Below are 114,784 nucleotides of genomic sequence, written 5' to 3'. Positions count from 1 at the left end.
GTTCCCGTCGCTCAGGTTCCGCGGCAACGACAAGCAGGCCGTGCTCAACCTGAACGGCCGCGGCGTGGACCAGGGCACCGGCTCGCAGGCCTACCGCTCGCTCGTGAGCGTGCTGGAGCTGCAGGCCTCGTCGCCGAAGCTGCGCGACTGCCGCCGCAACGTCACCGAGAACTGCGCGCTCAACGAGACCGCCAAGGGCGGCGACCTGCGCTACGTCGGCGCGGCCACCACGGCCCCGCTCGCCAAGGCCCAGGGCAAGCCGGAGGAGGCGCTGCTCGCGTTCGGTGTCGCGACGTGGGGCAACTGGTACAGCCTCGGCACCAACACCGTCCCGTTCATCGACATCGACACCACCGGTGACGGCGTCGCGGACTTCGAGACGCACGCGGCGCGCCTGACCGACACCGACCTGCTCGTGGCGACCACGGTCGACCTCAAGACGGGTCAGGAGGTCGACATCCAGCCGATCAACGGCCAGTGGGGTGACGTCGACACGAACACCGCCGACACCAACGTCGCGGTCCTGCCGGTGCTGCTCACCGCACTCGGCATCGACCCGGCGAAGGACACCGCCCGGATCTCGTACACGGCCGGCACCACCGGCTACTACGTGGCGCCGGGCAACGCGAACGGCCTGATCGACGTGATCGACCGCCCGCTGTCGTTCGACCCGCTCAAGCCGGGGCTGTGGGTGCAGGGCGGCGGCGACGCGGCACTGTCCTACGTCGCCAAGCCGGGCACCGCACTCGTGGTGAACCGGGACGCGGCGGCGCTGCGGCTCGACAAGTCCGACGGCCTGCTGGTGCTCAACCACCACAACGCCAGCGGCGACCGCGCGTCGGTCGTCACCGTCCGAGGCGGCGGCCGCTCCTAGCCCGCTCCTCCGACGTTTGCCGAACGCCACGCGGGGACCTTCCGCACGACAGGATCGTGCGAAAGGTCCCCGCGTGGCGTTGCGGTGAACGTGGTGTCACAGCGTGGAACTGCCGGGCGTCACCCCTTGACGCGACCCTCTTCCTGCGATCGAGTGACACTCGAAAGTGCGAAATGGGCCGTGTGGGTGTCCCGCAGTACGGGAGAGAACACCCCGAAGGGGTGTCCGGCATGCGGCGGGTGGCCGTGATGCCGGTAGCCTTTCGCGAAGGAAAGTAGTCCCACCAATTGGGGACTGACACCTGGGAGGTGTGTGGATGCGGCTCGCAGTGATCCCAGGAGACGGGATCGGGCCCGAGGTCATCGCTGAGGCCCTGAAGGTCCTCAACGAGGTCGTTCCGGCGGCCGAGATCACTCGCTACGACCTCGGCGCGGCGCGCTGGCACGCCACGGGAGAGTTGTTGCCCGAGTCGGTGCTGGGCGAGCTCCGCCAGCACGACGCGATCCTGCTCGGCGCGGTGGGCGACCCGTCGGTGCCGAGCGGAATTCTGGAGCGCGGGCTGCTGCTGCGGCTGCGCTTCGAGCTCGACCACCACGTGAACCTCCGCCCGGCTCGTCTCTACCCCGGTGTCCGCAGCCCGCTCGCGGACCCGCCGGAGATCGACATGGTGGTGGTGCGCGAGGGCACCGAGGGCCCGTACGCGGGCAACGGTGGCCTGCTGCGCAAGGACACCCCGCACGAGATCGCCACCGAGGTCTCGCTCAACACGTCGTTCGGCGTGGAGCGCGTGGTCCGGGACGCGTTCGCGCGTGCGTCGGCCCGTCCGCGCCGGCACCTGACCCTGGTGCACAAGACGAACGTCCTCACCCACGCCGGCTCGCTGTGGTCGCGCGTCGTGGAGGAGGTCTCGCTGCAGCACCCGGACGTCACCGTGGCCTACCAGCACGTGGACGCGGCCACGATCCACCTGGTCACCGACCCGGCCCGCTACGACGTGATCGTGACGGACAACCTGTTCGGCGACATCCTGACCGACCTCGCCGCCGCCGTCACGGGTGGCATCGGCCTGGCCGCGTCGGGCAACCTGGACGTGACCCGCCGCAACCCGTCGATGTTCGAGCCGGTGCACGGTTCGGCGCCGGACATCGCGGGCCAGGGCATCGCCGACCCGACCGCCGCCGTGCTGTCGGTCGCGCTGCTGCTCGACCACCTCGGCGAGCACGAGGCGTCCCGGCGGATCGAGGCGTCCGTGGCGTTCGACCTCGCGACCCGCGACCACCAGTCGCCGGGCGCGACCTACGCGATCGGCGACCGCCTGGCCGCCCTCGTGTCGTCGAACGTCCGCACGGGCTGACGCTTTTCCGGTTGCCACGCGGGGCGCTTTCGCACGGTCGGATCGTGCGAAGGCGCCCCGCGTGGCGTTTCACAGCTGGCCGGTCGACTCGCGCCAGGCGCGCTCCCGCTGGACCCACTCGTTGTCCTGCGGGAACTCGTCGATGGTGGGCACGCGGCGGATCTCGGTCTTGAAGCCGGGCCCGGTCATCGGGGCGCGCCTGGCCCACTCGACCGCCTCCTCCTTCGAGGCGACGTTGATGATGTAGAAGCCGTTGAACAGCTCCTTGGTCTCGCCGTACGGCCCGTCCGTGACGACCGGCGGTTCGGACGAGAAGTCGACGACCACGCCCTCCGCCGGGTCGGCGAGCCCCTCGGCGGCCAGCAGCACACCGGCGCGGATCATCTCCTCGTTGTACCGGCCGACCGTCTCCAGCATCTTGTCGAAGTCGAACTCGCCCATGCTCGCGAAGGCCTCGTCGGTGGCGCGCCAGATCATCATGAACTTCACGGTGTGGCTCCCTGCTCGTGTTCCGCTTGCTGACATCCCGAGGTCGAACGGGCGGGGCACCGGATCGACACGGCCGCCGAACTTTTTTGAAGATTTTCTGTTCGCGCAGGTGACGGCCTCCGGCCGGCCCGTCCGGCGCGCGGGTTAGGCTGCGTGACGTCGTGCGTGGGGGAAGACCGGTCGAAGTCCGGCGCTGACCCGCAACGGTAGGTCCCCGGCCAGGGGACGAGCCCGAATGCCCGCACACGGCAGACAGAGGACACCAACTCCTGCCGTGGACTGCGGGAAGGGCACATGTGACCGGGAAGATCTGCGCGCTCGTCGGCGTGCTCGTCGTCAGCATCGTCGCGGGCGTGGCCCTGGGGCCCGTCTCCGTCCCGTTCGGCGTCACCGCCGACCTGCTGTGGCAGGCGCTCACCGGCGGCACCGTGCCCGTCGGCCGCGCCGGGCAGTACCACATCGTCTGGGACATCCGGTTGCCCCGCGTGCTGCTCGCTGCGGTCGTGGGCGCGGGTCTGAGCGCGGTCGGCGTCGCCATCCAGGCGATGGTCCGCAACGCGCTCGCCGACCCGTACGTGCTCGGCATCTCCTCCGGCGCGAGCGTGGGGGCGACGGCGGTCGCGACGATGGGGGTGCTGTCCGGGCTGGGCGTCTACGCGCTGTCGACGGGCGCGTTCCTCACCGGGCTCGGTGCCACGGCGCTGGTCTACCTCACCGCGCGGTCGAGCGGCGGGCTCACGCCGTTGCGGCTGGTGCTCACCGGGACCGCGCTCGCGTACGGGTTCTCCGCCGTCGCGATGCTGCTCGTGTTCCAGGCACCGCACGGCGAGGCGGCACGCGCGGCGATGTTCTGGTTGCTGGGCAGCCTCGGCGGGGCGGACTGGCGGTCGCTGCCGGTCGCCACGGTCGTGACCGCCGCCGGGATCGTGTACCTGATGGCCAAGGCGCGGCCGTTGAACGCGCTGGCGATGGGGGACGAGACCGCGACGACGCTCGGCGTGGAGGTCAACCGGTTCCGCACACACCTGTTCGTCGTCACCGCCGCGATCACGGGCGTGCTGGTGGCCGTCAGCGGCGCGGTCGGGTTCGTCGGGCTGATGCTGCCGCACTTCACCCGCATGGCCGTGGGTGCAGATCACCGCAAGGTGCTGCCCTTGGCGCCGCTGGCCGGTGCGAGCTTCCTGGTGTGGGTGGACGTGGCCGCACGCATGCTCGCCGCGCCCGAGGAGCTGCCGCTGGGCGTCATCACGGCCGCGATCGGCGTGCCGTGCTTCATCTTCCTGATGCGCCGCAAGTCCTACGTCTTCGGAGGCCGCTGATGCGCGTCGAGGCCGACGGCCTGACCGTCCGCGGCATCATCGACGACATCTCGCTGCACGCCGAGAACGAGGTCGTCGGCATCGTCGGCCCTAACGGCAGCGGCAAGTCCACCACGCTGCGCTGCGTCTACCGGGCCCTGAAACCCGACGCCGGCACGGTGCTGCTGGACGGCGCGAGCGTCCACAAGCGACAGCACCTCGCCCGCGACCTCGCCGCGCTGACCCAGGAGTCGCAGGTCGAGTTCGACTTCACCGTCGCCGAGATCGTGGAGATGGGCCGCCTGCCGCACGAGCGCGACCCGGCCCGCGACCGCGCCGTGGTGGCCGAGGCACTGGCCACTGTGGACGTGACGCACCTCGCGGACCGCAGCTTCCTCAGCCTGTCCGGCGGTGAACGCCAGCGCGTCCTGATCGCCCGTGCCGTGGCGCAGCAGCCACGCGTGCTCGTGCTGGACGAGCCGACCAACCACCTGGACATCCGCCACCAGCTGGACGTCCTCTCGCTCGCCCGCGGTCTCGGCGTCACCGTGCTGACCGTCCTGCACGACCTCAACCTCGCCGCGTCCTACTGCGACCGCCTCCTCGTGCTCGACCAGGGACGGCTGGTGGCGTCCGGCACGCCCGCGGAGGTGCTCGTGCCCGAGCTGATCGCCAAGGTCTTCCACGTCACCGCACACGTGGTCGCCCACCCCACGACGGGAGTCCCACAGCTCCTGTTCGACCAGGAGGAAACCCGTTGAGAACCGCACTCGTCACCGCCGCGCTGCTGCTCGTCTCCGGCTGCGGCGCCACGGTCGCGCAGGACACCACGTCGGGCGACGGCCCGGTCACCGTCACGAACTGCGGTCAGCAGGTCACGTTCGACCGGGTGCCGTCCACAGTGGTCACCAACGACACCGGCATCACCGAGCTGATGTTCGCGCTGGGGCTCTCCGGCCGGATGGCCGGGTACGTCGTGGACGGCGCCAACACCGCGGACCTGCGGACCTCGCCGTGGAAGGCGGACTTCGACCGGACCCGCAAGGTCGCCGACAAGATCTCCAAGGAGGTCGTGCAGGGCGTCAACGCCGACCTCGTGTTCGCAGGCTGGAGCTACGGCTTCAGCGAGAGCACCGGCTTCACGCCGGAGTCGTTGAAGCAGCTCGGGATCGGCAGCTACGTGCTCACCGAGTCGTGCCGCAACGGTGCCGGCAAGCAGCGCGGCATCATGCCCGCGCTCGACGCGCTCTACACCGACCTGCGCAACCTCGGGAAGATCTTCCGCGTCGAAGCCAAGGCCGAGGAGCTGATCCGCGGCTACCAGAAGCAGATCGAGGACGCGGGCAAGCTCATGGCGGGCAAGCCGCGCCCGAAGGTGTTCCTCTACGACAGCGGCCAGGACCAGCCGTTCACCTCCGGCCGCAACGCCGCGCCGCAGGACGTCATCGCGAAGGCCGGTGGCGACAACGTCTTCGGCGACCTCGACGACAGCTGGACCACGGTCAACTGGGAGGCCGTCGTGCAGCGCGACCCCGACGTCGTGCTGATCGTGGACTACGCCGACGGCGAGGCGAACACCCCGCAGGACAAGCAGCGGTTCCTGGAGGGCTTCGCGCCGCTGCGGAACTCGCCGGCGGTCAGGAACAAGCGGTTCTTCTCGTTGCCGTACGCGGCACTGGTCGAGGGCCCGCGCAACCCGGCCTCGGTCGAGGCCTTCGCGCGGTACCTGTCACAGGCGTGAACGCGTGACCAGATAGTGGGAGATTTCCTCCCGGCGCTTGGTACGCCGTGCTGAGCTGTGGCAGCATCCGCGTCATGGCTCAGCACCTCGCCATCATTATCGACGAGCGCGTCGGGTAGTGCCGCCCCTGGCACCCGACGCGCAGACCTCTCGCATCCGCGGGGGGTCTTTTTGTTTGTCCGGATGAGGAGATGACCCCGATGGCCGGCCCTGCCGACGAGTTCCACGTCTACGACACGACGTTGCGCGACGGCGCACAACGTGAGGGCATCTCGTACTCCGTCACGGACAAGCTCGCGGTGGCGCGGCTGCTGGACGGGCTCGGCGTCGGGTTCATCGAGGGCGGCTGGCCCGGCGCACTGCCCAAGGACACCGAGTTCTTCGCCCGCGCGGCAGCAGGTGACCTGGAGCTCAAGCACGCCACGCTGGTCGCGTTCGGCGCGACCCGCAGGGCCGGTGTGCGCGTGGAAGAAGACCCGCAGGTCAAGGCGTTGCTCGACGCCCAGGCCCCGGTGGTGACGCTGGTCGCCAAGTCGGACCTGCGCCACATCGAACGCGCGCTGCGCACCGACGCCGAGGAGAACCTGCGGATGGTGCGCGACACCGTCCGGTTCCTCAAAGACCACGGCCGGCGCGTCTTCCTCGACGCCGAGCACTTCTTCGACGGCTACGCCTTCTCACCGGACACCGCGCTGCGCGTGCTGGAGTCCGCTGTGGAGGGTGGCGCCGACGTGGTCGTGCTGTGCGACACGAACGGCGGCCAGCTCCCGCTGGGCCTCGCCGAGACGGTCGCCGAGGTCATCGGGAAGACCGGTTTCCGGGTGGGCATCCACTGCCAGGACGACACGTCCTGCGCGGTGGCGAACACCCTCGCGGCCGTGCAGGCGGGCGCGACGCACGTCCAGTGCACCGCCAATGGTTATGGCGAGCGAGCAGGCAACGCCGACCTGTTCGCCGTCGTGGGAAACCTCGTGACCAAGCTCGGCCTGGAGGTGCTCCCGACCGGGGCACTGGCCGAGCTCACCCGCGTCTCCCATGCGTTGGCCGAGATCGCGAACATCGCACCCGACACCCACCAGGCCTACGTCGGGTCGTCAGCGTTCGCCCACAAGGCGGGCCTGCACGCGAGCGCGATCAAGGTGGATCCGGAGCTGTACAACCACATCGATCCGGACACCGTCGGCAACGACATGCGGGTGCTGGTCACCGAGATGGCCGGTCGGGCGAGTCTTGAGCTCAAGGGACGTGAGTTCGGACTCGACCTGGCCGGCCGGGGGACCGAGGTCGGCAACGCGCTCAGGCGCGTGAAGGAGCTGGAGGCCAGGGGCTGGTCGTTCGAGGCGGCCGACGCGTCGCTGGAGCTGCTGCTGCGCACCGAGCTGTCCGAACTGGACGGTCCGCCGCCGTTCACGCTGGAGTCCTACCGGGTCGTGCTCGACCACCGCTCGGACGGCGAGGTCGGCTCGGAGGCCACGGTCAAGGTGCACGTGGCCGGGCAGCGGGTCATCGCGACCGCCGAGGGCAACGGACCCGTGCACGCGCTGGACGCGGCCCTGCGCAAGGCGTTGCTGCCGCACCTGTCCTGGTTGGACGCTGTGGAGCTGGCCGACTACAAGGTGCGCATCCTCACCGAACACCCCGGCACGGACGCCGTGACGCGCGTGCTGGTGGAGTCCACGGACGGCGAGCGCGAGTGGACGACGGTGGGGGTGCACGGCAACATCGTGGAGGCCTCGTGGCTGGCGTTGTGCGACGCGCTGGTGCACAAGTCGCTGAGGAGCGCGGGCTACGCCGCCGACGCGCGGCCGGTGCCTCCTGCTGGGCCGAACCCCTGAACGGGCGGTTGCTCGTAAACTAGCGGTGTGCGCATTGCCAGGATCGCTCATCCCGCAGGCGTGGCCTTCGTCGCCGTTCACGGCGACGAAGCCGCGGAAATCGCCGAACACCCCTTCGGCACGCCCACGTTCACCGGCCGCAAGTGGCCGTTGGCCGACGTCAGACTGCTCGCGCCGATCCTCCCCACCAAGATCATCGGGGTGGGGCGGAACTACGCCGACCACGCGGCCGAGCTCGGCAACGAGGTGCCCGCGGAGCCGTTGATCTTCTTCAAGCCCAACACCTCGGTGGTCGGGCCGAACGTGGAGATCAAGATCCCGGCCGTCTCCGAGCGCGTCGACTTCGAGGGCGAGCTCGCGGTCATCATCGGCCAGCCGTGCCGGGACGTGCCGAAGGCCAAGGCGGCGAGCGTCGTGATGGGCTACACCATCGCCAACGACGTCACGGCACGCGACCTGCAGAAGAAGGACGTGCAGTTCACGCGCGCCAAGGGTTTTGACACGTTTTGCCCGATGGGTCCCTTCATCGAGACCGAGTTCGACCCCTCGGACGTCCGCGTCGTCACCGAGGTCGACGGCGAGGTCAAGCAAGACGGACGTACTTCCTTGATGGTGCACGACATCCCGTCGCTCATCGAGTACGTCTCCGCGGTCATGACGCTGCTGCCCGGCGACGTGATCCTCACCGGCACGCCCGCCGGTGTCGGCCCGCTGACGGCCGGACAGACGGTCTCCGTGACTGTGGACGGCCTTGGCACGCTCACCAATCCGGTGGCAAATAGGTAGCCGTACGGAGCAATCCGGCGGCCGGTAGGTTACGCACCGGGGTACTCGCTAGTAACTTCCCGGTGTCATGACGGACCCGGCGTCCACCCGTGTGCTGCTGGTCGACGGTTCGCAGCTCATCACCGAGGGGCTGCGGATCTCGCTGCACCGCACGCATTGCTTCCGCGTCGTGGGTATCGCCCACACCGTGGCTGATGCCGCGCGCTGTCTGCGCAGCGTGCAGGTGGACCTGGTCGTCACGGACTTCGACGTGCCGGGCGCCGGTCCGCTGCGCACCGTGCGGGACACGGCGCAGTACCGGCCGAACGCCCGCGTCGTCGTCCTGTCCAATGCGGACAGTCCGAGCTGGGCCCGCGCCGCGCTCGACGCCGGTGCCGTCGCCTACCTGCTGAAGACCTCACCCGTGGCCGAGTTGCTGCCGCTGATCACGGCGGCCGTGCGCGGTGCTCCCGCCACGATCGACGCACGGGTGGGGTCACTGGCCCGCTTACCGGCGCGGATGCCCCCGCCCGCCGCGCTCGGCCGGCTGTCGGCGCGGGAGTTCGACGTGCTGGCCGAGATGGCCAAGGGCATGGACAACGCCCGGATCGCCCAGCGGCTCTTCATCAGCAACGACACCGTGAAGACCCACGTGAAGGCGATCCTGCGCAAGCTGGGCGCCCGTGACCGCGCCCACGCCGTGGCGATGGTGCTCGGGGAGTCGTCCGAGACCGTCGTCACGACCTAGGGCCCGCTACGACCTGGTGATGGCCTGCGGTGCGCGGCGCGCGAACCCGGGAGCGTGCTCGGGGCGTGGCCCGATGGCGATCACGTAGGCCGGTACCGCCTGCAGGAACGGGAACCGCTGCGCGACCTTCAGCAGGAACGGCGTGCCGGTGCTCGACACCGTCTCGGTGCTGTTGAGCTTGCGGCCGAGGAACAGCCGGTGGATGGCGCGCTGCACCGTCTGGATCACCACCGTCGGGAACAGCCTGCGGTTGCGCACCTTCGCCAGCGTGGCGCCCGTGACCGTGCCCTGCCGCAACGGCTTCGCGAGCAGCCTCGCCGCCGCGACCGCGTCCTGGACGGCGAGGTTGATGCCCACGCCGCCGACCGGTGACATCGCGTGCGCGGCGTCACCGATGCACAGCAGACCGTCGACGTGCCAGCGCCGCAACCGGTCCAGCTTCACGTCGAGCAGCTTCACGTCGTCGAGCGTGGTGAGCTGCCCCACCCGGTCGGCGAGCCACGGGACGAGCGTGACGACGCGGTCGCGGAACTTCTCCACGCCCTCCGCGCGCACCTTCCGGTCGGTGCCCTTGCGGATCAGGAAGGCGCACTGGAAGTACTCACCGCGTGGAATCAGCACGAGCCCGCTGCCCGTGCTGAACCGGCCCGCGCCGCCCTGGACCGGGTCGCTCGCCTTGCGCGGCAGCCGGAACCACCACACGTCCATCGGCGCGCCGAACCGGTAGACCGGCAGCTCCACCGCGGCGCGCAGGATCGAGGCCCGCCCGTCGGCGGCGACGACCAGGTCCGCGGCGATCTCGCCCTCGTGCCCGTCGACCCGGTCGCGGTAGGTCACGCCGGTGACCCTGCCGCCGTTCCTGGTGATGCCGGTGACCTCGGTGTTCATCCGCAGGTGGAACGAGGGCTCCAGCTTGCCCGCGTCCGCCAGCAGGTCCAGGAAGTCCCACTGCGGCACCATCGCGATGTGCTTGTGGGCACCGGGCAGCCGGCCGAGGTCGGCGACCGTGGCCATGCGGCCGCCGTCCAGCAGCGCCTCGATCTTGTCGACCAGCTGGTGCGGCACCTGCTCGAACGCGGGCCCCAGTCCCAGCTCGTCCAGCAGCGTCAGCGTCGAGGCGTGCACGGTGTCACCGCGGAAGTCCCGCAGGAAGTCCGAGTGCTTCTCCAGCACCGTCACCTCGACACCGCCGCGCGCCAGCAGCAACCCCAGCACCATGCCCGCGGGTCCGCCTCCGACGACGAGGCAGGTGGTCCTCTCCATTGCGATCCCTCTTTTCAACCGGTGTTGAATAAACTCAGCATGCTCTCGATCGCGGAGTGCGTCAAGCGGCTGCCGTGTGGCGCAACTCGCTCGGGTGGTGACGCGGTGCTTTGGTCCACTGTGGACGGTCTGGAACCCCAGGCCCCGAAACGGTTGCGGCTGGTGCGAAGCCTCGGTGGGCGGGCTATGGTGTCGCGCCGCCGGAACGGGGGCTCCCAAGTGGACCGAGGGGTAGCGGAACAACACTCGACCGGGGGATTGCCTTTCGCGCCTGGACGAGTCTCACTGGTTCGTTCGGGGCCTCAAGGTCCGCTTGATCGTGCAAGGACCCACAGGAATCACCTCGTTAGCCGAATCGGACGAGGGGTCCACGCACCTAACCTTCCGGGGTGACGACTGCGGCCCCGACATTCACGCGTAAGAGAACCGGCGAGATCCGCGCTGTGTGCCTGGACGTCGACGACACACTCGTCGACTACAGCACCTCTTCGCGCGCCGCGTTGGCCTCGATGGTCGGTAACGCCGACGCCTGGTCGTTGTGGCAGCGCATCACCGACGACCACGTCTCCCGCCAGCTCGCGGGCGAGCTCGACTACGAGCAGATGCGCAACATCCGCACGCAGGCCTTCTTCTCCGCACTCGGCGAGGAGCTGTCCATCGGGGAGGCCACCCGCCGCGAGGTCGCCCGCCAGGAGGTCCTCTCCGCCGGCTGGTGCCTGTTCCCGGACGTCATCCCCATGCTCGACTGGCTGCGCGCCACCGGCCTGCCGATCGCCGCGATCAGCAACGCCTCTGGACGCCACCAGCGCGTGAAGATCGCCCAGCTCGGCCTCTCCCAGTACTTCGACGCGGTGCTGATCGCCGGCGAGGTCGGCTGCGCCAAGCCCGACCGCGTGATCTTCCACACGGCCTGCCTGTCCCTGGGCGTCCCGCCCGGCGACACGGTGCACGTCGGCGACCGCCTGCACGCCGACGCCATCGGCGCCCGCGACGCTGGAATGCACGGCGTCTGGATCAACCGCACCGGCCCCACCGGCGGCACCCTGCCCGCGGGCCTGTCCTCCATCACGACGCTCGCGGAACTGCCGGAGCTCCTCGTCTGCGAGCTGTCCGCCGCCACCGCCTGATCCACCCCCGAGACCGGCTCCCACCTGCGCGTTTGCTCGTAGGCGGGGGCCGATTTCACTTCTGGTGGGGACGTGGTCTAGTATTTCTCCCGGCAGCAACGAGGGCCTTCGGAACTCCCCGCGAGAACCGAAGATGATCGTGAAAGCCAATGGGGTATGGTGTAATTGGCAGCACGACTGATTCTGGTTCAGTTAGTCTAGGTTCGAGTCCTGGTACCCCAGCTGCAGAGAAGCAAAAGCGAGAGTGATAAGCTCCCGACAGAGATTCTCGGCACAGTGAGAAACGAACTGAATAGCCCGGATTTGGAACCGGCAGAGCGATCTGATAAGGTTCCTCCAGGCAAGAAGTTCTAGGGCCCCGTCGTCTAGCGGCCTAGGACGCCGCCCTCTCAAGGCGGTAGCGAGGGTTCGAATCCCTTCGGGGCTACAGAGGTGGAAGAGGTCTGTCAGCGGAAAGCGCTGACAGGCCTCTTTCGCATTGTCCTCTGGGGGCCGAGCCCCCAGACCCCCAGCCGGAGGGCTTCGCCCCCGGACCCCCGGTAGGTGACCCGGGAAGAAATGCTGGGGGCTTCGCTGCGCTCGCCGAATGGGAGCGGAATCGCTAACGCTCATCGCCTCGCCGGTGGAGGGCGGATTCGCTGCGCTCATCGCCCCATGGCGAGTTATTCATGACGGGCGGAAGAATGTGGTGTGGGTCTCGGTTGCGGGGCTTGGGTGTGCGACAGCCCCGCGGCCTGAGAGGCGGCGGGGCTGTTGTCGGGAGAAGGGTTAGAGGCGGCTTTGTAGGGCCTCGGCGGCGGCCAGGAGGTCTGCTGCCCAGCGGGCGCCGGGGCGGCGGCCCATGCGGTCGATGGGGCCTGAGACGGAGACTGCTGCCACCACGGCGCCGGAGGAGTCCCTTACCGGGGCTGAGACTGAGGCGACGCCGGGTTCTCTCTCCGCGACGCTTTGCGCCCAGCCTCGGCGGCGGACCTCCAGGAGGGTGCGTTCGCCGTAGACGGCGTCGGCCAAGACCGCCCGTTGCGTGCCGGGGTCGGACCAGGCCGCCAAGACCTTCGCGCCGGAGCCTGCCGTCATCGGGAGGCGGGCGCCGATCGGCACCGTGTCGCGCAGGCCCGATGGAGGCTCCGCGGAGGAGACGCAGACGCGTTGCATGCCGTCGCGGCGGTACAGCTGCACGCTTTCGCCGGTGATGTCGCGCAACCGCGGAAGAACCGACGAGGCCGCGTCGAGCAACGGGTCCGTCGCCCCACCCGCCAGCTCCGCCAGCGCGGCGCCGGGGCGCCAGCGGCCGTCGGAACCCCTGCGCAGCAGGCGGTGCACCTCCAGGCCCACGGCCAGGCGGTGCGCGGTTGCTCGCGGAAGGCCGGTGCGATTGCACAACTCGGCCAGCCCGCACGGATCTTTTGCCACGGCGTTCAACACGGCCACTGCCTTGTCCAGCACGCCGATCCCGCTATGCTGTCCCACAAGCCGATACTAACTTCCCAGACAGTGAGAAGTCCAGATCTGTCGGCGCGTCCATACTGTGGGAGATGTCGCGATGAGCCGCACGCTCGCGGAGAAGGTGTGGGAGGCACACGTTGTGCGCCACGGCAGTGGTGCGGAGCCGGACCTGCTCTACATCGACCTCCACCTGCTGCACGAAGTAACCAGCCCCCAGGCGTTCGACGGGCTGCGCCTGGCCGAGCGCAGGCTGCGCAGGCCCGACCTCACGATCGCCACCGAGGACCACAACGTCCCGACCGTCGACATCGACAAGCCGATCGCGGACCCCGTGTCGCGCACGCAGGTCGAGACGCTTCGCCGCAACTGCGCGGAGTTCGGCGTGCGGCTGCACCCGATGGGCGACCTGGAGCAGGGCATCGTGCACGTGGTCGGGCCGCAGCTCGGCCTCACGCAGCCCGGCATGACCGTGGTGTGCGGTGACAGCCACACGTCCACCCATGGTGCGTTCGGCGCGCTGGCGTTCGGCATCGGCACGTCCGAGGTCGAGCACGTGATGGCGACGCAGACGTTGCCCCTGCGCCCGTTCAAGACGATGGCGATCAACGTCGACGGCGCGCCCAAGCCGGGCGTCACGGCGAAGGACATCATCCTCGCCGTCATCGCGAAGATCGGGACCGGCGGCGGCCAAGGCTACGTCCTGGAGTACCGCGGTGCCGCCATCGAGGCGCTGTCGATGGAAGCGCGCATGACCGTCTGCAACATGTCGATCGAGGCGGGTGCCCGCGCCGGCATGATCGCGCCGGACGACACGACGTTCGACTACCTCAAGGGCCGGCCGCACGCACCGTCCGGCGCGGACTGGGACGCGGCCGTCGAGTACTGGCGGACGCTGCGCACGGACGACGACGCGCAGTTCGACGCCGAGGTCACCATCGACGCGGACGAGCTCACCCCGTTCGTCACGTGGGGCACGAACCCCGGCCAGGGCCTGCCGCTCGGCGCGACGGTGCCCGACCCGGAGGCCATCGCGGACGAGAACGAGCGCGTGGCCGCCGAGAAGGCGCTGACGTACATGGGGCTGGAGCCCGGCATGCCGTTGCGCGACATCCGCGTGGACACGGTGTTCCTCGGCTCGTGCACGAACGGCCGCATCGAGGACCTGCGGGCCGCCGCGGACGTGTTGAAGGGCAAGCAGGTCGCCTCCGGGGTGCGGATGCTGGTCGTTCCCGGCTCGATGCGGGTGCGCCAGCAGGCCGAGCAGGAGGGCCTGCACAAGGTGTTCCTGGACGCGGGCGCGGAGTGGCGGCAGGCCGGCTGCTCGATGTGCCTTGGCATGAACCCGGATCAGCTCGCGCCCGGTGAGCGCAGCGCGTCGACCTCGAACCGCAACTTCGAGGGCAGGCAGGGCAAGGGCGGCAGGACCCACCTCGTGTCGCCGCTCGTCGCCGCCGCGACGGCCGTGCGCGGCACCCTGTCCGCCCCCGCAGACCTGGAGAACTGACCATGGACGCCTTCACGACCCACACCGGTGTCGGTGTGCCGCTGCGCAGGTCCAACGTGGACACCGACCAGATCATCCCGGCCGTCTACCTCAAGCGCGTGACCCGCAGCGGGTTCGAGGACGGGCTGTTCGCCGCCTGGCGCGGTGACGAGCACTTCATCCTCAACCAGGAGCCGTTCAAGGCCGGCAGCGTGCTCGTGGCCGGACCCGACTTCGGCACCGGCTCCTCCCGCGAGCACGCCGTCTGGGCGTTGATGGACTACGGCTTCCGCGTGGTCATCTCGTCCCGGTTCGCCGACATCTTCCGGGGCAACGCGGGCAAGCAGGGCCTCGTCGCCGCCCAGTGCGCCCAGTCCGATGTCGAGCTGCTGTGGAAGCTGCTGGAGTCCGAACCCGGCACGCCGGTCACCGTGGACCTCACCGACAAGACCGTCCGCGCCAAGGACTTGGTGGCGCCGTTCGAGATCGACGACTACACCCGCTGGCGCCTGCTGGAAGGCCTCGACGACATCGCTTTGACGCTGCGCCACGAGGCCGAGATCAGCGGATTCGAGGGCAATCGCCAGACTTGGTTGCCCACAACGGATCCGGTGGAAGCCGTCTGAGAGGGGGCCGGATTCTCCCCTTGAGAGGGGCGAATCCGGCGCCTCCTGTCCCTCGAAGGGGCGCAATTAGCCACGCCACAACGAAAATTTTGGCGTGGCGATTGGTATTTCTTGCGATTTGGGCTTACCGTTGCGTTCTAGTCGGCCCGACGCTAGGGCCGTGAGCGTCCTGGGAGGGACTGGAAGTGAACAAGGCCCAGCTCATCGAGGCGCTCGCCGAGCGCCTCGGAGACAAGAAGACCGCGGGTGCTGCTGTTGACGGCATCGTCGATGTGATCGTTCGTAGCGTCAACAAGGGCGAGAAGGTCAACATCACGGGCTTCGGCGTCTTCGAGAAGCGTGCCCGTGCGGCTCGCACTGCGCGCAACCCGCGCACCGGCGAGACCGTGAAGGTCAAGAAGACCAACGTGCCCGCGTTCCGCCCCGGCTCGACGTTCAAGGACGTCATCAGCGGTGCGAAGAAGCTGCCGAAGGCCGTTGCGGCCAAGCCGGCCGCGAAGCCCGCTGCTGCTGCCGCCGCCGCGAAGCCCGCGGCTGCCAAGGCTCCGGCCACTCGGGCGACGACGACCCGCGCGACGACCTCGACGCGCACCCGCACGGCCGCGGCCGCCACCAAGGCGCCCGCGACCCGTCGCACCACCACCGCGGCCGCTGCAGCGAAGCCCGCTGCCGCAGCCAAGGCGCCAGCGAAGGCGACCGCCACCAAGGCCGCCGCCACGAAGACGACGGCTGCGAAGGCCACGACGGCCAAGAAGGCCCCCGCCGCGAAGGCGACGACGGCTGCGGCGAAGCCCGCCGCCAAGTCGACGACGGCTGCGGCCAAGCCGGCTGCTCGCAAGACGGCTGCCAAGAAGAAGTGAGACGGGCCTCCTCTCGAAGGAGGCTGCGTCACTTCGGTCAACACGCGGAAGGCCCCGGTGTGCGCACACCGGGGCCTTCGTGTTTCTCCGTTCACGACTCCGCGGGCGGGCGGCGAGCTCGCTTCTGGCCAGTCGTGCGGCGGCCGTGAACTCACGGCGTGAGGTGCGCCGCCAATCTCCGCCGCGCCAATACAAATAACGCTCGGCCCTCCCGAACGGGTCACCGCACAAGCGAAACCGCCGCCCCCTCGGCCCACTCAGTTGCCACAGGCGAACTTTCGTCGGGCGAGGAGACGACGGCGGGAAACCGGCGTCCGGCACTTCTCAGGGACGGGGCAGCGCCGAGGCCAGGTAATGCGCCGACACCAGCGTTGGCCAGCCAGAAGGCGCGTCCGAAGTAGACCAGGAGCCGAACGGGCGGGTGAAGGCGAGCACCCACACGCTGCCCTTCTTGCAGGGCACCTCCCGCAGCCGCAGGCCGCCCAGCTCGGCCAGCGTCTGCACCAGCGCCGGGATCACCCCGCCCTGCGACGAGACCACGGCCCTGCCCTCGTCGGCCGCGATCTCCAGCAGCCGCACGAGACCCGCCTCGGGGTCGGGCCAGTAGCCCTCCTCGGACAGCCGCGGCTCCTCTTCCACCTCCACGGCCAGGTCCTCGGCCACACCCCGCACGGTGTCCGCGCACCGCACCCGAGGGGCCGTGTACACGCGCGTGGGCGCCCACAGCGGCAGCAACGTCCGCAGGGCCGTGGCCTGCCGCCAGCCGGCGTCTGAGAGCGGCCTGAGGTCGTCGTCGCCCTCCCACTCGGACCGCTTGCCCGCCTTCGCGTGCCGCACCAGCAGCACCAGCGACAGGTCCGCGGGCAGCCGCGCGAACTCGGCCAGCACGGCCCGGTCCGGGGGATAGGTCAGCAACGCGGACGCCTCGTCGACCCGCAGCCACCGCAGCTCGTCGACCTCGTCGTTCACGGCGAAAGAACCCGACACCGCCTCGGCCGCGTAGTAGTCGACGGTTTTCGGCACACCCCGCACGTCGTAGGAAACCTGCCGCAAATGCCGGCCGAGCACGCACGCGTACCCGGTCTCCTCGGCGATCTCCCGCACGGCGCATTGCGGAATCGTTTCCCCGCGGTCGAGCTTTCCCTTGGGCAACGACCAGTCGTCATAACGGCGGCGGTGCACCAGCGCGACCTCGACGTCACCGTCGGCGGCCCGCCAGAGCACCGCTCCAGCTGCTTTGATCACCCAAGAGCTCCGTGCCTGTGCAGCAGTTCCATCTGGTGGTCGCGCACGGACGTGCCGTCCGAGGGCGACGGTTCCCATTCACCGTCGCTGCGCAGGACCCAGCAGCGCGTGTGCGGGTCGAGCGCGGAGACGAACATGTCCAGCAGCTGCGCGGTCAGCCGCGGGTCCGTGACGCGCACGGCGACCTCGACGCGGCGGTCCAGGTTGCGGTGCATCATGTCCGCGCTGCCGATCCAGAACTCGTCGCAGCCGACGAACTGGAAGACCCGCGAGTGCTCCAGGAACCGGCCGAGGATCGAGCGCACGTTGATGTTGTCGGACAGTCCCTTGATGCCGGGCTTCAGCCCGCAGATGCCGCGCACCACCACGTCGACCGGCACACCGGCCTGCGACGCGCGGTACAGCGCGTCGATGACCTGCTCGTCCACGAGCGAGTTCACCTTGATGCGCACACCGGAGGGCCGCCCTGCCTGCGCGTGCTCGATCTCCCGGTTGATCCGCTCCACGATGCCCTTGCGCACGCCGTAGGGGGCGACCAGCAGCGAGCGGTACTCGTCCTGGCGCGCGTAGCCCGTCAGGACGTTGAACAGGTCGGTGAGGTCCGCGCCGATCGTCGGCTCGGCGGTGAGGATGCCGACGTCCTCGTACAACCGCGCGGTCTTCGGGTTGTAGTTGCCGGTGCCGATGTGGCAGTAGCGGCGGATCGTCGACCCCTCCTGGCGCACCACCAGCGAGGTCTTGCAGTGCGTCTTCAGGCCCACCAGGCCGTAGACCACGTGCACGCCCGCCTTCTCCAGCGTGCGCGCCCACTTGATGTTCGCCTGCTCGTCGAAGCGCGCCTTGATCTCCACGAGCGCCACGACCTGCTTGCCCGCCTCCGCCGCGTCGATCAGCGCGTCCACGATGGGCGAGTCGCCGGAGGTGCGGTACAGCGTCTGCTTGATGGCGAGCACGTGCGGGTCGGCCGCGGCCTGCTCGATGAAGCGCTGCACGGACGTGGAGAACGAGTCGTACGGGTGGTGCACGAGCACGTCACCCTCGCGCAGCGTCGCGAACACGCTCTTGGGCGTCTCGCGCTCCCCGAACGCCGGGTGCGTCGCCGGCACGAACGCCGGGTCCTTCAACGTCTTGCGGTCGATGCCGTAGAGCTGCCACAGGCACGACAAATCGAGCAATCCAGGCACGGTCACGACGTCGTGCGGGTCGACCTCCATCTCCCGCAGCAACAGTTCGAGCATGTGCTCGGTCATGTCGTCGGCCACCTCGAGGCGCACCGGCGGACCGAAGCGGCGGCGGGCGAGCTCGCGTTCGAGCGCCTGCAACAGGTCCTCGTCGCGGTCCTCCTCGACCTCCAGGTCGGCGTTGCGGGTCACCCGGAACGCGTGGCACTCGATGACCTGCATGCCGGCGAACAGCTCGCCCAGGTGCGCCGCGATCAGCTCCTCCAGCGGCAGGAACGTCGCCGACGACGAGGACCGGTCCGCCTCGACCCTGACCAGCCGCGGCACGTTGTCCGGCACCTTCACGCGGGCGAACCGCTCGCCGCCGCCCTCGGGGTCGCGCACGGTCACCGCGAGGTTCAGCGACAGCCCGGAGATGTACGGGAACGGGTGCGCGGGGTCGACGGCCAGCGGCGTGAGCACCGGGAAGACCTGTTCGCTGAAGTAGTTGGAGAGCCGCAGCCGGTCGTAGTCGGTGAGGTCGCCCCACGTCACGATGCTGATCCGGTGCTCTTCCAGACCGGGCCGGATGTGTTCGAGGAACGTGCGGGCGTGCTGCTCCACGAGTTCCTGCGAGCGCTTGGAGATCGCCACGAGCTGTTCGAGCGGCGTGAGCCCGTCCGCGCTGCGCACCGTGAGACCGGTCTCCGCACGGCGCTTCAGCCCGGCGACCCTGACCATGTAGAACTCGTCGAGGTTCGAGGCGAAGATCGCGAGGAACTTCGCGCGCTCCAGCAGCGGCTGCGAGGAGTCCTCGGCCAGCGCGAGCACCCGCGAGTTGAAGTCCAACCAGGACAGTTCCCGGTTGAAGTAGCGGTCGTCCGGCAGATCGGTCGGCAGCGCGCTCGACGTCACCGCGGGTGGGGCGGAGGGCACACCGCGCACCGGCGTGGCCACCGGCTGCGTCGGCTGGGTCTTGCGCCGCGGCGGGTTGGACGCCCGCCTGGTCGCCGCACGCGGCTGCCTGCGCGGGGTCTCGGCGGGCGGGGTCTCCGCCTTGGCCCGCGGAGACCGGCGTCGGGGAGGTGTCGGCTTGCCGTCAGTGTTCTCCGTGCTCACGCCCCGCATTGTTCCGCACTATCGCCGCGTGCGCCCCTGGCGAGAACGTCCGGCCGGTGAACTCCTCGTCACAGAACAGCCGGTAGCACGGCGGTCACAACGCCGTCGGCACTACGTTCGAGGGTCACCCGCTGGCCAGGACGCAGCATCCGCCAGCCACCCGCGGTCACCGCCGCGGCACTCACGTCGAGCAGGACGCCGTCATCGCGCAGCACGACAGCGGAACCGTCACTGTTAAACGTGGACACAGTCGCCTGCACGGAGCAGAACGATAGACGTTCGGACCTGACCGGCTGAACCGGCGCGCTGCCAGGGTCGGACGCATGAAGGTTTTAGCCACGATCACGGCGGCGACCCTGCTGGCCTTCACCACGGCGGGCCTGGCATCGGCGGCGGAAGCCGAGCCGCACACCCCGAAGGTGGACAAACCCCGGTTGCAGGCGGCGGCGAAGAACGTCCGCCTGAAGGCATCCCTGCCCGGCACCGAACGTGCCATCTCGATCGCGTTCGCCCGGTACGGACCGCGCGACGTCGCGTTCGTCAGCATGGAGACCGGGCTGAAGACGTTCGACGTCACCGACCTCGACCAGCCGAAGCTGCTGGACCACCTGACCAGGGAGGAGCTGGCGCTGCCGGGCGACGACCCGGCGAAGCGCTTCTGGGAGAACGAGGACATCAACGTCGACCCGGTGCGCAAGCTCGCGTTCCTGGCGCGGGAGGTGAACTCGTTCGGGCGCGCCCTGCCGGGTGACCGGCCGACCGGCAACTACATCGTGTCCGCTGTGGACCCGGCCGACCTCAAGGTCCTCAGCTTCCACCGGCAGAACACCGGTCACACGTCCACCTGCGTCAACGACTGCGAGTTCCTGTGGACGGCGGGGCTCGACCGGTCGGACGCGAAGACCGGCCGGATCTTCGTCACCGACATCCGCGACCCGCGCAACCCCAAGGAGCTGCCGGTCTCGGTCGACGTCCGCGGCAAAGCGGGCGAGGGGAAGATCACCCACGACGTCCAGGTCGACGCGCAGGGCATCGCGTGGGTGGCCGGCGACGACGGCACCCGCGGCTACTGGACGAGGGGCCGGCACCGCGACCCGGTGAGCGGCGGGTACCGCGAGGCGACGGCGTGGGACCCGGTCCCGTACGCGGGCGGTGCCGTGCCGAAGGCCGACATGCCGACCTCGTTCACGCACAACTCGTTCCGCCCGGTCGGCCGCACGCTCGGCGACGGGCCGCGGCCCACGCGCGAGCACCCGCCCGGCTCGCTGCTGCTGCACACCGAGGAGGCGTTCGGTTCGCCCACCTGCAAGACCGAGGGCCGGTTCGTCATCTCCTCGTTGCAGGGAACGTACGGCGGTGAGGGCTGGGGCGAGCAGCCCAAGGAGATGAAGACCGTCGGCATCTGGAGCCCGGACGACCAGGAGGGCACGATCCCCGGTGACGTCACGTGCTCCGCGCACTACTTCGACGTGCGGCAGCGGATCGTGGCGTACTCCTGGTACAACCAGGGCACCAGGTTCCTGGACATCTCCAACCCGGCCAAGCCCATCCAGGTCGGCTACTGGCGGCCGGACACCGCGACGTCGTGGGCGCCGTACTGGCACCGCGGCAGCGTGTTCGTCGCGGACCTCTCGCGCGGCGTCGAGATCCTTCAGCTGGAGCAGGGCGCCTACGACGCGCAGGCGAGCGGGACGAACGTGACGCTCACCGAGCACCACGCGAGGGAGCTGGCCAGGGAGAGCGACCGGGAACCCGTGCCGCTCGCCCCGAACCCGTTCTACGGCTGGGCCTGCCCGATGGCCGCGAGCCGCGAAGACTCCGCCGACTGCGGTGCGGGGGCCTGCGGCGCGCCCTGCTGAGGTCCCTGCTGGGCGGGCACGGTGGCGTCGCCGACGCGCTGGCGGGCGATCACCCGGCGGCCGAGACCGATCATCGGGATCTCGACCGCCCGGTACAGGACGCTCGCCAGCGCGAGGCCCAGCGCCGTGACCGCCGCGGACTGCCCGAGACCGGTCAGCGCGGGCCAGAAGAACCAGATGACCGTCGCCGCGACCGTCTGCACGAGGTAGAGCGAGTACGACCGCTTGCCCACGAACTGCATCGGCTTCGTGGACAGGAAGCTCGTGACCGGTCCCGGCGCGACCAGCGCGGTGAGCAGGACCGCGGTCGCCACCGCGTAGACCGGGATCACCAGCACGTGACCGGGAATGCCGTTGAACCCGTCGAGGAACGCGGCGATCGGCTTCACGCTCAGGTGGACACCGGCGAACCCGGCCGCGACGACCAGCTGCGCCACGCGGTTGGTCAGCGGTCGCAGCACGGCGAACCCGATCGGGCTGTGCAGTGCGACGGCGAGCAGCACACCGGTCAGGATCGAGAAGTAGTGCAGCGGCCAGCCGGGGTTGCTGTGCCCCACCGTGAAGTTGACGGCCACGAGCGCGAGCAGCATGCCCAGCAGCGCGGCACCGGCCCTGCGCCGGAGCACGACCGTGCCCAGCGCGATCGCCACCAACGGCCAGACCAGGTAGAACTTCTGCTCGATGCCCAGCGACCACGACTGGCCGTACGGGCTGGTGCCGGCGAACTCGTTGGTGAAGGTGAGGAAGTACTTGAGCGACGGGCCGATCCCGTTGCTCGTGAACGTGCCGTAGAACGCCGAGCTGACGGCGGCCACGAGCAGCACCACCAGGTACACAGGCATGATCCGGAACGCCCGGCGCAGGTAGAACTCCTTGAGCGAGATCCGGCCTGTTCTGCGTTCCTCGCGCAGCATCAGCGTGGTGATGAGGAAACCGCTGAGCACGAAGAACATCTGGACGCCGGCCCAGCCCTGCAACCAGTCGGGGCCGCCGTAGTGGAAGAACACGACCAGCACGGCGGCCAGGGCGCGCAGGCCGTCCAGCGCGGGAAAGCGGCGCAACGCCAGGTAGTCGGCGTGCGTCAACGACTTCAAGTCAGAACACCTCGGATAACACGTCGGGGAACACGACGCCGGGGGTGCGTCGTCATCAGGGGCACGTCAGGGGATACGGATGTAAAGGTGCCGGGGTTTGCCGTTACGTTGCTCGGAGTAACTTATTCGTGGCGTTCGTCACGGTTTCAACAGGCCCGCAAGGCCGAAAGAGAGGACAGGGGAGCGGAGGCGGTCACGTTCCGGCCGCGCTGGGTCAGCGCACCGCCGTGGACCTCCAGCCAGTAGTCGTCCTCGGTCGTGTGCATGGTCGCGCCGCTGCGGATGTCCGTGACGTACGACGACTCGGAGCGCCACGACACGAAGTCCCCGCTGACCCGTGGGAACACGATGCCCTCGGTCTTCGGCACGCTTTCGATCTCGGCGAGCCTGCGCGGCTGCGGCCAGCCGGCGCGCCACGCGAACAACGTGTCGTCCTGCGTCCACGCCAGCGTGCGCCCGTCCGACGCCACGTGCTCACCCGGAGTCGCCCGTGTCAGCGGTTCGGGCACCGCGGCCGCACCGCGGTCCGTCCCGGCCGCGCGGAACTTCCCCTCGTGCGTCCACACGAGCAGGTCGCCGAAGAACGCGGGCGCCTTGCCCTCGCCGACGACGGTGTCCCTCTTCTTCGCCAGGTCGAACAGGTGGACCTCACCGCTGTCGGACCAGGCGGCTTTGCCGTTGTGGAGCACGGGGACGCCGCTGCCGCTGACGCGCACCGGGGCGCCGTCCTCCCGCGCGTCCCAGGCGTGGACGGTCACGTCGTGGCTGCCGGGGTCCGGTGTGGTCGCGAACGTGACCCAGCGGCCGTCGAACTCGACGCCGAAGAGCTGTGCGCCGTCCTGCACCGCCATGACCTGCTGGCGTCTGCCGTGGTCGCGCAATACGAGCTCGGTCGTGCGGTTGCGCGTCGTCTGCACGAGTGTCGTGTCGGCGGCACCGTTCGCGGCGACGACGCTGACCTGTTCGTGCGAGCCCGCCTCGGTCCTGGTGCGGGACAGCTGTTCCTTCCAGTCACCCGGCAGGTCGGCGCGGCACGACACCAGCTTGTTCGGTGCGGTGTAGCCGGGTGGCCGCTCCACGTGCAGGGCGGTGGCGCAGCCGGCGACGGCCGTGAGCACCGCCAGTCCGATGAGAGTTCGCATGGGTCCCCAAGGTCGACGATCACCTCCGAGGACGCGTGTGACCTGATCAGGTTGTCCAGGCGGGCAACGCGGTCGCGGTGTGCCGGCCGAGGCCGATGGCCTGCGCGAGCCGCAGGTCCTCCTCCGTGTCCACGTCGCAGCGCAGCGACGGCCACGGGCCGATCAGCGCGTGCGCGCCCGACCGCGCGTGCAGCCCGGCCGACCCCACGCCGAAGTGCGGGTCGAGCTCACCGCCGGGGGCCGCGAGCAGCAACGTGGTGCCGGTGCCCTGGCGGTCCGGCACGAACGCGCGGCGCCCGCGGGCGGCGACCAGGGCGGCCTGGAGCTCGTCCGGTCTCAACGCGGGCAGGTCGGCCTGCAGCGCGCCGATCCGCTCCGACCGCAGCGTCGCCGCACCGTGCAGCAGCGCCTCGTTGAGACCGGGCTCCGCCGGTTCCGCCAGCGACTCGACGCCCAGCGCCGCCATCTCCGCGGCCACCGCCGGGTCGGATGTGATCGTCACCACCCGCCGCACGCCGGGGGTGCTCAGCGCGGCGCTCACCGTGTCCAGCGCGAGCGCGAGCGCCAGCGCCGCGTGCGACACCGGATCGCCGCCGGTCGCACTGCTCAGCCTGGTCTTGGCCCTGTCCAGCGTCTTGACCGGAACCACCAGGTCGACTTCATCCCGCACCTCGTCATAGTCCACGATTCGGCGACTAATGTGCTCATGGGCGCAGATCTACGCAGGTGAGGAGAGGCCACGTGGCCAAACGCGAGAAGGGCGGCTTCTGGGTCGGCGTCGCCGCGGCGATCGTCTACCCGATGTCGTTCGTGCTGGGCAGGCACCGGATCCTGCACGGGGAGCGCATCCCGCGCGAAGGTGCGGCTCTGCTCGTGATGAACCACATCTCGCACCTCGACCCGTGCTACGACGCCGTGTTCGTGCACCGTTGCCGGCGGGTGCCGCACTTCCTCGCCAAGCACAGCCTGTGGAACGTCCCGGTCATGGGCTCGATCCTGAAGGGCGCGAAGCAGATCCCGGTCTACCGGGGCTCCTCCGACGCCCAGCAGAGCCTGCGCGCGGCGCACGAGGCGCTGGAGTCCGGTCAGCTGGTGGTGATCTACCCGGAGGGCACGATCACCAAGGACCCCGACGGCTGGCCCGCGAACTCCCGCACCGGCGTGGCGCGGCTCGCGCTGCAGCACGACGGCCCGGTCATCCCGGTCGCCCGCTGGGGCACGCTCGACCTCTACAACCACTACCTCAAGAAGTTCCGGCCGTTCCCGCGCAAGACGATCACCCACCTCGTCGGCGAGCCGGTGGACCTGTCCGCCTACCGCGGCAAGGAGGAGACGCTCCCGTTGCTGCGGGAGGTCACCGACCTGCTGATGACCGGCGTCAAGGACCACCTCGCGCAGATCCGCGAGCAGCAGGCGCCGGACGGGTTCTACGGACCGAGGAAGGCCTGAGCACATGGCGATCGAACGCGTTGCGGTGCTCGGCGCCGGTTCGTGGGGCACGACGTTCGCGAAGGTCGTCGCGGACTCCGGCCCCGAGGTCGTGCTGTGGGCACGGCGGCAGCAGGTGGCCGACGCGATCACCGAGACCCGCGTGAACGCCGACTACCTGCCCGGCATCTCGCTGCCCGCGAACCTCGCGGCCACCGCCGACCCGGCCAAGGCGCTCGACGGCGCCGACGCGGTGGTGCTGGCCGTGCCGTCGCAGACGCTGCGGGTGAACCTGTCGGCGTGGAGGGAGCTGCTGCCCCCGGACGCGACGCTGGTGTCGCTGTCGAAGGGCGTGGAGCTCGGCACGCTGAAGCGGATGAGCGAGGTGATCAGCGAGGTCGCCGTCGTCGACCCGGCGCAGGTCGCCGTCGTGTCCGGGCCGAACCTGGCCAAGGAGATCGCCGTCGGGCAGCCGACCGCGACCGTCATCGCGTGCTCCGACCACGACCGCGCGGTCGACCTGCAGCACGCGTGCTCGAACAGCTACTTCCGCCCGTACACCAACACCGACGTGATCGGCTGCGAGCTGGGCGGGGCGTGCAAGAACGTCATCGCGCTGGCGTGCGGCATGGCGGCCGGGCTCGGGTACGGCGACAACACGATGGCGTCGATCATCACCCGCGGCCTGGCCGAGACCGCGCGGCTCGGCGCGGCGCTGGGCGCGGACCCGCTCACGTTCGCCGGGCTGGCCGGGCTGGGCGACCTGGTGGCGACCTGCGCGTCGCCGTTGTCGCGCAACCGGACCTTCGGCGAGCGGCTCGGCCGGGGCGAGACGCTGGAACAGGCGCAGGAGGCCGCGCACGGACAGGTCGCCGAGGGCGTGAAGTCGTGCTCGTCGATCCGGGAGCTGGCGCGCGCGAACGGCGTCGACATGCCGATCACCGAGGGCGTGCACATGGTGTGCCACGACGGGCTCAGCGCGCGTGACCTCGGTGCCGCACTGCTGGGACGAGACAGGAAGCACGAGCGCCAGTGAACGAGACCTTCGGTGACGGCACGCGCGTCGTGCACGCGGTGCAGGGTTCCCCCGGCGAACCGTTCGGCGCGCAGCCGGTGTTCGCGTCGGCGTACCACCTCGGCGGCGACGACTTCTACGGCCGCGTCAGCAACCCGACCTGGCGGGCGCTGGAGAACGCGCTCGGGTCGCTGGAGGGCGGGGAGTGCGTCATCTTCCCGTCCGGCATGGCCGCGATCATGACGTTGCTGCGCACCGTGCTGTCCACAGGGGACACCCTGGCGGTGCCGTCGGACGGCTACTTCCTCACCCGGCGCGTGGTGTCCGAAATGGACATGAACGTCGTCGAGGTGCCCACGGCCGGGCCGTACCCCTCGTTCGAGGGCGTCAGGCTCGTCCTGCTGGAGACGCCGTCGAACCCCGGTCTCGACGTGTGCGACATCGCGGAGCTGGCCACCGCGGCGCACGCGGCGGGCGCGCTGCTGGCCGTGGACAACACGACGGCGACCCCGCTGGGCCAGCGGCCGCTGGAGCTGGGCGCGGACGTCGTGGTGGCGTCGGACTCCAAGGCGGTGTCCGGGCACAGCGACATCCTCTTCGGACACGTGACGGTCGCCTCCGCCGAGCTGGCCGAGAAGGTGCGGACGGCGCGGACGTCGAACGGCGCCATCCCCGGACCGTTCGAGACGTGGCTCGCGTTGCGCGGCCTGGCGACGCTCGACCTGCGGCTCGCGCGGCAGGCGGAGAACGCGGCCGCGCTCTACGAGCTGCTGAAGGGCCGCGTCGAGGGGCTGCGGTGGCCGGGTGCGCCGGAGGACCCCGCGTACCTCGTGGCGGCCCAGCAGATGCGGCGGTTCAACGGCGTGCTCACGTTCGAGCTGGAGTCGGCCGAGGCGGTGGACGAGTTCCTGTCACGCCTTCGGGTGGTCTCGGCGGCGACGTCGTTCGGCGGCCTGCACTCCACGGCGGACCGGCGCGCCCAGTTCGGCGACCCCGTTTCCCCAGGTCTGGTGCGTTTCTCGGCGGGCTGCGAGGACACCCGGGACCTGGTCGCGGACGTGTCTCACGCGTTGGGACTGGATTGACGGGGGGTCCCGGCTCCGGGACCCTTTCCCACATGTCCTTCAGCGCTCTGTGTTGTACCTGGCGATAGTCCCGCGTCCTCTTTTCGCGCATTCGCCACGGTTAGGACTGTTCTTCCCGATGTTCGCCGTTCCCGAGAACACCGTCGTTCTGCCTGAGAACTCCGCGCTGCTGCACCCCGTCCGGGTGGCGCTGTCGGTCGCGGCCGACCGGTCGCGGTGGGCCCACCTGCTGCGCTACGACCCGGAAGAGCGCTTCTCGACGCTGGTGGAGAAGACCGCCGACCAGGAGATCTGGCTGATGAGCTGGCTCCCCGGCCAGACGGCCTCCCTGCACGACCACTCGACCACCTCCGGTGCGTTCACCGTGGTCAGCGGCGTGCTCACCGAGGTCGTGACGACCCGCATCCAGGTCGTGCACTCGCTGCACACCGGACAGTCGCGGGTGTGGGGTCCCGGCTACGTGCACCACGTGCGCAACGACGGCGCCGACCCGGCCGTGTCGATCCACGTGTACCGCCACGGTTCACGCGCCATGACCCCGTACCGCTACGACCCGGTCAACGGCCCCGTGCGCTGACGTGCGGCGGGACGGGCTTGTCCGTCTCGTGCGGCACCGGCGCGCCCCACGTCGTGACGAGCGGCATGTGCCCGGCCCACACCAGGTTCGCCTCCAGGTCCTCCGGCTCCTCGCCGGGCCCGCCGTCGCGCACCTTCACGCTGGCCTCGGTCAGGTCGACCTCCAGCGCGACCGTGGCGGCGAGCTCCTTCTTCGTGGGCCGGCGCGCGTAGTCCCAGCTGCCCGGCGTGACGTGCTCGACGATCACCTTGAGCGCGTGCTCGGGGTCCTCGGCGACGCGCGCGGTGCCGTGGACGATCGCCGACCGGTAGTTCATCGAGTGGTGGAACACCGAGCGCGAGTACACGACGCCGTCGACGAGCGTGACCGACACGCAAACCGGCTTGCCTTCGAGCATGCTCCTGATGGACCGTGAACCCGTCGAGCCGTGCAGGAAGATCCTGTTGCCGTCCCGCCCGTACGCGGTGGGGATGAGGAACGGGGCACCGTCGACCTCCACGGCGAGGTGGCACACCAGGCCCGCGTCGAGGATGTCGTAGAGCACCTGGCGGTCCTGGACGGCTCTCTGCTTGCCGCGGACGACGGTGCTGCGCGGGGTGGGGGAGAGCTGCACGTCAGTGGTCATGGCTCCCACTGTGACCGCCCAAGTGGCATCATTGAAGCGCCAGTTTCGATCGATCTGAGAAGGCCACTTTGGCGGAGACCGCACTGCCCGTCGCCCTGGACCGCGAGTCGCCGGAGCCGCTCGCCGTGCAGCTGGCCGACGCCCTGCGTTCCGCGGCCTCCGAGGGGCGGCTGCGCGCGGGCGACCGGCTGCCCTCCACGCGCGCTCTCGCCGAACGTCTCGGAGTGTCCCGCACGGTGACCGCCGCCGCGTACGACCAGCTGCACGCCGAGGGCTGGATCGCCGGCCGCCACGGCTCCGGCACGTACGTCACGACAACGCCGCCCGGCCCGATGCGCAAACGTTCGCGCAAGGCCGTCGTCCCCGCCATCACCGACTTCGTCGACCTCGGCACCGGCGCGCCGTGGGCCGGTGGCCTCGACCGCGCGGCCTGGCGCCGTGCCTGGCGTGCCGCCGCCGACACGCCGCCGCTGTCCCGTCCCGAACGCGCCGGCCTGCCCGAGTACCGCGAGACCATCGCCGAGCACCTGCTGCGCCACCGCGGCCTGGCCGTCAACGCCGAACCCGTGCTCGCCACCGGCGGCACCACGGCGGTGCTGACCGAGATCGCGGTCGCGGTGCTGCGCCGCGGCGACGCCGTGGCCGTGGAGGAACCCGGCTACCAGCGCGCGGTCGGCGTCTTCCGCGCGGCCGGCCTGAAGGTCGTCCAGGCCGCCGTCGACGCCGAGGGCCTCCTGCCCGACGCCGTCCCGTCCGGCGTCAGCGCCGTCTACTGCTCGCCCGCGCACCAGTACCCGCTCGGCGGCCGCATGTCCGCGGGCCGTCGCGTGGCGCTGGTCGAGCGCGCGCGCCGCGACGGCTGGCTGGTCATCGAGGACGACTACGACGGCGAGCTGCGCTACGACGTGGCCCCGCTGCCCTCACTGGCCGCCCTCGCGCCGGACGTCGTCGTCCACCTCGGGACCACGAGCAAGATCCTCACCCCGACCCTCGGCGCCGGCTGGATGGTCGCCCCCGAACACATCGCCACCGCCGTGCTGGAACACCGCGACCTCACCGGCACCAGCCCGGCCGCCGCGGGCCAGCGCGTCGTCGTCGAACTGGCCCGCACCGGCGACCTGGGCCGCCACCTGCGCAAACTGCGCCGTGAGCTCGCCGAGCGCCGCGCGCTGATCGTCGGCACGTTCGCCGCCGCGGGCATCGAGGTCCTCGGCGACGACGCCGGCGCACACGTCGTGGTGCTGCTGCCTCATGCGGAGGCCGAGCGCGCGGTGATGAAGCAGGCACTGGAACGCGGCCTGCGCGTGGACGGCCTGGGCCGGCACTTCGTCAACCGCGCGCGGTGGCACGGCCTGGCCATCGGGTACAGCGCGTGCTCCCGCGACCAGCTGGTGAGTGCGCTGCCCGTGCTGGTGGAGCTGCTCAGCAGGGCCGGCTGACCGTCCGCACGTCGTGGGCCGCGAGCGGCCACCGCGGCAGGTGCGCCTCGCCGAACCGGCCGAGGCCGTGGTGATCGGGCACGACCACCGCGTCCTCCTGCCTGGCGGAGGTCCGGCCGGCCGCGCCGGAGCGATCGCGGAGCGGTGGACCACCTCGCCCTGTGCCGCCGCGCGTGCCGGACCCACTCGATGAGCCGCTCCCGGCACCTCCGCACCGGGACCGTCCGCGGCCGTGATCGCGATCCGCAGCTCGACGGGGCCGTCCAGCCAGGGACTGTTCCGCGGGTCGGCCTGCGGCACACCCACCAGGTTGAAGCCCGCGAACTCACGGGTAGGCACAATCGCCCAAACGGGTAGGGTCGCCCGCATGACGCAGCGCAAGACGAGGGTGGCCGTGGTGTTCGGCGGCCGCAGCTCCGAGCACGAGGTCTCCTGCCAGTCCGCCAAGAGCGTCCTGCCCCACCTCGACGCCGACCGCTTCGAGGTGGTGCCGATCGGCATCACGCCGCAGGGGCAGTGGACGCTCGGCACGGACCCGACCGCGCTCGAAGCGGGTGCCGGCCACCTCCCGACGCTGCGCAACCGGGACGTGGCCGCGATCGAGCCCGGCCAGGCCCTGGCGGACGTCGACGTCGTCTTCCCGCTGCTGCACGGCGCATGGGGTGAGGACGGCACCATCCAGGGGCTGCTGGAGCTCGGTGGCCTGCCCTACGTCGGGCCGGGCGTGTTCGCGAGCGCGGCCGCCATGGACAAGATCTTCGCCAAGAAGCTGCTGCAGGCCGAGGGGCTGGCGGTCGGCACGTTCGTCGCGCTCGACCGCGCCGCCACCACGCTCACCCTCGACGAGCGCGAGCAGCTGGGGCTGCCGGTGTTCGTGAAGCCGTCGCGGGCCGGTTCGTCGGTCGGCATCACGAAGATCGACGACTGGGCCGACCTGGACGCCGCGGTCTTCGAGGCGCGCCGGCACGACCCCAAGGTCATCATCGAGTCGGCGGTGCCGAACGCGCGGGAGATCGAGTGCGCGGTGCTGGAGTTCCCCGACGGCCGGGTCGAGGCGTCGCTGCCGGCCGAGCTGCGGCCGGTCGGCGAGGGCGTCGGCTGGTACGACTTCAACGCCAAGTACGTCGACGACTCCTACGAGGCCGACATCCCGGCGAAGCTCGACGACGACGTCACCGAGCGGCTGCGCGCGATGGCCGTCACGGCGTTCAAGGCGCTCGACTGCCAGGGGCTGTCCAGGGTGGACTTCTTCCTCACCGAGGACGGCGAGCTCATCATCAACGAGCTCAACACCATGCCCGGTTTCACGCCGATCTCCATGTACCCCAAGGCGTGGGAGGCGACCGGCATCGACTTCCCGGCGCTGCTGACCACGTTGATCGAGACGGCGGTCGCGCGCGGCTCCGGCCTGCGCTAGGAGGTCGTCCGCACCGGCTGCTTCGGCAGCAGGTCGCGCACCGTGGTGGAGATGTCCTGCAACGGTCCGGTGCCCGCGTCGTCGGGCACCGTCAGCGCCACGTACACCCCGCGGTCCACGACCACCCACGTCGAGCTGCCGGAACCGGGCAGCTGCAACCACTGCACGTCGGAGATCACCCGCAGCTGGGCCGACGGCGTCAGCTCGGCCGGCCTGGGCAGGCCGCAGCGCAGCACCACCGGGTCGTGCTGGGCGTCACCCCACGCGACCGCGGCCGGCGGTGCGGGCGTGGCGACCTCCCGGCGCGGCAGCATGTCCTTACCGGACGGCAGGCCCAGCGGCAGCTTCTCGACCAGCGAGGTGCACGGCGGTGAACCGGCGTCCGGCGCGTCGATCGAGACCAGCGCGAGCGGTCCCGAGCGGCCGGGCACGACCTCGGTCTGGTTCCCCGTGCCCAGCACGAGACCGAGCGCGGCGACACCGATGGCGAGCAGCACGGCGAGCCCGACCGCCAAGAGCAGCGGCCGGGACAGCGCCGACGTGGATTCCTGCTGAGTCACCCGGCTATGACAACACGGGCTGGCTAGAGGTGGACCACCGGGCAGGTGAGCGTCCGCGTGATCCCCTCGACGTTCTGGATGCGCGCCACCACGAGCTGGCCGAGCTGGTCGACGGTGTCCGCTTCCGCGCGGACGATGACGTCGTACGGACCGGTGACGTCCTCGGCGGTGGCGACGCCGGTGATGCCGGAGATCTCGGAGGCGACTGCAGCGGCCTTGCCGACCTCGGTCTGGATGAGGATGTATGCATGCACCACGGCGTGCCCCTTCGTCGCGACAGGTTGGGTCGAGGTAGGAACGTGTCACGCAACGTACCCCAGTTGGGGTTCCGAATGCTCAGATTGGGAGGCAACTTTGCGTCCGGAGCCGCCGCACGACGCGGAGACGGTCGCCAACGTGGGTGAGTTCCATCTCATCCACCGGGTGACGGCCGGTCGGGCGCAGCCAGAGACGACCGTCCTCGGTCCCGGCGACGACGCGGCCGTCGTGGCCGTGCCGGACGGCCGGGTGGTCGCGTCGATGGACGTGCTGGTCGAGGGTGTCCACTTCAGACTCGACTGGTCCAGTCCCGAGCAGGTGGGCCGAAAAGCGGCCGCGGTGAACCTCGCGGACGTCGTCGCGATGGGCGCGCTGCCGTCCGGTCTGCTCGTCGGCGTGGCGTGTCCGCCCGACACCCCCGCGGCGACGATCGAGGGGATCATGGCGGGCCTGTGGGAGGAAGCGGCCAAGGCGGGTGCGGGGATCGTGGGCGGCGACATGGTCAGCTCCGCCACGCTGGTGATCTCCATCACGGCCATGGGTGACATGAACGGGCTGGAGCCCGTCACGCGGTCCGGCGCGCTCGTCGGCGACGTCGTGGCGGTGACCGGGCGGCTCGGCTGGGCGGCGGCCGGACTGGCCGTGCTGGGCCGCGGGTTCCGTTCCCCGGTCGGCATCGTCAACGCCCAGCGCACCCCGGAGCCCCCGTACGAGGAGGGCCCGAGGGCCGCAGAGGCCGGCGCGACCGCGATGATCGACGTCTCGGACGGGCTGCTGCAGGACCTCGGCCACATCGCCGACGCCTCCGGTGTGGCGATCGACATCCGCACCGAGCTGCTGCCGTTGCACCCGCGCCTGCTGGACGTGGCGTCCGCGCTCGGGGGTGACGCACGGCACTGGGCGCTGACCGGTGGGGAGGATCACGCCCTCGCGGCGACGTTCCCCGGCCCGAAGGCGGTGCCCGAGGGCTGGACCACGATCGGCACGGTCCGCGCGGGTGAGGGCGTCACGGTCGACGGCCGGACCTACGAGAAACCCCCTGGCTGGGAGCACTGGCGCGCGTAGACTGGGTCCCTGTGGAACTATGCGCGCGCACGTATGATCATCCGGATGCCGTGAAGCTGATCGAGGACCTCCAGCAGGTCTTCGTCGAACGCTACGGCGAGAAGGACGTGACGCCGGTCGAGCCCGCGCAGTTCGCCGCCCCGCTCGGCTACTTCGTGGTCGGCTACCTCGACGGCGCGCCCATCGCGTGCGGCGGCTGGCGGGTGCACTCCGAGCTGGAGGGCGCGGCCGAGATCAAGCGCATGTACGTCGCCGAGGCGTTGCGCGGCCGGGGTCTCTCCCGGCTCGTGCTCACGAACCTGGAGGACACCGCACGCGCGGCCGGCCACCGGCAGATGGTGCTCGAAACCGGTCTGCGCCAGCCCGAAGCCATCGGCCTGTACCTGGCCACCGGCTACGAGCGGATCGCGAACTTCGGCATCTACCGCGACCACCCGGAGAGCCGTTGCTACGGCAAGCCGTTGTAGGTTCGCCTCCATGCCCATCTATGCGCTGGGGGACTACACACCGCAGATCCACCCGGACGCGTACGTGCACCCGGACGCGACGGTGATCGGTGACGTCCGCATCGGCGCGCAGTCGTCGGTGTGGCCGCAGGCCGTCCTCCGCGGTGACTACGGCCGCATCGTCGTCGACGAGCGCACGTCGGTCCAGGACGGCACGGTGATCCACTGCACCGAGGTGCACCCCGTCCACATCGGCTCGGGCTGCGTCATCGGGCACAACGTCCACATCGAGGGCGCGACCGTCGCGGACGACTGCCTGATCGCCTCGGGCTCGGTGGTGCTCAACGGTTCCATCGTGGAGAAGGGTGCGATCGTCGGCGCCGGCGCGGTGGTCTCGTTCGACGGCCACGTCCGCGAACGCACGATGGTGCTCGGCGTCCCCGCCCGCGAGCGCACCGGTTATGTCGTGCCGGAACGGGCGTGGGCCTTCATCGTCGACAAATACGTGCAGAACATCGCGGTGTACCGGGAGAAGCTCCGTCGTTTGGACTGAGTGGGATAGGGTTCACAGCCGTGGCTCGTCCCCTCAACGAAGTTGTCGAAGCCGGCTGGGCTGAAGCTCTCGCCCCCGTTGCCGACCAGATCGCCGCCATGGGTGAGTTCCTGCGCGCGGAGGTCGCCGCCGGCCGCACCTACCTGCCCGCGGGCGAGAACGTGCTGCGTGCGTTCCAGCAGCCGTTCCACCAGGTGAAGGTGCTGATCGTCGGCCAAGACCCGTACCCGACACCCGGCCACGCGGTCGGCCTGTCGTTCTCCGTGGCACCCGATGTGCGGCCGATCCCCAAGTCGCTGGTGAACATCTACAAGGAGTACGCCGAGGACCTCGGGTACCCGATCCCGTCCAACGGCGACCTGACGCCGTGGGCCGAGCGGGGTGTGCTGCTGCTCAACAGGGCGCTCACCGTGCAGCCCGGCAAGGCGAACTCCCACCAGGGCAAGGGCTGGGAGGCGGTGACGGAGCAGGCCATCAAGGCGCTGGCCGCCCGTGACGCACCGCTCGTGTCGATCCTGTGGGGCCGCAACGCGCGCAACCTGCGCCCGTTGCTGGAGCCGTTGCCCGCCATCGAGTCCGCGCACCCGTCACCGTTGTCCGCGCACGCCGGGTTCTTCGGCTCGAAGCCGTTCAGCCGCGCCAACGAGCTGCTGGAGAAGCAGGGCGCCGAGCCGGTCGACTGGAAGCTGCCGTAGGAATTCGATTGCCCCCGCGTGGCGTGTGACTAGCGTCGCCGGCATGCGGGGGAGCCGGGATCTGTCGTTGGTCGCCGCCGGTGCGGCCGTGTCGGAGTTCGGCAACGCGTTGTCGTTGCTGGTCCTGCTGTTCTGGGCCACACCGGTCAGCCCGCTGCTGGTGGCCGCGATCCTCATCGCCCAGCTGCTGCCGGTCGTGCTCGGTGCGCCGCTCGCGGGCGCGCTCGTCGACCGGCTGCCCAACCGCCGCCTGCTGATCGCCGCGCTGCCGTTCCAGGGCGTGGCGATCGCGGCCATCGCGCCGGTGATGGGTCAGCCGGTCCTCGTGGTGGCCCTGGTGCTGCTCTCCGGCTGCGGGCGTGCGGTCGCCCAGCCCTGCGTCTCCGCTCTCGTGCCGCACATCGCCGGCGAAGAGCAAGCGACCCGCGGGTACGCGTGGCTCAGCACCGGGCGCAGTCTCGGCAGCATGGCGGGCGTCACCGCCGGTGCGGTGCTCGCCGGGACCTTCGGTCACCCCGCCGCACTGCTCGTCGACGGCGGCACGTTCCTCGCCTACGCGGCGCTGCTGGGGTTCGTGCGCGCGGAACGGCGGCCCTCCGGGGAGCACGAGGCACGTCCCAGCGCGCTCGCGGGAATCCGGCACGTGCGGCGCGATCCCGTGCTGGCCACGGTGATCCTCGGGCTGGCCCTCTGCGTCGGCGCGGTCGTGGTGATCAACGTGGCCGATCCCGCGTTCGTGCGGTACGTGCTGCACGGCGACGAGTTCGTGCTCGGGGCGATGCAGGCGTGCTGGCTGACCGGGATCCTGGTCGGCAACCGGCTCGGCGCGCGGCTGCGGACCGTGCCCGGTGTGGCGTACGCGATCGCTGCCGCCGCCGTCACCACGGGCATCGGGGTGCTGATCCCGGCGGCGTTCCCGTTCGCCGTGGCGGCGGGAACCGGCTGGGTCGTCGGCGGTGCGTCGAACGGCGTCCACAACGTGGCCCTGAACGCCATCGTGCGGTTGCGCACACCGGAGGCGGTGCGTGGCCGTGCGTTCGCCGCGGCCGGCTCGACGGTGACCGGCGCGAACCTGCTGGGGACGGCCACGGCCGCTGTGTTGCTGTTGTTCATCGGACCGCGCGCGGTGTTCGCCCTCGGCGGCACAGGGGCGTTGCTGGCCGGGCTGGGGTGCCTGGCGTTCGTCCACCGGGCCCTGGAACGCGAGAAGAGCCCGGCCGAAGCCGGGCTCTTCCCCCACTAACTAACGAACTGTGGCGGTGATCAGCCGCGCACAACCTTCCCGGCCTTCAGGCAGGAGGTGCACACGTTGATCCGCTGGCGCTGCGAGGCCGAGACCTTCGCGCGCACAGACTGGATGTTCGGGTTCCAGCGGCGGTTCGTCTTCCGCTGGGAGTGCGAAACCGAATGGCCGAAGCCCGGCCCCTTGCCACAGACGTCGCACACGGCAGCCACGTCAGCCACTCCTTCAGGTTCCTCAAGCGGTGAGTCTCGCGTCCCGGTGGGCGCGCAAGCGTGCACAAGCCTCAACCGGGCACGGCAACCCAATCAGGGTAGCCGGTGGCCTCACCAGCGACCAAACCGGGTGGATACCCTCGCCGCCATGCAGGTCATGGATGCGGTCGCGGTGCGCAGGTGGGCGGACGCGTGCGTGCGGTCGCTGGACGCCAACCGGGCGTCGATCGACCAGATCAACGTCTTCCCCGTGCCCGACGGTGACACGGGGACGAACCTGCTGCACACGATGCAGTCCGCCCTCGACGCGCTGCTGCGCTCGCCCATGACGACCGTCGGCGACGCGCTGTCCGCGCTGGCCCGCGGCGCCCTCGCCGGTGCCCGCGGCAACTCGGGCGTGATCCTGTCGCAGGTGCTCAGGGGCCTGGCGGAGACTGTTCAAGGGGTCTCGGTGGTCTCCGGCGCCGCGCTGCGCAGGGCGCTGCAGCGCTCCGACGAGCTGGCCACCGCCGCGGTCTCCAAGCCTGTGCCCGGCACGGTCCTGTCGGTGCTGCACGCCGCCGCCGAAGCCGCCCGTGACTGCCCGTCCGACGAGCTCGACGAGGTGGTCGTGGCGGCCTCACGCGCGAGCGCCGTGGCGTTGGCCGACACGCCCCGCCAGCTCGCCGTGCTGGCCAAGGCGGGGGTGGTCGACGCCGGTGGCCGCGGGCTGGTTGTGTTGTTGGACACACTCGCCGCGGTGATCACCGGCCAGGCCGTCGAGACGCCCGTGGACGCGCCGCTGGTGCCGCGCACGCCCGAGTCGCTGACGACCGAGCGCGAGAGCGGGTCGGCGGAGTTCGAGTACGAGGTCATGTACCTGCTCGAAGACACCTCCGAGGAGGCTGTGGCGGAGCTGCGGGCCACGCTGACCGTGCTCGGCGACTGCGTGTCCGTCGTGAGCGACGGCGCCTCGCTGTGGACCGTGCACGTGCACTGCAACGACATCGGCGCGGCCATCGAGGCCGGTGTGCGCGCCGGCCGGCCCCACCGCATCACGGTGGCGCGCTTCGCCGACCAGATCGCGGCGCAGGCGTCCCGCTTCGTGCGCGACCGGGCGATCGTGGTGGTCGTGAGCGGTGCGGTGGACCTGTTCCGCGCGGAGGGCGCCACGGTGTTCGACCTGGCTTCTTCTTCGGCGACGTCCACGGACCTGTTGTCCGCCATCGTGTCGACGCGCGCGCGTCACGTCGCCGTGCTGCCGGGCGATCCGGACCTGCGCGAGGCGTTGGACGAGGCCGTGGCGTACGCACAGGCCGCAGGGCAGGACGTGGTGGTGGTGCCCACGTTCTCACCGGTGCAGGCCCTCGCCGCGCTGGCCGTGCACGACGCCTCCCGCCGTGCCGGTGACGACGTCGTCGCGATGGCCGAGGCCGCCGCTGCCACCCGCCGCGGTGAGCTGGCGATCGCCGCCGACGAGGCCATCACGTGGGTGGGCCGCTGCCAGCCCGGCGACCTGCTCGGCATGCTGGACGGCGAGGTCGTGCTGATCGAGCCGGGCCCGGCCGGGCCGGAGTCGGTGCTGGACCTGTCCTGCCGCCTCGTCGATCGCATGCTGAGCGGCGGCGGCGAGCTGGTGACGGTGCTGCTGGGCGCCGACGCACCCGACGGCCTGGTGGACGTCCTGGAGGACCACCTCCGCGTCACCCATCCGGAGGTCGAGGTGACGGCGTATCCCGGTGGTCAGCCGGACGCGCTCATTTTTGTCGGTGTCGAGTAGTTGAATGGGACGCGATGATCTCCTTCGACGACAAGCTGCAGCCGTTGCTCGGCAAGAAGTCCGCCGACGCACTGGAGACCGGCCTCGGCCTCACGACGGTCGGTGACCTGCTGCGCCACTACCCGCGCCGCTACGACGAGCGCGGGAAGCTGACCGACATCAAATCGCTGGAGATCGACGAGCACGTCACCGTGCAGGCCGAGGTCCGCAAGTGCCAGAAGCGGCAGATGAAGGCGCGCCGCGGCCAGATGACCGAGGCCGTCATCACCGACGGCACCTCCGAGCTGCACCTGGTGTTCTTCGGCAAGCCGGCGTTCGTCGCGGAGAAGGAGCTGCTGCCGGGCACGAAGGCGTTGTTCGCGGGCAAGGTCGGCCGCTACCGGCAGAACCTGCAGCTGGTGCACCCGGCGTTCGAGATCCTCACCCCGGAGTCCGACAGCTCCGCGTTCCTGCAGGCGTTCCTCCCCGTCTACCCGGCCTCGCAGCACATCAACACGTGGAACATCGCCAACTGCGTGAAGCAGCTGCTGGAGGTCTGGGACGGTGTGCCGGAGGACCCGCTGCCCGCCGACTTCCGCGCCGAGCACGGCCTGATCGGCCTGGAGGAGGCGCTGCGCGCGATCCACCGCCCCGAGAGCTGGGCGCAGATCTCCGTGGCGCAGCAGCGGTTGAAGTGGGACGAGGCACTGGCCGTGCAGCTGGCACTGGCCCAGCGCCGCAAGTCCGCCAGCGCCCGCCCCGCCCCCTCGTGCGCCCGCCGTTCCGGCGGCCTCCTCGACGCCTTCGACGCGCGGCTGCCGTTCACCCTGACCGCGGGCCAGGTCTCGGTCGGCGAGCAGATCTCCACCGACCTCGCCTCGGTCGTGCCGATGAACCGCCTGCTGCAGGGCGAGGTCGGCTCGGGGAAGACCATGGTCGCGTTGCGAGCGATGCTCCAGGCCGTCGACGCAGGCCGCCAGGCCGCCATGCTCGCCCCGACCGAGGTCCTCGCCGCCCAGCACGCCCGCTCCCTGGCCGAGATGCTCGGCGACCTCGCCCAGGCCGGCCAGCTCGGCGCCGCGGAGACCGCGACCCGCGTGACGCTGCTGACCGGTTCGATGAACACCGCCCAGCGCCGCCAGGCCCTGCTGGACATCGTGACCGGCGAGGCCGGCATCGTCGTGGGAACGCACGCGATCATCCAGGACAAGGTCGAGTTCCACTCCCTCGGCCTCGTCGTGGTCGACGAACAACACCGCTTCGGCGTGGAACAACGCGCCGCCCTGAGCGCCCGAGGCGAACGCGAGAACCCGCACGTGCTGGTCATGACCGCGACCCCGATCCCGCGCACCGTCGCCATGACCGTCTACGGCGACCTGGAGGTCTCCGCCCTGCGCGAACTTCCCGGCGGCCGCTCCCCGATCAAGACCTCGGTAGTCCCGGTCCGCGAAAAACCCACATGGCTCGACCGCGCCTTCGCCCGAGTCCGCGAGGAGGTGGCCGCCGGCCACCAGGCCTACTTCGTCTGCCCCCGCATCGGCGACGGCGACGACGACCCCAAGCCCGACGACTCCGAGAAGCGCCCCGCACTGTCCGTTGTGGACGTGGCAACCATGCTCGCCGCAGGCCCGCTGAAGGGCCTGCGCGTGGAAATCCTGCATGGCCGCATGCCCCCGGACGAAAAAGACGCCGTGATGCGCGCCTTCTCCGCGAACCAGATCCACGTCCTGGTGGCCACCACCGTCATCGAGGTGGGCGTGAACGTCCCGAACGCCACCGTGATGGCCATCATGGACGCCGACCGCTTCGGCGTCTCCCAACTCCACCAACTCCGCGGCCGCGTGGGCCGAGGCTCCGCCCCCGGCCTGTGCCTCCTGGTGACGGAAATGCCCGAGATGACCGCCACCATGGAACGCCTGCGGGCCGTCGAGTCCACCCTGGACGGCTTCGAACTGGCCCAACTCGACCTCGAACTCCGCCGCGAGGGCGACATCCTGGGCGCCGCCCAGTCCGGCACCCGCTCAGGCCTGAAAATGCTCTCCCTGCTGCGCGACGAGGACATCATCGCCGAAGCCCGCACCGCCGCCCAGTCCGTGGTGGACGCCGACCCCGACCTCACCACCCACCCCGGCCTGGCCGCGATGGTCGCAACCCTTCTGACCGAGGAACGCGCCGAGTTCCTGGAAAAGGCCTGATCACACCGCTCGACAGCCGTACCGCTCGGGGGCCGTGCCGCTTGGTGGGGCACCGCTCGGGGCTGTGCCGCTCGGGGCTGTGCCGCTCGGGACTGGACCGCTCGGGACTGGACCGCTCGGGGCTGGACCGCTCGGGGCGGTGCTGCTCGGGACTGGACCGCTCGGGGCGGTGCTGTTTGGTGGGTGCACTGCTCAGGGCTGTGCCGCTCGGCGCTGTGCCGCTCGGCGCTGTGCCGCTCGGCGCTGTGCCGCTCGGCGCTGTGCCGCTCGGCGCCGTGCCGATCGAGGGCGTGCCGGTCGGCGGCTGTGCCGCTCGGCGGCTGCACTGCTCGGGTGCTGTGGCGCTTGGGGCCGTACTGCTTGGGGCCGTGCTGCTCGGCCCCGCTGTTCGATGGCTGCGTTGTTCAATGGCTGCACTGCTCTGGGCCGTACTGCTTGGGGACGCGCTGCTCGGGGCCGTACTGATCGGTGACTGCGCCGCTTTGAGCCGTGCCGGTCGGCGGCTGTGCCGCTCGGGAGCCGTAGCGCTCGACGGCCGTACCGTTCGGGGCTGTGTGGCTCGATAGCTGCGCTGCTGGACGGCTGCGGCGTTCGGGTGGTCCGCGGGGCGTTCCGGAGCTGCGTTCGGGGGTCCGCGGCGTTCGGGGCCGCGTTTGAGGGCGCGATGATCGAGGACTGCGCTGCCCGCCGCTCCAATCCGCGCGTGCACCCGCCATCGCGCCGTTTGCAGGCTCGCGCAGGGGTCCCCTTCGGTTCAGGATCCCCCGCGACCGACGCTACTCAGGGGGTCTGACAGTTCTGAGCACCGCAGTGGCTCGCAGGGCGGGACTGGATGGGACTTGGCCAAGGAGACCGGGCCAGCTTGGGTTGGGCAGGGTCGGGCTGGGCTAGGCGGACCGGGCGGACCGCTGGGCGGGCTGGGTCGGGCTAGGCGGACCGGGCTACGCGGACCAGGCGGACCGGACCGGGCCGGACCGGGTTGACCGGGCTGGGTGGACGGAACCGAACCGAACCGGGCTGGGTGTGCCGGACCGGACCGAGCTGGGCTGGGCTGGGCGGACTGGGCTGGGCGGACTGGGGCCGCGGTGACGCGGTCATAGTCGGCCGATCTGGTGAGGCGGACAGGGTGAGCCGAACGCCGCAAGGCGGACCCAGCCCATGGCCAGACGCCCCAGCCCCCGATCGAGCGAAGCGAGACGAACCTTCCCTCGCCTCAGGCTTCCCACACCCGTCGAGCGAAGCGAGGCGTGTCCACCTTCCCTTGACGGGTAGCGGTGACAAGCCCTTTCTGCGATTGGGGCTTGACTTTGAGGGCGGGGCGATACCCTGGTAGGGATCGGCCGGGCTCGCTTATGCCCGGCCTTTTAAGGCCGACTCATCGCCCCGCTAGAGGCTCGAAGTCAAGCCCCAATCGCGATCGTCGCGAAGCGGCGATGAACCCCGAACGTCGTCCCTGCCTGACCAACCACGGTGCCAAGGTGATCGACATCGTGCCCGATCAACCCCGGCCCCAAGGCGACAAACCAGGAATCACCGCGTCGGCCGCTGCTTAGGCAACTGCTCAGTCTTGGCCTCCGAACCGCCGGCACCCTTCGCGCCGGCACCCTTCGCATCAGCCGCCTTCGCATCAGCCGCCTTCGCGTCGCCCTCAGCAGCCTTCACCCCAGCGGCACCGGCCCCACCCGCACCAGCCCCACCCGCACCAGCCCCACCCGCAGCCTTCGCCACAGACCCAGCCTCAGCTTCGGCAACCGCATCCGAGTCGACCTCCGAAGACGGCAACGGCTTCAAAGCCGTCATCGCAGCCTCAACCGCCGCCTGAGCGGCGTGGAACTGCGTCGTCAGGTTGTCGTGCGCAGCACGCAACGAAGCCTCCCGCTCAGCAGCGGCCGCGGCCCGCTGATCGGCCTCGGCCGACAGCCGGGTCGTCTCCGCCTCGGCTTCGCGCACCAGGCGGGTGGACTCCTCCTCGGCGACGCGGACGAGGTCCGCCGCCTTCTCGTCGGCCTCGCGCACGGTGCTGGCGGCACGGGTCTCGGCCTCGGTCACCAGGGCGTTGGCCTTGGTCTCGGCCTCGTCGACGAGAGCGGTGGCTGCCGCGGTGGCGTCGGCGGTGGTCTTCTCGACCCTGGCCAGGGCGTCGGCTTCGAGGTCGGCGATGGCCTTCTCGGTTTCGGCGCGCTTGAGCTTCAGGGTGTCGTCGAGCTTCTGCAACGCCTCGGTGCGGGTGGCCTCGGTTTCGGCGGCGATGCGGTCGGCTTCGGCGCGGGCGTCGGCGAGGACCTTCTGGTGTTCGGCGGTGAGCTTCGACTTGAGGCCGTCGTACTCCTTGTCGAGCTCGTCGTGGTACGCCTTGTACTTCTGGTCCAGCTCGACGCGGCGGGCGTCCAGGTCCGCGGACCTGCGGTCGAAGTCGGCGGTCACGCGTTCGCCGGCGGCGCGGGTCTCGGCGACCAGGGCCTCGTGCTCGGTGACGAGCTTGGTGCGCAGCGCCTCGTGTTCGGCTTCGAGCTCGGTGCGGCGTTCCGCGAACTGCTTCTCCAGCTCGGCGGTGCGCTGCTGGTGCGCGACCTCCAGCTGCTTGCGGCGGGCCTCGGTCTCGGCCAGCATCCGCTGGTGGGTCTCGCGCTGTTCGGCGGCCCACCTCTCGGCTTCGGCGCGGGTCGCGTTCGCGGCGTCGAGGGCGCCCTTGCGGATGTCCGCGATCTCTTCCTCGGCGAGCGTCATCATCACGCGCACACGTTCGGTGACGTTGGAGGCGTCGACCGGCCGGTTGGCGAGGTTGTGGAGCTGCATCTTGGTCTTGTCGAGGTCGGCGCGCAGGGTGTTCAGCAGCTTCGTCAGCTCCGCCACCTGCGCCGCCGCCGCGTCGCGCGACCTGTTCGAGTTCTTGAGGTCGAACTCCAAGCGGGTGACCCGCTCATTCACCTGTCGCTGGTTGTAACCACGGAGGACAACGTCGAAATGCGGTGTGCGGGCAGTAGGCTGCCCGGCTCCATCAGCCCCGGCCATATGGCTCACCCTACCGAGATTGTGTGCATGATCGTCACTCGAACTGGTTAAACCCACTACCGGCCGCAGTCTGACCGGGTGGTGGGTGCGCGCCCACGCCTGAGAACGCGAGAATCCAGGCGAGCAAGACCGATCAGGATGACACCCATCACGTGGGACAGTCCTCCCAACAGGCAAGAGTCGCACGGTAACGTGCCCGAAATGACCGCCGAGTAACACCGGGAGGGCCACGGATGTTCCGCAAGGTTCTTGTCGCCAACCGCGGCGAGATCGCGATTCGCGCGTTCCGTGCCGCCTACGAACTGGGCGCGGGAACGGTCGCGGTGTTCCCCTACGAGGACCGCAACTCCCTGCACCGGTTGAAGGCGGACGAGTCTTACGAGATCGGCGAGCCGGGACATCCCGTCCGCGCCTACCTCTCCGTCGAGGAGATCATCAAGGCCGCCCGCAAGGCGGGGGCCGACGCGATCTACCCCGGCTACGGCTTCCTGTCGGAGAACCCCGAGCTCGCGATGGCCTGTCGTGAGGCAGGTCTCACGTTCATCGGGCCCGTCGCCGAGGTGCTGGAGCTCACGGGCAACAAGGCGCGCGCCATCGCCGCCGCCCGCGAGGCCGGGCTGCCGGTGCTGGAGTCGAGCGAGCCGTCGTCCGACGTCGACGAGCTGCTCGAAGCGTCGAGGTCGATGCGCTTCCCCGTGTTCGTGAAGGCCGTCGCCGGCGGTGGTGGCCGCGGCATGCGCAAGGTCGACGACCCGGCCGCGCTGCGCGAGGCGCTCGAGGCGGCCTCCCGCGAGGCGGAGTCGGCGTTCGGCGACCCGACGGTGTTCCTCGAACAGGCCGTGGTCGAGCCGCGCCACATCGAGGTGCAGATCCTCGCCGACGGCCAGGGCAACGTGATCCACCTCTTCGAGCGCGACTGCTCGGTGCAGCGGCGCCACCAGAAGGTCATCGAGATCGCGCCCGCGCCGAACCTCGACCCTGAGCTGCGCGAGCGGATCTGCAACGACGCGGTCAAGTTCGCCCGGCACATCGGCTACCGCAACGCCGGCACCGTGGAGTTCCTGCTCGACCCGCAGGGCCACTACGTCTTCATCGAGATGAACCCGCGCATCCAGGTCGAGCACACGGTCACCGAGGAGGTGACCGACGTCGACCTCGTGCAGTCGCAGATGCGCATCGCGTCCGGTGAGACGCTGGAGGACCTGGGCCTGTCGCAGGACACCGTCCAGCTGCGCGGCGCGGCGCTGCAGTGCCGCATCACCACGGAGGACCCGGCCAACGGCTTCCGCCCGGACACCGGCACGATCAGCGCCTACCGCTCGCCGGGTGGTTCCGGCATCCGCCTCGACGGCGGCACGGCGGGCGCGGGCATGGCGATCAGCCCGCACTTCGACTCGATGCTCGTGAAGCTCACGTGCCGCGGCCGCAACTTCGGCCTCGCCGTCGCCCGTGCGCGCCGTGCGATCGCCGAGTTCCGCATCCGCGGTGTGTCCACGAACATCCCGTTCATCCAGGCCGTGCTGGACGAGCCGGACTTCTACGAGGGCCGCGTCACCACGTCGTTCATCGAGAAGCGCCCGCACCTGCTGACGGCGCGCCACTCGGCCGACCGCGGCACGCGCCTGCTCACCTACCTCGCCGACGTCACGGTCAACCACCCGAACGGCACCCGCCCGACGGCCGTGGACCCGCGCGAGAAGCTGCCGGCCATCGACGTCAACGCCGAACCGCCCGCCGGGTCGAAGCAGAAGCTGGTCGAGCTCGGCCCCGAGGGCTTCGCGCGGTGGATGCGGGAGAGCAAGGCCGTCGGCGTCACGGACACCACGTTCCGCGACGCGCACCAGTCGCTGCTGGCCACCCGCGTGCGCACCAAGGACCTGCTCGCCGTCGCGCCGCACGTCGCGCGCATGACGCCGGAGCTGCTGTCGCTGGAGTGCTGGGGCGGTGCGACCTACGACGTGGCGCTGCGGTTCCTCGCGGAGGACCCGTGGGAGCGCCTGGCCGCGCTGCGCGAGGCCGTGCCGAACATCAACCTGCAGATGCTGCTGCGCGGCCGCAACACGGTCGGCTACACGCCGTACCCGGAGGCCGTGACCAAGGCGTTCGTGCAGGAGGCGACGACCACCGGCATCGACATCTTCCGGATCTTCGACGCGCTCAACGACGTCGAGCAGATGCGCCCGGCGATCGAGGCCGTGCGCGAGACCGGGACCGCGGTCGCCGAGGTCGCGCTCTGCTACACCAGCGACCTGTCCAGCCCGGACGAGCGGCTGTACACGCTGGACTACTACCTCAAGCTCGCCGAGCAGATCGTCGGCGCGGGCGCGCACGTGCTGGCCGTGAAGGACATGGCCGGCCTGCTGCGCGCACCGGCGGCGGCACGGCTGATCTCCGCGCTGCGCAAGGAGTTCGACCTCCCGGTCCACCTCCACACGCACGACACCGCCGGTGGCCAGCTGGCGACCTACCTGGCCGCGATCCAGGCCGGTGTCGACGCGATCGACGGCGCCACCGCGTCGATGGCGGGCACGACCTCGCAGCCGCCGCTGTCCTCGATCGTGGCGCTGACCGACCACACCGAGCACGCCACCGGCCTCGACCTGCAGAACGTCTGCGACCTGGAGCCGTACTGGGAGGCCGTGCGCAAGATCTACGCGCCGTTCGAGTCCGGCATCCCCGGCCCGACCGGCCGCGTCTACCACCACGAGATCCCCGGTGGGCAGCTGTCGAACCTCCGCACGCAGGCCGTCGCGCTGGGCCTGGGCGAGAAGTTCGAGGAGATCGAGTCGATGTACGCGGCCGCCGACCGCATGCTCGGCCACCTCGTGAAGGTGACGCCGTCGTCCAAGGTCGTCGGCGACCTCGCGCTGCACCTCGTGGGCGCGGGCGTGGCACCGGCCGAGTTCGAGGAGAACCCCGGCAAGTTCGACATCCCGGCGTCGGTGATCGGCTTCCTGCACGGTGAGCTGGGTGACCCGCCCGGCGGCTGGCCGGAGCCGTTCCGCTCGAAGGCGCTGGAGGGCCGTCCGGCACCGAAGCCGGTCCAGGAGCTCTCCGCCGAGGACGAGGCGGGCCTGGCCGACGACCGCAGGGCCACGCTGAACCGGCTGCTGTTCCCGGCGCCCACGAAGGAGTTCCGCGCCCACCGCGAGGCCTACGGCGACACGTCGGTGCTGCGCTCCAAGGACTTCTTCTACGGCCTGCGGCCCGGCGAGGAGTACTCCGTCGACCTGGAGCCGGGTGTCCGGTTGCTGATCGGCCTGGAGGCGATCTCCGAGGCCGACGAGCGCGGCATCCGCACGGTCATGGCCACGCTGAACGGCCAGCTCCGCCCGATCCAGGTCCGCGACCGGTCCGTGGCCGCCGACGTCCCGGCCGCCGAGAAGGCCGACCGCGGCAACCCGAACCACGTGGCGGCACCGTTCGCCGGCGTGGTGACGACGGCGGTGGAGGAGGGCGACAGCGTCGAGGCCGGCCAGACCGTCGCCACGATCGAGGCCATGAAGATGGAGGCCGCGATCACCGCGCCCAAGGCGGGCAAGGTGGCGCGCCTGGCGTTGCGCGGCGCCCAGCAGGTGGAGGGCGGCGACCTCCTGATCGTCCTGGAGTGAGTTCCTGACGGTGGTGTCGCGAAGGCCCGGCTGGTTCTCAGCCGGGCCTTCGTGCTGCGCGGGGGACGGAACTCCACGACGATTCCCAGCGTTGCACCGGGCACACGGGGTCAGGGAAGAGGGTTGGCAGATGAAGAAGGCGTTGGCCGGGTTGCTCGGACTGGCGGGCGTGGCGTGGGCGCTGCGGGACGTGCCCGCGCAGCTGGGCGGGAAGCCGGACCCGGTCGAGATGGCGCGCTCGCCGCGGTACCGGGGCGGGAAGTTCCACAACGACAGGGAGGTCCGCACCGTCCCCGACCGCGACAACTTCTCCTTGCGCGACTTCCTGGCCGGTGGCGCCGACCGCAGGCCCGCCGCCCCGGTGCCGCTGGTGCGGCCCGCCGCGCCGGTCTCGTCCGGTGTGCACGTGACCTGGTACGGCCACGCGTCGGCGCTGGTGGAGATCGACGGCGCGGCGGTGCTGCTGGATCCCGTGTGGAGTGACCGCGTGTCACCGTCCGCGCACGTGGGACCACGCCGACTGCACCCCGTTCCGCACGAGTTGTCGGATCTGCCGTCTCTCAGCGCGGTCGTGATCTCGCACGACCACTACGACCACCTCGACATGGATACCGTGCGGGCGCTCACGGCCGGGTCGTCGGCGGTGTTCGTCGTGCCGCTGGGCATCGGGGCGCACCTGCGGCGCTGGGCGGTGCCCGAGGAGCGGATCGTGGAGCTGGACTGGGACGAGTCGTTCGAAGTGGACGGTTTCGTGCTCACCTGCACTGCGGCGCAACACTTCTCCGGCCGTTCGGTGCAGCGCGACGTCACGCTGTGGGCGTCGTGGGTGATCGCCCGCGCCGGCCGGTCGGTGTTCTACAGCGGTGACACGGGCTATTTCCCCGGCTACGCGAAGATCGGGCGCGAGCACGGGCCGTTCGACGCGGTGCTGATGCAGGTCGGTGCCTACGGGGACGCGTGGCCCGACATCCACATGACGCCCGAGGACGGGGTCCGCGCGTTCGAGGACCTCGGCGGCGGCCTGTTGATCCCGGTGCACTGGGCGACGTTCAACCTGGCGCTGCACTCGTGGGGTGAGCCGGTGGACCGGGTGTGGCGCGAGGTGAAGGCCCGCGGGCTGAAGCTCGCGGTGCCGCGGCCGGGCGAGCGGGTGGACGTGGACGCGCCGGACGAGGTCGACGGGTGGTGGCAGGGGCTCGCCTGAGCCGGCGCCTGGGACGATGGGCGGGTGACACGAATTGTTGCCGGGTCCGCGGGCGGGCGGCGGCTGAAGGTGCCGCCGAAGGGCACCAGGCCGACGTCGGAGCGGGTGCGCGAGGCGTTGTTCAGCTCCCTGGAGTCCCTCTTCGACCTCGACGGCGCCCAGGTCCTCGACCTCTACGCGGGCTCGGGCGCGCTCGGGTTCGAGGCGCTGAGCAGGGGAGCGGGGCACGCCACGTTCGTCGAGTCCGACAAGCGGGCGGCGGACGTGCTCCGGTCCAACGCGCGTGAGCTGGGCTTCGGCAACACGACGATCGCGAACCGCACGGCTGAGGCGTTCGTCACGGCCGAGGGGGAGAAGTTCGACGTCGTGTTCGCCGACCCGCCGTACGCGGTGGGCGACGACGAGCTCGCCAAGGTGCTGCGGGGGATCGTCCCCAGGCTCGCCGACGACGCCCTCCTGGTCGTGGAACGTGCTTCGCGCAGCGGCGAACCAGCGTGGCCCGACGAGGTGGAACCCTTGCGGGCCAAGCGATATGGCGACACGGCGGTGTACTGGGGCCGGGTACGTGCTGATGGGTGACGAGAACCACGGACCCGCCTGGAGGCGTCCGATCGGGTGCTAACGTCCGCCTCATGACGCGTGCCGTGTACCCCGGCTCCTACGACCCGGTAACGAACGGCCACCTGGACATCATCGGGAGAGCCGCGCACCTGTTCGACGAGGTCGTCGTCGCCGTGCTCATCAACAAGAACAAGCGCACCCTGTTCAACGTCGAAGAGCGTCAGGACATGCTGCGCGAGGTCACCTCGCAGTGGGACAACGTGCGGGTGGACTCGTGGCACGGCCTGCTGGTCGACTACTGCCGCGAGAACCACATCAAGGCCATCGTGAAGGGCCTGCGCGCGGTCAGCGACTACGACTACGAGCTGCAGATGGCGCAGATGAACCACCAGCTCACCGGCGTCGACACGCTGTTCATGCAGGCCAGCCCGCAGTACTCGTTCCTGGCGTCGTCGCTGGTCAAGGAAGTGGCGACCTACGGCGGGGACGTGTCGACGCTGCTGCCGGCGAGCGTCGAGCAGCGGCTGCAGCAGCGCCTCGCCGAGACCCGCTAGAGGGTCAGCTTCATCCCCACGTGCGACGCGGTGAACCCGAGCCGCTCGTAGAACCGGTGCGCGTCCGTGCGCGACGCGTCCGTCGTCAGCTGCACCATGCCGCAGCCGCGCGCCCGCGCCTCGTTGAGCGCCCACCTGAGCAGCCGCTCACCGAGGCCGCCGCCGCGCTGGTCGGAACGCACCCGCACGGCCTCCACGGTCGCGCGGGTCATGCCCAGCCGCGACAACCCGGACGTGAACGTCAGCTGCAGCGTGCCCACGACCTCCTCACCCGCGACCGCCACCGCGAGGAACTGGTGCGGGTCGGCGTCGATCACCTCGAACGCCGTCAGGTAGGCCGGGTCGCCGGGCTTCTCCCTGGCCGCGCCCAGCGGGTCGTCGGCGAGCATCGCCACGATCGGGTCGACATCGGCGGCGGTCGCACGCCTGATGGTGATCTCCACGTTCCCCCCAAGGTGTCGCCGAATCCTGACACGCCCTGCCGATCTCCCTCTTTCGGGGAGACCGGCAGGGCACACTTGTGGGTGGGAGCCACAGAGGTTGGGGAGTGAGACGTGTACCGGGTGTTCGAGGCACTCGACGAGCTGGTGACGATCGTCGAGGAAGCGCGCGGAGTTCCGATGACCTCGGGCTGCGTGGTGCCGCGCGGCGACGTGCTCGAACTGCTCGACGACGTCCGCGACGCGATCCCCGCCGAGCTGGACGACGCGCAGGACGTGCTGGACCACCGCGACGAGCTCGTCGGCAAGGCCAAGCACGAGGCGGAAGCCGGCGTGTCCAAGGCCCGTTCGGACGCCGAGCGCATCCTCGCGGAGGCGCAGGCGGAGGCCGAGGCGATGCTGTCCGACGCGCGTGCCCGCGCGGAGCGGATGGTCGCGGAGGCGGAGGACCAGGCGCAGCGCACGGTCGCCGCCGGCCGCCAGGAGTACGACGACCTCGTGGGCCGTTCGCACGCGGAGGCGGAGCGGATGATCCAGGCCGGCCGGGCCAACTACGAGCGCGCCACCGAGGAGGGCCGCGCCGAGCAGGCCAGGCTCGTCAACGAGCAGGAGGTCGTGCGCGCGGCGCACGCCGAGGCCGCCCGCCTGCTCGACGCCGCGCAGAACGAGTCGATCCGGCTGCGGTCGGAGTGCGACGCCTACGTCGACGGCAAGCTCGCGGACTTCGAGGACCTCCTCGCCCACACCCTGCGCTCGGTCGGCAAGGGCCGCTCGCACCTGCGCGGGCCGGCCGTGGCGGGCGCCGCGGCACCGTTCGACTACGGCTCCTGACCTTCACCCTTTCGTGTTCCGGCAGGCCCGGAACCGGGGAGAGGGCGCCTGAACGTGTGATTCGCGTTACGTCAGGCGGGCGCGATCACCTGGCGATTTCACGTGGGGACGCGTTGTCCCGTACCCTGGACCGGCTGGACGTGGTAGGTCCCCGTTCGAGCAAAAACCCGATCATGACTGAGCATCGTCACGCGTCCACGCGTCCCACAGCATCAGGACCCTGGGTCTTCGACACCAGGGACCTCGGCCGTCGCGCCGGTTCCAGCCGACCCTTCGTACGGTCGGTGCCCGCCGCTGGAGTGGGGTTGCTCGGGGTGATCGCGGTGCCGGAAGGCGGGGAAGTCGAGCTCGACCTCCTGACCGAGTCGGTCGTGGAGGGCGTTCTCGTCTCGGGAACCGCGTTCGCCAAGGTCGAGGGTGAGTGCTCGCGCTGTCTCGAGCCCATCACCGATGAGGTCGAGGTCCGGATCACGGAGCTGTACGCGTGGCCGGACAGCACCACGGACGAGACCACCGATGAAGACGAGATCAGTCGGATCGAGAACGATCTGATCGACCTCGAGCCTGTGGTGCGGGACGCCATCGTCCTCGCGCTGCCGCAGGCGCCGCTCTGCGAGCCGGACTGCAAGGGGCTTTGCTCCGAGTGTGGTGGCAGGTGGGCGGAGCTCGGGCCCGACCACGGGCATGAGACGATCGACCCTCGTTGGGCCGCGTTGCAAGAGCGGTTCAGCGATGACAACAACGAGGAGAAGTAGTCGTGGCCGTCCCGAAGCGGAAGATGTCGCGCTCGAACACCCGTGCGCGCCGTTCCCAGTGGAAGACGTCTGCCGTGCACCTGGTGGCGTGCTCCAACAAGGCTTGCCGCCAGCCGAAGCCGCAGCACGTCGCCTGCCCGGCCTGTGGTCAGTACGCTGGCCGCCAGGTCGCTCAGCCGGCCTGATCTCCTCCGGTAACGCAGTGGGGGGAAAGCCGCCGCGCGCTCCGCAAGCTGACCGCGCGACTTTGTCCGAAGCGCTCGGCGTCGAGTTGGACGCCGAGCTGCTCGGGCTTTCGCTCACCCACCGGTCGTACGCGTACGAGAACGGCGGGCTACCGCCGAACGAGCGTCTCGAGTTCCTGGGAGACGCCGTACTGGGGCTGGTCGTCACCGACCACCTCTACCGCACTCACCCGGACCTGCCAGAGGGTCAGCTCGCGAAGCTCCGCGCCAGCGTGGTCAACATGCACGCTCTCGCCGGTGTCGCGCGCAACCTGGGTGAGGGCGGTCTCGGTGCACACCTGCTGCTCGGGCGCGGCGAAGAGCTGACCGGCGGCAGGGACAAGGCGAGCATCCTCGCCGACGGCCTGGAAGCCGTCATCGGTGCGGTGTACCTGCAGTTCGGTATCGATACCGCACGAACGTTCGTTCACCGGCTGTTCGATCCACTCTTGGCCAAAGCTCCGCTCTTGGGTGCTGGACTGGACTGGAAGACAAGCCTGCAGGAGCTCACCGCTCAAGCCAGTCTCGGCGTCCCGGAGTACCGCGTGGACGACCAGGGGCCGGACCACCGCAAGGAGTTCACCGCCACGGTGCTCGTCGGTGGCCAGCCCTACGGCAAGGGTGATGGGCGCACCAAGAAGGAAGCCGAGCAGAAGGCCGCTGAAGCGGCCTATCATGTTCTGTCGGAACGCGTACAGGCCGAGCAGGAGTCGGCCTCGTCCGCGAACGGACAGAATGGCGCCTCGGTGACGCCAGGGACCTCCCCAACCGAGGAAGACTGAGACCGCAATGTATGCGACCAGGAACCGCACGAACCGCCGCACCCGCACCGTCCGCGGGCCGGTGAACACCTCCCGCAGCGGAGGCATCCAGGGCCTTGTGCTGGTCAGGGACACGAGCCGGGCCGGTGTGTGGGTGCTCAAGCCCACCAAGCCGCAGGCCGCCGTGATCGAGGCACAGCCCGTCGACGAGGGCAAGTCCGAAGCCTGACGTGCCTGAGCTCCCAGAGGTCGAGGTCGTTCGCCTCGGCCTCGAAGCCCACGTCGCCGGCCGGGTCATCTCCTCGGTGGAGGTGCTGCACCCGCGTGCAATCCGGCGGCACGACCTGGGCTCCGCGGACTTCTGCGCGCGCCTGGCCGGTCAGCCGATGACCGCAGCCAGGCGCCGCGGCAAGTACCTCTGGGTGGAACTGGCCGACAAAGCCGCCATGCTCGCCCACCTGGGCATGAGCGGCCAGATGCTCGTCCAGCCCGCTGACGCGCCGGACGAGAAACACCTGCGTGTGCGGTTCCGGTTCGCCGACGGCGGACCGGAGCTGCGCTTCGTCGACCAACGAACCTTCGGCGGCCTCGCGCTGGCCGAGCTGGTCGAGGTCGACGGCACGCTGGTCCCCGACACGGTCGCGCACATCGCCCGCGACCCGATGGACCCTCTTTTCTCCCGTGATGCTGCCGTGCGCGCGTTGCGCCTGCGTCACACCGAGATCAAACGAGCGCTGCTCGACCAGACCCTCGTCTCCGGCATCGGCAACATCTACGCCGACGAGGCCCTCTGGCGGGCCAAGCTGCACGGCACCCGCATGACGGACAAGCTCACCAAGGTCAAGGCCGCCGAGGTGCTCGACCACGCCACCGACGTGATGCGCGAGGCACTCGGGCAGGGCGGGACGTCGTTCGACGCGCTCTACGTGAACATCAACGGCCAGTCCGGCTACTTCGACCGGTCGCTCAACGCGTACGGCCAGGAGAACCGGCCGTGCAAGCGGTGCGGCGCGACGATGATCCGAGAGCCGTTCATGAACAGGTCCTCGTTCTCCTGCCCGCGCTGTCAGCCGCGCCCCAGGTCCTGACTCTGAGTCGACCGGTCCTGGATCCGTTGCACGCGGACCTGCACCTCGTCGGCCACCTCGCGCCGCGCCCAGCGCTGCCAGCGGAACGCCGTCTCGACGGTGGTCCCGGCGATGACCACGACGACGGCGAGCGCGATCGCGGACACCCGGAACCGCAGCGCGGGCTGTGCGGCCGTGGTCAGCAACCCCACGGTCGCCGCCGCCCACACCGCGTACAGCCACAGCCGCCCGGGCCAGTCGGAGGTGAGCCAGCGCCACCGGCCGCGGCTCGCGTCCCGCGCGAGGACGTCGGCGGCGTTCTCCAGGTGCAGGAGGTGCCAGCGGACCCGCTGCGGGTCGGCGGTGGTGTGCTTGCGCAGCAGGCGTTCGAGCTCGCGGCGCACCGGTGCCGGTTTCACCGGGGGTTGCAGCGCCACCGGCCAGTGGTCCTCGCGGAACTTCTCGGTCTTGTAGGCCTTGAGGACCAGGAACACCAGCTGGAAGCTCGCGACAGCGGCGCAGAAGACCAGCAACGGCCGCGCCATCCGTGGGATCGGTGTGCCGACGGCCAGCGCTGCCGGCGACCCGATGATGACGATGAGCAACGGCAACGCCACCAGCAGGAAGTACCTGGTGGGGTCGAGGTCGTGCGCGACCTGTTCAACCGTGTTGAGCGGCTTTCGGACCAGCGAGGCGCACACGATCGCGATCATCACCGCGATCAGGACCACGATCCCGAACACCGCGAGGTAGGCGGCCAGCTCCCGCCACTCGCGCGGCATCAGCAGCACCGGTACGGCGAACGCGACGGCGCCGAGCACCCCTGCGACCGGCCCGGCCCACGGTCGTGGCGGCGTCTCGGCGACGGCCGCGCGCCGCCGCGGTTCGGCGTCGATCTTCTCGACCAGACCGTCGTGGCCGGGGTCGTCGGTCGCGCGGTGGGCCTGGAAGTGCGCGAGCTCCCTGATCGTGCGCGGCAGCTCGTGCGCCCTGGGCATCGCCGTGCCCTCCATCAGCAACGGGATGATCGTCTTCCCGGCGTCGAGGGCCCACCTGATCTCGTTGTGCACCCAGTCCGTGCCGTCGGTCCGCAGCTCCCGCGCCCAGCCGGGGTGGATCACGACCACCACCACGTCGGACCGGTCGAGGTGGCGGCGCAGCTGGTTGGGGTAGCGGCGGCCGTGGCCGATCGAGGCGGAGTCGAGGAAGACGTTGCCGTTGCCGAACCGCTCGGCCAGCCGACCGTGCAGCGCCCGCACGAACGCGATGCGCTTGTCGTGCCGCCGGTAGTTGAGGAACGTGCCGCCCATGCCGAGCGACCGTAGCGGTTCGGACACCGAGAGCGACAAGACGGTGGGGGAACCGAGTTCCGGCCCGTTGCTCACCGGCATGCTGGAGGCGGTGGGGTTTTGGGAACGTCGTGGGGGAGGACCGATGAGCGGCGGCATCTTCGTCAGCTACCGCAAGATGCACAACGGAGAACGCCGAGTCCACGCGCAGACGATCGAGGCCGTCGTCGACCGTCTCCAGCACCACTTCGGTGAGGAGAAGGTGCTCGTCGACATGGAGCTGGAGCCGGGCGTCCACTACCCGTCCAAGCTCCGCGACTGGCTGCGGGACTGCGAGGTCGTGCTGGTCGTGATCCACCGCGAGTGGCTGGACGACCTCAGGGCCCGTCGCGGTGAGAAGTGGGACTGGGCGCGCTGGGAGGTCGAGACCGCGCTCGCCATGGGCCTGCACCTCGTCCCGGTGCTGCTCGACAACGCCCGGCTGCCCGGCAAGGAACAGCTGCTCGCCGAGGACTTCCCCGGCCTGGCCGAGCTCGGCACCCGGCAGTACTGGCGGATCGGCTTCGGCAGCTGGAAGAAGGAGCTGGCGGAGCTGCTGCGAGCGCTGGAGGTGCGGGTCGCCACCGAGTCCATGCCGGCGGCGGAACGCCCGGAGCCCAGACCCCGCAAGCACTTCTGGGCGGAGATGGCCGCGGCCGTGGCGACCGGCCTGGCGGCGCCGTGGGTGCTGGCCCACTCACCGGCGGGGCAGAACCAGCCGCAGGAGTTCCTGGTGGCGCTGTCGATCGCGATGACCGTGGTGCTGGTCGTGTGGCTGGTGGTGGTCGCGGCTTACTTCGCGCTGCGGCGCCTGTACGACCGGTACGACGTGCTGTTCGCCGAGGCCGGGCCGAACTCCAAGATCACCAACGGCCTGCTCGTCGTGGGCATCGGTCTCCTCCTGATGGTCCTCGGCGCGGCGCTGTCGTACCAGGCGGTCGTGGCGGTGGTGCTGGTGGTCGCCGCGTTCGCCTTCGCGAGGGGCCACCGGTGGGTGGAGGTACGACGCCGTGAGCGGTGGCCGTACCCGCACCTCGAACTGCGGTCCGAGGCCGTCCGCGGTGTGCTCGGGCACGCCGGCCGGTTCGTGGCCGAACGCGACCTGCTCACCAGGGTCGAGCGGGACCAGGTCGAGTTCGTGCTCGGGCAGGTCGAATGGGCGCGGCGGCGGATGGACGACCTCGGCCGCCTGGGCAGGTGGGCGTGGTTGCGGCAGGCGGAGAGCCTGCTGCCGGCGGCGTACGTGCTCGTCCTCGCCACGATGGCCGGCTCCGCGGTGCTCGCGGTCGCCGGGGGAGCCGTTCCGTCCTACGGGGCGTTCCTCGCCGGCTCCGTCGTCGTGGCGCTGCTGTGCTGCCCCGTCACCTTCGAGCTCGCGTTCCGGTTGCGGCGGTGGCAGCGCCGGACCGTGGTGGCGGACCTGCCCGCTCGCGTCGACCGGGTGCGCGCGCGGCTCGCCGAGATCAGCATTCCGCCCGCACGGGCGGGCGTGGTGGAGGACCGATGAGCGGCGGGATCTTCGTCAGCTACCGCAAGATGCACAACGGTGAACGCCGCGTCCACGCCCAGACGATCGAGGCGATCGTCGACCGCCTCCGCCGGCACTTCGGCGCGGAGAAGGTCCTGGTCGACATGGACCTGAAGGCGGGTGACCACTACCCGTCCAGGCTGCGCGGCTGGCTGCGGGACTGCGAGGTGGTGCTCGTGATCATCCACCGCGAGTGGCTGGCCGACCTCCGGGCCCGTCGCGGTGAGCAGTGGGACTGGGCGCGGTGGGAGGCGGAGACCGCGCTCGCCATGGGGTTGCACGTGGTCCCGGTGCTGCTCGACAACGCCCGGCTGCCGGGCAAGGACACGCTGATCGCCGAGGGCTTCCCCGACCTCGCCGAGCTGAGCACCCGGCAACGCCACCAGATCGGCTTCGGCGAGTGGCAGAAGCTCGCGGAACTGTTCCGCGCCCTCGAAGTCAGGGTGGCCACGGCGCCCCCGCCGGTTCCCGAGCGCCCGGAACCCGTCCGCCGCAACGGTTTCTGGCCACTCGCGGCGGTCGTGACCGGCCTGGGCGTGCCGTGGCTGGCGGCGCGGCTGCTGGTGCCGGACGAGCAGGTGCGGCTCGCGGTGCTGGTCGCGCTGGCGATCGCCCTGAACCTCCTGCTCGTCGTCCCGCTGGGGGTGGTCGCGTTCACCCACCTCGCCCGCCGCCGGCTGGACGAGTCCGACCAACGGCTCGCCGAGATCTCGCACGACGTGAAGACCAACATCACCGTCGGGCTGGTGGTGGCCGGGCTCGGCATCACCGTGCTGCTGGGCAGCAGGCTGTTGCCGTGGCAGGCGGTCCTGCCGGTGCTCGCGGTGGTCGTCTGGCTCATCGTCATGGAGGGACACCGGTGGTTGCACGACCGGCGTGGCGAGCTGTGGCCCTACGCCCGGCTGGTGCCGAGCCCGGCGGCGATCCGCGGTGCCCTCGCACACGTCCGCCGGTTCACGGCCGGTCGCGATCTGCTCACCAGGGTCGAGCGCGACCAGGTCGGCTTCGTGCTCGGCCAGGTCGAGTGGGCGCGGCAGCGGCTGATCGACCTCAACCGGCTGGGCCGGTGGGAGTGGCTGCGGCGGTCGGCGAGCCTGTTGCCGGCACTGCACCTGCTCGTGCTCGCCGCGGTGATCGGGTCCGCCGCGGGTGCCGTCGTCGAAGGGGCAGGCCCGGACCTCTGGGTGGTGCTCGCGGTGTCCGTCGTCGTGGCGGCGCTCTGCCACCTCGGTGCGGTCGAGCTCGCGTTCCGCAGGCAGCACTGGTGCCGTGCGGTCGTCATCGACACCACGCCCGCCGAGGCGGACCACCTGCGGGACGTGCTCGCCCGCATCAGCATTCCGCCCGCCCGACAGGAGAACGCCGGATGAAGATCGCCATCGCCCTGCTCGTCCTCGTGCTCGCCGGGTGCGGGAACACGCCGCCGCCGAGCCCGGCCACGCAGAGCCCGCCCACGCAGAACACGCCCACCGTTGCCGGGCCGAAGGTGCCGAAGGTCGTGGCGCTGCGGCTCGCCGAGGCGCGCGAAACGCTGAAGGCACAGGGATACCGGGTGGCCGAGGAGGACGAGACCGGGCAGCGGCGGCCGGTCCTCGAACCGCAGAACTGGGTCGTCACCTCCCAGCTGCCGGAGGCCGGCGCCGACGCACCGGGAGGGACGGAGGTGGTCCTCAAGGTCCGCAAGCCCACGGACGCGCCGACGAGCCAGCCGCCGCCCGCGAAGGGGACGGTGCCGAACGTCGTGTGCCTCGACCTGCAGAAGGCGCAGGACACGTTGCAGGCGGCGGGGTTCCTCCTGCTGGGCTCGGAGGACGCGACCGGGCAGGGCAGGCAGCAGGTGGTGGACCGCAACTGGGTCGTGGTCAGCCAGTCCGCGCCGGCGGGCAGCACGCCCGACGCCAAGACCAAGATCACGCTCGGCGCCGTGAAGTTCGGTGAGCCGACCGGGTCATCGGGGTGCAAGAGCTGAGCGAGACGCTCCGGAAACGGCCTCCCAGGGCGCTGACCTGGGAGGCCGTCCCGTTTCGCGCCGCCGGACCAACGGGTTGGACAGTACTGCGCGATGCGTAGTAGTGTCCACGGCGCAACAGCGGGTCGGAGGGGCCATGGACACCAGTCAACTGCTCAAGGGGGTGCTGGACCTCGCCGTGCTTGCGGTGCTGCGCAAGGACGACGGGTACGGCTACGACGTGGTGCGCAGACTGCGCGCCGGGGGATTGAACGACGTGGGGGACGCGTCGGTGTACGGCACGCTGCGACGGCTCTACAACGCGGGGATGTTGACCTCGTACGTGGTGCCGAGCGAAGAGGGCCCGCACCGCAAGTACTACAGCATCAACGAGCCGGGACGGCTGCGCCTGGCCGAGTCGAGGGACACGTGGCGGTCGTTCGCGAGCACGCTGGACGGCTTGCTCGGGGAGGTCGCATGAACACGCAGGCACTCGGTGTCGAGCACTACGTGGCCGGGATGCGGGCGGCGCTCGACGACCTGCCTCCGCACGAGGTCGCCGAGATCATGGAGGACGTCGAGGCGCACGTCGCGGAGCTGTCGACCGAACTGGGCGAGGACGAGACGCTGGAGCAGCGGCTGGGTTCGCCCGAGCAGTACGCGCAGGAGCTGCGCCAGGCGGCCGGGTACCCGCCGCGGACCGAACGGCTGCCGGTGACGGCGAAGCAGCCGCTGCTGACGCGGCCGCGTGCGGCGGCGTGGGGGCTCGCGATCGCCACGGGGATCACGCTGCTCGCGGGCGTCACGGCGTTGCGCGAGCCGGCGATCCTGCTGCTGCCCGCGGTGATCGCCGTGCTGAGCCTCGCGCTGGTGCAGGACCGCGGTCCCGCGCAGACCGAGGTGATGAACCTGCGCGAGACGATCAAGGTCAAGGAGTGGCTGACGCCGCAGGAGGGCACGCCGGCTGAACGCGCGCTGACGTACCTGCGGTCGCTGCAGCCCGCGTGGTGGCTGGTGCGGGCCGGTCTGCTCGGTCTGGCGGCCGTGCTGCTGGCCGGTCGCGACCTGCTCGGGTTCCTCGCCGTGGCGGCTGTCGCCGTGGTGTCGGTGTTCGCGGCGCCGCGGTCCAAGGTCGACCGCCGGTGGCTGTGGTTCAGCCTGCCGGTCAGCGCACTGGCGGTCGGCGTGCTGTTCTCGGTGGTCGACGTGGCGTCCGACCAGCTGCGGTTCGGCAACGCGGCGCGGCAGTCGTACTCGAGCCCGGTGGTGCGCGAGTACGAGAACATCTACGTCCGCGACGAGAACGGCAAGCTGCTCACCAACGTGCTGCTGTACGACGAGGACGGGCAGCCCATCAACGCGGCCGACCGGCACTACGGCTGCAGCAACCGCGGTGACGAGCCGATGATTCCGGCGAACCAGTATCCCCGCCCGAAGATCGACTACGAAAACGGTGTCTGTTACACCGTGACACCGAGTGCGGACACTCCGTCATCAGCGCCGAGTGTGACGGGTTCGAGCGCGCCACCGCCTTCCAGTGGCGCACCCTCGAACTCGGTGACACCCACTTCTGTGTCACCGAGCAAGTAATCCGGGAGCGGGACCCGTCGGGGGGTCCCGCTCCTACTTGTTTTCCTGCGGTTCGGCCAGGTGGCGCAATACGGGCATGGCCGCCCGCAGGAGTTCGCGGTCTTCCGGCGAAAGTTCGGACATTCTTTCACTCAATAGTTCGGCTTCGCCGTGAGCAAGCGACAGGATCGTGTCGCGACCGACTTCGGTGAGCACGACAATCGTGGCTCTGCCATCGGCCGCGTCGGGCTCCCTGCGCACCAGCCCGGTGGACTCCAGGCTGGTCACGACCGTTGTGGCGGTCGGTTGCGAACAGAGTGCGCGCACCGCGATCTCGCCGATCCGCATAGGGCCGTGGGTGCTCAGTTCTGACAGCACCAATAACTGGGTGGGTTGCAGACGACGGGCCGGAGCGGCCTGTCGAAGACTTCGCACCAGCCGGTGCACGGCCACCACGAGTTGAAGTGCCTCGTGGTTGGTGACGGTGGTGGGCATCGTTTCTCCGCGCGCATGTGATTGTCCGAATTCGGACACGAACCCTGGCACTTTCCCTCATTCACGCTCCGCGCGCTATCCGCCAACTGCCGATAACCCATTCGGCCGTTGTGGTGACCGGAGGTGTCACAGGCCGCGTCCGGAACACATGAATGTGCTGGTAAACGGCGTAAAAAGCGCAGTTCGCTTCACTCGAACGGTCGGCGTGCGCGGGCATGAATCCGGCGGGACAGAACATGTGACGAACATCGGCGAACGAACGGTCCGGTGGCCGGGTGGCGCAATGCGTACCCCCGAACGGCCGGTGCGGGCTCGGGGGCAGACTGGCTTCGTGAGTGCGAAACCCAGGCGTGGCGAGCTCCGCATCTACCTCGGTGCCGCTCCCGGTGTCGGCAAGACGTTCGCGATGCTCGGCGAGGCGCATCGCCGCAGGGAACGCGGCACGGACGTGGTCGTCGGGTTCGTGGAGACGCACGGCCGCGCGAAGACCGCCGGACTGGTCGCGGGGCTGGAAACCGTGCCGCGCCGGCACAGCACGCACCGCGGTGTCGAGCTCACCGAGATGGACGTGGACGCCGTGCTGGCCCGTGCGCCCGAGGTCGCCGTCGTGGACGAGCTCGCCCACACGAACGTGCCGGGCTCCCGTAATGCAAAACGGTGGCAAGATGTCGAAGAACTGCTCGACGCCGGCATTGATGTGCTCTCCACCGTGAACGTGCAACACCTCGAATCACTCAATGACGTCGTTCATCGCATAACGGGCGTACCGCAGCAGGAAACCGTCCCGGACGAGGTCGTGCGCAAAGCGGAACAGACCCAGCTGGTCGACCTCACGCCGGAGGCTTTGCGGCGCAGGCTCGCGCACGGCGACGTCTACGCGGCCGCGAAGATCGACGCCGCGCTCGGCAACTACTTCCGCGTCGGGAACCTCACGGCGTTGCGGGAGCTCGCGCTGCTGTGGGTCGCGGACCAGGTCGACGTCGCACTGCTGCGCTATCGCGCCGAACAGCAGATCACCGACACGTGGGAGACCCGCGAACGTGTCGTCGTCGCCATCACCGGCGGCCAGGAGAGCGAGACGCTCATCCGTCGCGCGCGCCGCATCGCCACGCGCGCGGGTGGCGACCTCCTCGTCGTGCACGTCCTACGCGGTGATGGCCTCGCGGGCGCCGATCCGCACTCGTTGCAGAAGTACCGCAAGCTAACCGAGGACGTCGGGGCCACGTTCCACACCGTCGTCGGCGACGACGTGCCGACCGCGCTGATGGAGTTCTCGCGCGGGGTGAACGCCACCCAGCTGGTGGTCGGCACCTCGCGCCGGTCGCGGCTCGCGCGCGCGTTCTCCGCCGGGATCGGGTCGACGGTCGTGCAGGAGTCCGGCGCTATCGACGTCCACATGGTCACGCACCCGGCGAGCGGCGGTGGCCGGCGCGCGCGGTTCGCCGCCAGTCCGCTCCGGCCGAGCCGGCTCGCGTGGGGCTGGTTCCTGGCCGTGGCGGGGCCCGCGGTGGTCACGGCGGTGGGCGCCACGCTGCGGGAGGGCGTGAACTTCTCCACGAACGTCATCGCGTACCTGCTGGTCACCCTGGTCGTCGCGATCGTCGGCGGGCTCGGTCCTGCGGTCACGGCGGCGCTGGTCAGCGCGTTGCTGCTGAACTTCTACTTCACCGAGCCCGTCTACACGTTCACGATCGACGCGCAGCAGAACGTGCTCACCTTCTTCGCGATGATCATCGTGGGCGTGTCGACCGCGCTGGTGGTGGACTCCGCCGCCCGCCGCGCCACCCAGGCCGCGCGCGCTCGTACCGAGGCCACGCTCCTCGCCTCGTACGCGCGCACCGTGCTCACGGACCCATATCCGGTCGCGCGACTGCTCGAAAAGGTGCGCGAGAACTTCGGGCTGGCGTCGGTCGCGATGCTCGAACGCGGCGAGGGCCGGTGGCAGCGCGTGGCGGCCGTGGGCGCCAACCCGCCGGACGAGCCCGACGACGCCGAGATCGACGTCGCGGTCACACCGGACGTGCACCTGGCAGCACGCGGGCGGTCGTTGCGGGCGTCCGACCGGCGGGTGCTGGAGGCGGCCGCGGGCCAGGCCCTGCTGGCGCTGCGCCAGCAACGGGTCGCGGACCAGGCTGCGGAGGCCCAGCGTCAGGCCTCGCGGACCGAGCTGCGCACCGCGTTGCTCTCCGCCGTCGGTCACGACCTGCGCACCCCGCTGACCTCGATCAAGGCGTCCGTGGGGGCGTTGCGCGACCCGGAGCTGACGCTGTCGGCGCAGGACACGGCCGAGCTGCTGGAGACCGTGGAGGAGTCGGCGGACCGGCTCACCGGGCTCGTCGACAACCTGCTCGACTCCTCGCGGCTCGCGACCGGCGCCGTCGAACCGCAGTTCCGCGCGGTCGGCTACTACGAGGCCGTCGCGCTGGCGTTGCGGGGCCTGAGCGGTGACATCGAGGTCGACGTCCCCGAGTCGCTGCCGCCGGTGCGCGCGGATGTCGGACTGCTCGAACGGGTGATCGCGAACGTCGTCGGCAACGCGCTGCGGTACGCCGGTGCCGTGGCCGTGCGGGCCAGTGCCCACGGCAGCGAGGTGGAGCTGCGGGTCGTCGACCACGGCCGCGGCCTGCCCAGCGGGTCGGCGGAGGCGGTGTTCGCCCCGTTCCAGCGCCTCGGCGACCGCACGCCGGGTGGTGTCGGTCTCGGTCTGAGCGTGGCGAAGGGCTTCACCGAGGCCATGGCGGGCACGATCACCGTGGAGGACACGCCCGGCGGCGGCCTCACCGTCGTGATCTCGCTGCCGGCGCAGGAGGGACAGCTGTGACGAAGGTGCTGGTCGTCGACGACGAGCCGCAGATCGTGCGCGCGCTGCGGATCAACCTCGCCGCACGCGGCTACGAGGTGCTCACCGCGCCCGACGGCGCGACGGCGCTGCGGCTGGCCGCCGACGGCAGGCCCGACGTCGTGGTCCTCGACCTGGGCCTGCCCGACATGGACGGCACCGACGTCATCGCGGGCCTGCGCGGCTGGACGACGTTGCCGATCATCGTGCTCTCCGCCCGCACCGACTCCCGCGACAAGGTCGACGCGCTGGACGCCGGTGCCGACGACTACGTGACGAAACCGTTCGGCATGGACGAGCTGCTGGCCCGGCTGCGCGCCGCCGTCCGCCGCTGCGCCGCCACCGGGCCCGAGGACGAGCCCGTCGTGCGGACGGCGTCGTTCACCGTGGACCTGGCGGCCAAGCGGGTGCTGAAGGACGGCGCGGAGGTGCACCTCACGCCCACCGAGTGGGGACTGCTGGAGGTGCTGGCGCGCAACACGGGCAAGCTGGTGGCGCAGAAACAGCTGCTGCGCGACGTCTGGGGACCCGCGTACGAGAAGGAGACGCACTACCTGCGGGTCTACCTCGCCCAGCTGCGCCGCAAGCTCGAACCGGAGCCCGCACGGCCGCGCCACCTGCTGACCGAAGCCGGCATGGGCTACCGGTTCGAACCCTAGGACCTACGGCTTCGGCGGCACCGGCGAGCTGCTGGTGCCCGACGACGGCGGGACCGGTGGCGTGGTCGCCGTGGACGACCCGGCCGAGGAGGTCGACGTGGCCGGCTCGGTCCACGACGTCGGCGGGTTGCTGTGCGTCTCGCCCGGCGCGTCCGGGTTCGTCGTCACCTGCGGTGGCACGGCCGGGTCGTGCGAAGGGGGCTGCTCGCCTGGACGGGCGGCCTGCTTGCGGTCGGAACCGGCCTTGCCGGAGGCCTTGGCCGCCGCGGGGACCGTGACGACGACGGTGCTGGTGCTGCCGTCCGGGGCCACCGAGGTGATCGTCTGCACGACGTCGGCCGACGCGCGCTCCGGGGCGGCCTCCTGGCCGGAGGCGGCGAGCATGGCGGCGACGGTGGCGAACAGCGTGGCCACGACGACACCGCCGGCGGCGAGCACGACCGCCGAGCCGACGCGCTTCTTGCCCGGCGTGGCCGGTGCATCGGGTGACTGCGGATGATCTTCCTCGAACACACCCATCTCCTCGTGGGAAACCCGGTTGGATGGCTTTGCGTTCGAGTTATCGGCGGAAACGCACCACGACCTCAGCAGAGCCACACCTTCGTGTAGCTCTGCGTCACGTCGTGGTGACGGGCGTAACCCTAAGCAGGCGGAGTCGTTGGACTCGTGCTCGTCGCCGCGGTGGTCGTGGTGGTCACCGACGTCGGGTCGGCGGGCTTCGACGTGGACGAGCTCGTGGTCGTCGTCGGGTTCGTGACCACCGGCGGCGGCTCCTCGGTCGTCACCGTGGTCGTGGTGCCGTCCGGGCGCGTGATCGTGGTGACCCGCGTCGGCCGCTTCGTCGTGGTCGTGGTGGCCGACGTGGTCGTCTCGGACGTCGTCGTGGTCACCTCCACCGAGGACGAGGTGGGCGCCGAGGTCGGCACGATGCTCAGCGCGTCGCGCACGGCCTCCTTGCGCGGCTGCTGCTGCGTGGGCGCCTCTGAGGCCGAGTCCGAGCCGGCGGCCAGCGAGGCGACTGCGGCGAAGACGGTGGCCAGCACCACGCCGGAGGCGGCGAGGACGATCTGCGGCGCACCGCGGAAGCGCGAACGCGCGCTGGGTTCCGGACTCTCGTACACGAAGTTTCCCCTGCTCGAACCGTCAGTGGCCGTCATCAGCCGTCAGTAGCCGAAGTCCTGCGTCCAGTAGAAACCGCGGGTGTCGACGCCGACGCCCATGGTCGTGAACTTGCAGTTCTCGATGTTCGCCCGGTGGCCGGACGAGTTCATCCACCCCTGCATGACCTGCTCGGGAGTGCGGTAGCCCTGCGCGATGTTCTCGCCGCCGGGCTTCGGGTAGCCGGCCGCCTTCATGCGCTCGGCGAAGTCCACGCCCTCGGGGGTGTCGTGGCTGAAGTACTTGCGGCTCGCCATGTCGGTGCTGTGCGCCTGCGCCGCGGTGGTGATGCGGTCGTCGATCACGACCGCCTTGCAGCCCTTGGCGGCGCGCGCGTCGTTCACGAGGGCGAGCACGGCCTGCTCCGGCGTCTTGTCCCCGGCCGGCGGCTTCGGCGGGTCCGCCGGCTTGGGCGCCTCGGACGTCGTCGTGGTCGTGGTGGTGGGAGCCGCGGACGAAGAAGAGGAGGAAGAAGGCGTCGCCGTCGTCGAGGACGTGGCGGGAGCGGAGGAGGACGACGGCGGGGTGGCGGTGCCCGGCACCGGCGTGCCTTCGACGGTCTGCCTGCCCGGTGCGGCGACGCTGCCCGATCCGAACTGGTTCGCCGAACCGGTGCTCTCCTGCTGCGCGGCGGTGTTGAAGCTGATGCCGAGAGGGGAGGTACCGCTGAAGGCGAGACCGCCGACGCCGGTTGCACCGATCAGCAGGCCGAGTAAGAGGCTGCGGGCACTCACGGCTGGGGACCGTACCACTAATGGGTGATAACCCCCGAGTGCGTCTTCGGTCACCTTCGGTCACTGCGCGACCATTCGGAGGTGGACGTACGACTGAACGCATGGGTGCGCGGCCGGGTGCAGGGTGTGGGTTTTCGCTGGTGGACGCGGGCCCGAGCACTGGAACTAGGCCTGGTCGGGAGTGCTTCGAACCGGGAGGACGGCCGCGTGGAGGTGGTCGCGGAGGGGCCACGGGAGAAATGTGAACAACTGCTGGAGGCTCTCCGTTCGGGTGAAACTCCCGGGAAGGTCGACTCTGTGGGTGAGCAGTGGTCCACGCCGCGTGGCGGGCTGACCGGCTTCGTCGAGCGTTGAACCTCCCGGGCGTTGAACCTCCTGGGCGTTGAACCTTTCGGGACCGAGTGGCGTAGTGGGGAAGCGTGGACTCCGGTGAAGACGTCCTCATCCAGCTGTACGAACGCTGGCGAGGCCCGTTGCTGCACTACGTGCTGCGGCTGGTCGACGGCGACTACCAGCAGGCGGAGGACGTCGTGCAGGAGACGCTGCTGCGCGCGTGGCGGCACCACGACGAGCTGAACCCCGACGACGCGGCGCCGTGGCTCTACACGGTCGCGAAGAACCTGGTGATCTCCGGGTACCGGCGCCGCAACGCACGGGCGACCGAGGTGCCGCTCGAACCGGTGGACCTGCCACCGGTCAGCGACCAGGTCGAGCACGTCCTGCAAACGTGGCAGATCGCCTCGGCGCTGAGGGCCCTCACGCCCGAGCACCGCGCGGTCGTCATCGAGCTGTACTACCGGCGCCGCACGGTCGCGGAGGCCGCCAAGACGCTCGGCGTCCCGCCGGGCACGGTCAAGTCGCGCTGTTTCTACGCACTGCGGGCGCTGCGCGACGCGTTGGAGGAGAGAGGGGTGACCGAGGCGTGAGCTGCACGCACACCGTCGACGTCGGCGCCTACCTCTTCGGATCGCTCGACCTGAGGGAGCGGTCCGCGTTCGAACGCCACCTGCCCGGCTGCGAGGCCTGCCGGGCCGAGCTGCTGCGGTTCGCCCCGCTGCCGGGCCTGCTCGGCCGGCTGACCCTGCACGACGTCGAGCACCTCGACGACATGCCCGCCCAGCCGCCCCGGCAGAACCGGGGCCACCGGCGCCGCGTGCTCCTGGTCTGCGCCGCCGTCCTCGTCGCTCTCGCGCTCGCCGGCGGCGTCCTGTTCCTGCAACCCGCGCCGCCACCGACGTGGGCCGCGCGGGACCAGGGGACCGGGGTGGACGCCGAGGTCGCGATGATCCAGAAGACCTGGGGCACCGAGATGCGGTTCAAGCTGGACAACGTCAAACCGGGCGCGCGCTGCAAGGTCATCGTGTTCGACCGGCGCGGCCAGCGCGAGATCGGCGGCTGGTGGGGTTCCGACCACGCCGCTGACGAGCGGATTCCGGGTTCCACGTCGTTCCGGCTCGACCAGATCGACCGGCTGGAGGTGTCCGACGAGGGCGGCCTGCTGGTCACCCTGCGTCCGTAGAACCGCTGGTCGGCCCGGCCTCCCGCAGCTGCCGCAAGCGTTTGGGTACTCTGCGCGGCGTGCATCTCAAGAGCCTGACGCTGAAGGGCTTCAAGTCCTTCGCCTCGGCTACCACGCTGCGCTTCGAGCCCGGCATCACCTGTGTGGTCGGCCCCAACGGGTCCGGCAAGTCCAACGTGCTCGACGCACTGCGCTGGGTCATGGGCACGCAGGGCGCCAAGGACCTGCGCGGCGGCAAGATGGAGGACGTCATCTTCGCCGGCACGTCCGGCCGCGCGCCGCTGGGCCGCGCCGAGGTGACGCTGACGATCGACAACTCCGACGGCGTGCTGCCGATCGAGTACACCGAGGTGTCGATCACCCGCCGGATGTTCCGCGAGGGCGCCACCGAGTACGAGATCAACGGCAGCTCCTGCCGCCTGATGGACATCCAGGAGCTGCTGTCGGACTCCGGCATCGGCCGCGAGATGCACGTGATCGTCGGCCAGGGCCAGCTCGCCGCGATCCTGGAGTCCAAACCGGAGGAACGGCGCGCGTTCGTCGAGGAGGCCGCCGGTGTCCTCAAGCACCGCAAGCGCAAGGAAAAAGCGCTGCGCAAGCTGGAGGCGATGCAGGCCAACCTGACCCGGTTGACCGACCTCACCGCCGAGCTGCGCCGCCAGCTCAAGCCGCTGGGCAAGCAGGCCGAGATCGCCCGCCGCGCGCAGGTCGTGCAGATCGAGCTGCGGGACTCGAAGCTCCGCCTGCTCGCCGACGACCTGGTGACGCAGCGCGAGGCCATCGCCCAGGAGGAGCACGACGAGGCGAAGGCCCGCGAGCGCCGCGCCGAGGTCGAGAAGTCGTTGCAGGCGGCGCAGTACCAGCAGAACGAGCTGGAGGAGCGGGTCGCGGCCGACACGCCGAAGCTGCAGGCCGCCCAGGACACCTGGTACCGGCTGTCCGCTCTGGAGGAACGGCTGCGCGGCACGGTCCGGCTGGCCGCGGAACGCGCGCGGCACCTGTCCGCGGACGTGGACGCGCCCTCGCGCGGTCGTGACCCCGACGACCTCGAACGCGAGGCCGAGGAGACCGCCGCCATGGAGCTGGAGCTCCAGGAGGGCGTGACCGAGGCCCGCATCGCACTCGCCGAGGCCGTGGAGACGCGGTCCGAGCTGGAGCGCATGGTCTCGCAGGCGGAGAAGGCGCACATCGCCGCCGTGCGCGCGATCGCCGACCGCCGGGAGGGCCTCGCGCGCCTGTCCGGTCAGGTGGAGGCGTTGCGCAGCAAGACGAACGCGACCGCCGAGGAGATCGAACGGCTGTCCGTGACGCTCGCGGAGTCCGTCGAGCGCGCCGAGTACGCCGCGATGGAACTGGCCGAGGCCCGCGAGGTCACCGGCACCGAGGACGAGGACGACCACGACCTCGACGAACGCCACCGCCAGGCCGTGCAGTCCAACGACGCCGCACGGCAGCGCGTCGAGGAGCTGGTCAAGGCCGAGCGCACGGCCGAACGCGACATCGCGTCGTGGCGGGCCCGTGTGGACGCCCTGTCACTCGGCCTGACCCGCAAGGACGGCGCCGGTGCGCTGCTCGCATCGGACGTGCCGGGCCTGCTGGGATCCGTGGCCGCGCTGCTGACCGTCGAGCCCGGCTACGAGGTGGCGATGGCCGCCGCGCTGGGCCCGATCGCCGACGCCGTGGCGGTGTCGTCCGGCGAGGGCGCGCTGGCCGCGCTGAAGCTGTTGAAGGAGAAGGACGCCGGCCGCGCGGGTGTGCTGATCGGCTCCGGCGGATCCCCCGTGGACACCGCGCAGTGGGGCCCGCTGCCGCACGGCGCGCGGTGGGCGATCGACGTCGTGCACGCCCCGGAGGCGTTGCGCCCGGCACTGGCCCGCGCGCTGGACCGCCTCGCCGTGGTGGACGACCTGGACGTGGCGGCACGGCTGGACGTGCGCGCGGTGACCCGTGACGGTGACCTCTTCGGCGCGGACTGGGCCGTCGGTGGTTCCGGCGGCCAGGGCCAGAGCGTGATCGAGGTGCAGGCCGCCGTCGACGAGGCCCAGGAGCAGCTCGGCACCGCCGAACGCGCGCTGGAGCACGCCTCCGCCGCGCTGGAGGGCGCCCGTGCCGAGCAGCAGGCCCGCCGCAAGGTGCTCGACGCCGTGAAGGACGCCGTGCAGGAGGCCAAGGTCCGCCAGGCCCGCTCCGGCGAGCGGCTGAACCGGATGGCCGCGGCCGTGCGGTCCGCGCAGGCCGAGGTCGACCGCATCACCGAGCAGCGCGCGAAGGTCGAACGTTCACGCGAGGAAGCCCTGCTGAAGCTGGGCGAGCTCGAAGAGCGGCTGCTGATGGCCGAGGAGGAGCAGACCCTCGACGACGAGCCGGACACCGACCAGCGCGACGCGTTGGCCGCCGAGCTGGCCCAGGCCCGCCAGGCCGAGATGGACGCCCGGCTCGTGCAGCGCACCGCCGAGGAACGCGCGCGTGCGCTGCAGGGCAAGGCGGACGGCCTGCGCCGCGCCGCCCGTGCCGAACGCGAGGCCCGCGAACGCCACGCCCGTGCCACCGCCCACCGGGCCCGTGGCGCCGTGGTCGCGAGGGCCGTCGTGCGCGGCGGTGAGCAGGCGCTGGAACGCATCGAGGTCTCGCTGGCCCGCGCCGCCCGTGAACGCGACCAGGCCCAGGAACGCCGGGCCCAGCACGAGCTGCTGCTGACCCAGGTGCGCAACCTGGTGCGTGAGATGTCCGGCGAGCTGGAGAAGCTCGTCGACGCCGTGCACCGCGACGAGGTGCTGCGCGCCGAGCAGCGCCTGCGCATCGAGCAGCTGGAGACCAAGATCGCCGAGGACTTCGGCATCGGCCTCGACGACCTGGTCAACGAGTACGGCCCGGACGTCATGGTGCCCGCCAGCGCCGCGGAGGTCGCCGAGTACGAGGCCGCGAAGGAACGCGGCGAGCAGGTCTCCGAGCCGCAGCCGATGCCCTACGACCGCGACACCCAGGCCCGCCGCGCCAAGCGCGCCGAGCGCGACCTGTCGCTGCTGGGCAAGGTCAACCCGCTGGCGCTGGAGGAGTTCGCCGCGCTGGAGGAGCGCTACAAGTTCCTCTCCACGCAGCTGGAGGACATCAAGGACACCCGCCGCGACCTGCTCACCGTCGTGAAGGAGGTCGACGACAAGATCCTCGAGGTCTTCACGCTGGCCTACGAGGACGTGGCACGCGAGTTCGAGGTCGTCTTCAAGGTGCTGTTCCCCGGCGGCGAGGGCCGGCTGGTGCTGACCGAGCCCGGCGACATGCTGACCACCGGCATCGAGCTGGAGGCCCGCCCGCCCGGCAAGAAGGTCAAGCGCCTGTCGCTGCTCTCCGGCGGCGAGAAGTCACTGGCCGCCGTGGCGATGCTGGTGGCCATCTTCCGCGCCCGCCCCTCACCGTTCTACGTGATGGACGAGGTCGAGGCGGCGCTGGACGACACGAACCTGCACCGCCTGATCAGCCTGTTCGAGCAGCTGCGGGAACGGTCGCAGCTGCTGATCATCACGCACCAGAAGCCGACCATGGAGATCGCGGACGCGCTCTACGGCGTCTCGATGCGCGGTGACGGCATCTCGCAGGTGATCTCGCAGCGGCTGCGCACGAAGGGCGACGAGCCGTCCCGGCCTCCCGCCGCCGTTCCGGCTGAGCCCGCCGTTCCGGCTGAGCCCGCCGTTCCGGCCGAGGCCCCCGCGGCGGCCGACGAGGCCTAGCGGCGCGGAAGGGCGACCGGAGCAGCGCCTGGGGGGCAAGAGCCGGCTCCGGCCGCGGCCTTTCGGGTGGAACGACTGCGCCGGCGCGGCGACCTTCCTCCTCGGGCAGGTCCGGTCATCGCACCGACGCAGCTCGCACACCGGCCGGGGTGGCGTCCCCCAGTTCCAACCCCACCGCTTCCGGTGTGCGGTGCCCACTCTGCACGGCCGAGCTTGTAGAAACCTTGCACCCGCAGGTCAGGGGGCTTATCCGGGCCTGCGCGCGTCGAGCTGCGCGGCCTCTTCGGGCGTCGGCGCGGTGCCTCCGAGGTGCCGCGGCACCCACCAGGCACCGGGCTCGTTGGGGTAGTCGCGCTGGGCGGTGTCGAGCAGCTCCTGCATCCGCTGCCGCAGCAGCGCGTCGCCGGAGTCGTCGGCGGAGGCCTCGAACGGCTCGCCGATCAGGATGGTGACGGGCACGTGCCGCTGCGTGAGGTCCTTCTTGCGGCCCTTGGTCCACAGCCGCTGCGTGCCCCACAGGGCGGCGGGGACGAGTGGCACGCCCGCCTCGTGCGCCAGCCGGTTCGCGCCGGACTTGATCTCCTTGACGGTGAACGACTGGCTGATCGTGGCCTCGGGGAAGATCCCGACGACCTCACCGTCGCGGAGCGCGGACAGTGCCTGCTGGTAGGAGGCCTGACCCGCGCTCCGGTCGACGGGGATGTGGTGCATGCCGCGCATGAGCGGGCCTGCGATCTTGTTGGCAAAGATCTCGTGCTTCGCCATGAACCGCGTGAGGCGTCCCGACGGGAGCGCCCCGTAACCACCGAAGATGAAGTCGAGGTAGCTGACGTGGTTCAGCGCCAGCACCGCCCCACCCTCACGTGGCACGTGGTGCGCCCCTTTGACGGTGATCCGCAGGTCGAGCACGCGAAACATGAGCTTGGCCGCGGCGATCACCGGGGGGTACACGAGATCCGACATGCCTCCGAAAGTAGCCGTAAAAGCTACTCCCCGGTAGCGGCACCTTCCTTGTCACGGATGACCCTCGGCACACCCGCCAGGTCCTCGTCGTTGCACAGCAACTTGAGGTCGTAGTACGGGTTGCCCTTGGTGTCGTCGTAGTCCAGGTGGACCGCGATGACGTCCACGGGTTCGCCCAGCCACTCCTGCGTCTGCCGCAACCAGGCGGCAGCACGTTCGAGTGCGGTGGGCAGATCATCGTCACGGAATTCGACCGGCCGGTACGGAACGCCCTGGACCTGGTCCCGGTTGTTCGTCGGCAGCGGCAGGTCGACGGCCACCCCGGATTCGTTGAGATCGAGTTGGATCGTTTCCTCACTCACTGTAGAAGAGTCCCCCACCCTCACCTGGGCTGCAAGCCCGAATCTGGGTGTCGCGGCCGGGATCACCTGTCGATTTGTCGACATGGTGAGACGAGCCTCACGTCAGCCATGCCCTCGACCGGGTGAGGAGGTCGCTCGCGCTCACCACGTGCGGGTGGTCTGCACCTCGTGGCCGGGGTGACGCTCCTGGACGGCACCCGTCACCGAGTCGGTGGGGCCGTCTCCGGCGGGCACCGCGCGATTATACCCGTCATCCCAGGTAGAACGGTGTTTGTGCTGGTACGGGCTGCTGGGTGGGACAGCCGCGAAAACTCCCTCGCTTCGAACGGCCGTGCGAGCAACCATTCCTCGTATGTACGACATCCGTTTCGCCGAACCTGGCGACCTCGGCGCCACGATGGCGCTGCTGGTCCGGCTCCAGGCCGACAAGGCGCACCACATCGGTTACCTCGGTGAGACAGTCGAAGAGCTCCGCGCGGAGCTCGGCGAGTTCGAACCGAGCTGGGCCGACTGCACGGTGGTCGCCACCGACGCAGACGACAACATCACCGGCATGCTCAGCGTCGAGGTCGACCAGGAGCTGGGCCGTGCGTGGCTGCACGGGCCGTTCGTCGACGTTCCGGTCAACCACCCGGCGGGCAGCCGGATCTGGGACCAGACCGCGGACTCGATGTTCCGGCGGGCCGCCGAGATGTTCAGCGGCATCACCGACCTCGAGCTGTACGGGCACACCGCTCACCGGCGGCTGGCGGCGTTCGCCGAGCGGCACGGCTTCAGCGCCGGCAAGGCGAGTGCCATCCACATCCTCGACAACGGGGACCTGCGCACGTTGCTGCTGAGGGACGCGAAGTGCCCCAGCGAGCGGGAGATGCGCATCCTGCCGACCGACCCGCACGTGCACGAGGCCGTCGCGGTGCTGCACGAGCGATGTTTTCCGCGGACCTACCTGTCCGGCAAGCAGCTCGTGGAATCCAACCCGGAGAAGCGCACGGTCGTCGTCGCCATGGACGGCCAACGCGTGCTCGGGTACGCGGCGGGCAAAGCCCAGCCGGAGGAGTACTACGTCGACTTCGTGGCCGTCGAACCGGACGTGCGCGGTCAGGGCGTGGGTGCGGCGCTCGTCACCGAACTGCTGTGGAAGCTCGCGGCGGACCACGGTGCACGACCGCAGGCCGCCGCGTCGATCCACTCGGGCAACGAGAGCTCGCAGCGGATGTTCGACCGCCTAGGCTTTCGGCTCCACGTCGAGCTCGTCGCCTACCGGCACAGCGCCTGACCGCGGCTCGGAGGAGTGCCGCAGTGACAGCAACCCGCCGACCAGCAGCGTGACCGCCACCCCCAGGGGCGTGTTCCACCAGCCGGTCAACGACTTGCGCGTCGCGTCCGCCTTCGCGAAGTCGATCGTCGGGGTCGTGCCGACGAACTTGACGCCCAGGATCACGAAGCCCACCACGAGCACCGTCGACACGAACGCGATGATCGCGTCCGCCTGCGTGACGCGCCGGAAGACCAGGCCGAGGAGGAAGGCCCCGAGCAGCGCGCCGTAGGTGTAGCCGGCGATGCCGAGCGCCTGCACCACGATCGGGTCGGCGGTGGTCTTGTTCGAGGAAGCGAACACGCCCGCGCAGACGATCAGCAGCCCGGCCCACACCAGTGTCCAGATCCGGCCGTGGCGCAGGCGTTCCTCGTCGGTCATCGGGGTCTTGCGGACGCGTTCGTAGACGTCGGTCACCGTCGAGGACGCCAGGGCGCCCAGCGACGACGACAGCGCGGCGGCGAGGATGCCGGCGATGACGAAGCCGGACAAGCCGCTCGGCATGGTGACGATGAAGTGGGCGAACAGCTCGTCCTTGTTGTTGAGCCCCAGGTCCTTCACCGGGTCGACGCCGTTGTAGAAAGCCCACATCATCACGCCGATGAACAGGAAGAACGCGAACTGCAGGAACACCACGAAACCGGAGGCGATCAACGCCTTCTGCGCGGCCTTCACGTCCCGCGTGGCCATGAGCCGCTGCACGATCAGCTGGTCCGCGCCGTGCGAGGCCATCGACAGCAGCGCACCGCCGAAGAACGCCGCGACGAACGGGTAGGCGCCCGTCAGCGGTGACGAGGTGAAGTCGAAGAGCTGGAACTTGTTGGCGTCGGCGGCCCTGCCGAACCAGCCGTCCGGAAGCTTCCCGGCCAGCACCCAGATCACCACGATGCCGCCCAGGACGTACCAGAGCATCTGGATCGCGTCGACCCACACGACCGCGCGCACGCCGCCGAAGAAGCTGTAGAACACCATCGCGATGCCCAGCGCCAGCACGATCACCCAGTACGAGGCGGTGATGCCGTACTGCGCGAGCACCACCTTGATCGGGATGGCCGTGGCGAAGAGCCGGATGCCGTCGGCGAGCAGGCGGGTGAACAGGAACGTGATGGACGCCGTGGCGCGCATGCCGTTGCCGTACCGCTGGCCGAGATACGCGTACGCCGTGACGAGGTCGCCCTTCACGTACCGCGGCAGCAGCACGAACGACACGATGATCCGGCCGACGATGTACCCGAGCGCGAGCGTCAGGTACGTCATGCCGCCCTGCGCGGGTGTCGCCATGTACGCGATCACCGGCACGCTCAGCACGGTGAGCGTCGACGTCTCCGCCGACACCACCGACAGGCACACCACCCACCACGAGATGCGCTTCTCGCTCACGAAGTAGTCGGTGGCCGACTTCTGCCTGCCCCCGATCCACGTGCCGAGCAGCGGCATGCCGACGAGGAACAGGGCGATGATCGCGAGGTCTAGTCCGCGCACTTCGGCTCCCCCATCTTCAGCTTGGTCACGGCGGTGCCGTGCGGTTCCGGCATCCGCAGCGGCCCGTTGCCGGGCGTGATGCTGCCAAGCAGCCGCGGCCCGGACGCACCGGTCGCGGACGGCGTGTTGCCCGGGATGCCGTGCCACGTCAGGAACCCGAGCAGAGCGGCGAGGTAGGCCTCCTTGCCGTCGCGCGGCAGGCCGAGGGCGTCGCTGATCTGCAACGGGATCGGGTCGAGCGCCCGCGTGAGCGCTTCCACGAGCACCGGGTTGCGCATCCCGCCGCCGGAGCCGACCACCACGGCGGCGTCGTGCGCGCGGCAGGCGTCCGCGATCGTGCGCGCGGTCAGCTCGGCCAGCGTGCGCAGCACGTCCTCGGCGGGAACGGTCGGAAACCCCTGCAGGTACTCGGCGTTGAAGTGCTCCTTGCCCGTCGACTTCGGCCACGGCTTGGCGTAGTACGGGTCGCGCAGCAGCTTCTTCAGCATGTCCTCCCGGACGCTGCCGCGCCCGGCGAACTCGCCGTCGGTGTCCTGGCGGCGCCGGCCGCCGGAGATGACCTCCACGACGGCGTCCATGAGCGCGTTGCCCGGCCCGGTGTCGTAGGCGATCGGCGCGGCACCCGGCCGCACGACGGTGATGTTCGCGATGCCGCCGATGTTGAGCGCGATGGCGGGCGTGTCGACCATCCCGGCCAGCCACAGCGCGTCGAGCGTGCTCGCCAGCGGCGCCCCGTGCCCGCCCGCCGCCACGTCGCGGACCCGCAGGTCGGCGACGACCGGCAGGCCGGTCCGCTCCGCGATCCAGGCCGGCTGCCCGAGCTGCAGCGTGCCGAGGCAGTCGCCGTCCTGCACCTCGTGGTGCACGGTCTGCCCGAGCGAGCAGATCAGGTCCGCCGGCAGGTATCCGGCGGCAACTTCGCCGAAAGCCTGCCCCAGCGACGTGTCGAAGGCGCACACTTCAGCCGCGTCCCGCGGTTTCTCCAGCAGGTCCTTCGGGAACGGGTGCTCCGCGTGCTGAACCGGCACGAGCTCGACGACGTCACCGCTGACCGACAGGTCGGCGACGGCAACGTCGATGCCGTCCATCGACGTGCCGGAAATCAGTCCGATCACCCTCACGACGTGTGGTCTATTCCACACCGTGTCCGGGCGCAAGACTTCCGGTGAAATCTTCGCCTAAATGAGCACTATCTCGTTGACAGGTCACATGCGCCGCTGTGAAACGATGCTCCCGTGACGTCTTCGCTCATCGTGATCCTCATCGTCGTCGCGGTCGTGCTGATCGCCGCGCTGGTGACCGGCGTGGTGCTGACGCGTCGCCGTCGCATCAGCCTGACCCAGAAGGAGGAGACGCCGCGCCCGGCCGGCTACCAGGCCTCGTCCGGCTTCTCGCTCGCGCCGGCCGCACCCGAGGCCTCGGAGGCCGAGGCGGTCGCGAACGCGGAGGCCGAGTCCACCACGGTGGCCCGGCCCGCACCCAGGCCGACGGCCAAGCCCAAGCCCGCACCCGAGCCCGTCGCCGAGCCGGTGCCCGCACCCGAGACCACGGCACCTGAGGTCACGGCGCCCGAGACCACCGCGCCCGAGGTCGTCGCGCCGGTGGAGCACCCGGTCGCCGACCGCACCGAGGTCGACGGCCAGCCCGGTGTCGGTGACGACGCCGCCGTGCCGCGCGACTCGGTGAAGCGCGGCTTCGTCGAGGTCGACCTGCCGGAAGAGGCCTCGGAGATCGAGGAGATCGAGCCGACCGAGGGCCGCCTGGAGCGGTTGCGCGGCAAGCTCGCGAAGTCCCGCAGCGGCTTCGGCTCGTCCCTGCTGGGCCTCCTGGGCGCCGGCGACCTGGACGAGGACTCGTGGGAGGACGTCGAGGACACGCTCCTGATCGCCGACCTGGGCGCCGCCACCACGACCGAGATCGTGGACACGCTGCGCACGAGGATCGCGTCGTCCGGCGTCCGCACCGAGGCCGAGGCCCGCAAGCTGCTGCACTCGGTGCTGGTCGCCGCGCTCAACCCGTCGATGGACCGCTCCCTGAAGGCCCTGCCGCACGCCGGCAAGCCCGCTGTGCTGCTGGTCGTCGGCGTCAACGGCGTCGGCAAGACCACCACCACCGGCAAGCTCGCGCGCGTGCTCGTCGCGGACGGCCGCACGGTGCTGCTGGGCGCCGCCGACACGTTCCGCGCCGCTGCCGCGGACCAGCTGGAGACCTGGGGCAAGCGGGTCGGCGCCGAGACCGTGCGCGGGCCCGAGGGCGGCGACCCGGCGTCGGTGGCGTTCGAGGCGGTCAAGCGGGGCGTGGACACCGGCGTGTCCACGGTGCTGATCGACACCGCGGGGCGGCTGCACACCAAGAAGGGCCTGATGGACGAGCTCGGGAAGGTCAAGCGCGTCGTCGAGAAGCAGGCCGTGGTGGACGAGGTGCTGCTCGTGCTGGACGCGACGACCGGGCAGAACGGGTTGACCCAGGCGCGGGTGTTCGCCGAGCAGGTGGACATCACCGGGATCGTGCTGACGAAGCTGGACGGGACTGCCAAGGGCGGGATCGTCTTCCAGGTGCAGCGGGAGCTGGGGGTGCCGGTGAAGCTCGTCGGGTTGGGCGAAGGGGCCGATCACCTGGCTCCGTTCGAGCCTGGAGCGTTTGTGGATGCGTTGTTGGGGTGAGTCCTTGGTGGCTTCCTGGGGCTCCGCCCCAGACCCCGACACTCCCAAAGAAGCCGGCCAGCGCGGTTAGTGGGTTGATGGCACGCCTGTTTGTGTTGACGAAAAGCGTGTCGGTTTGACTCCCCTTCCCGTGCCCGGCAAACGATCGGAGCGCTAGACGGGGAAGCCACCCACCGCGGAACCGCCCGAGGAAAGGCCGAAACGCCTCGCCTTCGGCTCGATCACATGGCGAAGCCTCCCGTCGGCTTGAAAAGCGCTGAGCGGGGGGTCAGGCGGTGCGGTCCGCCAGTTTCTGCGCCACCGCCAGCACCTCCGGCAGGATGCGGGTCACCACCTCCTTCGTCAGCCGGCCCTCCGGGCCCGACACCGACACGGCGGCCAGGGTCGGGCCGCCGATCACCGGCACCGCGATGCACCGCACCCCTAGTTCCTGCTCCGACTCGTCCAGCGCGTACCCGCGTGCGGCGATCTCGTCCAGCGAGTCCAGCAGTTCGGACGCGTCCGTGATCGTGTTCGGCGTGTAGGCCGGTAGGCCCGTTCGTTCCAGCAGCGCGCGCACGTCGTCGCGGGGGAGTTGCGACAGCATCGCCTTGCCCACGCCGGTTCCGTGGGGCAGCAGGCGGCGGCCGACCTCGGTGAACATGCGCATCGAGTGCTTCGACGGGACCTGCGCCACGTAGACGACCTCGTCGCCGTCGAGGACGGCCAGGTTTGCCGTTTCCTCCACCGAGTCAACCAAGGCCGAGAGGAACGGGCGGGCCCAGGTGCCGTACTGGCGGGAGGCGGTCTCACCGAGGCGGATCAGGCGGGAGCCGAGGGTGTAGCGGCGGTTGCTGTTCTGGCGGACGTAGCCGAGCGTGACGAGGGTGCGGATGAGGCGGTGGATCGTCGGGAGGGGCAGGCCGGAGGAGACGGCCAGCTCGGACAGTGAGGCCTCACCACCGGCGTCGGCGAGGTGTTCTAGCAGGTCGAAGGCACGTTGCAGGGACTGCACGCCACCTGTGGACACGTGCGGCTCCTTCCGTTGCCGTTCCGCAATGCAGAAACTATAGTCCACACAGCAAAACCGAGAGAGGTGGATCCAGGTGCAGGTCCTCACCGAAGAGGCTCTTGAGTTCGTCGCGAAGCTGCACGAGGCGCACGCTGCCCGCCGCGATGAGTTGCTCGCCCGCCGCAAGGACCGCCGGCCTCTCGGGTTCCTGGAGGAGACCAGGAGCGTGCGCGAGAGCGAGTGGCGGGTCGCGGAGGCGCCGGAGCCGCTGCGGGACCGGCGGGTCGAGATCACCGGGCCCACCGAGCGCAAGATGACGATCAACGCGCTCAACTCCGGGGCCAAGGTGTGGCTGGCCGACCTGGAGGACGCGAACACGCCGCACTGGGACAACGTGGTGCAGGGGCAGGTCAACCTGTACGAGGCGGCGCGCGAGACCATCGAGTTCACCTCGCCGGAGGGCAAGGAGTACCGGCTCAAGGGCGGGCCGTACCCGACGATCGTCGTGCGGCCGCGCGGGTGGCACCTCGACGAGCGGAACCTGCGGTTCGGTGGGAAGAACGCCGTCGGTGCACTCGTCGACTTCGGGTTGCACTTCTTCCACAACGCCGAGCTGGGCAAGCCCTACTACTACCTGCCGAAGATGGAGTCGCACCTCGAAGCGCGGCTGTGGAACGACGTGTTCACCACCGCGCAGCAGCTCAAGGGCGTTCCGCACGGCACGATCCGCGCCACGGTGCTGATCGAGACGATTCCGGCCGCGTTCGAGATGGAGGAGATCCTCTACGAGCTGCGCGACCACGCCTCGGGGCTCAACGCCGGGCGGTGGGACTACCTGTTCAGCGTCATCAAGTACTTCCGGGACGCGGGCGCGGACTACGTGCTGCCCGACCGCAACAGCGTGACGATGACGGCGCCGTTCATGCGTGCGTACACCGAGCTCCTGGTGCAGACGTGCCACAAGCGCGGGGCGTTCGCGATGGGGGGCATGGCCGCGTTCATCCCCAACCGGCGCGATCCGGAGGTCACGGAGAACGCGCTGCGCAAGGTGCGCGAGGACAAGACGCGCGAGGCGACGGACGGGTTCGACGGGTCGTGGGTGGCGCACCCGGACCTGGTGCCGATCTGCCGCGAGATCTTCGACGGCGTGCTCGGGGACCGGCCCAACCAGATCGACCGGCAGCGGCCCGAGGTCAGCGTCACGGCCGAGCAGCTGCTCGGCTTCAAGTCGGCGGGCGGGGCGGCCACGCGGGCCGGACTCGAAAGCGCCGTGGACGTCGGCGTGCGGTACATCGCGTCGTGGCTGGGCGGCAACGGCGCGGCGGCGATCCACAACCTGATGGAGGACGCGGCGACCGCGGAGATCTCCCGCAGCCAGATCTGGCAGTGGGTTCACAACGAGGTCGTGCTCGACGACGGCACCCAGGTCACCGCAGACGCCGTGCGCGAGGTGCTCGCGCGCACCAGGGACGGGCTGGAGGGCGAGCACGTCGCCGCGGCGGCCGAGCTGTTCGAGCAGGTCGCGTTGTCCGAGGACTTCGTGGACTTCCTGACGCTGCCCGCCTACGAGCGCATCTGATGTACCGGACATCGCTGTCACCTGACGACCTCGCGCGGGTCACGGCGCGGCTGTCCACTGTGGAACGCAAGACGCCGGTGGGCCGCCAGCCCGTGCACACGTGCTACGTGCCCGCCGGGCGCATCATCGGGTCCACGATCGACGACTGGGGCCGCGAGGCGCTGGAGTCGATCGAGGAGGAGCTGCTGCCGGAGCTGCCGGAGGGCGTGCTCGACCGGGTCCGCGCGAAGCTGAGCCGGGAACCGGTCGAGGACCTCCGGATCGACTTCGAGGACGGCTACGGCGCGCCCGAGGACGACGTCGAGGACATGGACGCCGAGAGCACGGCGCACATCCTGGCCCGCTGGCTGGAGAACGGGACCGCGCCGCCGTCGTACGGGCTGCGGATCAAGTCGTTCGACACGAAGGCGTTGCGCGAGCGCGGGCTGCGCACGCTGGACATCTTCCTGACCGCACTGGGCGAGATCCCGCCGGGCTTGGTGATCACCTTCCCGAAGGTGACGTCGGCCGAGCAGGTCGAGGTGTTCGGCGAGGTGCTCGACCTCTTCGGCGGTGACCTGCGGTTCGAGATCCAGGTCGAGACCACGCAGTCCGTTGTGGACGGTGAGGGGCGGCTGGCGGTCCCGCGGTTCCTCGCGGCCGGCCGGGGCCGGGTGACCGGTCTGCACTTCGGGACCTACGACTACACCGCGGGCTGCGGGTTGTCGGCGGCGCAGCAGCACCTGGCGCACGGCGCGTGCGACTTCGCGCGGCACGTCATGCAGGTGTCCGCCGCGGGCACCGGGGTCCGGTTGTCCGACGGGTCGACCAACGTGCTGCCGGTGGGCGAGAACAAGCGGCTCGGCTGGCAGACCCACTACGCGCTCACCCGGCGGTCGCTGGAGCACGGCTTCTACCAGGGGTGGGACCTGCACCCGGCGCAGCTGGTCACGCGGTACGCGGCCGTGTACGCGTTCTACCGGGAGGGCCTGGCCGCGGACGCCAAGCGGCTCAAGGACTACGTGGAACGCGTCTCCGGCGGGGTGCTGGACGAACCGGCGACCGCCGAGGCGCTGTCGTCGTTCTTTCTCCGTGCGGTGGACTGCGGTGCGCTCGATCCGTCGGAAGTGCAGGTGGCAACGGGTCTGGAGGAATCGGCGCTGCGGGAGCTCGCCACCCGCGCCGGCTGAGCGGTGCTCACCCGTTCAGGTGGTTCTGACACCGGGTCTCGAATGTTCTCGGCGTTGGGTGCAGGGTGGCTCCCATGAGCATGCGAGCCGGGCTGTGGACCGGGCTGCCGGACCTCGACGCGGCGGAGCACAGGTACCAGGTCGTCGCGTGCGAAGCGGATGTGGACACGTTGATCCGGCTGCTGGCGCGGCCCGAGTGCAACGACGGGTCGCTCGACCACTTCGGCCGGCCGCTCACCGGTGACGGCGACCCCGACCACAACGTCGTGCTCGCCGTGCGTGGCGGGTGGGGCTACATGTACTACGTCGACAACGCGTTCATGGGCTGGCCGAAGGGGTCGCCGGGAGCGCCGTACGTCAACGAGAAGTACACGGACTTCCCGCCCGGCGTGGGGGTTCCGCTGGCGCTCTACCGGCAGCTGCTGGTCGAGTTCATGACCACGGCGCAACGGCCGACCGGCGTCGACTGGTACAGCGAGGCCGACCTCTTCCACTCGTGGCGCGACCAGCAGATGGCGTTGCGTTCGGCCGAAAACCGGTGACGCGGCCTGGTTGAATGGCTCCATGAGGGCCGTCGTGGTGGGTGGGGGAATCGCCGGCTTGCTCGCCGCTCGGGTGCTGACCGAGACGTGCGACGACGTGGTGGTCCTGGAGCGGGACCGGCTGTCCGGTGAGCCCGAGTACCGCGCGGGCGTGCCGCAGGGCAGGCACACGCACGGGCTGCTGGTGCGTGGCGGCGAACTGCTGGAGGAGCTGTTCCCCGGTCTGCGCGACGAGCTCGTGCGCGAGGGAGCGGTGCTCGCGGACGCCGGCGACATGCAGATCCTCAACCCGCTCGGCTGGCTCGCCAAGACGCACCTGGGCATGCCGTTGCTGTCGCTGAGCCGCCCGCTGCTGGAGACCCGCATCCGGCGGCGGATCACGGCCGAGGTCCGCGACGGCGTGCACGTCACCGGGCTGTCGGTGCGCGACGGCGTCGTGGACGGCGTGCTGACGCGGGACGGCAGGGTGGCCGCGGACCTCGTCGTCGACGCGTCCGGCCGGTCGTCGAAGCTGCCCGCCTGGCTCGCCGAGGCCGGTGTCACCGCGCCGGAACCCGAGGTGGTCGACTCCGGCACCGGATACGCGACCCGGATCTACCGCGCCCCGGCGGACTTCCCCGTGGTGTACGCGGAAAGCCTGTCCGCGCCCGACCTGCCGCGCGGTGTCGCGGCCATGCGCGTCGAGGGCGACCGGATCATGGTGACCGCGCAGGGGGCGAACGGCGACCATCCGCCGCGTGACCTCGACGGCTACCAGGGGTTCCTGGACTCGTTGCGGGTGCCGATCTCGCGGCTGCTCGCGGACGCCGAACCGCTCACACCCGTCTACCTGTTCGCCCGCACGGCCAGTCGCCGCAACGCCTTCGAGGAGGTCGCGGACTGGCCGGGCGGGCTGGTCGCGCTGGGCGACGCGGTGTGCGCGTTCAACCCCGTCTACGGCCAGGGGATCACCGTGGCGGCGATGGAGGCGTTGCTGTTGCGGCGGCACAACGACTTCAGCGCACGCGGCTGCCGGGCGTTCCAGCGGGAGGTCGCGCGGACCGCGAAGGGACCGTGGGCGATGTCCAGCAACGCCGACCGCAGCTGGTCAGAGCCCCGGCGCGGCGGCCTGCTCGGCTGGTACCTGAAGAAGTGGCAGGCCGGGATCGTGCACGACCCCGACCTGTTCCGCCGCTTCGTCCGGGTCGTGCACATGGTCGCCTCGCCGGCGAGCCTGTTCACCCCGGTGGTGTTCAGAAGGCTGGCAAAGTACTCCAGGCAAGGCCGGCGTCCGGGGCGTCGTCCCGCAGGACCGACCCCTCGATGAGGCCGTACGGGCGGTCGGCGGCGTAGAAGACCTCGTTGTCGTTCTCCAGGCCGAACGGGCTCAGGTCCACCGGGAAGTGGTGCTTGTTCGGCATGGACAACCGCACCTCCGCGACCTCCGGACGGGCGTTCAGCACCGCCTCGCCCATCGCGTAGAGGGTCTGCTGCAACGACAGCGAGTGCTTGTCCGCGAACGTCTTCAGCAGCACCGAGCGGATCTCGGTGAACGACTTCGCCCACTCCACGTCCGTGCCCACGTAGCGCCAGCGCGCGGTCACCGACGTCGCGAGGATGCGGTCGTTCGTCTCCTTCAACGTGGTGTACGGGTCCTTCGGGTAGCCGTGGAACTCCGACCCGGTCGACTTCAGCACCACCACGTCCCGCACCCCGGAGACGACCCACGCCTGCGCGCCCTCGATCGTCACGGCGGTGGTGCGCTTCTCGTCGGACCCCTGCACGAACGCGTGGTCGTGCCCGTCGATGCGGTTCCACGAGTGCTCGTCGATCAGGATGCGCGCACCGGAGATCGCCTCCTGGGTGCCGACGAAGTGCCGGCCCAAGCGCAGCGCGAAGTCCTCGATCTCGCCGACCGGTGCCTGCTTGGCGAAGGCGTACACGGTGTTCTTCTGCGTGTCGGTGGCGAGCACCTTGGCGTTGTCGCCGGTCAGGTGCGTGTCGGCGAGGTCGCCGCGCAGCGACGTGCTCACCGTGAGGTCCTTGACGGTGTGCACGGAACCGTTGCGCGACACCGTGACCAGGCGGTTCTCCGCCTTGCCGTACTGGTTGGGGCCCAAGACGATGGCCATGTTCAGCTCCCGATCAGCTTCTGCAGCCGCAGCGCGGCGATCTTCGCGAGTTCGTCGTTGACGACGCGGAGCTCGACGTCCGGCGCGTTGTCCATGCGGGAGGACAGGTCGCCGAGCACCTCCGCACCGCTCAGGCCGGTCGCGCACACCAGGTAGATGTGCCCGAACCGGTCCTCGTACGCGGCGTTCGCAGCCGCCAGGCGATCGGCCTCACCGCTGTCCACACCGGACTGTTCCGACCGCGACCACCTCGCCGACACCCCGCCGCCGCGCTGTCGTTCGCCGATGCGCGGGTGCCCGGCGATCGCACCGAGCACCTCCTCGTCGGAAAGCCCCTGTGCGGCAACCGAAGAAGCCGCGAGGAGCGCATCGACCGACGCGTACGGCCGGCCGTTCAGGATCGCGTCGACCCAGCGGGGTACCGCGAGGCACTCGGTGAGCAGGGGGCGCAGTTCGGCCTCCGGGGCGCTGTTGAAGCTCTCCACGGCTCTCCAAGTTTCTACATCGCGGAATCTAGTTTCCACATTCTTGACCGACGGCTCCGGGGATGTCTAGTGTCTCCGTTGTGCGGAATCCAACTTCCGCAGGGTGAAATTTGTTGGGTGGGAAGGAATCCCCGAGATGTTCGACGCCAACCTGTCCATGCTCTTCACCGAGCTGCCGTTGCTGGAACGCCCGGCCGCGGCACGGGCCGCCGGGTTCGACGCGGTCGAGATCTGGTGGCCGTTCGCGGACGCCGTACCCGAGACGCGCGAGGTCGAGGCGTTCGAAGCGGCGATCGGGGACGCGGGTGTGCGCCTGGTCGGCCTCAACCTCCACGCGGGCGACATGCCCGCCGGTGACCGAGGCCTCACGAGCTGGCCGGGTCGCGAGGCCGAGTTCCGCACCAACGTCGAGGTCACGGTCGCCATCGCGGCCCGGCTGGGCTGCCGCACGCTCAACGCGCTGCACGGCAACTTCCCGACGACCGCGCAGACCATCGACAACTACCGCTTCGCCGCCGACGTCGCGGCCGAGGCGGGAGCGCAGATCGTGCTCGAACCGCTCAGCGGGGCGCCGGACTACCCGATCAGGACCGCGCGGCAGGCGTTCGACGTCATCGACCGGATCGACCGCGGCAACGTGAAGCTGCTCGCCGACCTCTACCACCTCGCCACGAACGGCGACGACCTCGACGCGCTCGCCGACCACGTGGACCGCATCGGTCACGTGCAGATCGCCGACGCACCCGGACGCGGCGAACCCGGCACCGGTGAGCTCGACCTCTTCGGGCACCTGCGCAAGCTCCGCGCCAACGGCTACACCGGCTTCGTCGGCGCCGAGTACAGGCCCGTCACGAACTCCTTCTCCTGGAGGGACAACGCATGACCCCGCCAAAGGGATCCACTGTCGCTTTCATCGGCCTCGGCATCATGGGCGCGCCGATGGCGGCCCACCTGGTGGCCGCGGGCCACGACGTCACGGGCTTCGACCTCAGCACCGTGGCGCTGGAGAAGCTCGCCGCCGACGGTGGCACGGCCGCGAACTCCGCCCAGGACGCCGTCAGCGGCGCCAAGGTCGTCATCACGATGCTGCCGAACCACCCGCAGGTCGAGGCCGTGGTCGACGAGGTCACGTTCGACGACGGCACGCTGCTGATCGACATGAGCACGATCCGGCCGTCCACGTCGATCGAGATCGCGCGCAGGCTCGCGCACGTCCGCGTGCTCGACGCACCCGTGAGCGGCGGTCAGACCGGTGCGGTTCAGGCGTCGCTCAGCATCATGGTCGGCGGCGACGAGGCCGACTTCGCCGCCGCCCGACCGTTCCTGGAGGTCGTCGGCAAGACGGTCGTCCACGTCGGGCCGCACGGCGCGGGCCAGGTCGTGAAGGCCGCGAACCAGCTGGTGGTCGGCGGCATCTACGCGCTGGTGGCCGAGGCGATCGTGCTGCTGGAAGCCAGCGGCGTCGACCCGAAGGCGGGCCTGGACGTGCTCGCGGGCGGCCTCGCGGCCAACCGGATCCTCGACCTCAAGCGCGAGACCATGATCGCGCGCGAGTTCCGGCCCGGTTTCCGGATCGACCTGCACCACAAGGACATGGGCATCGCACTGGACGCGGCGCGGGCCGCCGACGTGGCGCTGCCGGTCACGAGCCAGATCGCCGCGCTGGTCGCGGCCGCCCGCGCGCAGGGTTACGGCTCGCTCGACCACTCCGCGCTGCTCAAGGTCGTCGAGAACTTCGCAGGAAGGGCCTGACATGCCCAAGATCCCCGTCATGCAGGCCGTCGTCGAGGTCCTCAAGTCCGAGGGCGTCGACACCGTGTTCGGCTGCCCCGGCGCCGCGATCCTGCCGCTGTACAAGGCGATGGAGCAGGACGGCACCATCGAGCACCTCATCGTGCGGCACGAGGAGGGCGCCACGCACATGGCCGACGGCTGGTCGCGCACGACCGGCAACGTCGGCGTCGCGATCGGCACCTCGGGCCCGGCCGGCACGAACATGATCACCGGCCTCTACACCGCGCAGGCCGACTCCGTGCCGATCCTGTGCATCACCGGCCAGGCCGCGGTGTCGAAGCTGCACCAGGAGGCGTTCCAGGCCGTCGACATCGTCTCGATCGCCGCACCCGTCACGAAGTGGGCGGTGCAGGTCAGGGAAGCCGCGCAGATGCCGTGGATCTTCCGGGAGGCGTTCCGGATCGCCCGCTCCGGCCGGCCGGGCCCGGTGCTGATCGACCTGCCGATCGACGTGCAGAAGCAGGAGATCGAGTGGGACGCCACGATCGACGAACCGTTGCCGGTGCTGAAAAGCGCTCCGAGCGAGGCACGGGTGGAGCGCGCGCTGGAGATGCTGCTGGCCGCCGAACGCCCGCTGCTGCTCGCCGGCGGCGGTGTCATCCTCGGTGACGCGGCCGCCGAGCTGCTGGAGCTGGCCGAGCTCCTGCAGATCCCGGTCCAGGCCACGCTGATGGGCAAGGGCGCCGTCGACGAGGACCACCCGCTCTACGCGGGCATGACCGGCATCCAGACCTCGCAGCGCTACGGCAACGCGTCGTTCCTGGAGTCGGACCTGGTGCTGGCGCTGGGCGCGCGGTTCGGCGACCGGCACACCGGCGACCTCGCGACCTACCGCGGTGACCGCAGGTTCATCCACGTCGACGTCGAACCGACCCAGATCGGCAAGGTGTTCGGGCCGGACCTCGGGATCGTCGCGGACGCCAAGCTGTTCCTGCGGGCGTTGCTGGAGAAGGCCCGTGCACACGCCCGTCCGGCAGGGGCGTGGGTGGAACGGTGCCAGGAGCTCAAGCGGACCCTGCTGCGGCGCGAGGACTTCGACACCGTGCCGGTCAAGGCACCGCGGGTGTTCAAGGAGATCAACGAGTTCTACGGCCCCGACACCTACTTCGTCACGGCGATCGGGCTCTACCAGATCTGGTCCGGCCAGCACCAGAAGGCGCACAAGCCCCGGCACTACCAGGTGTGCGGGCAGGCCGGTCCGCTCGGCTGGGAGATCCCGGCGGCGATCGGCGTCAAGAAGGCCAGGCCGGACGCGGAGGTCGTCGGCATCGTCGGCGACTACTCGTTCCAGTTCCTGGTCGAGGAGCTCGCGGTCGGCGCGCAGTACGACGTGCCGTTCGTGCTGATCATGCTGAACAACGAGTACCTCGGCCTGATCAGGATGGCCGAGGACCACGGCGGCTACGACATGAGCTACGAGGTCGACATCCACTACGACACGACCGGCTCGGACAACGTGAAGATCATGGAGGCCTACGGCTGCTCCGGCATCCGCGTGGCCGACCCCGGTGAGATCCGTCCGTCACTGGAATGGGCGCGCAAGGAGGCCGACCGCACGCAACGGCCGGTGCTCGTCGAGATCATGATCGAACGCGAGGGCAACACCGCGAACGGCACGTCCATCGCCGCCATGAAGGAATACGAGCCGGTCCCGTGAGCCACGTGGTCGTCGCGCCGGACAAGTTCAAGGGCTCGCTCACGGCTCCGCAGGTTGCCGCCGCCGTCGCGCGCGGCCTGCGGGAGGTGGTCCCCGGTCTGGACATGCGCCTCGTCCCGGTGGCCGACGGCGGTGACGGCACCGTCGACGCCGCCGTGGCCGCCGGGTTCGTCCGGGTCGGCCGCTGGGTCACCGGGCCGGTCGGCAAGCCGGTGCCGGCGTCGTTCGCGGTGAAGGACCGGACCGCGGTGGTCGAGGTGGCGTCGGCGGCCGGGCTGACGCTGCTCGCCGAACCCGCCCCGCTCGACGCCACCAGCCACGGTGTCGGCGAGCTGCTCAAGGCCGCGCTCGACCTCGGTTGCACCACGGTCGTGCTCGGGCTGGGCGGCAGCGCGTGCACCGACGGCGGCGCCGGGATGCTCGACGCGCTCGGGGGGACCTCGTTCGACGGTGTCGACCTGGTGCTCGCCTCGGACGTGGACAACCCGCTGCTCGGGCCACACGGCGCCGCTGCTGTCTACGGGCCGCAGAAGGGCGCGTCACCCGAGCAGGTCGAGGTCCTCGAACAGCGGCTGGCGGCGTTCGCCCGCCGGATCGGCCCCGAGTTCGCGGACCAGCCCGGAGCCGGAGCGGCCGGGGGGATCGGGTTCGCGGCACTCTCGCTCGGCGCCCGGTTCCGGCCGGGCATCGAGGTCGTGCTGGAGCTGGCCGGGTTCGCCCAGGCGGTCGCGGGCGCGTCGCTCGTGATCACGGGGGAGGGCTCGCTGGACGCCCAGACCAGCCACGGCAAGGCGCCGTACGGGGTGGTGAAGGCCTCCGGTGACGTGCCGGTGGTCGCGGTGGCCGGGCAGTGCTCGGTCGAGCCTGGCGACCTCGGACTGGAGGCCGTCTACGCGCTGTCGGACGTCGAACCCGACCTCACCCGGTGCATGGCGCGGGCGGAGGCGCTCCTGACCGTGCTCGGCGGTCGCATCGCCCGCGAGCGGGTGTCAGAGTGAGGGACATGGACCTGGTGTTCCGCGCCCGCAGGGTGATCACCCCGCAGGGTGAGACCGCGTGTGACGTCGGTGTCGTCGGCGGGCGGATCGTCGCCGTGGAGCCGCACATCGACTCGCCGAACGTCGTGCACCTCGCGGACGACGAGGTGCTGCTGCCCGGCCTCGTCGACACCCACGTGCACGTCAACGACCCCGGCCGCAGCGAGTGGGAGGGGTTCGAGACCGCCACCCGCGCGGCCGCCGCCGGTGGTGTCACGACGATCATCGACATGCCGCTCAACAGCATCCCGCCAACGGTCGGGGTGGATGCGCTGGAGGTCAAGCGCAAGGCCGCGGCGGCCGTGTCGGTGGACGTCGGGTTCTGGGGCGGGATCGTTCCCGGCAACCTGGCCGACCTCAAGCCCCTGCACGAGGCCGGCGTGTTCGGCTTCAAGTGCTTCCTGCTGCACTCGGGCGTGGACGAGTTCCCCGCGGTCACCGTGCCGGAGCTGGAAGCGGCGCTGAGAGAGCTCGCCACGCTCGACGCGCTCACGATCGTGCACGCCGAGGACGCCCACACGGTCCGCGACGCCGAACCCGACTACGCGGGCTTCCTCGCGTCCCGGCCGCGCGCGGCCGAGGACCGGGCGATCAGCGACGTCGTGGCGGCGACCCGCAGGACCGGCGCTCGCACGCACATCCTGCACCTGTCGTCGTCGGACGCCCTGCCGATCCTGGCCGCGGCCAAGCGCGACCGGTTGCCGATCAGCGCCGAGACCTGCCCGCACTACCTCACGTTCACCGCCGAGGAGATCCACGACGGGCAGACGGAGTTCAAGTGCTGCCCGCCGATCCGCGAACGGGCCAACCGCGAGGCGCTGTGGCAGGGGCTGCGCGACGGGGTGATCGACCTGGTCGTCAGTGACCACTCGCCGAGCACCGTCGAGCTCAAGGCCGGCGACTTCGCCACGGCGTGGGGCGGCATCGCGTCGCTGCAGCTCGGCCTGCCCGCGGTGTGGACGGGCGCGCGCGAACGCGGCTTCGGGCTCACCGACGTCGTGCGCTGGATGGCCGCCCACCCGGCACGCCAGGCCGGCCTCACGACCAAGGGCGCCATCGAACCCGGCAGGGACGCCGACCTCGTGGTGTTCGCCCCGGACGAGACCTTCGTGGTGAACAGGGACGAGCTGCACCACCGCAACCCCGTCACGCCCTACCACGGACGTTCGCTGAGCGGCGTGGTCCGGCAGACGTGGTTGCGCGGCAAGGAAACCGGCCAGACGCACGGCAGGCTGCTACGCAGAGGAGAAGCATGACGGAGTGGACCCGGCTGCCCGATCTCGCCTCGCGCGCGGTCGGGGGTGGTGTGGTGTGGGCGAACGACGAGCTGTTCGCCGAGCGGGAGAACCTGGTCAAACCCGCCGAGCCGGTCTACCAGGCCTACACCTTCGGCCACAAAGGACAGATCTACGACGGCTGGGAGACCCGCCGCCGCCGCGAGCCCGGCGTCGACCAGGCGGTGGTCCGGCTCGGCATGCCCGGCGTCGTGCGCGGGATCGTGGTCGACACGGCGTTCTTCAAGGGCAACTACCCGCCGTTCTGCTGGGCCGAGGGCGCCCAGGCCGAGGGCTACCCGGCGGCCGACGAGATCACCGGCTGGTTCCCGCTGGTCGAGCGGTCGGCGCTGAAGGGCGACCAGAAGCACTTCTTCGACGTCACCGAGCACCGCCGTGTCACGCACGTCCGGCTCACCATCGACCCCGACGGCGGTGTGGCCCGGCTGCGCGTGCACGGTCAGCCGGTCGCCGACCCGCGCCTGCTCGTGGGCGGCATCGATCTCGCGGCGCTGGAGAACGGCGCGGTCGTCGTGGGCTGCAGCAACATGTTCTACAGCTCGCCGAACAACCTCATCGCCCCCGGTCAGGCCACGGTCATGGGCGAGGGCTGGGAGACCGCGCGCCGCCGCGACGACGGCAACGACTGGGTGTCCGTCCAGCTCGCGGCGGCCGGTGCGGTGCGGCTGGTCGAGCTGGACACCAGCCACTTCAAGGGCAACGCGCCGGGCTGGGCCTCGGTCAGCGGCTGCGACGCGCGCAAGGATCCGGACGCGTGGTTCGACGTGCTGCCGCGCACCCGGTTGCAACCGGACACCCGGCACCGGTTCCCCGTGGACGGTCCCGAGCTGACCCACGCGCGGCTGGACATCTACCCCGACGGCGGGATGGCGCGGCTCCGTCTGCTGGGAACCCCTACGAGCGATGGGCTAGCCCACCTGCGAACGGTGTGGGCCGAAACGACCAGCTGAGACCAGGTTGTCCGACTATGGGTTGATTCGCCACCATACTTCGGTCGGTTGTCCAGGTCACACGGACGGTGGAAGCGTTTCCTCCCGCCAGATCGGGGATCTAGGGAGGAATTCCATGCAACCGATGATGCGCGTCCTCGGGGCCGCGCTCGCGAGTTCTGCATTGGTTCTGGGCATGGCTCCGCTCGCGAACGCGGCGGAGCAGGGGCAGCCGGAGTTCACCGTCGGTGCGATCGACTGGAAGCCGTGCGAGAAGGTGCCGACGGTCGACTGCGGGTTCCTCACGCTGCCGATCGACTACGCCAAGCCGAACGGCGAGAAGTTCCAGCTGGCCGTGTCCCGCCGCAAGGCGAACGACCCGTCCCAGCGCATCGGCGCGATGGTGATCAACCCCGGTGGTCCGGGCGGTTCGGGTGTCGACTTCTCGTTCGGCGCCGACCGGTACTTCAGCAAGGAGATCGTGGACAGGTTCGACGTCATCGGGTTCGACCCGCGTGGCGTCGCGCGGAGCCAGCCGATCAAGTGCTCCGCGGACGTGTTGCGGCGGCAGCCGTCGGAGTACCCGGCGACCAAGGCGGAGTTCGACGCGCTGGTCGCGTTCAACAAGGAGCTGCGCGCGGACTGCCGCAAGCAGTCCGGCCCGATCTTCGACCACGCCTCCACCAGGGACGTGGCGAACGACATCGACTCGATCCGGCGCGCGCTGGGCGAGAAGAAGATCAACTACTACGGCGTGTCCTACGGCACGATCATGGGTCAGCACTACGCGGCGCAGTACGGCAAGAACATCCGCGCCATGATCATCGACTCGAACATGGACCACAGCCTCGGCACGTGGAAGTTCCTCGAGACCGAGGCACGTGGGGCGAACGACATGTTCAACGAGTGGGTCAAGTGGAGCGACCGCACGCCGTCCTCGCCGTTCTACGGCAAGGACCTCCGCAAGATCTGGAAGGACCTGCTGGCGAAGGCCGACCGCGGTGAGCTGGTCGACGAGACCGGCCGCAAGATCACCGCGGAGAACCTCGGCGGCAACGTCGTCGGCATGGGCTACGGCCCGGCGTTCAAGCAGTTCGCCGACTGGGTCGCCACGCTCGTCGGCGGCACCCCGGCGCCGGCCAAGGCGTTCGCGGAGGGTGAGACGTTCGAGAACCCGTTCGCGGGCATCTTCTGCAACGACTACAACCTGCGCGTCGGCTCGTGGGGCGAGTACCAGGCCCTCAACGCCATGGAGAAGCGCGTCGCGCCGAACACGCGTGGCTCGTCGATCGGCCACGGCGCCATGATGGGCTGCGTCGGGTTCCCGCAGGCCACCAACCCGCAGCGGCCGCTGAAGATCAAGAACGCGCCGAAGATCCTGCTCACCAACTCGCGCTACGACACGGCGACGGTCTACGAGTGGGCCGTCAACGCGCACCGGCAGACCCGTGACACCACCGTCTTCGTCACCTACGAGGGCTGGGGCCACGGCGTCTACGACCGCAGCGAGTGCACGCTGAAGATCAACAACGAGTACCTGCTGTCGCTGAAGCTGCCGCGCAGCGGCACCACGTGTGCCGCCGTCGAGCCGCCGGCCGAGCAGTCCGTGCTCTCGGCCAAGCCGAAGGTCACGGTGGGCCCGTTCTAGGCCGTCACCGTTCGTGAACCGCGCCCCCGGTGTCGAGGACACCGGGGGCGCGGTCGTTCCCGGAAGGAGGAAGCCCCTGGCGACGTCGCGTGACCGGCCCGCTGCGGTGAGGTGCCCGAATCGGGGCCGTGAACCCGGTGAAACGCGGACGTAACAAGCTCGCCCCGACAGTTCACCTCGGCGAAACGTTCCGCGTGAGCCGTAGAAACAGGACATCCCGATGCTCCCTGCAACCGACGTGCAGTGGAGGTCGAAGTGGATACAGGGGACACCGCCTGGGTGCTCACCAGCGCCGCCTTGGTGCTGCTGATGACGCCGGGCCTCGCCTTCTTCTACGGAGGCATGGTCCGTTCGAAGAGCGTGCTCAACATGATCATGATGAGCCTGGGCGCGATGGCCGTGGTCGGTGTCCTGTGGGTGCTGTTCGGGTACTCGACGGCATTCGGCGCGGACGTCGGCGCTGGCCTGCTGGGCAAGCCGTTCGAGTTCTTCGGCCTCGACGGGCTGCTGGGTGCCGACTCGCTCGCGGGCAAGATCCCGAGCACCGCGTTCGTGGCGTTCCAGGCCATGTTCGCGATCATCACCGTCGCGCTGATCTCCGGTGCGATCGCCGACCGCGCCCGGTTCGGCCCGTGGCTGCTGTTCGCCGGTCTGTGGGCCACCGTCGTCTACTTCCCGGTCGCGCACTGGGTCTTCGACTTCGACGGCAAGGACGCGGCGGGCAACGTCGTCGACCCCGGCGGCTGGATCGCCAACAAGCTGCTCGCGATCGACTTCGCCGGTGGCACCGCGGTGCACATCAACGCCGGTGCCGCGGGTCTCGCGCTCGCGATCGTGCTCGGCAAGCGCGTCGGCTGGCCGAAGGAGCCGATGAAGCCGCACAGCCTGCCGCTGGTCGTGCTCGGTGCCGGTCTGCTGTGGTTCGGCTGGTTCGGGTTCAACGCCGGCTCCGCGCTGGGCGCCAACGGCCTGGCCGGTGTCACGTTCGTCAACACGCTCGTCGCGACCTGCGCCGCCATGCTGGGCTGGCTGCTGACCGAGCGCATCCGCGACGGCAAGGCCACCACGCTCGGTGCCGCGTCGGGCATCATCGCCGGTCTGGTCGCCATCACGCCCGCCTGTTCCTCGGTCACCCCGATCGGTGCCATCGCGGTCGGTGCGATTACCGGTGTCCTGTGCGCGCTGGCCGTGTCGCTGAAGTACCGGCTGGGCTTCGACGACTCGCTCGACGTCGTCGGCGTGCACCTCGTCGGTGGTCTGTCCGGCACGATCCTGATCGGTCTCTTCGCCAGCGAGGCGGCCCCGGCCAAGGTCAACGGCCTGTTCTACGGCGGTGGCTTCGACCAGCTGTGGCGGCAGGCCGTCGGTGCGGCCGCGGTGCTGGGCTACTCGTTCGTGCTCAGCCTCGTCCTCGGCTACCTGGTGAAGTTCACCGTCGGGTTCCGCGCGTCGGAGGAAGCCGAGGTGGCGAGCATCGACGAGTCCGAGCACGCTGAGCGCGCGTACGAGTACGGCAGCCTCACCAGTGCGCGGGGAACCGGCAAGCCGAGCGTGGCCGCGGGTGCGACCGCGGTCCTCGAGGGGAGCAACAAGTCATGAAGCTGGTCACCGCGATCATCAAGCCGTTCACGCTGGACGACGTGAAGGGTGCCCTCGAACAGCTCGGGGTGCTGGGCATGACCGTCAGCGAGGTCCAGGGCTACGGCCGCCAGAAGGGTCACACCGAGGTCTACCGCGGTGCCGAGTACTCGGTGGACTTCGTGCCCAAGATCAAGATCGAGGTCGTCGTGGACGACACCGCCGTCGACAAGGTGCTGGAAGCGGTGGTCGAGGCCGCCCGCACCGGCAAGATCGGCGACGGCAAGGTCTGGGTCACCCCGGTCGAGGCCGTGGTGCGGGTGCGCACCGGCGAACGCGGATCGGATGCGCTGTAGAACAACTGAGGAGACGGTTCGTGGAGAACAACGAAACGACCGTCGTCACGGCTGACGACCTGGTGCGAGCGCGCGAACGGCTGCTCGTGCCAGGTCGTCGTCGCTTGGCCGCCGAACCGCTGCGCGAGGCACTCGTGGACCTGCACGAGTTCTGGCTCACCAAACACGCGGGCGCAGCGGGGATATCCGGACCGGGTATCGCGCTGGTGGCGGTCGGCGGGCTGGGGCGGCGTGAGCTCGTGCCCTACTCCGACCTGGATCTGGTGCTGGTGCACGGCGGTGTCAAGCACATCGACGAGGTCGCCGAGAAGCTCTGGTACCCGCTGTGGAACTCCGGCATCGGCCTCGACCACTCCGTCCGCACGGTCGGCGAGGCGCTGCGGGTCGCCGCCGGTGACCTGCGGACGGCGCTGGGGCTGCTGGACATCCGGCACATCGCCGGCGACCAGGAGATCACCGCCAAGCTCGCGGAGGGCGCCCGGCAGGCGTGGCGCGGCAACGTGCGCAACCGGCTGGACGAGATCGCCGAGTCCTCGACGAAGCGGTGGGCGCGCAGCGGCGAGATCGCGCACCGCGTGGAACCCGACCTGAAGCACGGTCGCGGCGGCCTGCGCGACATCACGATCCTGGACGCCCTGTCGGTCGCCCAGCTGGTCGACCGGCCGTCAGCGGACGTGGACGAGGCACGCAGGCTGCTGCTGGACGTGCGCACCGAACTTCGCCGTGTGGCGCGGAAACCGCGCGATGTGCTGCGGGCGCAGGACGGTGACGAGGTGGCCTCCGCGCTCGGTCTGGCCGACCGGTTCGCTCTGGCCCGTTCGCTCTCCTCCGCCGCACGAACGGTCGTCTACGCGTTCGACGTGGCCGTGCGCACCGCCAGGGCCGCGGTGCCGAAACGGGGGCTGGGGGCGTTCCTGCGCGGCCAGCCGCCACGCCGGCCGTTGGACGAAGGCGTTGTGCTGCACGGGTCAGAGGTCTCCCTGGCCCGTGACGCGGTTCCCAGCCGTGATCCGGCGTTGTTGTTGCGTGTCGCGACGGCGGCGGCACGCTCGAAGCACCCGATCGCGGCCGGCACCCTGGCCAGGCTCGCGGACTCGGCGCCGGAGCTGCGCCAGCCGTGGCCGCGCGAGGCCCGCGAGGAGCTGCTGGCGTTGCTGGGCAGCGGCAACGGGCTCGTGGACGTCGTGGAAGCGTTGGACCGCACGGGTTTGTGGGGCCGGCTGTTCCCCGAGTGGGGTGCCGTGCGCGACCTGCCGCCACGCGACGCCGCGCACATGTGGACGGTCGACCGGCACCTCGTGCAGACCGTCGCGCACGCCGCCCGGCTCGCGACCACGGTGTCACGGCCGGACCTGCTGCTGCTCGGCGCGTTGATCCACGACATCGGCAAGGGCCGCCAGCAGGACCACTCCGAGGTCGGCGCCGCGCTGGCCACGGCGATCGGCGAGCGGCTGGGCCTGTGGCCGCAGGACGTCGGGACGTTGTCCGCGCTGGTCCGCCACCACCTGCTGCTGCCGCACACCGCGACCCGCCGTGACGTCGAGGACCCCGCGACCGTGCACCGCGTGGTGGAGACGCTGGGCGGCGACGCGGTGCTGCTGGAGCTGCTGCACGCGTTGGCGGAAGCGGACTCCCTGGCGACCGGGCCGGGCGTGTGGACGGACTGGAAGGCCGCACTGCTGGCCGACCTGGTCGCACGCTGCCGCACGGCGATGGCGGGTGACGCGCTGCCCAAACCGGAACCGCTCGACCCCGCGCACGTGGTGATGGCCGAACGCGTTGCGGCGTCGGGGAAACCCGACGTGCTGCTGGAGAAGCAGGACCACGCCGCGGTCGTGACGGTGCTCGCGCCGGACCGGCCCGGCATGCTGTCGAAGGCCGCGGGCGTGCTCGCGTTGAACTCGCTGGAGGTCCACGCGGCGACCCTGCGTTCCCACGGCGGCGCGACGGTCGACGCGTTCACGGTCTCGCCGCGGTTCGGCTCGCTGCCCGACGCCGCGCTGCTGCGCGAACAGCTGGCCAGGGCGATCGAGGGCTCGCTGCCGCTGGCCGACAAGCTCGCCGCCAAGGAACGCGACTACGGCGGCCCGCCGCTGGACCCGCCCCCGGCGAAGGTGCTGTGGTTCGACGACGAGGCGTCCGGCGCGGTGGTGCTGGAGCTGCGCGCGGCGGACCGGATCGGCCTGCTGCACCGGGTCGCGGGCGCGTTGGAGCAGTGCGGCGTCGACGTGCGGTGGGCACGCGTGTCGACGCTGGGCGCCACGGTCGTCGACTCGTTCAGCATCGCCGGCTCCGGCCTGGACCGGCGGCGCATCGAACGCGCTGTCCTCGACGCGGCCAGGTAGCGGATGAGTATCTCTACGCACAACCACTCGGGGTGCTCACGCTCCTGCGCGGATCCGGAACAGGGCAGTCTTCACCTCGTCCGGACAGCGTTCTTCGAGGGGTGGAACACTTTCCGGGCGAGGTAACCGGGCCGGGGCAGGCCGGCGGCAGGCGGTTCACGGGGCTGGGGGAGGCACCGTGCAACCCGGACCGCCGGCGGCTCCGGCCGCGGTTCCCCGGTTCAAACGTGGTGACGGCGTGCTCCTGGTCACCACGAATTCCTGTGCATTCGGTGATAAATCGGACCAAACTGAACGAGAGGGAAGGTCGAGACGTCTTCTAGGACATGACCGCCGTGTTGAACACGCAGACCGCCGCCGTCCGGGTGCAGCGCCGCTCACTCGTCGTCCTCGCCGGAATCCCCGGCGCGGGCAAGACGACGCTGCTCAGCCGCCTGGACGCGGACGACCCGGTCACCGTGCTCGACTCCGACCAGGTCCGCACGTTCCTCGAACCGCGCATCCGGCTGCCGTACCGGTACTGGCGCGTCTTCGTGCACCTCACCCACCGCCTGCGCGTCTTCCGGGCAGCCTTCTTCTCCGCCGGCCTGCTGGTGGTCCACGAGCCCTCCACCCGCCCCGGCACCCGTTTCATGCTGGTGCTCGCCGGCCTGCTCTCCGGCCGCCCCCGCCACTTCCTCTGGCTCGACGTGCCCGCGGCCGAGGCGCTGGACGGCCAGATCGCCCGCCGTCGCGTCGTGCGCACCCACGCGTTCGAACGGCACGTGCGCCGCGGCGTGGAGATGCGCGAGCGGTTCGAGTCGGGCTGGGTGCCGTTCGGGTTCCGCAGCGCCACCGTGCTGACCCGTGCCGGTACGACCCGCGGCCTGCGCGTCAACGTCGTCTGATCCTGCGCCGCGTCTCGGTGATGAGGTCGTCGAGGCCGGTGCTGTCCGGCGTGCCCGACATCGGGTGCCGGAACCCGTCGGACACGTCCCACACGCGCACCATGCCGTCCTCCGAACCGGTGACCACCTCGTCGTCGGACACCCAGAGACCCGCGGTCACCGGTTTCCGGTGGCCGAGCAGGGTGGTGCGCAGAGCGCCGGTGGCCGGGTCCCACACGTGACCGGTGCGATCGGCGGACGTGCTGAGCAGGCTGCGGCCGTCCGGCGACCAGGCGACGGCCGTGACCGGGTGTTGCTGACCGCGCAGTTCGACCGGGGCCGTCAGCGGGTCGGTCACGTGCAGGACCAGGACGGTTCCCGTGACGAGGCCGACGGCGAGCACGTCACCGCCTGGGTGCCACGCGGCGGAGCTGACCTGGGACCCGGTGGGGTGCTGGCCGACCGGGCCGGACGGGGAGTTGATCAGGGTCAAGCCGTTCCCGCAGGCGGCGAACACCTGCCGGTGTGGATGCCAGGCGACGCACCGCACCTCTCCGGCAGATGTGGTCCAGTGTGGAGCATCGAGCCGGTTCAGGTCGCGGTCGTAGAGCTTGATCGCGGCGGTCGAGCTGCCCACGGCGACCGCCAGCACCTGCCCGTCCGGCGACCACCGGGCGTCGTGCACGGGGAGCTCGCCGGTGGTGAGCTCCTTGATCTGCCGGTAGTTCTCATCCAGGACGGTGACGCTGCCGAGCCGTGAACCGATCGCCAGCCGGCGTCCGTCCGGTGACCAGCCCAGCGACGAGCAATCCGGCAGCATGCCCTGGGGCGACTCGTCCCCTTCCTCCGTACGGGCCGACCAGGTGGACCAGCCGCGTTCGGTCGCGATCGTCAGCCAACGGCCCCGCGGTTGCCACGCGAGTGCCGTGATCGGGTCTTCGAGGTCCAGGGACAGCGTGGTCTCCGCCCCGGCGGTGTGCACCAGGAGCAAGCCATCGTCGCCACCGCCGGCGATCCGGCCGCCGTGGTGCGACCAGGCGACGTCACGCACACCCCGTGTGTGACGGACGGAGTGACCATGCTGCTGAAAGCCCGTGACCATGTCCCAGACGCGGACGGTGGCGTCGGCCGAGGCGGACGCGAGCCGTCTTCCGGACGGCGCCCAGGCGATCCGCCGCACCGCGTCGTGATGTCCCTTGAGCGTGCCGCTTGCCCTGGGCGACCACACCCGCACCCCGCGGTGGTCACCGCTGCTCGCCAGGACGAGCTGCCCGTCCTCGTGGCCGGGGTTCAGGCGGACCGAGTGTGCGGCGGGGCCCGTGTGTCCCTCCCACGGCTGCGTGCACGGCAGGTCCTCCAGCGTGCACGTCATGACCCGGCCGTCGTCCGCGCTCACCACGACCGTTGTGCCGTCACGGGAGAGGTCCGCGTCCCACATCCGCAACGGACGGCCTTCGGCGTCGAGCGCCCGGAACGTGCCGAGCGCCTCGCCGTCGTCCACCCGCCACAGGTGCGCGCCGTCGTCGCAGGCGACGACCACGGTGTCCCCCGCGCCGTCGAAGCGGACCGACCACGGCTCGGCGGGCAGCGGCACCACCCGGTGCTCGCCGGTGTCCGGCGACCAGAACCGCAGCGTCGCGTCGGCGCCGACCGAGGCGACCACGTGACCGCGTAGCGACCAGGCGACCGCTCTCACCACGCCACCGTGCGGGAGGACCCGCCGGCACTCGGCGGTGCCGGCGTCCCAGATCCGGACCGTGCCGTCGGCGGAACCGCTGACCAGGAACGCGTCGTCGGGTGACCAGTCCACGCCCAGGACGGCGGCGGTGTGGCCGGCGCACGTGCGGAGCACCGGCGACTTGGTCATGGCGTTCAGGAGGCTGCGCCGCCAGCGTGACAGGTCCGGTGCCCTCAGCGTGGTCGCCAGGTCCTTCAGCAGTGCGGGCAGGGTGTCGGAGGGGGAGAGCCGGTCGACGCGGCGGAGCTCCTCGTCGAGCCGCTGCTGCAGGGACAGGTCGAGGAGTCGGCGCCCGTCGGCGGACAGGTCGGCGTCGCCCAGCGCGGTCAGCAGCGACGGGAGGCGGGATGGTGCGATGAGCTGGTCCGGGTGCTTCGCCCACCACGTGGCGACGTCCTCGACCTCCTGCCGGGCGCGCAACGCCGCCCGGTCGCGTTCCAGCGCCTCGGTGAGCCGCGGCCAGTGCACGAACAGGCTCTCGTGCGCCACCTCGACCGCCTCGCGGGTCGCGGTCAGCACCCGGTTGGTGATGAACGGGCCGAGCAGCTGCCGATCGGCGGGGGAGAGCGCGGCGGCCGTCCTGGTGAACTTTCCGGTCTCGTCCACGGACACCAGCCGCCGCAGCACCCGGAGCACCCGCTGCTCGGCCTCCCGCACCGGTGGCCACGACCCGTCGTCGGCGCGAACGAGGTCACGGGCCATGGCGAAGGCCTCGTCGGCCTGGCGACGCAGCACGTCCATCACGCGGCCGGACGCCTGGTACTCGGCACGGGTGATCGGGCGGGGCGCGGCCAGGCCGTCCGGGTTGACGTGCCGCCACAGGTTCTCCAGCGCGAACGCCAGCAGTGGCAACGAGTCGCGGCTGGTGTCCTCTTGGATGAGACCCAGCGCGTCGTCGTCGATGCTCCAGCCGAGCGCGCGCAACGGACCGTTCACGATCATCGGCACGTGCGTCTTGGTGAGGGGCGTGACCAGGAAGTCGTCGCGCAGCAGCGGGTCGAACTCCTCGTGCCGCATGAGCTCGTCCAGGAAGTCGGCCCGCACCGTGTGGACGACCCAGGCCTCGCCCCGGCTGGCCGCGACGAGCCGGCGCACCAGCTCAGCGGACCTGGGCGTCAGCCGGTCGGTCGCGCCGGTCAGCAGCTCCTCGGCCTGGTCGAGCACGACGAGCGTGCGTCCGTGACGGTCGAAAGCAGGCAGTTCGTCCTGAGAAGGCGTGAACGGGCCGATGACCGTCCATCCCTCTCGCCGCAGCAACGGGATCAAGCCCGCGCGTACGAGCGAGGACTTCCCTGCACCCGACGGACCGATGACCGCCATCGCGCCGAACGCACGTCGTCCGAGCAGAGGGTCGGCCAAGCGGCGTACGTCATCTTCACGGCCGAAGAACAGCGACGCCTGGTGCTCGTCGAACGCCCTCAAGCCGGGGAACGGGGACGAGATGCCCGCCGTCGTACCCACGCCGGCCCGCGAGAGAGTGCTGAGCAAGGTGTCCGCGGCGGCCGCCAGCGACGTCGGGTCGGATGCGTCGACACGCTGTGCTTGGAGGTCGTTGAGGAGCACGCGGCCCTGAGGTCCGCTGAAGAACTCGACGCACGGCGCGTGGGGCTTGCGTTCGCGGAAGACCGACACCTCCCAGACGCACCACTCGGAGGCGGAGCCGGGCGACGTGACCACGACCAACGCCTCCGCGCCGAGCAGCTCGCGCCGCAGGCTGTCCTTCCACGGCAACGACACCGTCGGGCCTGATCCGGGCGCGGTGTAGGCGTGCACGTCCGCGTACCCGGCGGTGCGGAGTGCTTCACGCAGGTGGAGCGCGATCGTGCCGCCTTCGTCGTGGCCGTGGTAGCTGACGAAGATGCGCCCCATGCGCCCAATCCTGCAGCAATCGGCGCAGTTGGGGAGCCTGCCCTCGGGTGGCGGCGCGGCCAGCTAGTCTGGGTGGCGTGTTCTCCACGCTTTCCGATCGGCTGACCTCGGTCCTCCAGGGCCTTCGCGGCAAGGGCAAGCTCAGCGACGCCGACATCGACGCCACCGCGCGCGAGATCAGGGTCGCCTTGCTCGAGGCCGACGTCGCGCTGCCCGTGGTGCGCGGCTTCATCGCCAAGGTGAAGGAACGCGCCAAGGGTGCGGAGGTGCACCAGGCGCTGAACCCCGCACAGCAGGTCGTGAAGATCGTCAACGAGGAGCTCGTCAACGTCCTCGGTGGTGAGACGCGCCGGCTCAACCTCGCGAAGAACCCGCCGTCGGTGATCATGCTGGCGGGTCTGCAGGGTGCCGGTAAGACCACGCTCGCCGGCAAGCTCGCGAAGTGGATGAAGGGCCAGGGGCACACGCCGCTGCTCGTCGCCGCCGACCTGCAGCGCCCGAACGCGGTCACGCAGCTGCAGGTGGTCGGTGAGCGCGCGGGCGTGCCCGTGTTCGCCCCCGAGCCCGGCAACGGCGTCGGCGACCCGGTCTCGGTGTCGCGCCGCGGCATCGAGGAGGCCAAGGCCAGGCAGCACGACATCGTCATCGTCGACACGGCCGGCCGGCTGGGTGTCGACGAGGAGATGATGAAGCAGGCCGTCGACATCCGGGCCGCGGTCGACCCGGACGAGATCCTGTTCGTCGTCGACGCGATGGTCGGTCAGGACGCGGTCAACACGGCCACGGCGTTCCGCGACGGCGTCGGCTTCACCGGTGTCGTGCTCACCAAGCTCGACGGTGACGCCCGCGGTGGTGCGGCGCTGTCGGTCCGCGAGGTCACCGGCCAGCCGATCCTCTTCGCGTCCAACGGCGAGAAGCTCGAGGACTTCGACGTCTTCCACCCCGACCGGATGGCCTCGCGCATCCTCGGCATGGGTGACGTCCTCACGCTGATCGAGCAGGCCGAGCAGCACTTCGACCAGGAGCAGGCCGAGAAGGCCGCCCAGAAGCTGCACACCGGTCAGCTGACGCTCGAGGACTTCCTGGAGCAGATGCTCGCCATCCGCAAGATGGGCCCGATCGCGAACCTGCTCGGCATGCTCCCCGGCGCCGCCCAGATGAAGGACCAGCTGGGGATGCTGGACGAGAAGCACCTCGACCGCATCCAGGCGATCATCCGCGGCATGACCCCGGCGGAGCGGGACGACCCGAAGATCATCAACGGCTCCCGCCGACTGCGCATCGCGAACGGGTCCGGCGTCAAGGTCAGCGACGTCAACGACCTGGTCAACCGGTTCTTCGAGGCCCGCAAGATGATGGCGTCGATGGCCGGCCGGATGGGCTTCGGCGGTGGCGGCAGCAAGAACCGCAAGGGCAAGAAGGGGAAGAAGGGCAAGGGCCGCGGCCCGACGCCCCCCAAGATCAAGGGCGGCTTCCCCGGGATGATGCCCGGCATGGGTGGCCTGCCCGGCATGGGCGGTCTGCCCGGCATGCCGCCCGGTGGCCTGCCCGACCTGAGCGGCAGCCTGAACGAGCTCCCGCCCGGCTTCGACCCGTCGAAGTTCAAGTTCGACGGGGACGACAAGAAGAAGTGACGATGCACCTGCGCGGCGTCGTCCTGCCGGACGGCGAACCGCGAGACCTGTGGGTGGTCAACGGCCGTGTGCGCACCCAGCCCGTGCCGGGCGCGCAGACCGTGGTCGACGGCGGGTTCCTCGTGCCCGGCCTGGTCGACGCGCACTGCCACGTGGGCCTGGGCCCGCAGGGCGGCGTCGAGCTGCCGGAGGCCGTCGAACAGGCGCTGACGGACCGCGCGACGGGCACGTTGCTGATCCGCGACTGCGGCTCGCCGATCGACACGACGCCGTTGCAGGAGCGCTTGGACCTGCCACGGATCATCCGCGCGGGCCGGCACATCGCCAAGCCGAAGCGGTATCTGCCGCACATCGGCGTGGAGATCGAGTCCGACCTGCCCGCCGCCGTCGCCGAGCAGGTGGCGATCGGCGACGGCTGGGTCAAGCTGGTCGGCGACTGGATCGACCGCGGCGCGGGCGACCTCGCTCCACTGTGGACCGACGACGAGCTCGAAGCCGCCGTGAAGGTCGCGCACGCCGCCGGTGCCAAGGTCACGGCGCACGTGTTCGGCGAGGACGCGTTGCCCGGCCTGATCAACGCCGGCATCGACTGCATCGAGCACGGCACGGGCCTCACCGACGACACGATCGCGCTGATGGCCGCCCGCGGCACCGCGCTGGTGCCGACGTTGATCAACATCGAGACGTTCCCCGGCATCGCGGACAAGGCCGGCAAGTACCCGGTGTACGCGAACCACATGCGCGACCTGCACGCCCGTGTCGCCACGACGGTGTCGAAGGCGGTCGAGGCGGGCGTGCCCGTCTACGCGGGCACCGACGCCGGTGGCGGCATCCAGCACGGCCGCATCGTCGACGAGATCGCCGCGCTGCACCGCGTGGGCATGAGCGCCACCGACGCCATCGGTGCCGCGTCGTGGCACGCACGTGCGTGGCTGGGCTTCCCGTCGCTGGTCGAGGGCGCGGCCGCGGACATCGTGGTGTACGACGAGGACCCGCGCACGAACCTCGACGTCCTGCGGTCGCCGCGCATGATCATGCTCAGGGGCCGGGTCTACTGAGCCCGGCCTAGCGCACCGACCTGGTACGAGCCGCCCTTCTGGTGCGTGCTGACGGCCATCCGGTTGGCAGCGTTGATGAGCCCCACCAGGCACACCAGCGTGGCCACCTGCTCGTCGTCGTAGTGCTTGCGCACGTTCTCCCAGGTCTCGTCGCTGACACCGTCCCTGGTGAGCAGCGTGCCCTCCTCGGCGAACGCCAGCGCGGCCTGCTCGGCCTCGGTGAACACGGTGGTCTCGCGCCACCCGGCCACCAGGTGCAGCCGCAGCGGGTGCTCACCGGCGGCGACGGCCTCCTTGACGTGCATGTCGAGGCAGAAGCCGCAGCCGTTGAGCTGGCTCGCCCGCAGGCTGACCAGTTCGGCGGTGAGCGTCGGCAGCGGCGACTGGTGCAGCGCCTGGCCGAGGCCCGCGAACCGCTTGGCGAGCTTGGCGCCGGTCTCGGTGGCGAAGAGGTCGAAACGGGGTTCCATGGTCTTCCTCCCTCGTGGGTCTTGCTCGATTGCCCACAGGACACCGCCGTTCCCGCCCCTGTGACAGCGCGAGGTTGTGACCCGTGCCACTGTCACAGCGCGGCGCTCGCCGGTGTCTCGTGGGGAGACCGTTCGAAGGGGGACCGATGCCCGACACCGCGACCGACACGTTCGTCAGCCACCGCAACCTGCTCTTCACGATCGCCTACGAGATGCTCGGCTCCGCCGCCGACGCCGAGGACGTGCTGCAGGAGACGTGGCTGAAGTGGTCCGGCGTCGACCACGGCACCGTGGAGAACCACCGCGCCTACCTGGTCCGCATCGTCACCCGCCAGTCACTCGGCCGGTTGCGCACCCTCGGCCGCCGCAAGGAGACCTACGTCGGGTCGTGGCTGCCGGAACCCCTGCTCACCACCCCTGACGTCGCCGAGGACGTCGAGCTGGCCGACAGCGTCTCGATGGCGATGCTGCTCGTCCTGGAGACCCTCACCCCCACCGAACGCGCCGTCTTCGTCCTGCGCGAGGTCTTCGGCCTCGACTACGACGAGATCTCCGCGGCCGTCGGCAAGACCTCCGCCGCGGTCCGCCAGATCGCCCACCGCGCACGGTCCCACGTCGCCGCCCGCCGCCCTCGCGAGGTCGTCACCCAGGCCGCCACCCGCGCGGCGCTGGCCGCCTTCCAACGTGCCACCGAGACCGGTGACCTGCAGGGACTGCTCGACCTGCTGGCACCCGACGTCGTCTTCCTCGGCGACGGCGGCGGCGTGAAGCAGGCCGTGCCACGACCGGTCGTCGGCGCCTCGAAGGTCGCCCGCATGCTGCTCGGCGGCCTGGGCAGGACGGCCGGCTGGGCCATGGAGCCCGCGCAGGTCAACGGCTACCCGGCGCTGGTCTTCACGTTCGGCGGCGAGCTGGACACCGTGGTCGCCCTGCGCATCGACGACGGCCTGATCAGCGGCCTGTACGCGGTGCGCAACCCGGCCAAGCTCTCGCACATGGCGCAGGAGACGCCGTTGCGCCGCTGAGCCCGTGCCGCAGGTTTAGTCGCAGCTCCCGCGCGCCGATCCGAACAGGTGAGAAGCAGACATCCGGCCGGACCCGATCTGACCATCTTTTGGCCAGACACTTGGCCGGATTTCTGTCGGTGCAGCACGCTAGCCTCGGATTCGGGGAAACCAGCGTCCCCCAAGGGGGATCGCGGTCCCCACTCCAAGCGTATCGCGAGGTACCGACACCGCATCGGTGCTTCAGCAGCCGTCGATCGCGAGGTGAGCCGATCATGAGAGTGCCGTGCGCAACGCCGAAGATCACGCCCTGCCCGGTCGTCCAGCCGCCGGCAGCCGCGGCGTGACTAAATTGCGGAGCGTGAACGAGCAGGGGTCCACCAAGCGCAGCTTCCTGCAGAGCGTGCGCGACATCAGTCGCAACCCGGAGCCGGAGCGGGTCGGCCAGCGCTGGGGCTTCGGCGCGTTCCTGCTGGTCGAAGCCGTCTTCATCCTGTCGGCCGTCTTCATCACCGCGGTCGGCAACAGCTTCGGTGCCACCCTGGAGAACTCGACGTCCCTGGTGCTGATCGGCTCCCTGGTGCCGATCCTGCTCGCCGCCACCCTCGCCGTGGTGATCACCTACGTGCGCGGCAACGGCCCGGTCGTCGACCTGCGGCTCAGCATGACGAAGGAGGACGTCGCCACCGGGCTGAAGATCGGCCTCGTGGGCTTCGTGCTGACCTACGTCGCCGCCACGGTCTGGGCCAAGATCGTCGGCGAGGGCAACGCCACCAGCGCCATCGCCGAGCTCTTCAGCCAGGCGAACCTGCCGCTCGCCGCCGCGATCACGATGTTCCTCTACATGAGCTTCATCGGCCCGATCTGCGAGGAGATCATCTTCCGCGGCCTGCTGTGGGGTGCCGTCGAACGCCAGGGCTGGAGCCGCTGGGCCGCGTTCGTGCTCACCACGGTGATCTTCGCGGTCAGCCACCTCGAACCGCAGCGCACGTGGCTGCTGCTCGTCATCGCCATCCCGATCGGAGTGGCCCGGCTGATCACCCGCCGGCTCGGGGCGAGCATCGTGGCGCACGTGATGAACAACTTCCTCCCCGGTCTGTCCCTGCTGCTGCTCTCGGTCGGTGTCCTCTGATGGACCTCAACAGCGACCTCGGCGAGGGCTTCGGCATCTGGCAGCTGGGCGACGACGCCGCCCTGCTCGGCGTCATCACCAGCGCGAACGTCGCCTGCGGGTTCCACGCGGGCGACCCATCGACCATGCGCAGGGTGTGCGAGCAGGCGGCCGCGAACGGCGTCCGCGTCGGCGCCCAGGTGTCCTACCGCGACCTGGCGGGCTTCGGCCGCAGGTTCATCGACGCCGACCCGGTCGAACTGGCCGACGAGGTGCTCTACCAGATCGGTGCGCTCGACGCGTGCGCACGGGCAGCGGGCACGCAGGTGAGCTACGTGAAGCCGCACGGCGCGTTGTACAACGCGACCGTGCACCACGAGAAGCAGGCCGAAGCCGTGGTCAACGGCACCAGGGCGTTCGGTGCCCTGCCGGTCCTCGGCCTCCCCGGCTCCCGGTTGCTGGCCAGGGCCGAGGCCGCCGGCCTGCGCGCGGTGGGGGAGGCGTTCGCCGACCGCGGCTACACCCCGCAGGGCACGCTCGTCCCGCGCTCGGAGCCGAACGCCCTGCTCAGCGACACCGAGCAGGTCGTGGAACGGGCCAAGCGGCTGCTCGACGGCGAGATCGTCGCCGTGGACGGCACGGTGCTCAAAACGCGGGCGGAGTCGTTGTGCGTGCACGGCGACACGCCGGGCGCCGTGCACCACGCGCAGGCGGTCCGGGAAGCGCTCGGAACGGTCTCCGCGTTCGTGTGACCGGACCCGATTCGGGTTCGGCGGCTCCCATCTGGCACAATTGACCGCTGTCCGCCGCGGTCGGCCCCTCTGCCCGGGCTGCGGCTGTGCGAACCACCAACACAGAGCTCAAGGAGTACCAGGCCAGTGGCCGTCAAGATCAAGCTTCAGCGTCTCGGCAAGATCCGCCAGCCGTACTACCGCATCGTGGTCGCCGACGCGCGCACCCGCCGCGACGGCAAGGCCATCGAGACGATCGGCAAGTACCACCCCAAGGAAGAGCCGTCGTTCATCGCGGTCGACTCCGAGCGCGCGCAGTACTGGCTGGGTGTCGGCGCGCAGCCGACCGAGTCGGTCCAGCGCCTGCTGGAGATCACCGGTGACTGGCAGAAGTTCAAGGGCCTGCCCGGCGCCGAGGGCACCCTGAAGGTCAAGGAGCCGAAGGCTTCGAAGGCCGACCTGTTCGCCGCCGCCCTGGCCGCCGCGAACGAGGAGCCGATGACCGAGGCCACCACGCCGAAGGCGAAGAAGGCCCGCAAGGCCGACGACGCCCCCAAGGCTGACGCCGAGGCGCCCAAGGACGAGGCGTGAGTTTGTTGGCTGACGCCCTCGAACACCTCGTTCGCGGCATCGTCGACCACCCGGACGACGTCCGGGTGAACCTCGTCACGACCCGTCGTGGCCGCACCCTCGAGGTCCACGTCCACCCGGACGACCTCGGCAAGGTGATCGGCCGCGGCGGTCGCACCGCGACGGCTCTGCGCACCGTGATGGCCGGCATCGGCGGTCGCGGTGTGCGGGTCGACGTCGTCGACACCGACCGCTGAACGAACTTCAAGGGCAAATGGACGTCGTTGTCGGCCGTGTGGCCAAGGCGCACGGGATCACCGGCGAGCTCGCCGTTGACGTGCGCACTGATTCACCCGAACTGCGGTTCGCGCTCGGAGCCACGCTCCAGGCCAAGCTGCGTGACGGCACGTCCCGAAGCCTCACCGTGTCAGCCGCCCGGCCTCATGCCGGGCGGCTGCTCGTGCGTTTCGCCGAGGTCGTCACCCGCGACGTCGCCGAGGCGTTGCGCGGCACGTTGCTGCTGGGCAGCACCGACGACCTGCCGCCGAACGACGACCCCGACGAGTTCTACGACCACGAGCTCGAAGGGCTCGCGGCGGAGCTCGTCGACGGCACGAAGCTCGGCACGGTCAAGGAGGTCCTGCACGGTCCCGGCGGCGAGCTGCTGGTCGTGCTGACGGACAAGGGCGAGGCGCTCATCCCGTTCGTGAGCGAGATCGTGCCGACCGTCGACGTGCGCGGCGGCCGTGTCGTGATCGACCCGCCAGAGGGTCTGCTCGATGCAGGTTGATGTCGTCACGATCTTCCCGGAGTACCTGGCGCCGCTGCGTGCCGCGTTGCTCGGGAAGGCGATCGACAGGGGCCTGATCAGCGTCGGCGTGCACGACCTGCGCGACTGGACCCAGGACGTGCACAAGGCTGTCGACGACAGCCCGTACGGCGGTGGGCCCGGCATGGTCATGAAGCCGGACATCTGGGGCCACGCGCTCGATGACGTGTGCACGGACTCCACGCGCCTCATCGTGCCGACGCCGGCCGGGCGTCCGTTCACGCAGGCACTCGCCCACGAGTACGCGGGCGAATCGCACCTCGTGTTCGCGTGCGGCCGTTACGAGGGCATCGACCAGCGTGTGGTCGATGACGCCGCACGGCGCGTGCGCGTCGATGAGGTGTCCATCGGGGACTACGTGCTCGTGGGCGGCGAAGTGGCCGTGCTCGCCATCGTGGAAGCGGTCGCGCGACTGTTGCCCGGCGTGCTCGGCAACCCGAAGTCGCACGCGGAGGACTCGTTCCAGGACGGCCTGCTGGAAGGCCCGAGCTACACGCGGCCCGAGGTGTGGCGCGAGCTTGCCGTGCCGGACGTGCTGCGGTCGGGCAACCACAGGCTGATCAACCGCTGGCGGCGTGACCAATCGCTCGTCAGGACCTTCGAACGGCGTCCTGACCTGCTGGAAGCGTTGCCGGAAGAAGCGTTCGACAAGCACGACCGGGCCCTGCTCGCGCGCCTGCGCGAGGGCGGGGAGTAGCCCGATTTCATTCCGGAGTGCCTGGTCTGGCACACTGGACCAGTTGCCGCAGCCGGTGTCACATCGGCGTGCGCACCAAGCCGACCCCCATCATGTCGTGCACAGCCATGGAACATGCTCTGGGGAGTTCACAGACACACGTGAGGACCACCGATGAACATCCTGGACGCACTTGACGCCCAGTCGCTGCGCTCTGACATCCCGGCGTTTCGCGCGGGTGACACGCTGAAGGTCCACGTCCGCGTCATCGAAGGCCAGCGCGAGCGCGTCCAGGTCTTCCAGGGCGTCGTGATCCGTCGCCAGGGTGGCGGCATCCGTGAGACCTTCACCGTCCGCAAGGTCTCCTTCGGCGTCGGCGTCGAGCGCACCTTCCCGGTGCACTCGCCGAACATCGCCGAGATCGAGGTCGTGACCCGCGGTGACGTGCGGCGCGCCAAGCTGTACTACCTGCGCGAGCTGCGCGGCAAGGCTGCCAAGATCAAGGAGAAGCGCGAGGCCAAGCCGGTCTCCTGATCGGTGGCTTCGAGCCCAGAAGACTTCGAGGACGCCTCCGCACCGGACGAACCGGAGCGGGGGCGTACTCCTGTCTGGAGGCAGGTTCTCCACGTCGTCGTGACGGCCGTCGTGCTGACGGGGCTGATCCAGGCGTTCGTGGCGCGGGTCTACGTGATCCCCTCGGCGTCGATGGAACGCACGTTGCACGGCTGCACGGGCTGCGAGAACGACCGCGTGCTGGTCGACAAGCTCGCCTACCGGTTCAGCGACGTCGAACCGGGCGAGGTGATCGTGTTCCGCGGCCCGGAGGCGTGGGGGAGCAACGACTCCCGCGGCACGCCGCCGTCGGCGAACCCGGTCGCGCGTGCGGTGCGCGACGTCGGTTCGTTGTTCGGTCTGGCGCCCGCGAACGAACGCGACTTCGTCAAGCGGGTCATCGCGTTGCCGGGGCAGACGGTGCAGTGCTGCGACGAGCAGCACCGCGTCGTCGTGGACGGCAAACCGCTCGACGAGCCCTATGTGCACTGGCAGGCGGGCACTTCGCCGGCGGACCACGAACCCTTCGCGCCCATCCGGGTGCCGGAAGGGCGGCTGTTCGTGATGGGCGACAACCGCATGAACTCCACTGATTCACGCAAACAGGGCGGCGGGGGCGTAGCGGGCACAGTGCCCGTCGAGAACGTCATCGGCAAGGCGCGGTACGTCGTTTTCCCGAAAGAACGGTGGAGTGTGGTGTCCGACCACAACCCTCAGCCCCTAGGCTGATCTCGTGGTTGACGTCGATCCAGAGCACACCCCGTCCAGCGACGAGCCGACTTCGGACGCTTCGGATAAACCTTCGAAGAAGAAGAAAAAGGGCAACTTCTGGAAGGAACTGCCGGTTCTCATCCTGGTCGCGTTCGGTCTCGCGATCGGCATCCAGGTCTTCCTCGGCCGCGTCTACATGATTCCGTCGGAGTCGATGGAGGCGACGTTGCACGGGTGCACCGACTGCTACGGCGACCGGGTGCTCGTCGACAAGGTCACCTACCGCTTCCGCGAGCCGGCGCCGGGCGACGTGATCGTCTTCCGCGGGCCGCCCGCCTGGCAGAACGACTTCCTGACCGAGGAGCCGGGCAACCCGATCTCGCAGGGGCTGTCGTGGCTGGGGTCGCTCATCGGCCTGCCGTCGGCCAACGAGGAGGACTTCGTCAAGCGCGTCATCGCCGTCGGCGGCCAGACGGTGAAGTGCTGCGACGACCAGAACCGCGTGCTGGTGGACGGCAAACCGCTCGACGAGCCGTACAAGCACTACGACGAGGGCTCCGAGGCGGTGCAGGAGTCGTTCGAGGAGCTCAAGATCCCCGAGGGCAAGCTGTTCGTGCTCGGCGACAACCGCAACCACTCGTGCGACTCCCGCTGCCAGGGGCAGGGTGGCCTCAACGGCCTGGTCCCGGTGGACGACGTGATCGGCAAGGCGCGGGTGATCGTGCTGCCGCCGTCGAGGTGGGGCGGGGTGTCCGACCACAACCCGCAGGTGGTCTCGATGGGTGCGCCGGGATGGCAGGACACCGTCCCGATGGGCGTGGGTATCGTCGCCGCGTGGCCGCTTCTGTTGCTCGGACGCCGACTGCGGGACCGAATCCGCCGATGACGATGCTGATGCCGCCCCGTGCGGTCGTGCGTGGCTCGTCGGGGAACTGGGCGCTGCAGGGCTCGCTGGAACGCCGTGGCCTGGGACCGGTCGCCGGTGTCGACGAGGCGGGACGGGGGTCCTGCGCCGGGCCGCTGGTGATCGCCGCGTGCGTGCTGCGGCCGGGTGACTCGGCGCGGTTCGAGGGGCTGAACGACTCGAAGCTGATGACCGCGGCGGCCCGTGACCGGATGTACGACCTGGTGCGCAAGCGTGCTCTCGATCACTCCGTCATCGTGGTGTCGCCTGCCGAGATCGACGAGCTGGGCATCCACGTCATGAACATCGAGGGCATGCGGCGGGCCGTGGCGCAGCTGTCGACGCATCCCGGGTACGTGCTGACCGACGGGTTCAAGGTGCCGGGGATGCCCGCGCCGAGCGTCGCGGTGCTCAAGGGCGACCAGGCGGCGGCGTGTGTGGCGGCGGCATCGGTGCTGGCCAAGGTCACGCGGGACCGCATCATGGCGGATCTGCACGAGCGTTACCCGCGGTACGGGTTCAACGTGCACAAGGGGTACTGCACAGCGGAGCACACGGCTGCGTTGATGGAGCACGGACCGTGCGCGGAGCACCGCTGGTCGTACGTGAATGTGACGACCGCGGCGCTGAAGCACGGTCTCGCCGCGCCGCACAGGGTGGCGCGCAGCATGGCCGCGACGGCCGTGGTCCAGAATGGGGCGTCCCCGGACGACATCGGGGAGCTCGCGACGAGGGAGGGCGCGGAGCAGATGAACCGCGCGGAGGCGTAATGAGTGCAGAGGATCTCGAGAAGTACGAGACCGAGATGGAGTTGTCGCTGTACAAGGAGTACCGCGACATCGTCAGCCAGTTCTCGTTCGTCGTGGAGACCGAACGGCGGTTCTACCTGGCCAACTCGGTGGACGTGCAGGTCCGCAACGCTGACGGCGAGGTGTACTTCGAAGTGCGCATGTCGGACGCGTGGGTGTGGGACATGTACCGGCCGGCGAGGTTCGTGAAGAACGTCCGCGTGATCACGTTCAAGGACGTGAACGTGGAGGAGCTGGACAAGCCGGATCTCCGCTTGCCGGAAAGCGGGCCGTTCCCCACGTAGCACACCCCACCGACAGATCCGTCGTTTCAAGATCCACAACGGCCGACCTGTCCACAGCCGCTGAGTTGTCCACAGATTGCCCTCGGCCGCACCGCCCGCCGCGCCCCACCCTGCAAGGTCGTACCCAACGACCCGCAGGGAGGCGAAGGCGATGGAAGCACCGGTACTGGTCCGCACGCGGCCGCAGCAGGACCTGGCCCGCAGGGGCGAGGACCTGGCGTGCAGGTATCTGGAGCAGCAGGGCCTGGTGGTCCTGTCGAGGAACTGGACGTGTCGCGACGGCGAGCTGGACGTCGTGGCGGTCGAGGGCGACCAGTTGGTCGTCTGCGAGGTCAAGACCCGCACGGCGGCGTCCTGGGGGCGACCGGACGAGGCCGTCGACGAACGCAAGCTGAGCCGCCTGCGGCGCACCGCGCTGCGCTGGCTCGGCGCGCACCAGATCGGGTGGTGCCCGGTGCGGGTGGACCTGATCTCGGTGCTCTGGCCACCGGGCGGCGAACCGGAGGTCCAGCACCTGCGAGGGGCCTGACGTGGGCCTCGCGCAGGCGTGGTCGGTCGCGCTGTACGGCGTCGACGGGCTGACGGTCGAGATCGAGGCCGACGTGGGTGTCGGCCAGCCGCGCACCCACCTGCTGGGTCTGCCGGACGCCGCGCTGCACGAGTCCAAGGAGCGGGTGAAGGCCGCCGTCCGCAACACGCAGGAGGAGTGGCCCAAGCAGCGCATCGTGCTGGGCCTGTCCCCGGCGGCGGTGCCGAAGGGCGGCAGCAGCTACGACCTGGCGATCGCCTGCGCGACGCTGGCCGCCGCCGGCTCGGTCCCGCCCGACCGCCTGAGCGGCACGGTCCTGCTCGGCGAACTGGCTCTCGACGGCCGTGTCCGCCGGGTCCGCGGCGTCCTGCCCGCACTGCTGGCCGCCCGCCGCGCCGGCCTGCGCGCCGCGGTCGTGCCGGTCGACTCGCTGCCGGAGGCCGCCCTGGTCGACGGCATCGAGGTCCACGGCGCCCGGACGCTGGCCGAGGTCCTGGCCTGGCTGCGCGGCGAGGTCCCGGCACTCACCCCGGTGCCCGAGCTGGCCGACCCGCCGCCGCCGGAGGTCCCCGACCTGACCGACGTCGTGGGCCAGCCCGAGGCGCGCTGGGCCCTGGAGGTCGCCGCCGCCGGCGCCCACCACCTGCTGCTGACCGGCCCGCCCGGCACCGGCAAGACCATGCTCGCCGAACGCCTCGCCGGCCTGCTGCCACCCCTGACCCGCCAGGACGCGCTCGCCGTCACCGCCGTCCACTCCGTCGCCGGCGTCCTGTCGAACGCCGCACCGCTGGTCGCCAGCCCACCGTTCGTGACGCTGCACCACACCACCTCGATCGCCGCCCTCGTCGGCGGTGGCGGCGGCCTCGCCAAACCCGGCGCCGCGTCCCGCGCCCACCGCGGCGTCCTCTTCCTCGACGAGGCCTGCGAGTGGGGCCAGAAGGCCATCGAGTCCCTGCGCACCGCTCTGGAAGACGGCGAGATCCGCATCGCCCGCCGCGACGGCACCGCCCGCTACCCGGCCCGCTTCCAACTGGTGCTCGCCACGAACCCCTGCCCCTGCGCCCCGCCGAAGGAGATCGACTGCTGCTGCACCCCGGCCGCCCGCCGCCGCTACCAGTCCCGCCTCTCCGGCCCACTCCTCGACCGCGTCGACCTCCGCGTCCGCATGCGCGCCATGACCGCGATGTCGAACGCCGACGCCTCCCCCCCCGAACCCACCGCCACAGTCCGAGCCCGCGTCCTGGCCGCCCGCACCCGAGCCGCCACCCGCTGGTCCTCCCACGGCCACCCCTGGCAAACCAACGCGGACGTCCCCGGCCCGGCCCTGCGCCGCGAGTTCGCCCTCCCCCGCCAGGTCACCACCCTCCTCGACCGCGCCCTCTCCACCGGCGCCCTGACCGGCCGAGGCGCCGACCGCTGCCTCCGCGTGGCCTGGACCCTCGCCGACCTGGCCGAATCCGACCACCCAACCCCCGACCACGTAGCCGCCGCCCTCTCCTTCCGCGACCGCCCCTAACCACCCCTCCCTCCTCCCTGC

The 114,784-nt window shown here is 70.5% G+C and carries 109 protein-coding genes, 2 tRNA genes and 1 riboswitch (1 of these 112 cut by a window edge); of the genes, 83 read left to right on the top strand and 28 right to left on the bottom strand.

Translation table 11 applies throughout. From position 1 onward, the window contains the following. A protein-coding gene (locus tag ADL03_RS30105) for a S8 family serine peptidase (protein ID WP_197288751.1) crosses the window boundary here: on the top strand, positions 1-874 show its 3' end. Its footprint begins 2,390 nt before the window's first position; only the last 874 of its 3,264 coding nucleotides appear in the window; its start codon lies off the left edge, out of view; its stop codon occupies positions 872-874. Positions 875-1,190: 316 nt separating this feature from the next. Next, the gene (locus tag ADL03_RS30100; protein WP_053736953.1) at positions 1,191-2,228 is read left to right on the top strand and encodes a 3-isopropylmalate dehydrogenase; all 1,038 of its coding nucleotides are present in this window, start codon (positions 1,191-1,193) and stop codon (positions 2,226-2,228) included. A gap of 69 nt (positions 2,229-2,297) precedes the next feature. Here ADL03_RS30100 and ADL03_RS30095 read toward each other — a convergent pair whose 3' ends face one another. Next, positions 2,298-2,717, bottom strand: a complete 420-nt coding sequence (locus ADL03_RS30095) for a YciI family protein (protein WP_053736952.1) — start codon at positions 2,715-2,717, stop codon at positions 2,298-2,300. A gap of 168 nt (positions 2,718-2,885) precedes the next feature. Beyond that, positions 2,886-2,958: riboswitch (cobalamin riboswitch) on the top strand. Positions 2,959-3,013: 55 nt separating this feature from the next. Here ADL03_RS30095 and ADL03_RS30090 point away from each other — a divergent pair. The 6 genes from ADL03_RS30090 (at position 3,014) to ADL03_RS30065 (ending at position 9,104) form a co-directional block, all read left to right on the top strand. Next, on the top strand, positions 3,014-4,036 hold the full coding sequence (locus tag ADL03_RS30090) for an iron ABC transporter permease (RefSeq protein ID WP_255353424.1): 1,023 nt from the start codon (positions 3,014-3,016) through the stop codon (positions 4,034-4,036). Continuing rightward, positions 4,036-4,776, top strand: a complete 741-nt coding sequence (locus ADL03_RS30085) for an ABC transporter ATP-binding protein (RefSeq protein WP_157529470.1) — start codon at positions 4,036-4,038, stop codon at positions 4,774-4,776. The genes ADL03_RS30090 and ADL03_RS30085 overlap by 1 nt, the downstream gene beginning before the upstream one ends. Beyond that, a complete protein-coding gene (locus tag ADL03_RS30080; protein ID WP_053736950.1) occupies positions 4,773-5,756 on the top strand; it encodes an ABC transporter substrate-binding protein in 984 nt (327 codons plus the stop codon). The genes ADL03_RS30085 and ADL03_RS30080 overlap by 4 nt, the downstream gene beginning before the upstream one ends. A gap of 200 nt (positions 5,757-5,956) precedes the next feature. Continuing rightward, the gene (cimA, locus tag ADL03_RS30075; RefSeq protein ID WP_231642433.1) at positions 5,957-7,591 is read left to right on the top strand and encodes a citramalate synthase; all 1,635 of its coding nucleotides are present in this window, start codon (positions 5,957-5,959) and stop codon (positions 7,589-7,591) included. Between the two features lie 27 nt (positions 7,592-7,618). Further along, positions 7,619-8,377: a fumarylacetoacetate hydrolase family protein gene (locus ADL03_RS30070; RefSeq protein WP_053736948.1), complete on the top strand. Its 759-nt coding sequence runs from the start codon at positions 7,619-7,621 to the stop codon at positions 8,375-8,377. A gap of 67 nt (positions 8,378-8,444) precedes the next feature. Next, positions 8,445-9,104: a response regulator transcription factor gene (locus tag ADL03_RS30065; RefSeq protein WP_053736947.1), complete on the top strand. Its 660-nt coding sequence runs from the start codon at positions 8,445-8,447 to the stop codon at positions 9,102-9,104. 6 nt (positions 9,105-9,110) lie between these two features. Here the strand turns inward: ADL03_RS30065 and ADL03_RS30060 are convergent, their stop codons facing one another. Continuing rightward, positions 9,111-10,367 carry an FAD-dependent oxidoreductase gene (locus ADL03_RS30060; RefSeq protein ID WP_053736946.1) on the bottom strand — a complete coding sequence of 419 codons (1,257 nt, stop codon included), beginning with the start codon at positions 10,365-10,367 and terminating at the stop codon, positions 9,111-9,113. 389 nt (positions 10,368-10,756) lie between these two features. Here ADL03_RS30060 and ADL03_RS30055 point away from each other — a divergent pair, with 389 nt between their 5' ends. The 3 genes from ADL03_RS30055 to ADL03_RS30045 all read left to right on the top strand — a co-directional run bounded on the left by ADL03_RS30055 (position 10,757) and on the right by ADL03_RS30045 (position 11,921). Next, complete coding sequence (locus ADL03_RS30055; RefSeq protein ID WP_197288750.1) at positions 10,757-11,494, top strand: HAD family hydrolase; 738 nt, start codon at positions 10,757-10,759, stop codon at positions 11,492-11,494. Between the two features lie 150 nt (positions 11,495-11,644). Continuing rightward, positions 11,645-11,716 (top strand) — tRNA-Gln (locus tag ADL03_RS30050). A gap of 132 nt (positions 11,717-11,848) precedes the next feature. Next, a tRNA-Glu gene (locus ADL03_RS30045) sits at positions 11,849-11,921 on the top strand. A 341-nt stretch (positions 11,922-12,262) separates the two neighbouring features. Here ADL03_RS30045 and ADL03_RS30040 read toward each other — a convergent pair. After that, the gene (locus ADL03_RS30040) at positions 12,263-12,964 is read right to left on the bottom strand and encodes an IclR family transcriptional regulator (protein WP_053736944.1); all 702 of its coding nucleotides are present in this window, start codon (positions 12,962-12,964) and stop codon (positions 12,263-12,265) included. 73 nt (positions 12,965-13,037) lie between these two features. On the opposite strand from ADL03_RS30040, the gene leuC reads away from it, so the two are divergent. The 3 genes from leuC (at position 13,038) to ADL03_RS30025 (ending at position 15,909) form a co-directional block, all read left to right on the top strand. After that, on the top strand, positions 13,038-14,444 hold the full coding sequence (leuC, locus tag ADL03_RS30035) for a 3-isopropylmalate dehydratase large subunit (RefSeq protein ID WP_053736943.1): 1,407 nt from the start codon (positions 13,038-13,040) through the stop codon (positions 14,442-14,444). Between the two features lie 2 nt (positions 14,445-14,446). Then, positions 14,447-15,049, top strand: a complete 603-nt coding sequence (gene leuD, locus ADL03_RS30030) for a 3-isopropylmalate dehydratase small subunit (RefSeq protein WP_053736942.1) — start codon at positions 14,447-14,449, stop codon at positions 15,047-15,049. 185 nt (positions 15,050-15,234) lie between these two features. After that, the gene (locus tag ADL03_RS30025) at positions 15,235-15,909 is read left to right on the top strand and encodes an HU family DNA-binding protein (protein ID WP_053736941.1); all 675 of its coding nucleotides are present in this window, start codon (positions 15,235-15,237) and stop codon (positions 15,907-15,909) included. Positions 15,910-16,233: 324 nt separating this feature from the next. Here the strand turns inward: ADL03_RS30025 and ADL03_RS30020 are convergent, their stop codons facing one another. The 3 genes from ADL03_RS30020 to ADL03_RS45945 all read right to left on the bottom strand — a co-directional run bounded on the left by ADL03_RS30020 (position 16,234) and on the right by ADL03_RS45945 (position 19,648). After that, positions 16,234-17,154, bottom strand: a complete 921-nt coding sequence (locus ADL03_RS30020) for an NUDIX hydrolase (RefSeq protein WP_231642431.1) — start codon at positions 17,152-17,154, stop codon at positions 16,234-16,236. Further along, entirely contained in the window at positions 17,151-19,259 is a 2,109-nt protein-coding gene (locus ADL03_RS30015) for an RNA degradosome polyphosphate kinase (RefSeq protein ID WP_231642460.1), read from the bottom strand. Before ADL03_RS30015 ends, ADL03_RS30020 begins: the two co-directional genes overlap by 4 nt. 242 nt (positions 19,260-19,501) lie before the next feature. After that, positions 19,502-19,648 carry a hypothetical protein gene (locus tag ADL03_RS45945; protein WP_231642429.1) on the bottom strand — a complete coding sequence of 49 codons (147 nt, stop codon included), beginning with the start codon at positions 19,646-19,648 and terminating at the stop codon, positions 19,502-19,504. A gap of 108 nt (positions 19,649-19,756) precedes the next feature. Between ADL03_RS45945 and ADL03_RS30010 the strand changes: the two genes are divergently transcribed. Beyond that, complete coding sequence (locus ADL03_RS30010; protein WP_053736938.1) at positions 19,757-21,292, top strand: hypothetical protein; 1,536 nt, start codon at positions 19,757-19,759, stop codon at positions 21,290-21,292. On the opposite strand, the gene ADL03_RS30005 is transcribed toward ADL03_RS30010, so the two are convergent. The 3 genes from ADL03_RS30005 to cofC all read right to left on the bottom strand — a co-directional run bounded on the left by ADL03_RS30005 (position 21,211) and on the right by cofC (position 24,198). After that, positions 21,211-22,386 carry an acyltransferase gene (locus ADL03_RS30005; RefSeq protein WP_053736937.1) on the bottom strand — a complete coding sequence of 392 codons (1,176 nt, stop codon included), beginning with the start codon at positions 22,384-22,386 and terminating at the stop codon, positions 21,211-21,213. The genes ADL03_RS30010 and ADL03_RS30005 overlap by 82 nt on opposite strands. A 146-nt stretch (positions 22,387-22,532) precedes the next feature. After that, a complete protein-coding gene (locus ADL03_RS30000; protein WP_053736936.1) occupies positions 22,533-23,528 on the bottom strand; it encodes a hypothetical protein in 996 nt (331 codons plus the stop codon). A gap of 46 nt (positions 23,529-23,574) precedes the next feature. Continuing rightward, entirely contained in the window at positions 23,575-24,198 is a 624-nt protein-coding gene (gene cofC / locus ADL03_RS29995) for a 2-phospho-L-lactate guanylyltransferase (protein ID WP_053736985.1), read from the bottom strand. Positions 24,199-24,269: 71 nt separating this feature from the next. Between cofC and ADL03_RS29990 the strand changes: the two genes are divergently transcribed. The 4 genes from ADL03_RS29990 (at position 24,270) to ADL03_RS29975 (ending at position 27,633) form a co-directional block, all read left to right on the top strand. After that, positions 24,270-24,977 (top strand): 1-acyl-sn-glycerol-3-phosphate acyltransferase, encoded by a 708-nt coding sequence (locus tag ADL03_RS29990; RefSeq protein WP_053736935.1) that lies wholly within the window; start codon positions 24,270-24,272, stop codon positions 24,975-24,977. Positions 24,978-24,987: 10 nt separating this feature from the next. Beyond that, positions 24,988-25,992, top strand: a complete 1,005-nt coding sequence (locus tag ADL03_RS29985) for an NAD(P)H-dependent glycerol-3-phosphate dehydrogenase (RefSeq protein ID WP_197288766.1) — start codon at positions 24,988-24,990, stop codon at positions 25,990-25,992. After that, entirely contained in the window at positions 25,989-27,056 is a 1,068-nt protein-coding gene (locus ADL03_RS29980) for a cystathionine gamma-lyase (RefSeq protein WP_053736933.1), read from the top strand. Before ADL03_RS29985 ends, ADL03_RS29980 begins: the two co-directional genes overlap by 4 nt. Positions 27,057-27,174: 118 nt before the next feature. Next, on the top strand, positions 27,175-27,633 hold the full coding sequence (locus ADL03_RS29975) for a cysteine dioxygenase family protein (RefSeq protein ID WP_053736932.1): 459 nt from the start codon (positions 27,175-27,177) through the stop codon (positions 27,631-27,633). Here ADL03_RS29975 and ADL03_RS29970 read toward each other — a convergent pair. Then, the gene (locus ADL03_RS29970) at positions 27,614-28,258 is read right to left on the bottom strand and encodes a pyridoxamine 5'-phosphate oxidase family protein (RefSeq protein WP_053736931.1); all 645 of its coding nucleotides are present in this window, start codon (positions 28,256-28,258) and stop codon (positions 27,614-27,616) included. The two genes, ADL03_RS29975 and ADL03_RS29970, sit on opposite strands and share 20 nt — an antisense overlap. Positions 28,259-28,326: 68 nt before the next feature. Here ADL03_RS29970 and ADL03_RS29965 point away from each other — a divergent pair, with 68 nt between their 5' ends. After that, on the top strand, positions 28,327-29,697 hold the full coding sequence (locus tag ADL03_RS29965; protein WP_053736930.1) for a PLP-dependent aminotransferase family protein: 1,371 nt from the start codon (positions 28,327-28,329) through the stop codon (positions 29,695-29,697). 367 nt (positions 29,698-30,064) lie between these two features. After that, positions 30,065-31,114 (top strand): D-alanine--D-alanine ligase family protein, encoded by a 1,050-nt coding sequence (locus ADL03_RS29960; protein ID WP_053736929.1) that lies wholly within the window; start codon positions 30,065-30,067, stop codon positions 31,112-31,114. Here ADL03_RS29960 and ADL03_RS29955 read toward each other — a convergent pair. Together ADL03_RS29955 and ADL03_RS29950 are read right to left on the bottom strand one after the other, a co-directional pair. Then, entirely contained in the window at positions 31,111-31,674 is a 564-nt protein-coding gene (locus ADL03_RS29955) for a DUF3515 domain-containing protein (protein WP_053736928.1), read from the bottom strand. The genes ADL03_RS29960 and ADL03_RS29955 overlap by 4 nt on opposite strands. A gap of 23 nt (positions 31,675-31,697) precedes the next feature. After that, on the bottom strand, positions 31,698-31,931 hold the full coding sequence (locus ADL03_RS29950; protein WP_053736927.1) for an Lrp/AsnC ligand binding domain-containing protein: 234 nt from the start codon (positions 31,929-31,931) through the stop codon (positions 31,698-31,700). Between ADL03_RS29950 and ADL03_RS29945 the strand changes: the two genes are divergently transcribed. The 5 genes from ADL03_RS29945 to ADL03_RS29925 are packed head-to-tail and all read left to right on the top strand — an operon-like array spanning position 31,915 to position 35,934. Beyond that, positions 31,915-32,997 carry a thiamine-phosphate kinase gene (locus tag ADL03_RS29945; RefSeq protein ID WP_197288764.1) on the top strand — a complete coding sequence of 361 codons (1,083 nt, stop codon included), beginning with the start codon at positions 31,915-31,917 and terminating at the stop codon, positions 32,995-32,997. The genes ADL03_RS29950 and ADL03_RS29945 overlap by 17 nt on opposite strands. A gap of 50 nt (positions 32,998-33,047) precedes the next feature. Next, positions 33,048-33,464 (top strand): GNAT family N-acetyltransferase, encoded by a 417-nt coding sequence (locus ADL03_RS29940; protein WP_231642425.1) that lies wholly within the window; start codon positions 33,048-33,050, stop codon positions 33,462-33,464. Positions 33,465-33,474: 10 nt separating this feature from the next. After that, positions 33,475-33,996: a gamma carbonic anhydrase family protein gene (locus tag ADL03_RS29935; RefSeq protein ID WP_053736924.1), complete on the top strand. Its 522-nt coding sequence runs from the start codon at positions 33,475-33,477 to the stop codon at positions 33,994-33,996. A gap of 20 nt (positions 33,997-34,016) precedes the next feature. Next, positions 34,017-34,691, top strand: a complete 675-nt coding sequence (locus tag ADL03_RS29930) for a uracil-DNA glycosylase (protein ID WP_053736923.1) — start codon at positions 34,017-34,019, stop codon at positions 34,689-34,691. A gap of 43 nt (positions 34,692-34,734) precedes the next feature. Further along, positions 34,735-35,934 carry an MFS transporter gene (locus tag ADL03_RS29925; RefSeq protein WP_082373588.1) on the top strand — a complete coding sequence of 400 codons (1,200 nt, stop codon included), beginning with the start codon at positions 34,735-34,737 and terminating at the stop codon, positions 35,932-35,934. A gap of 20 nt (positions 35,935-35,954) precedes the next feature. Here ADL03_RS29925 and rpmB read toward each other — a convergent pair whose 3' ends face one another. Next, positions 35,955-36,146, bottom strand: a complete 192-nt coding sequence (gene rpmB / locus ADL03_RS29920) for a 50S ribosomal protein L28 (protein WP_030467945.1) — start codon at positions 36,144-36,146, stop codon at positions 35,955-35,957. 148 nt (positions 36,147-36,294) lie between these two features. On the opposite strand from rpmB, the gene ADL03_RS29915 reads away from it, so the two are divergent. Together ADL03_RS29915 and recG are read left to right on the top strand one after the other, a co-directional pair. Then, the gene (locus ADL03_RS29915; protein WP_053736921.1) at positions 36,295-37,905 is read left to right on the top strand and encodes a DAK2 domain-containing protein; all 1,611 of its coding nucleotides are present in this window, start codon (positions 36,295-36,297) and stop codon (positions 37,903-37,905) included. Positions 37,906-37,919: 14 nt separating this feature from the next. Beyond that, positions 37,920-40,079: an ATP-dependent DNA helicase RecG gene (gene recG, locus ADL03_RS29910; RefSeq protein WP_053736920.1), complete on the top strand. Its 2,160-nt coding sequence runs from the start codon at positions 37,920-37,922 to the stop codon at positions 40,077-40,079. 1,530 nt (positions 40,080-41,609) lie between these two features. Here recG and ADL03_RS29905 read toward each other — a convergent pair. Further along, on the bottom strand, positions 41,610-43,007 hold the full coding sequence (locus ADL03_RS29905) for a hypothetical protein (RefSeq protein WP_157529467.1): 1,398 nt from the start codon (positions 43,005-43,007) through the stop codon (positions 41,610-41,612). Between the two features lie 317 nt (positions 43,008-43,324). Between ADL03_RS29905 and ADL03_RS29900 the strand changes: the two genes are divergently transcribed. The 4 genes from ADL03_RS29900 (at position 43,325) to coaD (ending at position 49,021) form a co-directional block, all read left to right on the top strand. Next, the gene (locus ADL03_RS29900) at positions 43,325-46,702 is read left to right on the top strand and encodes a pyruvate carboxylase (RefSeq protein WP_053736918.1); all 3,378 of its coding nucleotides are present in this window, start codon (positions 43,325-43,327) and stop codon (positions 46,700-46,702) included. A 130-nt stretch (positions 46,703-46,832) separates the two neighbouring features. Beyond that, positions 46,833-47,906, top strand: coding sequence for an MBL fold metallo-hydrolase (locus ADL03_RS29895; RefSeq protein WP_053736917.1), 1,074 nt, complete (start codon positions 46,833-46,835; stop codon positions 47,904-47,906). A gap of 24 nt (positions 47,907-47,930) precedes the next feature. Then, positions 47,931-48,485, top strand: coding sequence for a 16S rRNA (guanine(966)-N(2))-methyltransferase RsmD (rsmD, locus tag ADL03_RS29890; protein WP_053736916.1), 555 nt, complete (start codon positions 47,931-47,933; stop codon positions 48,483-48,485). Positions 48,486-48,538: 53 nt separating this feature from the next. Further along, complete coding sequence (gene coaD / locus ADL03_RS29885; protein WP_053736915.1) at positions 48,539-49,021, top strand: pantetheine-phosphate adenylyltransferase; 483 nt, start codon at positions 48,539-48,541, stop codon at positions 49,019-49,021. Here the strand turns inward: coaD and ADL03_RS29880 are convergent. Next, on the bottom strand, positions 49,018-49,464 hold the full coding sequence (locus tag ADL03_RS29880) for a GNAT family N-acetyltransferase (protein ID WP_231642417.1): 447 nt from the start codon (positions 49,462-49,464) through the stop codon (positions 49,018-49,020). The genes coaD and ADL03_RS29880 overlap by 4 nt on opposite strands. Positions 49,465-49,575: 111 nt before the next feature. Here ADL03_RS29880 and ADL03_RS29875 point away from each other — a divergent pair, with 111 nt between their 5' ends. The 6 genes from ADL03_RS29875 (at position 49,576) to mutM (ending at position 53,120) form a co-directional block, all read left to right on the top strand. Beyond that, complete coding sequence (locus ADL03_RS29875) at positions 49,576-50,292, top strand: DivIVA domain-containing protein (RefSeq protein WP_053736914.1); 717 nt, start codon at positions 49,576-49,578, stop codon at positions 50,290-50,292. A gap of 314 nt (positions 50,293-50,606) precedes the next feature. Then, on the top strand, positions 50,607-51,047 hold the full coding sequence (locus ADL03_RS29870; protein ID WP_231642451.1) for a DUF177 domain-containing protein: 441 nt from the start codon (positions 50,607-50,609) through the stop codon (positions 51,045-51,047). Positions 51,048-51,049: 2 nt separating this feature from the next. Continuing rightward, positions 51,050-51,232 (top strand): 50S ribosomal protein L32, encoded by a 183-nt coding sequence (rpmF, locus tag ADL03_RS45940; protein WP_030467958.1) that lies wholly within the window; start codon positions 51,050-51,052, stop codon positions 51,230-51,232. A 17-nt stretch (positions 51,233-51,249) separates the two neighbouring features. Further along, a complete protein-coding gene (gene rnc / locus ADL03_RS29865; protein ID WP_053736912.1) occupies positions 51,250-52,053 on the top strand; it encodes a ribonuclease III in 804 nt (267 codons plus the stop codon). A 7-nt stretch (positions 52,054-52,060) separates the two neighbouring features. After that, the gene (locus ADL03_RS29860) at positions 52,061-52,261 is read left to right on the top strand and encodes a hypothetical protein (protein ID WP_030467960.1); all 201 of its coding nucleotides are present in this window, start codon (positions 52,061-52,063) and stop codon (positions 52,259-52,261) included. Between the two features lies 1 nt (position 52,262). Continuing rightward, positions 52,263-53,120, top strand: a complete 858-nt coding sequence (gene mutM, locus ADL03_RS29855) for a bifunctional DNA-formamidopyrimidine glycosylase/DNA-(apurinic or apyrimidinic site) lyase (protein WP_053736911.1) — start codon at positions 52,263-52,265, stop codon at positions 53,118-53,120. Here the strand turns inward: mutM and ADL03_RS47520 are convergent. Next, positions 53,099-54,409 carry a toll/interleukin-1 receptor domain-containing protein gene (locus ADL03_RS47520; protein ID WP_197288748.1) on the bottom strand — a complete coding sequence of 437 codons (1,311 nt, stop codon included), beginning with the start codon at positions 54,407-54,409 and terminating at the stop codon, positions 53,099-53,101. The genes mutM and ADL03_RS47520 overlap by 22 nt on opposite strands. Between ADL03_RS47520 and ADL03_RS29845 the strand changes: the two genes are divergently transcribed. The 5 genes from ADL03_RS29845 to ADL03_RS29825 all read left to right on the top strand — a co-directional run bounded on the left by ADL03_RS29845 (position 54,408) and on the right by ADL03_RS29825 (position 59,493). After that, positions 54,408-55,934 (top strand): toll/interleukin-1 receptor domain-containing protein, encoded by a 1,527-nt coding sequence (locus tag ADL03_RS29845; RefSeq protein ID WP_082373585.1) that lies wholly within the window; start codon positions 54,408-54,410, stop codon positions 55,932-55,934. The genes ADL03_RS47520 and ADL03_RS29845 overlap by 2 nt on opposite strands. Continuing rightward, positions 55,931-57,325: a TIR domain-containing protein gene (locus ADL03_RS29840; protein ID WP_053736908.1), complete on the top strand. Its 1,395-nt coding sequence runs from the start codon at positions 55,931-55,933 to the stop codon at positions 57,323-57,325. Before ADL03_RS29845 ends, ADL03_RS29840 begins: the two co-directional genes overlap by 4 nt. Further along, the gene (locus ADL03_RS49865) at positions 57,322-57,924 is read left to right on the top strand and encodes a PASTA domain-containing protein (protein WP_053736907.1); all 603 of its coding nucleotides are present in this window, start codon (positions 57,322-57,324) and stop codon (positions 57,922-57,924) included. The genes ADL03_RS29840 and ADL03_RS49865 overlap by 4 nt, the downstream gene beginning before the upstream one ends. Before the next feature lie 136 nt (positions 57,925-58,060). Further along, positions 58,061-58,384 (top strand): PadR family transcriptional regulator, encoded by a 324-nt coding sequence (locus ADL03_RS29830; RefSeq protein WP_053736906.1) that lies wholly within the window; start codon positions 58,061-58,063, stop codon positions 58,382-58,384. Further along, positions 58,381-59,493 carry a DUF1700 domain-containing protein gene (locus ADL03_RS29825; RefSeq protein ID WP_053736905.1) on the top strand — a complete coding sequence of 371 codons (1,113 nt, stop codon included), beginning with the start codon at positions 58,381-58,383 and terminating at the stop codon, positions 59,491-59,493. Before ADL03_RS29830 ends, ADL03_RS29825 begins: the two co-directional genes overlap by 4 nt. 33 nt (positions 59,494-59,526) lie before the next feature. On the opposite strand, the gene ADL03_RS29820 is transcribed toward ADL03_RS29825, so the two are convergent. Further along, complete coding sequence (locus ADL03_RS29820; RefSeq protein WP_053736904.1) at positions 59,527-59,967, bottom strand: MarR family winged helix-turn-helix transcriptional regulator; 441 nt, start codon at positions 59,965-59,967, stop codon at positions 59,527-59,529. 283 nt (positions 59,968-60,250) lie between these two features. Here ADL03_RS29820 and ADL03_RS29815 point away from each other — a divergent pair, with 283 nt between their 5' ends. Together ADL03_RS29815 and ADL03_RS29810 are read left to right on the top strand one after the other, a co-directional pair. After that, positions 60,251-62,788, top strand: a complete 2,538-nt coding sequence (locus ADL03_RS29815) for a DUF4118 domain-containing protein (protein ID WP_082373596.1) — start codon at positions 60,251-60,253, stop codon at positions 62,786-62,788. Beyond that, positions 62,785-63,465 (top strand): response regulator, encoded by a 681-nt coding sequence (locus ADL03_RS29810; protein WP_053736902.1) that lies wholly within the window; start codon positions 62,785-62,787, stop codon positions 63,463-63,465. The genes ADL03_RS29815 and ADL03_RS29810 overlap by 4 nt, the downstream gene beginning before the upstream one ends. Before the next feature lie 3 nt (positions 63,466-63,468). Here the strand turns inward: ADL03_RS29810 and ADL03_RS29805 are convergent, their stop codons facing one another. Then, a complete protein-coding gene (locus ADL03_RS29805) occupies positions 63,469-63,978 on the bottom strand; it encodes a hypothetical protein (protein WP_157529461.1) in 510 nt (169 codons plus the stop codon). A 153-nt stretch (positions 63,979-64,131) separates the two neighbouring features. Between ADL03_RS29805 and ADL03_RS29800 the strand changes: the two genes are divergently transcribed. Then, positions 64,132-64,635 carry a hypothetical protein gene (locus ADL03_RS29800; RefSeq protein ID WP_053736900.1) on the top strand — a complete coding sequence of 168 codons (504 nt, stop codon included), beginning with the start codon at positions 64,132-64,134 and terminating at the stop codon, positions 64,633-64,635. On the opposite strand, the gene ADL03_RS29795 is transcribed toward ADL03_RS29800, so the two are convergent. Then, positions 64,629-65,357 carry a CAP domain-containing protein gene (locus tag ADL03_RS29795; protein WP_053736899.1) on the bottom strand — a complete coding sequence of 243 codons (729 nt, stop codon included), beginning with the start codon at positions 65,355-65,357 and terminating at the stop codon, positions 64,629-64,631. The two genes, ADL03_RS29800 and ADL03_RS29795, sit on opposite strands and share 7 nt — an antisense overlap. A gap of 63 nt (positions 65,358-65,420) precedes the next feature. On the opposite strand from ADL03_RS29795, the gene ADL03_RS45915 reads away from it, so the two are divergent. From ADL03_RS45915 to smc, 4 genes are all read left to right on the top strand, one after another. Then, entirely contained in the window at positions 65,421-65,711 is a 291-nt protein-coding gene (locus ADL03_RS45915) for an acylphosphatase (protein WP_082373595.1), read from the top strand. 65 nt (positions 65,712-65,776) lie between these two features. Then, complete coding sequence (locus ADL03_RS29790) at positions 65,777-66,283, top strand: sigma-70 family RNA polymerase sigma factor (protein WP_053736898.1); 507 nt, start codon at positions 65,777-65,779, stop codon at positions 66,281-66,283. Continuing rightward, positions 66,280-66,876 (top strand): anti-sigma factor, encoded by a 597-nt coding sequence (locus ADL03_RS29785; protein ID WP_053736897.1) that lies wholly within the window; start codon positions 66,280-66,282, stop codon positions 66,874-66,876. The genes ADL03_RS29790 and ADL03_RS29785 overlap by 4 nt, the downstream gene beginning before the upstream one ends. Positions 66,877-66,935: 59 nt before the next feature. Further along, entirely contained in the window at positions 66,936-70,601 is a 3,666-nt protein-coding gene (gene smc, locus ADL03_RS29780; RefSeq protein ID WP_053736896.1) for a chromosome segregation protein SMC, read from the top strand. 246 nt (positions 70,602-70,847) lie between these two features. Here the strand turns inward: smc and ADL03_RS29775 are convergent, their stop codons facing one another. Together ADL03_RS29775 and ADL03_RS29770 are read right to left on the bottom strand one after the other, a co-directional pair. Continuing rightward, on the bottom strand, positions 70,848-71,564 hold the full coding sequence (locus ADL03_RS29775) for a 1-acyl-sn-glycerol-3-phosphate acyltransferase (protein ID WP_053736895.1): 717 nt from the start codon (positions 71,562-71,564) through the stop codon (positions 70,848-70,850). Between the two features lie 23 nt (positions 71,565-71,587). Then, positions 71,588-71,926 (bottom strand): hypothetical protein, encoded by a 339-nt coding sequence (locus ADL03_RS29770; RefSeq protein WP_053736894.1) that lies wholly within the window; start codon positions 71,924-71,926, stop codon positions 71,588-71,590. 352 nt (positions 71,927-72,278) lie between these two features. Between ADL03_RS29770 and ADL03_RS29765 the strand changes: the two genes are divergently transcribed. Then, positions 72,279-73,202 (top strand): GNAT family N-acetyltransferase, encoded by a 924-nt coding sequence (locus tag ADL03_RS29765; protein ID WP_053736893.1) that lies wholly within the window; start codon positions 72,279-72,281, stop codon positions 73,200-73,202. Here the strand turns inward: ADL03_RS29765 and ADL03_RS29760 are convergent. Further along, complete coding sequence (locus ADL03_RS29760) at positions 73,152-74,723, bottom strand: sodium:solute symporter (protein ID WP_053736892.1); 1,572 nt, start codon at positions 74,721-74,723, stop codon at positions 73,152-73,154. The genes ADL03_RS29765 and ADL03_RS29760 overlap by 51 nt on opposite strands. Then, positions 74,711-75,844, bottom strand: coding sequence for an anhydro-N-acetylmuramic acid kinase (locus ADL03_RS29755; protein ID WP_053736891.1), 1,134 nt, complete (start codon positions 75,842-75,844; stop codon positions 74,711-74,713). The genes ADL03_RS29760 and ADL03_RS29755 overlap by 13 nt, the downstream gene beginning before the upstream one ends. Positions 75,845-75,958: 114 nt before the next feature. On the opposite strand from ADL03_RS29755, the gene ftsY reads away from it, so the two are divergent. Next, positions 75,959-77,386, top strand: coding sequence for a signal recognition particle-docking protein FtsY (ftsY, locus tag ADL03_RS29750; protein ID WP_053736890.1), 1,428 nt, complete (start codon positions 75,959-75,961; stop codon positions 77,384-77,386). A 268-nt stretch (positions 77,387-77,654) separates the two neighbouring features. Here the strand turns inward: ftsY and ADL03_RS29745 are convergent, their stop codons facing one another. Then, positions 77,655-78,395, bottom strand: coding sequence for an IclR family transcriptional regulator (locus ADL03_RS29745; RefSeq protein WP_053736889.1), 741 nt, complete (start codon positions 78,393-78,395; stop codon positions 77,655-77,657). 76 nt (positions 78,396-78,471) lie between these two features. Here ADL03_RS29745 and aceB point away from each other — a divergent pair, with 76 nt between their 5' ends. The 4 genes from aceB (at position 78,472) to ADL03_RS29725 (ending at position 82,973) form a co-directional block, all read left to right on the top strand. Further along, positions 78,472-79,956: a malate synthase A gene (gene aceB / locus ADL03_RS29740; RefSeq protein ID WP_231642415.1), complete on the top strand. Its 1,485-nt coding sequence runs from the start codon at positions 78,472-78,474 to the stop codon at positions 79,954-79,956. Continuing rightward, complete coding sequence (locus ADL03_RS29735) at positions 79,956-81,125, top strand: hypothetical protein (protein ID WP_053736887.1); 1,170 nt, start codon at positions 79,956-79,958, stop codon at positions 81,123-81,125. The genes aceB and ADL03_RS29735 overlap by 1 nt, the downstream gene beginning before the upstream one ends. Before the next feature lie 74 nt (positions 81,126-81,199). Beyond that, positions 81,200-81,667, top strand: coding sequence for an Imm1 family immunity protein (locus ADL03_RS29730; protein ID WP_082373584.1), 468 nt, complete (start codon positions 81,200-81,202; stop codon positions 81,665-81,667). Between the two features lie 22 nt (positions 81,668-81,689). Beyond that, positions 81,690-82,973, top strand: coding sequence for an NAD(P)/FAD-dependent oxidoreductase (locus ADL03_RS29725; RefSeq protein ID WP_053736885.1), 1,284 nt, complete (start codon positions 81,690-81,692; stop codon positions 82,971-82,973). Here the strand turns inward: ADL03_RS29725 and pucL are convergent. Together pucL and uraD are read right to left on the bottom strand one after the other, a co-directional pair. Next, positions 82,900-83,778, bottom strand: a complete 879-nt coding sequence (gene pucL / locus ADL03_RS29720; protein ID WP_053736884.1) for a factor-independent urate hydroxylase — start codon at positions 83,776-83,778, stop codon at positions 82,900-82,902. The two genes, ADL03_RS29725 and pucL, sit on opposite strands and share 74 nt — an antisense overlap. Positions 83,779-83,780: 2 nt before the next feature. Further along, positions 83,781-84,263 (bottom strand): 2-oxo-4-hydroxy-4-carboxy-5-ureidoimidazoline decarboxylase, encoded by a 483-nt coding sequence (gene uraD / locus ADL03_RS29715; RefSeq protein WP_053736883.1) that lies wholly within the window; start codon positions 84,261-84,263, stop codon positions 83,781-83,783. A 136-nt stretch (positions 84,264-84,399) separates the two neighbouring features. On the opposite strand from uraD, the gene ADL03_RS29710 reads away from it, so the two are divergent. The 11 genes from ADL03_RS29710 (at position 84,400) to ADL03_RS29660 (ending at position 97,789) form a co-directional block, all read left to right on the top strand. Next, positions 84,400-85,146, top strand: a complete 747-nt coding sequence (locus ADL03_RS29710; protein WP_053736882.1) for a hydroxypyruvate isomerase family protein — start codon at positions 84,400-84,402, stop codon at positions 85,144-85,146. After that, entirely contained in the window at positions 85,143-86,015 is an 873-nt protein-coding gene (locus ADL03_RS29705) for an NAD(P)-dependent oxidoreductase (RefSeq protein ID WP_053736881.1), read from the top strand. Before ADL03_RS29710 ends, ADL03_RS29705 begins: the two co-directional genes overlap by 4 nt. 1 nt (position 86,016) lies before the next feature. Next, positions 86,017-87,714: a glyoxylate carboligase gene (gene gcl, locus ADL03_RS29700; protein ID WP_082373583.1), complete on the top strand. Its 1,698-nt coding sequence runs from the start codon at positions 86,017-86,019 to the stop codon at positions 87,712-87,714. After that, positions 87,711-88,712 carry a glycerate kinase gene (locus ADL03_RS29695; RefSeq protein WP_063798746.1) on the top strand — a complete coding sequence of 334 codons (1,002 nt, stop codon included), beginning with the start codon at positions 87,711-87,713 and terminating at the stop codon, positions 88,710-88,712. The genes gcl and ADL03_RS29695 overlap by 4 nt, the downstream gene beginning before the upstream one ends. Before the next feature lie 5 nt (positions 88,713-88,717). Then, positions 88,718-90,007, top strand: coding sequence for an allantoinase AllB (gene allB, locus ADL03_RS29690; RefSeq protein WP_053736880.1), 1,290 nt, complete (start codon positions 88,718-88,720; stop codon positions 90,005-90,007). Beyond that, positions 90,004-90,996 (top strand): allantoicase, encoded by a 993-nt coding sequence (gene alc, locus ADL03_RS29685; RefSeq protein WP_053736879.1) that lies wholly within the window; start codon positions 90,004-90,006, stop codon positions 90,994-90,996. Before allB ends, alc begins: the two co-directional genes overlap by 4 nt. 115 nt (positions 90,997-91,111) lie before the next feature. Further along, a complete protein-coding gene (locus tag ADL03_RS29680; RefSeq protein WP_053736878.1) occupies positions 91,112-92,623 on the top strand; it encodes an alpha/beta fold hydrolase in 1,512 nt (503 codons plus the stop codon). Between the two features lie 255 nt (positions 92,624-92,878). Beyond that, positions 92,879-94,222, top strand: coding sequence for an ammonium transporter (locus ADL03_RS29675; RefSeq protein ID WP_053736981.1), 1,344 nt, complete (start codon positions 92,879-92,881; stop codon positions 94,220-94,222). Continuing rightward, on the top strand, positions 94,219-94,557 hold the full coding sequence (locus tag ADL03_RS29670) for a P-II family nitrogen regulator (RefSeq protein ID WP_053736877.1): 339 nt from the start codon (positions 94,219-94,221) through the stop codon (positions 94,555-94,557). Before ADL03_RS29675 ends, ADL03_RS29670 begins: the two co-directional genes overlap by 4 nt. Positions 94,558-94,577: 20 nt before the next feature. Further along, the gene (locus ADL03_RS29665) at positions 94,578-96,902 is read left to right on the top strand and encodes a [protein-PII] uridylyltransferase (RefSeq protein WP_053736876.1); all 2,325 of its coding nucleotides are present in this window, start codon (positions 94,578-94,580) and stop codon (positions 96,900-96,902) included. Between the two features lie 326 nt (positions 96,903-97,228). Beyond that, entirely contained in the window at positions 97,229-97,789 is a 561-nt protein-coding gene (locus tag ADL03_RS29660) for an AAA family ATPase (RefSeq protein ID WP_053736875.1), read from the top strand. On the opposite strand, the gene ADL03_RS29655 is transcribed toward ADL03_RS29660, so the two are convergent. Then, entirely contained in the window at positions 97,776-101,375 is a 3,600-nt protein-coding gene (locus tag ADL03_RS29655) for a hypothetical protein (RefSeq protein ID WP_053736874.1), read from the bottom strand. The two genes, ADL03_RS29660 and ADL03_RS29655, sit on opposite strands and share 14 nt — an antisense overlap. Before the next feature lie 77 nt (positions 101,376-101,452). Between ADL03_RS29655 and ffh the strand changes: the two genes are divergently transcribed. After that, a complete protein-coding gene (gene ffh / locus ADL03_RS29650) occupies positions 101,453-103,009 on the top strand; it encodes a signal recognition particle protein (protein ID WP_053736873.1) in 1,557 nt (518 codons plus the stop codon). Beyond that, entirely contained in the window at positions 103,006-104,067 is a 1,062-nt protein-coding gene (locus ADL03_RS29645; protein WP_231642413.1) for an amidohydrolase family protein, read from the top strand. The genes ffh and ADL03_RS29645 overlap by 4 nt, the downstream gene beginning before the upstream one ends. Here ADL03_RS29645 and ADL03_RS29640 read toward each other — a convergent pair. Next, on the bottom strand, positions 104,061-104,537 hold the full coding sequence (locus ADL03_RS29640) for a carboxymuconolactone decarboxylase family protein (protein WP_053736872.1): 477 nt from the start codon (positions 104,535-104,537) through the stop codon (positions 104,061-104,063). The genes ADL03_RS29645 and ADL03_RS29640 overlap by 7 nt on opposite strands. A 146-nt stretch (positions 104,538-104,683) precedes the next feature. Here ADL03_RS29640 and ADL03_RS29635 point away from each other — a divergent pair, with 146 nt between their 5' ends. From ADL03_RS29635 to ADL03_RS29570, 14 genes are all read left to right on the top strand, one after another. Further along, positions 104,684-105,562, top strand: a complete 879-nt coding sequence (locus ADL03_RS29635) for an RNA polymerase sigma-70 factor (RefSeq protein WP_063798745.1) — start codon at positions 104,684-104,686, stop codon at positions 105,560-105,562. Positions 105,563-105,902: 340 nt separating this feature from the next. After that, on the top strand, positions 105,903-106,673 hold the full coding sequence (locus tag ADL03_RS29630) for a type II CAAX endopeptidase family protein (RefSeq protein ID WP_082373582.1): 771 nt from the start codon (positions 105,903-105,905) through the stop codon (positions 106,671-106,673). Next, positions 106,673-107,404, top strand: a complete 732-nt coding sequence (locus tag ADL03_RS29625) for a LamB/YcsF family protein (protein WP_053736870.1) — start codon at positions 106,673-106,675, stop codon at positions 107,402-107,404. Before ADL03_RS29630 ends, ADL03_RS29625 begins: the two co-directional genes overlap by 1 nt. Positions 107,405-107,530: 126 nt before the next feature. After that, positions 107,531-107,974 (top strand): 30S ribosomal protein S16, encoded by a 444-nt coding sequence (rpsP, locus tag ADL03_RS29620; protein WP_053736869.1) that lies wholly within the window; start codon positions 107,531-107,533, stop codon positions 107,972-107,974. Continuing rightward, complete coding sequence (locus ADL03_RS29615; protein ID WP_030468017.1) at positions 107,971-108,210, top strand: RNA-binding protein; 240 nt, start codon at positions 107,971-107,973, stop codon at positions 108,208-108,210. The genes rpsP and ADL03_RS29615 overlap by 4 nt, the downstream gene beginning before the upstream one ends. A gap of 17 nt (positions 108,211-108,227) precedes the next feature. After that, positions 108,228-108,743 (top strand): ribosome maturation factor RimM, encoded by a 516-nt coding sequence (rimM, locus tag ADL03_RS29610; RefSeq protein ID WP_053736868.1) that lies wholly within the window; start codon positions 108,228-108,230, stop codon positions 108,741-108,743. Next, positions 108,733-109,479, top strand: a complete 747-nt coding sequence (gene trmD, locus ADL03_RS29605; RefSeq protein WP_053736867.1) for a tRNA (guanosine(37)-N1)-methyltransferase TrmD — start codon at positions 108,733-108,735, stop codon at positions 109,477-109,479. Before rimM ends, trmD begins: the two co-directional genes overlap by 11 nt. Positions 109,480-109,632: 153 nt before the next feature. Continuing rightward, the gene (rplS, locus tag ADL03_RS29600; protein WP_053736866.1) at positions 109,633-109,992 is read left to right on the top strand and encodes a 50S ribosomal protein L19; all 360 of its coding nucleotides are present in this window, start codon (positions 109,633-109,635) and stop codon (positions 109,990-109,992) included. Between the two features lie 3 nt (positions 109,993-109,995). Continuing rightward, positions 109,996-110,739: a signal peptidase I gene (gene lepB / locus ADL03_RS29595; RefSeq protein ID WP_082373581.1), complete on the top strand. Its 744-nt coding sequence runs from the start codon at positions 109,996-109,998 to the stop codon at positions 110,737-110,739. 4 nt (positions 110,740-110,743) lie between these two features. Further along, positions 110,744-111,607 (top strand): signal peptidase I, encoded by an 864-nt coding sequence (gene lepB, locus ADL03_RS29590; RefSeq protein WP_053736864.1) that lies wholly within the window; start codon positions 110,744-110,746, stop codon positions 111,605-111,607. Continuing rightward, the gene (locus ADL03_RS29585) at positions 111,604-112,395 is read left to right on the top strand and encodes a ribonuclease HII (RefSeq protein WP_053736863.1); all 792 of its coding nucleotides are present in this window, start codon (positions 111,604-111,606) and stop codon (positions 112,393-112,395) included. The genes lepB (ADL03_RS29590) and ADL03_RS29585 overlap by 4 nt, the downstream gene beginning before the upstream one ends. Beyond that, positions 112,395-112,718 carry a DUF2469 domain-containing protein gene (locus tag ADL03_RS29580; RefSeq protein WP_030468024.1) on the top strand — a complete coding sequence of 108 codons (324 nt, stop codon included), beginning with the start codon at positions 112,395-112,397 and terminating at the stop codon, positions 112,716-112,718. Before ADL03_RS29585 ends, ADL03_RS29580 begins: the two co-directional genes overlap by 1 nt. A 151-nt stretch (positions 112,719-112,869) precedes the next feature. Further along, positions 112,870-113,247: a YraN family protein gene (locus ADL03_RS29575; protein WP_053736862.1), complete on the top strand. Its 378-nt coding sequence runs from the start codon at positions 112,870-112,872 to the stop codon at positions 113,245-113,247. A 1-nt stretch (position 113,248) separates the two neighbouring features. Next, positions 113,249-114,763, top strand: coding sequence for a YifB family Mg chelatase-like AAA ATPase (locus ADL03_RS29570; protein ID WP_053736861.1), 1,515 nt, complete (start codon positions 113,249-113,251; stop codon positions 114,761-114,763). Positions 114,764-114,784 lie beyond the last annotated feature (21 nt).

Origin of the sequence: Nocardia sp. NRRL S-836 (assembly GCF_001279525.1) — a bacterium.
GTDB lineage: Bacteria > Actinomycetota > Actinomycetes > Mycobacteriales > Pseudonocardiaceae > Lentzea.
Note: the sequence above shows the minus strand (reverse complement) of the source record. Positions and strands in the feature narration are given on the sequence as shown.

Excerpts from the sequence above, each read along its gene's own strand:
- ADL03_RS29640 (WP_053736872.1), bottom strand. The coding sequence starts at position 104,537 with ATGGAACCCCGTTTCGACCTCTTCGCCACCGAGACCGGCGCCAAGCTC.
- leuC (WP_053736943.1), top strand. The coding sequence starts at position 13,038 with ATGAGCCGCACGCTCGCGGAGAAGGTGTGGGAGGCACACGTTGTGCGC.
- ADL03_RS29815 (WP_082373596.1), top strand. The coding sequence starts at position 60,251 with ATGCGTACCCCCGAACGGCCGGTGCGGGCTCGGGGGCAGACTGGCTTC.
- ADL03_RS30010 (WP_053736938.1), top strand. The coding sequence starts at position 19,757 with ATGAAGGTTTTAGCCACGATCACGGCGGCGACCCTGCTGGCCTTCACC.
- ADL03_RS29840 (WP_053736908.1), top strand. The coding sequence starts at position 55,931 with ATGAGCGGCGGGATCTTCGTCAGCTACCGCAAGATGCACAACGGTGAA.
- ADL03_RS29825 (WP_053736905.1), top strand. The coding sequence starts at position 58,381 with ATGAACACGCAGGCACTCGGTGTCGAGCACTACGTGGCCGGGATGCGG.
- ADL03_RS29585 (WP_053736863.1), top strand. The coding sequence starts at position 111,604 with ATGACGATGCTGATGCCGCCCCGTGCGGTCGTGCGTGGCTCGTCGGGG.
- ADL03_RS29705 (WP_053736881.1), top strand. The coding sequence starts at position 85,143 with ATGACCCCGCCAAAGGGATCCACTGTCGCTTTCATCGGCCTCGGCATC.
- coaD (WP_053736915.1), top strand. The coding sequence starts at position 48,539 with ATGACGCGTGCCGTGTACCCCGGCTCCTACGACCCGGTAACGAACGGC.
- ADL03_RS30060 (WP_053736946.1), bottom strand. The coding sequence starts at position 10,367 with ATGGAGAGGACCACCTGCCTCGTCGTCGGAGGCGGACCCGCGGGCATG.
- ADL03_RS29925 (WP_082373588.1), top strand. The coding sequence starts at position 34,735 with ATGCGGGGGAGCCGGGATCTGTCGTTGGTCGCCGCCGGTGCGGCCGTG.
- allB (WP_053736880.1), top strand. The coding sequence starts at position 88,718 with ATGGACCTGGTGTTCCGCGCCCGCAGGGTGATCACCCCGCAGGGTGAG.
- ADL03_RS29655 (WP_053736874.1), bottom strand. The coding sequence starts at position 101,375 with ATGGGGCGCATCTTCGTCAGCTACCACGGCCACGACGAAGGCGGCACG.
- ADL03_RS30065 (WP_053736947.1), top strand. The coding sequence starts at position 8,445 with ATGACGGACCCGGCGTCCACCCGTGTGCTGCTGGTCGACGGTTCGCAG.
- rimM (WP_053736868.1), top strand. The coding sequence starts at position 108,228 with ATGGACGTCGTTGTCGGCCGTGTGGCCAAGGCGCACGGGATCACCGGC.
- ADL03_RS29765 (WP_053736893.1), top strand. The coding sequence starts at position 72,279 with ATGTACGACATCCGTTTCGCCGAACCTGGCGACCTCGGCGCCACGATG.
- ADL03_RS29945 (WP_197288764.1), top strand. The coding sequence starts at position 31,915 with ATGTATGCATGCACCACGGCGTGCCCCTTCGTCGCGACAGGTTGGGTC.
- ADL03_RS29975 (WP_053736932.1), top strand. The coding sequence starts at position 27,175 with ATGTTCGCCGTTCCCGAGAACACCGTCGTTCTGCCTGAGAACTCCGCG.
- ADL03_RS29580 (WP_030468024.1), top strand. The coding sequence starts at position 112,395 with ATGAGTGCAGAGGATCTCGAGAAGTACGAGACCGAGATGGAGTTGTCG.
- alc (WP_053736879.1), top strand. The coding sequence starts at position 90,004 with ATGACGGAGTGGACCCGGCTGCCCGATCTCGCCTCGCGCGCGGTCGGG.
- ADL03_RS29935 (WP_053736924.1), top strand. The coding sequence starts at position 33,475 with ATGCCCATCTATGCGCTGGGGGACTACACACCGCAGATCCACCCGGAC.
- ADL03_RS30085 (WP_157529470.1), top strand. The coding sequence starts at position 4,036 with ATGCGCGTCGAGGCCGACGGCCTGACCGTCCGCGGCATCATCGACGAC.
- trmD (WP_053736867.1), top strand. The coding sequence starts at position 108,733 with ATGCAGGTTGATGTCGTCACGATCTTCCCGGAGTACCTGGCGCCGCTG.
- ADL03_RS29860 (WP_030467960.1), top strand. The coding sequence starts at position 52,061 with ATGTATGCGACCAGGAACCGCACGAACCGCCGCACCCGCACCGTCCGC.
- ADL03_RS29900 (WP_053736918.1), top strand. The coding sequence starts at position 43,325 with ATGTTCCGCAAGGTTCTTGTCGCCAACCGCGGCGAGATCGCGATTCGC.
- ADL03_RS29710 (WP_053736882.1), top strand. The coding sequence starts at position 84,400 with ATGTTCGACGCCAACCTGTCCATGCTCTTCACCGAGCTGCCGTTGCTG.
- rplS (WP_053736866.1), top strand. The coding sequence starts at position 109,633 with ATGAACATCCTGGACGCACTTGACGCCCAGTCGCTGCGCTCTGACATC.
- ADL03_RS29895 (WP_053736917.1), top strand. The coding sequence starts at position 46,833 with ATGAAGAAGGCGTTGGCCGGGTTGCTCGGACTGGCGGGCGTGGCGTGG.
- leuD (WP_053736942.1), top strand. The coding sequence starts at position 14,447 with ATGGACGCCTTCACGACCCACACCGGTGTCGGTGTGCCGCTGCGCAGG.
- cimA (WP_231642433.1), top strand. The coding sequence starts at position 5,957 with ATGGCCGGCCCTGCCGACGAGTTCCACGTCTACGACACGACGTTGCGC.
- pucL (WP_053736884.1), bottom strand. The coding sequence starts at position 83,778 with ATGGCCATCGTCTTGGGCCCCAACCAGTACGGCAAGGCGGAGAACCGC.
- ADL03_RS29845 (WP_082373585.1), top strand. The coding sequence starts at position 54,408 with ATGCCGAGCGACCGTAGCGGTTCGGACACCGAGAGCGACAAGACGGTG.
- ADL03_RS29660 (WP_053736875.1), top strand. The coding sequence starts at position 97,229 with ATGACCGCCGTGTTGAACACGCAGACCGCCGCCGTCCGGGTGCAGCGC.
- ADL03_RS29725 (WP_053736885.1), top strand. The coding sequence starts at position 81,690 with ATGAGGGCCGTCGTGGTGGGTGGGGGAATCGCCGGCTTGCTCGCCGCT.
- ADL03_RS30100 (WP_053736953.1), top strand. The coding sequence starts at position 1,191 with ATGCGGCTCGCAGTGATCCCAGGAGACGGGATCGGGCCCGAGGTCATC.
- ADL03_RS29915 (WP_053736921.1), top strand. The coding sequence starts at position 36,295 with ATGCAGGTCATGGATGCGGTCGCGGTGCGCAGGTGGGCGGACGCGTGC.
- ADL03_RS29625 (WP_053736870.1), top strand. The coding sequence starts at position 106,673 with ATGGACCTCAACAGCGACCTCGGCGAGGGCTTCGGCATCTGGCAGCTG.
- ADL03_RS29970 (WP_053736931.1), bottom strand. The coding sequence starts at position 28,258 with ATGACCACTGACGTGCAGCTCTCCCCCACCCCGCGCAGCACCGTCGTC.
- ADL03_RS29775 (WP_053736895.1), bottom strand. The coding sequence starts at position 71,564 with ATGTCGGATCTCGTGTACCCCCCGGTGATCGCCGCGGCCAAGCTCATG.
- ADL03_RS47520 (WP_197288748.1), bottom strand. The coding sequence starts at position 54,409 with ATGGGCGGCACGTTCCTCAACTACCGGCGGCACGACAAGCGCATCGCG.
- ADL03_RS29680 (WP_053736878.1), top strand. The coding sequence starts at position 91,112 with ATGCAACCGATGATGCGCGTCCTCGGGGCCGCGCTCGCGAGTTCTGCA.
- ADL03_RS29575 (WP_053736862.1), top strand. The coding sequence starts at position 112,870 with ATGGAAGCACCGGTACTGGTCCGCACGCGGCCGCAGCAGGACCTGGCC.
- ADL03_RS29670 (WP_053736877.1), top strand. The coding sequence starts at position 94,219 with ATGAAGCTGGTCACCGCGATCATCAAGCCGTTCACGCTGGACGACGTG.
- gcl (WP_082373583.1), top strand. The coding sequence starts at position 86,017 with ATGCCCAAGATCCCCGTCATGCAGGCCGTCGTCGAGGTCCTCAAGTCC.
- ADL03_RS29635 (WP_063798745.1), top strand. The coding sequence starts at position 104,684 with ATGCCCGACACCGCGACCGACACGTTCGTCAGCCACCGCAACCTGCTC.
- ADL03_RS29830 (WP_053736906.1), top strand. The coding sequence starts at position 58,061 with ATGGACACCAGTCAACTGCTCAAGGGGGTGCTGGACCTCGCCGTGCTT.
- ADL03_RS29820 (WP_053736904.1), bottom strand. The coding sequence starts at position 59,967 with ATGCCCACCACCGTCACCAACCACGAGGCACTTCAACTCGTGGTGGCC.
- ADL03_RS49865 (WP_053736907.1), top strand. The coding sequence starts at position 57,322 with ATGAAGATCGCCATCGCCCTGCTCGTCCTCGTGCTCGCCGGGTGCGGG.
- recG (WP_053736920.1), top strand. The coding sequence starts at position 37,920 with ATGATCTCCTTCGACGACAAGCTGCAGCCGTTGCTCGGCAAGAAGTCC.
- ADL03_RS29730 (WP_082373584.1), top strand. The coding sequence starts at position 81,200 with ATGAGCATGCGAGCCGGGCTGTGGACCGGGCTGCCGGACCTCGACGCG.
- ADL03_RS29735 (WP_053736887.1), top strand. The coding sequence starts at position 79,956 with ATGTACCGGACATCGCTGTCACCTGACGACCTCGCGCGGGTCACGGCG.
- ADL03_RS29960 (WP_053736929.1), top strand. The coding sequence starts at position 30,065 with ATGACGCAGCGCAAGACGAGGGTGGCCGTGGTGTTCGGCGGCCGCAGC.
- ADL03_RS30000 (WP_053736936.1), bottom strand. The coding sequence starts at position 23,528 with ATGCGAACTCTCATCGGACTGGCGGTGCTCACGGCCGTCGCCGGCTGC.